This window comes from Gluconobacter sp. GP1 (genome assembly GCF_032913585.1).
In the GTDB taxonomy this organism is placed as follows: domain Bacteria; phylum Pseudomonadota; class Alphaproteobacteria; order Acetobacterales; family Acetobacteraceae; genus Gluconobacter; species Gluconobacter cerinus.
Window position 1 is genome coordinate 804,735 of sequence record NZ_JASGXC010000001.1, and the last position, 115,343, is coordinate 920,077.

A 115,343-nucleotide genomic window follows, 5' to 3' on the forward strand; every position below is an offset into this window, starting at 1 on the left:
GCTGTTTCGGTTTATGACCAGCATTGCTGGACCAGAGAACGCAGCTTCTCACAGGATCAGGTTGGCGCAGTATCCCTTCTGGTCCGTCTGGAACTGGCGGGAGCTGATGTCGAGGACCGATGGACGGACCTAGCGAACTGGCTCGCTTCACGACAGGATGATGTCAGTCAGCCCTTCCTGACCCTGCAATATCTTTACGGATTACTCCGCGCCCATCGTCCGGAAGGGCAGCATCTGCTGCGACGTATCGAGGGCCTCTCCGGGCAAAACCTGCCAGATCAACGAGCGTGGGATCTGGTAGGCATTCCTTTAGCCCGTGGGCTGAACGCTTATCTTCACAATGAAAACGTTTTAGCCCTGCTCTCTTTCAACGATGCGCTTCCTCACTTGCAAGATATTGGTGGCAGCCACGCCCAGAGAGACCTGTTCATTCAAATCCATCAAGACATGAAGCGACGCATGTCACAGACTTGATCAAGCCCCCACGTCTGCCTTGATCCTGGCTGTAATTTCAAGCGAGCGCTTGCGGCAGTCCTGATCATGAATCGGGACTGCCACCATCAGCTCGTCAGGTTTGTGGCGTTCCAGGAAGTGTCTTAGCTGTCCCGTCACACTCTCTCTGGACCCGGCAAACGTATAAGCCAGCGTCTGCTCAAGGAGCGCCTGCTCCTCTGCCGACCACAACGACAGGATATTATTGACAGGTGGCGGAAACGCGATAGGCCGCCCGCGGCGCAAGGCCATGAAATACTGGTATAGTGACGTCGCCAGGCGCTTGCCATCTGCTTCCTCATCCGCTGCAATGACATTGACTGTCAGCATCACATGAGGCCGCGCGCATCTTTCGGACGACTCAAACCGTGACCGATAGAGAGCAATGGCCTCTTCCATCTGCGCTGGCGCGAAGTGAGATGCAAAGGCGTACGGTAGCCCCAACTGGGCGGCCAGAACGGCCGAAAACAGAGACGATCCCAAAATCCAGACCGGAACGCGCAGGCCCATTCCGGGAATGGCACGTATCAAATGCGTATCTTCCGCCGCCATGGGCTCGAAGTAATGCAGAAGCTCAACCACATCTTCCGGAAACCTGTCAGGCGCTGATGGATCGCGCCGCAGAGCACGGGCTGTTCTCTGATCAGCCCCTGGTGCCCGGCCCAGACCTAGATCTATGCGGCCAGGAAAGAGCGTCTCCAATGTTCCGAACTGCTCTGCGACAACAAGGGGCGAGTGATTTGGGAGCATGATTCCGCCGGAGCCCACCCGAATACGGGTCGTTGCCCCAGCCACCTGACCGATCAGAATGGCCGTTGCCGCAGACGCAATTCCCGGCATGGAATGGTGCTCAGCCAGCCAGTACCGATGAAACCCCAGATTTTCCGCCAGCTTGGCAAAATCGATTGTATTCCTGAACGCCTCACGAGGGCCTGCGCCCCGTGTGATGATTGAGAGATCAAGAACAGAAAACGGGATCATTGTGTGGTCCTTGAGGTCAATGCGTTCAGACGTACGGCACCGTAGCACGAACCAACAAAGCCGTAGCCATTGTCACCGTACAGACTCCTGACGCGGCACTTCACTGATGCGTTGCGTTCAAGTTCCCGTCATTCAGGCGCTTCATTACTGTCGGGTCAGGACCGAAAAATGCAGGAATAATTTAAAAATTCACAGCTTTCATATTCTTCAACGCAAGCATTTGAGCGATGGTGGAAGCCTTCTGCCGAGATCATGACGCAGACTTTACATCCGTTCTTTGAGGCAATCGGCGTATGGGTCTGAGAAAGTTTCAGTTCTCTGCAGGAGCCTCTCACGTAACGGTTTTTTCTGGTTTCCGCTTCTGAACTGTTTCCTCGTTCTGACAGGGCTGCGTTCCATATGACAACAACCTTTGCCATTCTGCTGGCAACAGCCGCAATCATTGCAGTCGTCGTACTCATTGCGCGTTTTCGTCTGAATCCTTTCATCGTTCTCTTCAGCGTTTCTATTCTGCTGGCTCTTTGCGCGGGTATGCCTGCGGACAAGGTTGTCGCATCTTTCGAAGCTGGTGCCGGACACGTCCTCGGGCACGTTGGCACGATCATTGCTCTCGGGACCATGCTGGGCAAAATGCTGGCTGAGTCCGGAGGTGCTGACCGGATTGCCCTGACAATTTCAGAGCGCGCTGGTCGTCAACGGATTGACTGGGCCATGATGGTGATAGGCCTGCTTGTGGGGCTGCCAGTCTTCTTCGAAGTTGGCGTTGTCCTGCTCTTCCCGCTCGCTTTCGTTCTTGCAGCCCGAACGGAAACATCGCTACTGCGAGTAGCTCTCCCCATGGGTGCGGCGCTTTCCGTTACGCACGCCATGATCCCGCCTCACCCGGCAACGCTCCTTGCCCTCTCGGCCTATCACGCCAACACGGGAACAACGATCTTCTGGGGCGTTCTGCTGGGAACACCAATTGCAGCCATCTCAGGCCCGCTATTCGCGCGCTTCATCAGCCCCCGTGTTCTGATCACAGAAAAGAATGCGTTGGCAGAACAGTTTGTACGGCGTGAAATCCCGACAAACCTCCCAGGTTTTACGGTTACCGTCCTAACCATCACATGCCCCGTCATCCTGATGCTGATCGGCTCTTCCGCGGACATGTTTACGACTCCGAGAAGCGCACCAAACATGTTCCTGCACTTCATCGGCAACACGGACATTGCGCTGCTTCTGGCAACCGTCATGTCGTTTTACGTGCTGGGGCTGGCCCGCGGCTTTTCACGGGAAACCATTCTTCGCTTCACCAATGAGTGTCTTGGCCCAACGGCCCTTATCATGCTTCTGGTTGGTGCGGGCGGGGGCTTTGGTCGTGAACTCATTGATAGTGGCGTCTCGAAAGCCATCACGGACGCTGCCGTCAGCGCGCACGTTCCACTTCTCGTGCTCGCATGGCTTCTGGCCGCAATCGTGCGTGTCGCTTGCGGGTCTTCTACCGTTGCCATGAGTACTGCCTCTGGCATTGCGGGTCCGATCCTCGCGCATTCGCAGGGCGTATCACCAGAACTCATGGTGATTGCCACCGGCGCAGGGTCCGTAGCTTTCGGCCCCATGAACGATGCCGGCTTCTGGCAGATGAAAGAATATCTTGGCCTGACCGTGCCGCAGACAATCAAGACCTGGTCCGTTCTGGAAACGATCATTGCCGTTCTGGGACTGGTCTTCTGCGTTGGTATTTCAATGTTCATCTGATCCGCGTTTGCAGAGCGCTGACACAGCAAAGGAAAAAGGATTTTCCATGAGTGTATCTCTTTTTGACCTGACGGGACGCCGCGCTCTGATTACGGGATCGTCTCAAGGTATCGGCTTCAGTCTGGCTAAAGGCCTGCAAGCGGCGGGCGCTGAAGTTGTTCTGAATGGGCGGGATGCTTCAAAACTCTCGGCTGCATCCGAGGAACTGGGAGGTGTCGAGACACTTGTTTTTGACGTGACCGACCACGCAGCTGTTCGAACGGCAGTCGATCGCTTCGAAGAAGATACCGGGCCTATTGATATTCTGGTCAACAATGCAGGAATGCAGCACCGCGCGCCCTTGGAGGACTTCCCACCAGAAATGTTTCAGAAGGTTCTTCAAACAAACCTGACGTCCATTTTTAATGTTGGACAGGCTGTTGCGAGACATATGCTAGGCCGTAGACAAGGTAAGATCATCAATATTGCCAGCGTCCAGACGGCCCTCGCCCGCCCGAATATCTCCCCCTATACGGCCACCAAGGGTGCCGTGGGGAATCTGACCAAGGGGATGGCGACCGAGTGGGCAAGACACGGCCTTCAGTGCAATGCCATTGCACCGGGTTACTTCGACACGCCTCTCAACGCTGCACTCGTAAATGATGCAGAATTTTCAACGTGGTTGGAGAAGCGCACACCAGCGGGTCGATGGGGACAGCTTGATGAACTGACGGGTGCCTGTATTTTCCTTGCTTCCGGTGCATCGTCGTTTGTGAATGGCCATGTTTTGTATGTGGACGGCGGTATCACGGTGTCTCTCTGAAGCAAACGCGCCAAAGACACATCAACGCCGTGTCAGAAGCCCCATCAGGAAACAGGCGCCTATCGCAGAAATGACTATTCCAACTGGCAGCTCCTGAGACGGCAAAAGACAGCGGCTGAGAAGATCTGAAAGGATTGTCAGCATCCCCCCCGCGACCATAGCGGGGATAAGGATATTTCGAACAGACCGTCCCCAGATGGGCCTTATGAGATGCGGCACAATCAGTCCGACGAAGCCGATCGGCCCACACAATGCCACTGTGGTTGCACAGCTAAACGCGCAAAGGGCAAGAACACAAAGCCGTAGCTTTCTTGTTTGCACCCCGAGGGACGCTGCGGTTTCCTCTCCGGCCATCAAAGCATCCAGATCAGCTCCAAAAGCCCATTTACCGAAGATCACGGGCAAAAGCCCCAACACGACAAGTGGCAGGGCCGACCAGCGAGCGGCGGAAAAACTGCCCATCGTCCAGAACAGGACGGATTGCGCCGTATTACGGTCACCCCAGAAAATCAGCAGGTTTGTCAGAGTAGAGAAGACGAAGGAAATCGCCAGACCAGACAGCAGCATTCGTTCCGTTGAGACCCGTGCGCCAGACCGGGATCTAAACGATACCAGTAATAAAAGCGCAGAAGTTGCCAAAAAAGCCCCACCGACTGCACCAAAAGCGATCGTCCAGACGCCAAAAACGTCCCCCAACAATACGATGACAGCAACAGCCCCTGTTGCTGAGCCTGAGGACAACCCGAAGAGAAACGGATCTGCCAAGGGGTTGCGGGTTACGGCCTGAAGAAGTGCTCCTGCACCGGCAAGAATTGCTCCGGTCAAGAAAGCCAGAACCAGCCTTGGCATCCGCAGGGACCAGATAATCCGGGCGGCAATATCATGACTGGCTGGACCGGCTAAAAGTCCCGCTTGCAACGAATGCCAGGGAAGAGAAGCACTTCCGAGTGTAACTTCCAAAAATGCCAGCACACTCAGAGCCGGCAAAGCGCTGATGCCAAGAACGCGTTTCATCAAGGTACTGCGTCCGGGTGGAGAAAGGCTGCAATTTTTTCGATCACATCGATATTCGCGGGAGACGGCGTCATTTCATCATAGCGCACAACCAGAACACGGTTTGTCTTCAGGGCCGTACTCTCCGTTAGCAATGGCTGGCTTCGCAGAAATTTCAGACTGTCTGAAACACCTGCCCCGTAATCCATCACCAAAATAGCTTCAGGATCACGCAAACCCGCGTTCTCCCACGAAGCGGCACCCCAGTTTGTCGGTAAATCACGAAAAATATTTTCTCCCCCGCCCAGCCGGATCAGCTCTGTCGCGAGGGCATATTGGCCAGCTGTAAATGGCCGGTCGCGTCCACTGTCATAAAGGAAAACACGTAACGGATGATGGCCCTTGAGACGATCCTGAATGTGCTGAACGCGCCTTTGCCAGCTTTCAACCAATTGCCGAGCCTGCTGCTCCCGGCCGAAAACCTGTCCAAGGTTTTCTTCGTCGCCATACAGAAGGTCTAACGTCGGGAGAGCTGTAGAGTGCCCGGCCCGGAAGCAGCTTTCAGACAGAACAAGCGTCGGGATACCCTGAATTGCCAAGGTCTCGGGTGTCACATCCCCACCGACATGCATCCCATAATTCCAGCCGGCAAAGAAAAAATCTGTTCCGGCATCAAGCAATTGTTCAAGACTGGGATAGTGAGTTGCAATTTCCGGGATATCGCCCTGCTGAGCTTTGAAACCCGGTGTGTATTTGTTCCAGCCTGATATCCCCGTCAGACCACGAATATAGGGCTGCAAATGTAGAGCAAAGGCCATTTCCGCCATATTAACGTCGTGGATGACAGCATGCTCTGGCTGATGCGTGATCGTTACGGGCTTCCCGCAGCTCTGCACGGTAACCGGGTAGGCGAAGGCAGTTTGCACGGCAAAGCCACAAAACCCCAGAAACAGCATAAAGGCAGGCTTTTTCATGCGCCTCGCGGCCTAAAAACGAACGTCGTGCTGCCATCATCCAGTTGAACGGAATGAACATTCAAGCCGAACGCATGCCCTAGCTCCGAAGAGAGCAGAACCTCAGAAGACGCCCCATCCAGAATGATTTTTCCGTCCCTCATCAAGAGAGTTCGCGGCGCAAAATCAGGCACAAAAGACAGGTCATGCAGGACGGCCACGATTGTTAGAGGAAGGTCACGCAACAAACTTAACAGTTCTGCTCTGGCCGCAAGGTCCAGGTGATTGGTGGGCTCATCCAGCAACAGTATTTGGGGGGTCTGGGCCAGACATCGCGCCAGCATCACACGCTGACGCTCACCACCAGAAAGACTGCCAATCGGCCGTTTTAAAAAAGGTTCGACACGGAAATACTGGATTGCTGCTTGCAGAGCCGCAGTATCCTGCTGCGCCTGAGGAGTGCCTCGAAACGGGAGACGACCAAGTGCGATATAATCTTCAACTACGAATTCAGGAGTTACATCATCGGTCTGGGAAAGCCATGCAATCTCGCGCGCTACCGCTGGTCTGGACAGGGTGCTGAGCAGCGTTCCTTCCAGAACTATCTCCCCTTCCGTGGGTGAAATTAATCCAGCGAGGAGCTTCAGAAGCGTGCTTTTCCCTGCACCATTCGGGCCAATGAGTGCAACATGCTCACCCTCCCTGACGGAGAAATCCGTCAAAGAGAGTATGCAGTCATACCCGGCACCATGCGTCTGAAGCACAACCTCAGGCACGATCAGAAACCGGCCTGAACACTGATCGAGAAGGACCGCGGCGCCCCCAACATCACTTCACTCGGATAACTGGTATCAGCCCACTGAATGAAGTGCTTGTTTCCCACATTGTCTACCCGGCCATAAACCGTCACGCCACGATAGGCGTGCCATGCCGCGAAAAGATTGACGAGCGCATAGTCTTTCAGACTCAGGGTGTTGGCGTAATCGCCCTTGCGGGCAGATACGTAACGCATACCAGCCCCCAGATCGACCGGCAGATCTGCAACCCGGGACCAGACACCCCACAGGTTAGCCGTTACAGCCGGAACGTTCGGGACCTCGTTCCCGGAAGCATTCACTGACGCTGAAGGATGGAATGATCCATAACGAGACCACGTATAGGCAACATTTCCCGACAGGCTCCAGTGTTTGCCCAGCGTGAGGTCCCCCTGCCATTCCACACCCCGTGACTTTTGAACGCCCGCCGTTGCCACGCTGTCCACTCCTGTGGCCACAAGAACTCGAGTACGGCGGATATCGTACAGAGACAGCGTAGAGGACAGGCGCCCTTTCCAGAAAGAGCCCTTGGCGCCGATTTCTCCCTGCCTGGACTGACTCAGGCGTGAAAACTGCCCTTTATTAACCAGGAAGATATTGGAGCCCGGCGGATCTTCAGCCGTTGTGTACACGCCGTAAAGGCTGATGTTGTCTGTCAGATCATAAACAGGGCCAACCCTGAAGTTGGCAGGATTGTAGTTCCCCTTGAAGCTGGTCGCAGGATTGAACGCACCGGACTGGCTATAATTCTGACGATCCAGTTTCAGCCAGTCGTAACGAAATCCACCCACTACACGCAGATTGTCCCGCACTGTCAGGACGTCTTCCATGAAGATGCCTGCGTCCACCATGGTTGTGGGAGATTTCGTATATGGATACTCCCCCGCAAAACTCCCGACGGCCGCACTCTCAGGACTACTCAGAGAAACACTGTCCGCATATGTCGCGTCCGGAAAACCACGGTTTCGGATGAGCCGCACATAATACGCGTCTCCACCGACGACCAGACGGTTCTTCATTCCGAAAACGTGGAAATCAAACTGGCCATCCAGCGTGTCACCCACCTGATGCTGGTTCATATAAACATAGAACCGATCGCGACCGACCCGACCGGGTGCAATGGCATTTCCCGCTGCGTCCGTCTGCCCGGCTGAACCGATATAGCTGTAGGATTCAGCGTTATTCCAGTTGCGCTTGGCGTAAAGGACGTAGGTTTTATTGTGGAACGTCATGTTCTCCGTTGGCTGCCACGTCAGATGGAGCGTCGGAGTCACATTAACCGAGCCAGCTTTTGCATCCTTGGCATTGTAATACCGCCAGAGCGATGACCGGCTTACGCCTAATCCCTTGGAAGACGACAGCAGGCCGCCTACGCCATCATGGACCTGAGCCAGCGGGACCAAAGGGGTTCCATAGTACGTCGATAAGCGATCTGTCAGATAGTCGACGCCAAAGCGGGCTGTAAATTTCTTCGAAGGGTGCCAGAGCAACGTTGTCGTGAAATCGTTGCTGTGTGGGTCTGCGCCAGCAACGTATCCATCAGACGAGGTACGACTGAAATCACTTCGAATGGCCAAAGTGTCAGTAATGGGAACCGAACCGCCCACGCCAGCATTCCACGTATTGAAACTGCCATAAGATACCAGAGCATTAGCATGCGGCCCATCAAACGCAGGGTCACGCGTTCGCATATCCACCGTGCCGCCAACAGCGCCCTGCCCGTACAGAACAGACGACGGCCCCTTGAGAACCTGAACGCTCTCAAGATTAAAGCTGTTGAGCGGACGGTTCACCATCGTGGTCGGGCCGTAATAAATTCCGTCCCTCAGGATCAAAACCTGATTTCCGCTGAAGCCACGCATCATCATCTGCGCCGGACTTCCTGGAGATCCACCGGAAGAAACACCCGGTGCACTGTCTGCGGCGTCTTCAACGTGCGCATAACCGCGCTGTTCCGTCACGCTGCGCTGAATCACATTGATCGTCGCAGGATTATGTTGAACCGTGAGCCCAAGTCTGCCGCCGATAACAGCACTATCCTTCAGCGGCTGCGCCCGACCATGCGCCGTAATGTGTTCTTCTTTCGCTTTGGCCGCCGCCTTCCTGACGTCTTCTGTCTGGGCGAACGCAGGCTGAAAAACGGTCAATGCCGCAACGGGCAACACACCGACAAAACTGATTTTCCTCATGGATAACGCAAACTTCACTCAACAATGCGTCACTACGATGAGCAGGATGAACCATCCTGCTGCGTCCGGTGCACCCCGCCCTTTCGCTTCGTCCATGACCATTTTCGATGGCAGGTCTCCTGGCTTGCGGATCATCGGCAGATCGCGAGCCTTCCCAAGGCTGACGCCCCAGTGGCCGGGTTCCCGGAACCCATCGTGATCAGCCTCACCGCTCACAGTTGCGGGGGCAGCCGCAGCATTTCACTGCGTTCCCTTTTCATCCCCTTCCGGGGAACCATCATTGAGCAGGGGCATAACCGAAACTCCCATATAGTCAAACACGTATGTTATAACATATCAATAACTGAAGTTATCAATTTGAACAATGGAGGCCCCCTCAATCCTTGGAAGAGAAACCAAAACATGCCTAATCTCATGCTTCCCCACTCTGGACAGAAAGTGTCGCAGGATGAAGCTCTGTCGTTTTGGTCCCTTGGATCAGGAAACACCTGGACTCATTGATGACACTGGCATCCTGAGAAGCCTCAAAGGGATTCTGCCTGATATTACGGCTGCCCACCTGTCTCCAGAGCAGCTTGACGCCTTACGGGCCATTAATCCGAGCACTCTCCCTGTTGTTTCAGAAGCACCACGCTACGGTATTCCGTTCTCCGGTGCCGGAAAGTACATCTGCATTGGCCTGAACTATCGGGATCATGCCGAGGAAGCAGGCCTTCCCCTCCCCTCAGAGCCAATCGTCTTCATGAAAGCCATCTCTGCCCTGACGGGTCCGAGCGATGGTATTCTGGTCCCCCAACATGCCACCAAATTGGACTGGGAAGTCGAACTCGCAGTCATTATTGGCACAAAAGCGTCTTACGTCTCCCCGGAGAAGGCTTTGGAGCATGTTGCGGGATATTGTGTCGCCAATGATGTCTCTGAACGCTCATTTCAGATGCAGACAAGTCAATGGGACAAAGGCAAAGGCTGCGACACATTCGGGCCTTTAGGACCATGGCTTGTGACGACCGATGAAATCGCCGATCCGCAAGCACTCTCCATGCGGTTAGATGTCAACGGACACCGTCGGCAGACGGGGCATACCTCCAACATGATCTTTGACGTCCGCAGCATCATTTCACATGTCAGCAACTACATGACCCTGATGCCGGGCGATATCATTGCTACAGGCACACCTGCCGGCGTCGGAATGGGCATCAAGCCTCACGCAGTCTATCTCGAACCAGGGGATGTCGTAGAGCTGGAAATCGAAGGGCTTGGCATTCAAAGGCAGACCGTGAAGGCCAATTCTTAGCTGATTCGACAGAAAAACGTCTTTTACGAAGCGATTCTTGAAAAACACCCATTTTCATAATTATTTTTTTTGTACGAACCACTTGCCCGCTCAACGTCGCAGAAATGCTGCCTACAATGTTACAACTGCGAAGGTGCGTGAATTAAAGATTGAAGTTTCTGAGAATGAATATCATTTGTAACTTTAGAAATACGGGAAAGTCAGCTGAAATTCTCGTGAAAATTCATTTCCTAGGAGGCAGTTAGCCCTTTCCATGAGACTTCCAGCGTCGAACGTTCCTCAACGTACACATCTAGGCCCAATGCTTTTTACAGCACTTTTGCTGTCAGGCACGTGGAATGGCGCCTTTGCCGCGACCACTGATGACGTATCTCCAGAAGCTCGTAAGAAATCAGCTTCAACGACCGGTCTTAAAGAGGAACGTTCCGCTTCACCAAAATCGCAGAGCACGCAACAGAAACACGCGTCACAAGAAGATGAGACCCCCGGCAGCATTGAGCAGCTTCTGGTGCAGGGTCATCGCCGCAATGCCTCTACGGATGGTACCGGCACTTACACGGTTTCTGCGGTCTCTACGACGAAAATGCTCCTTAAACCGCTGGACGTTCCACAATCCATCTCAGTTCTCAGCAGCCAGCAGATGAAAGACCAGAACCTCAATACGGTTGATGCTGCGCTCAAACAGGTCGCGGGCGTGAACGTCAATATGTATGGCGACGGAACGGGCGGATACACTGCCCGCGGCTTCTCGTTACAGGCCCAGTATGACGGTGTTCCGTCCATGAGTGGGCTGACTTTAAGCCAACAGTATGATCTGGCCATCTACGATCGTATTGAAGTCCTGCGTGGACCAGACGGCATGCTTCAGGGCTCCAGCACACCCGGCGGGAGTGTCAATTTCGTCCACAAGCGCCCGACCGATGACTTTCAGGGCAATGCTTCGTTCTCGGCTGGCTCATGGAACAATTACCATGCCACCCTTGATGTCGGCGGCCCTCTCGCGCACTCAAAAATTGTCTCGGCACGACTTGTCGTCGCAGGCACCGACCGCAACCAGTTCTACAACAATGCCTATGATCGTCGCTGGACGATTTATGGCGTCACAGATGTGCACTTAACGCGGCATGATACCCTGACAGTCTCCGTCACGTCTCAAAGCAACGATACAACCCGTTATATGGGGCTTCCCCGTGCCAGTAATGGCGCGGATCTGAATCTGCCGACGAGCACGTTGGTGGGGGCCAACTGGGGCAAATCCGAAGTCCCGATGACTGAAGTTGAGGCACAACTGGAGCATCTCTTCTCTCATGGCTGGCGCGGGCGCCTCAACTACCGTCACCGAACCGCAGCCACCACACTGCAATACGCTTATCTCAACGCGTATAACGCGTCCGCAAAGACTGGCAATTTCGTCGCAGCCAATACACGGTATGACGAGACGAATGATGGCCTGGACGCCTACGTCACCGGGCCGCTTCACCTCTTCGGGCAGAAACATGTTCTGATGATGGGAGCGAACTACGATCGCTATCTCTATGAAGGCGGCGGTGCCAGTGCAAACTCCCGGACCTACACGGCGCTTGCCGGTATCCCTATCAATGCGAACAATGCCATTCCGTCTCTGGCTCTCCCTACCATTACCAATCGCTACTGGGAGCCATCCACGCAGTGGGGCGTGTATGGTCAGGCACAGATCAAGCCTGTTTCACGCTTTTCCATCCTGATTGGTGGCCGGGTGAGCGGGTATGTCAGCAAGACACGTCGTATTTCCCCAACTGTTGGTGCCACCAGCACCGATATCGACCAGCAGGGCATCCTGACCCCTTACATCGGCGGCGTTCTGCACCTGTGGCCGAATGTCACGGCTTATGTCAGCTACGTTTCGACTTTCTCGCCTCAGTCTGCGTTTGATACCACCGGGCGCCTTGCGCCTGTCCGAGGCAATCAGCTCGAAGGTGGTATCAAGGGAGAGTTCTTCCACGGGCACCTGGGCATGACCCTGTCTGGCTACAAAATCATCCAGAAAAACGAAGCCATCTATAACGGCACCATCGGCGCCATCTGTGGGCCCGGCGGCGTGGATGACTGCTACGTCGCGACAGGAAAAACACGCAGCCAAGGTGCCGAAGCAGAACTGATTGGCCGCCCTCTGGAGGGCTGGGACATCAATGCCAGCTATACTTATAACGACAACCGGATCGTCAATAACGGTAGCGCCACACAGTCTGGCCTAACCTATGCTGGCAACTCGCCCAAGCATCTGTGGAAGCTCTGGACACATTACAGGTTCGAGCCATATCGCGGGGCACAAAAGAATGTCTGGAGCATCGGCGGCGGCTTCAATGCTCAAACGAGTACATTCGGCACAAATCGCACCGTGACGCAGGGCGGATACATTATTGGCTCCATCCAGGCTGGATACCAATGGAACAAGTATCTTTCCCTCTCCGCAACACTGAACAATATCGCCAACAAACGATATTATCAGCGCCTGGGAAATCTGTACTACTACAACTACTACGGAGAGCCGCGGAACTTCATGTTTACGCTCCGTTCTAATTTCTGAAGCAAATCTCAGCCGACTTCATAAACTCTTTGATTGTACGCGGGGCTCCATAAATATGGATGTGCCGCGTTCAAAGCTTGGGGGGCCGTCTTCTCCGTATGCGTGTCCGGGCCAATCGTGCCCGGGTCGGTCTGTCTGGCCCACAGCAGTATCATGATAAGCCCGGCAATCAGGATAATGATTGTCAGAAGAACCCAGCGTTTTTCCATGATTTTTGCTCCTTGCGGCAATCAGTCACGCTTTTTGGCTGCCCGTTTGGATCATAAATCGGAGCTGGAGCCAAGGTTTCCGCTACATACAAGGAAATAACTCACTGACACCAGAACGGGACGTCCTTCGAAAAAGTCTTCCATCGCTTGGGAAGTTTTTTCAGGATCTTTTCCCGCTCCCGATGCGCCATGTGAATGATCGCATTTCCTGCTTCGGTGAGGTCAGGCCTTTCTTTTATCGCCTGCCTGACCAGAGCCTCTGCCGTTGCCGCATCGTTGAAACGACCAAACAGGTCCTGCAAATCCTTGCAATGGCCCATATAGGTTTCAACGCGGCTCCCCTTACACAGAGGAAGAATGCTCTCAATACTATAGCGCAACCCCTTCAGAGATTTACGGACGTCATGCAACTGGCGGTCTGACAGGTGCCCGATGTGATGACCCCGATGCTGGACTTTACGCGCCATTCGATCGAGCAGAACAGGCGCGTGGTCTTCCAAAAGCGCGTCAGCAGTCTCGGCTCCAAAAAAAGCTTCAGGGTCTTCCGTGCTTTGTCCAAGAGAAAGTAGCGTAGACGTTATGCTCGGATCAGTCAGTTTCTCTCGCATCTCCGCCAGTGCAGACGCTCGCTTTTCTTTGGCTAACTGAACGAATTCAGCCGCAATGTCCCCACTCACATAAGCCGGTAGAATTTCGGTCTGAAAAACATCCCAGTCTCGAACATTGCCGAGAAACCGCCCAGTTTGCTGAAAAACTGACATCTCATTCGCTAACGCTCCCTTAGGGAACAGAGGACGAAAAGCTTTCAGGATCGTTCGAAGCCGCCTGACGGCGACGCGCATCTCATGCACAGCATCGACGCTCCCGTGTTCAGCAGCAGGCTGCGCGGCAAGAAATAGCGTCAGAAAAGAACGAACAGACTGGCTCCACCCTTTTCCAACCGTCATGTCCCCTGCGAAAGGTAGCGCCGATTGAACTGTGACATCCTCATCATACTGCCCAAGCGCCAGCCGCACTCCCCTCATGGGAAGCGTCTCCCCCGTCAGCCATATGGGAAGATCACTTAAAGTCTGCGCAAAAGCATACAAATCTCGTACTTCACCGCTCAGGAGCGTCAAATCCAGTGCACAAACAGCTTCCGCTTGCTCTCCAGCCTGAACTGATCCGCGCGACAGAGACACCTTGAGGCTACTGGCACCAACCGCCGCCTTTCCCTGTAACTGCCAAAAATCTGTGCGGTATATTGGCAGAAGTGTGCCTGACAAATCGAGTTTTGCAGCCCCAGTGCCTTCGAGCAGCTTGATATCTGGACGTAATCCCCTCCGGGACCAGACCCATTGTTCAGGCCGCGTCATGTTAGGTAACCCGGCCCAGGAAACAGGTTCAAGCACCTGAACTGACGCACGGCCATCTCGCCCGGTGGAGAGTGCCCAATCGTGGCGAGACAATATGCCGGATGCGGTATCGTAAAATGTCCGGATCCGATGCCTCGGTCGCACGCTTTTCAAAGCGGGTGCTATGCCTGTGTGGTGACGAACGAGAGGCCATGCTTCTGGTAGAAAGCGAAATGTCAGACGTTGCGGCAACAGGCTTCGGATCATTATTCTTTTCCCTCCAGCATGACGGCCCATGAAGCGTAAGCCTTCATGCCCTACCGTTGCCAGAGGATAAAAGGCGCTTCGAGCGGAACACTCATGATCTCTGCAGCCGGAATGATCCGCAGTGTACACTCTGCAGCGGGGGCAGGAAGCTCAGTCTCAAGAGTATAGGCAATCCAGCCATCCGGAAGATGTTCTCCCTGTGTCAAGGACTTGATGCGCGGGTGCCCATCCTGAGCGTCAGCGTAGAGTTCAACACGCAGCAACGCAGGATCGAGCGTTCCGGGATGAATGAAGGCATGCGCTTTCTGATCCCCACCGTTCTCGGGAATGATAACCTCTCCGATCCTGAGGCCATTCCAGCCAGCAGAGAGAGCCTTTTGCCTGTCGAGAACCGTCCCAGCACTCACCCCATGGTCAAACAAGCGACGCCTGTAGCGCTGCGCACCAGTCAGATAAAACTGTTCGGTGTAATCTCGAACTGTACGGTTTGCGGAAAACTGAGGCGTCAGACGCGCCATGCTTTCGCGCATCTTTGCGACCCAAGCCCTAGGTATTCCGCCAGCATCGCGTTCGTAGAACTCAGGAAGAACGTGCTCTTCCAAGAGCCTGTAAAGTTCCTGTGCATCAGAATGGTCGTAGGCCGGATCTCCCGCGTGCTCCAGTCCGTCCCCTAACGCCCAGCCGACCTCTGGCGCGTAGGCCTCGGCCCACCATCCATCGAGTTCTGACAGGTTGAGCCCACCATTTACCAAGACCTTCATTCCACTGGTCCCGCTGGCCTCCCAGGGACGTCGCGGTGTGTTCAGCCACAGATCCACCCCCTGAACCATTTTCTGGGCCAGAGCCATGTCGTAATCCGCGAGGAATACAACTTTTCCCACGATATCCTGACGCTGGCAGAACTGGACCCAGCGTGTGATCATCGCCTGCCCTTCCAGATCCTGCGGATGAGCCTTGCCGGACAGAACGATCTGGACCGGCCTATGAACGTCCCGCAACAGCCGGACAAGTCGCTCTTCATCGTACAACAGGAGGTCTGGACGCTTGTAAGTGGCAAACCGGCGTGCAAATCCGATTGTCAGCGCCTCCGGGTTCAACGACGGCGCAGGCAGGCACCACAACCCATCTTCGCCAACGATGCATTGTCTCGCAGAGAGCTCCTGCCCCAGTGCGTGAACAAACTCCGCCCGGGAGTTGCACCTGCTGCACCAGAGAGTGTCGTCATCAAGATGACGAACAGCATCGCCCAGTCCTTCCAGATCTCCTTCCCACCTGCTTCTCCCCCCCACCTGGGTCCAGAGTTCATCAGCAGATGCTGAATCCCACGTCGGGGTATGGACGCCGTTCGTCACATGAGAGATCGGGACTTCATTTTGCGGCCAACGCGGGAAAAGTGGCGTGAACAAGGACCGGCTCACAGCCCCATGCAACTGGCTCACGCCGTTAACGGCCCCGCTGCACCGAACGGCGAGATAAGCCATGTTGAAAAACTCATCTTTATTCGCCGGATCAAGGCGCCCTAGCGAGAGAAAGTCCTGAATTGGCATGCCCAGACGGTCTTCGGCGTAGAACGTGAGATGGCTCTCAATCAGCTTAGGCGGAAAACGATCAAACCCAGCCGGCACGGCAGTATGTGTCGTGAAGACCGTTCCCGCGCGGGCAATGACCTGCGCCTGCGCGAAAGAAATACCTTCTTCTTCTGAAAGGCAGCGGGCTCGTTCTAGAGCTGCAAAAGCCGCGTGCCCCTCATTCAAATGGCAGATATCCGGCCGGTGCCCTAGAGCATGAAGCAGCCTCCATCCCCCGATCCCGAGAACCATTTCCTGCCTCAGCCGAAGTTCCGCATCTCCGCCGTAGAGCTGGGTCGTGATGCAGCGAACAGCGGGCGGATTGGAGGGATCGTTCGTATCCAGAAGGTACAGAGTCGTCCGACCTACGACGGCTTTCCAGGCGCGAAGCCAGATCTCTCCGGTTGCCGTTTGGACAGAGAGCCGGAACCAGTCCCCATCCGGCGTGAGGACGGGCTGTATCGGAAGCTGGTCAGGGTCATTGAACGGGTAAAGCGCCCGCTGCTCGCCTGCCGGAGTAATAACCTGGCGAAAATAACCCTGCGCATAGAGAAGCCCGACCGCAACAACCGGAACACCCAGATCACTCGCGGCTTTCAGCTGGTCTGCAGCAACATTCCCGAGCCCGCCAGAATAGATGGGGAGTGCCTCGCTCAGCATATACTCCATGCTGAAATAGGCGACTTCAGACAGTTCCGCGTCCGCATATTTCTCCGCAAACCAGGTGGAACGCTCCAACTCATATTTCCGGCGCTCCATGCTGGCCTTCAAGAGATTGCGGACATCCAGGTTCTGTAGAGCTTCCCACAGTTGGGCTTTGGGTGTTCGTGTCAGGGTTATCCAGGGATTACAGGTTCGGAACCAAAGATCCGGATTGATCGTCTGCCACAGCAGATCTGCCTCGTGGTTCCATGTCCAGTGCAGATCAAGTGCCAGCATACGCAGTGCGGCTTCTGCTGCGCGCGGCTTACGGGGGGAAGTGTCAACCATAGACCTGGAAACTCCCATGACTGTTCTCACTCGCTCTCCAACATGGTGAACATGTTCAGAGAGACGGACAGAATGCGTTCATTAAGGCAGCAACTGGACCTCTAACGCGTCAGAACCGAGGAAGTATCAGGGCTTTGGAGCTCCAGACATCCTTCGTGACATCACATTTTCAAATGGAGGAATAGCCGAACACCTGAAAACCTCTGAGCCATTCGTCCGTTGCGGTTACCAGCGCTGTCCTTCAAGCCCTGCTCCACATTGATGAGGTGCATCATGCTCCGGCAACTTTTGCTGTTCTCAGTGATAGGCTCGTGCTTGACCCTGCCTGCATGGGGTGCTCCTTTGTCTGAAGGCCTGTCTGTCGCGCCCGGGTTTCATTTGGACGTTATATCGGCACAGGTCCGTGGAGCACGTGAAATCGCCCTTGGAGACAGAGGAACTGTTTTCCTTGGCTCCATGGGGCCCGGAAAGGTCTATGCAGTCTCTGGAGTGGGTGATGCAGGCAGTCCCGTTCAGGTCAGGACACTTGCCAGCGGTCTCGAAACCCCTTCCGGCGTCGCATACCATGATGGAGATCTCTACATCGCGGAACCCGAACGCATTCTGGTTCTACGAAATATCGAAGACCACCTAGACAATCCAGCAGAACCGGAAGTCATTACGGATCACCTGCCTTTCAAAGACGGCGACCATTTCTGGAAGTTTATCGCTTTCGGGCCGGATGGCAGGCTGTATGTGACCATTGGGGCGCCTTGCAACGTTTGCGACGTAGGCCACGATCTCGGAAAAATCATCAGCATGAATCCCGACGGCACGGACAGGCAGGACGTTGCTTACGGCATTCGCAATTCGGTTGGTCTCGCATGGCGGCGAACAGGAAAAGACCTGTGGTTTACGGATAATGGCCGGGACATGATGGGCGATGACGTCCCTTCTGACGAACTGAACACCCTTACCCAGCCCCGGCAGTCTTTCGGCTATCCCTATTGCCATCAGGGAGACGTCCCGGACCCTCATTACGGAAAAGACCACTCGTGCGGTGAATTTGCTCCGCCTGCCCTGAAGCTTGGAACCCATGTCGCAGCATTGGGGCTGCGATTTTACGATGGCCCCGCCGCAGCGCGCTCTTTGACGGGGACATTACTGATTGCGGAGCATGGATCATGGAACAGAAGTGTTCCATCAGGGTATCAGGTCGTTTCCGTCAAACTCGATAGTGCTGGCCATCCACAGCAGCCAGAGCCGTTAATCTGGGGATTTCGGCACAATGGGCGCACCGTTGGCCGCCCAGTGGATGTTCAGCCGATGCCCGACGGCAGTATCCTCGTTAGCGACGATTTTTCCGGGTCGCTCTACAGGTTGACGTATACCCCTGCCGTACGGAAATAGGCGTCATAAAGTTGGAAGAGCCCGAACAGGTGACGAGACACGCGGAACCGTCTGAACGGAGGCTATCCGCAGCCAGAAGCGGGTGACGACAGCCCCGAGTAGAATCATGAGAAAATAACGCATATCGTTCCCCTTTTCAGAGGTCATTGTGAAGCATAAACTTGGCGAATATGCGCATGAACTATGGCAAACGTGCTTCAGAGCGTAACAGTTTTCATCCTGAATAAGGAAAAAAGAAAATGTCTTTCGGTATTATTATTTTAGTAGCCCTTGCAGCGGTACTTTTTATTCTCGGACCCATCCTTGTGGCCGTGGGCGCCGCAGCCTGGATTAACGATCGCTTTCTGAGCCGAAAATAATTTCAGACGTTATTCTGTTGTCTGGAACTGAAACGGCCTGCACCCTCCACGTCCTGTAAAAAGACAGGACGTTCCAGCTCTGCGGGAGAATATCAAGCTTCCCCGCCGCTTCTGCATTCAAGCCCATCGCTAGCAGAACAAGCCCCCGCACGACATCAGCATCCACACCCAGGATCACAGACTTTTCCGCGTCACGGATATTCGACAGCCACTCTGCAAGACGGACATACATCTCCTTATGGCTTTCACCGGAAGTCGGCGAAAAATCGGGGTCTGTCATCCACTCTGACAGACTTCCAGGCGATAAGGCTTTAAGGCTCTGCCCGCACCAGTCACCGTAATCACGGCCGCGAAGCCGTTCGTCCACGGTCACAGCGCGCTCGGAATATGCCTCAAGCCATGCAACATCTGCCGCACGCCCTGTTAGGATCGGTAGAGATTTTGGCCAAAACGCAGGTTCCGTACTCGCCACATCGCGCAGTTCGTCTGTCTTTGGAAAAATGCTTCGCTTCGAAGACGGGAGCGATGGAAGGGCAAAGCAGAACAGCTTCATTTTGCGATCTCTGACCAATCATGAAGCGCGCGTTCCAGGCGATCCCAACCCGCGCTATCCCGCGGCAAACCAAACCTCAGCTCCGTTGGCCGCTCAGGGAACGCACGGGTCACGATCCCGCGTTCACAGAGAAACATCCACAGCGAAACAGCCTCATCCAAACTCACCAGGCAGAACAGAAGGGTGTTTCCTTTAACGACGAGACCCGATCCCTTCAGTAGGTTTACAAGGCGCTTGGCATCCCGCTCCAATCGACCTTTGGTGCTGTTCAACCACTCATGATCTAATAGCGCTTGCCGCCCTGCGGACAGAGCCAGAGCGCTTACCGCCCAATCCCCCATCATGGACCGAAGTCGATCCGCTGTTCCGTCAGAGGCGATTAAAAAACCAAGGCGGACACCGGGTAACCCATAGGTTTTCCCAAAAGAGCGCAAAACCAAGAGCCCTGCCCGAGGAAAAGACGAGGCAGTGCTTTCATGATCAAAATCTGCATACGCCTCATCGACGACTAACCAGCCACCGGATGCCGCGCAACGATCCGAGAGTTCTAAAAGTGTCTCGACAGGCAGGCGTCGTCCGTCTGGATTATTCGGATTACAGACGACACAGACAGTCTCCGCTCGTCCTGCAGCAGCCCTGAATGCCTGAAGATCTGTCACGATCGATACATCCACTCCTGCATTTCTCCACGCCTGCTCATGGCCGGAGTAAGTGGGACCAAAAATAACGACTTTTTCCGTTTTCAGAGCCAAGGGCAGCAACGCAATCAGCAGCTGTGTGCCTGGCCCCGCAACAATCATACCTGCACTCGGTATGCGGTAGGCTGTCGCAGCAGCCACCAGAAGCGCCTCTTCGTCCGCTGCTTCTGGCAGCCTAGTGAGAACCGCGACATCCAAGGGAGCAAGAGGATATTCGTACGGGCTGATACCCGTGGAGAGATCGATGAAGGGCTTTGGAGCGTGGGGAAACCGCTCCATAACCTGCCGCACCTGGCCACCGTGGATCGGCATGTTTTCCAGCACCGTGGGCATCATGCTAGATCACGGCATCTGGATAAAACACGCAGGCCCATGACTTTCTCTCCCCTGTCCCACACATTCTCTGTTGCCTGTCTGGCCTGTGCAATTGAAGCCACTTTCGGTTACCCGAACTGGCTTTTCCGCAGAATTGGCCATCCAGTCATGTGGATTGGTGCCCTTATCGCGCGACTGGATCGTTCACTCAACCGCCCACAGGATAGCGCCTTCCGGCAACGTCTATGTGGCATTGTAAGCTTGGCCATTCTTATCAGTCTTCCCACTCTGATTATCTACACGGCCATTCAGGCCCTGGACCTTCTCTTTCCGCCTCTCGTTGCCTGGGGGATCGAAGGCGCGGTGGGCAGCACTCTGATTGCCCAGCGCTCCCTGTGGGAACATGTCAGGGCAGTTCACACTGGCTTGCAGAAAAGCGGTGTGCCGGCGGGCAGGAAAGCCGTGTCCATGATTGTCGGCCGCGATCCGGAACAGCTTAATGAAGCTGGCGTCGTACGGGCCGCGATTGAAAGTCTGGCCGAGAATTTTTCAGATGGAATTGTTGCGCCGCTTTTCTGGACTGCCCTCTTTGGCCTGCCAGGCACAACCGCTTACAAGTCAATCAACACGGCAGACAGCATGATCGGCCACCTTACCTCCCGGCATAAAGCCTTCGGATGGGCCTCTGCAAAGCTGGATGATCTGGTCAATCTCCCAGCCTCCCGCCTCTCCGCTCTCTGGATCTTTCTGGCGGCATTCACGATCCCCGGTGCCAACTCAACGAGGGCATTTTGTTCCGTTCAACGTGATGCACGCAATCATCGCTCCCCCAACGCCGGATGGCCAGAAGCTGCTATGGCAGGAGCCTTAGGACTGAAATTAGCTGGCCCCAGAGTTTATGACGGTATTCTGGTCAATGATTCATGGATGGGCGACGGACGCGTCACCACGACTGCTGATGATCTTTGGCGTGCGCTTCAACTATACCGTCGAGCATGTGTTTTTCAGGGCGTGGCTCTAGCCGTTCTTTCTGGCCTATTCTGGTTTTGAAGGATCAGACAGGTCGGGCCAATGCAAGAAGCGCATCCAGGTCAATGCAGGCTTCAAGATGGTCCGCCCAGGCATCCAGCACAGCCTCAACCCGCTCGTCATGATCCTGAAGGTCAGGCCCGGCGGGCCCTACGCGTGAAAGAAGAGCTTTCCGCGCGCGTCCACCAGACAGAACCCCATGCAGATAAGTTCCCCAAACACGGCCGTCAGGCGAAACTGCACCTTCAGGCTCACCGTCTATCGTTGCAAATGGCCTCCGAGTAGCCGGACCAGCCGTCCGCCCGACATGAATTTCATAGCCAGCAAGGGGGACGCCTTCCGGCACCAGTAATCCCCTTACCTCCGTCAAACGCTTGTCATTCGTCAGGACCGTCTGCACGTCTAGTACGTTAAGGCCCTCAACGAGACCCGGGGAGCCTTCAATCCCTTTATTATCCTCAATGGATTTTCCAAGCATTTGATACCCACCGCAAATGCCAAGAACACGACCGCCACGCCGGATATGCGCCTTCAGGTCTATGTCCCATCCTTGTTTCTTGAAAAATGCCAGATCAGAAATAGTTGCCTTCGAGCCTGGTATGATCACAAGGTCACAAACTGGAAGTGGCCGACCAGGTGCCACGATCTCCAGAGTGACGCCCGGATCAGATCGCAAAGGGTCTAAATCATCGAAATTGGCGATCGTGGGTAGCTGCGGCACGACAACCCGTAAGCCGTCGCCTACTGGCGTTTCGTTCACAAGATCAGATGCGTCTTCAGCGGGAAGGTCACCAACATGCGCACAGTGCGTGACAAGACCAAGCTTTTCCCACCCCGTCTGGCGTGAAATAGTGGTCATGCCATCGGTAAACAGCGAGGCGTCTCCACGCATTTTGTTTACGATAAATCCCCTGATCCGCCCTGCGTCCGGCTCTGACAGTACCATTTTGGTTCCGACAAGACTGGCAATCACGCCTCCCCGGTCGATGTCACCAATGAGCACGACGTCCACATCGGCGGCTTCGGCAAAACCCATATTGGCAATGTCGTTTGTCCGCAGATTGACCTCTGAAGCCGAGCCCGCCCCTTCAATCAAAACAATATCAGCTTCTGCCGCCAAAGTGCGAAACGCGGACAACACGTCTGGCATGAGAGTTGTCTTGACGTCCTGATAAGCGCGGGCCCGCACGGTTCCTCGCACTTTCCCCCGAACCACAAGCTGGGATCCTGTCTCGCTCTGCGGCTTCAACAGCACCGGATTCATGTCCACGGTGGGAGGAACCCCGCAGGCGCGAGCCTGAAGCGCCTGGGCACGCCCAATTTCGCCTCCGTCTCTGGTCACGGCGGCGTTGTTCGACATGTTCTGAGGCTTGAACGGACGCACTGTAAGGCCACGTCGTGTCAGGGCTCGGGCAATCCCTGCAACGAGCACAGATTTCCCAACGCTGGAGCCCGTTCCCTGAAACATGAGAGCCCTGGGGCCCTTCCGCTGCGTCATCAGAATTCGAACCCGGCCTGAGCTTTCACACCTGCACTGAAATGATGTTTTACCAGTGTCATTTCCGTTACCAGATCCGCAGCGTCCACAAGGGCTGGTTTGGCATTGCGCCCGGTTATGACGACATGCTGCATTTCAGGACGCGCTTTCAGGTCCTCCAGAACCTGCTCCAAGGGCAGATAGTCGTATCGCAGGGCGATATTCAGTTCATCGAGAACCACAAGAGCAACATCGTCGCGTTTCAGGGCCGCTTGCGCCACCTCCCACGCCCGGGCACAGGCAGCAATATCCTTTGAGCGATCCTGCGTTTCCCAGGTGAACCCCTCGCCCATCGTGTGCCACTCTACCAGATCGTCAAAGCGTTCCAACGCAGCACGCTCTCCAGTCACCCAGGCGCCCTTGATAAACTGCACGACAACAACCCGCTTTCCATGGCCCAGCGCACGCAGCGCGAGGCCAAAGGCTGCGGTAGACTTACCTTTCCCCGGGCCTGTGTGAACCGCCAGAACGCCTTTTTCGACAGTTTTTGACGCGACTTCCTTGTCCTGCACGTCTTTGCGTTTCTGCATTTTCTCCCGGTGCCGGGCCGCATCATCCGTGGTGTTCATGCTCACTTCCTGTCTCTACGTGCCATCACGTGAAAAAATGATCCGGACACCAGCCCACGACAACCTCCAGCCATCCCAAGATCATTGCCGTAGCCATCTCTCAAGGTTGCGAGAGGCTCGTCCGTTCCGGCCTGGATCACGCGGGCATAATGAAATTCATGTCCCCGAAAGATACTGCCTTTTGACCCCAGCGCGCAGTCTGTTGCCAGTATCGCCTCACGATATCCCAGATTCATTTTACGCTTTGCAAAGCTGGTTCCGTGCCCCAGAAGGCCCACCATCTTATGCGTCACACCGTTTGCATCTTCCAGAAACTCTCCCAGCGCCATGAAGCCTCCGCATTCTCCATGAACTGGTCGTGTCTCCGAGAACTTCACCAGACGGGATTGAAAGTGACGGGATGCCGCCAGTTGTTCAGCATGTAATTCTGGATATCCCCCCGGAAGCCAGCAGACATCACAGTCTTCATCAGGCCCTTGATCTGCCAGCGGAGAAAACGAAACAAGTTCGGCTCCTGCATTCCTCCAACTCTGCGCCACATGCCCATAAAGGAACGAAAACGCGGCATCATCGGCAACCGCAATCCTTTGCCCCGGAGGGCTTGTGGCAACACAGCCATGATCCTCAATATCGAGAGGTGCTGCCGCGGCCATGATGGCATCGAGGTCAAGCGAACCTTCCGTCCTCTCCCGCAGGCTAGCAAGAAGGTCTTTCAGTGTGTCCTGTTCCCGTGCCTGCACAAGGCCAAGATGTCGCTCCGGAAGTTTCAGGGTGGTGTCCCGCATGTATGCACCCAGAACGGGGATGCCTGCGGCCAGAATGGCCTCACGGGCCATAGCCAGATGTCGTGGGGACGCAACCTGATTGAGGATAACACCAGCAACATGCAGAGCGGGATCGAGCGTGGCGAAACCGTGAGCAATGGCCGCAGCAGACTGGCCCTGCCCTGATACATCCAGCACAAGAATAACTGGAATACCGAAACGAGCCGCAATATCGGACGGTGCACCGCGCGCGTCAGCAGGCCCCAGCAAGCCGTCGAACAGCCCCATAGCAGATTCAACAACCAAAAGATCCGCACCTTCAGCCGCACGCGCCAGCATGCTCTCGAGAAGCTCAGGCGTCATCACCCAGCTATCGAGGTTCAGGCTGGAACGCCCGGTTACAACCTCATGAAACGCTGGATCAATATAATCCGGGCCTGTCTTGGCAGCCTGAATTTCGATATTTCTGGCCCTCAGAGCTGACAGAATACCAAGCGTGGCAGTCGTTTTCCCTCCACCTGAGCGAGGCGCGGCAATCATGATCGCGCGGGTCATATCAGCGATCCTTTCCGATGGCATGTCTCGCTTTCAGCATGAAATATCGTATCCTGTCTCCGATGACTGCCCAAGGCTCCCCTCTGCGATATGGCTGGACGACCGGAAGCTGCGCGACCGCGGCAGCCAAAGCTGCATGGATAGCGCTCCAGACTGGAACGTTTCCTGATCCCGTGTCCATCACGCTGCCCGGCGGCAAACAGGCGGCGTTTGCGCTGGCTGCCCATGGGATGGACAAAACGGGCGCCTGGGCAGCGGTCGTTAAGGATGCCGGAGACGACCCCGATGTCACGCACGGCGCCCTTATCCGCGCAGATGTGCGCCAATTGCCTGAGGGGCAAGATATTATTTTTCGCGCAGGCGATGGTGTTGGAACAATTACGCGCCCCGGTCTCCCCCTGCCGCCGGGTGAACCAGCCATTAACCCTGTCCCCCGCCAGATGATCCGTCTCGCACTTCAGGGGGCCTCCGCTGAGGTCACAATCAGCGTTGAAAATGGCGTTACGCTGGCCAGAAAAACCCTGAATAGTCGGCTGGGCATTGTCGGAGGGTTGTCCATTCTTGGCACAACGGGAATTGTCGTACCCTTCTCCTGCTCGGCCTGGATTGACAGCATTCATCGTGGGATCGACGTCGCGCGCGCTCTGAACCTGCCACATCTGGCCGCGACCACAGGAGATGTTTCCGAACGTGCTGTTCAGGCGTTCTACGAGTTGCCTGAAACAGCGCTGATCGAAATGGGTGACTTTGCAGGTGGCGTCCTGAAATATATTCGTCGACACCCGGTCCCTCGCCTTACAATCGGCGGAGGCATCGCCAAGATGACCAAGCTGGCTCAGGGCCGGATGGATCTGCACTCCAAGCGAGGGGCCGCAGATATGCCGGCTCTGGCGGCCCTGGCAACGCAGGCAGGCGCGAGCGCGGAATTGGCCGATGCTATTGCAGTTTCCCCTACGGTCGCAGAAGCATTTCTTCTTGCTTCCGCGCAGGATATTCCGCTGGGCGATCACATCGCACGGGCTGCGTACCAGTTTGCCATCAGCGTTCTGGAAGACAACAGTATCGCTCTGGACGTTATGGTTTTTGACCGACAAGGCAACTGCGCAGGACGCAGTCATCCGGCTGATGATCCAGACCTGAACCGGCGCTGATAGTCCGGGTCATAGAGCGCACTCTCCCGAAATTCATCGACCGCAAGCGCGGGACCAACCAAAACAAGAGCGGTGCGCTCTACTGGGTCAATTGCAGCTTTTTCGAGAAGTGTTCCAAGCGTGCCGCAAATGGTCATCTGGTCCGGCCAGCTTGCACGTGCCACCACGGCCACAGGGCACTCTGGCCCATAATGTGGCAGCAACTCCGTAACGATACGATCCAGCGCATGCACTGCCAGGTGAATGGCCAGCGTAGCACCGGTCGCGGCATAGGCTGACAGTGTTTCACGCGCGGGCATGGAAGACGCTCGGCCACTGACGCGAGTTAGCACGACGGTCTGCGCAACTTCCGGGACAGTGAGTTCCCGGCCCAAGACAGATGCTGCTGCCGCAAATGCAGGCACTCCCGGCGTCATTGTCCAGGGAATACCGAGCCTATCCAGGCGGCGCGTCTGTTCGGCAACCGCGCTGTAGATAGACAGATCCCCAGAATGAAGACGCGCGACGTCCTGCCCTTCAGCGTGTGCCCGGATGTATTCCTGCTCGATCTGGTCCAGCGATAACGGCGCCGTGTTCACCTTTCGGGCATCTGGCGGGCAGTGCTCCAGCATTTCCGCCGGGACGATAGACCCCGCATACAGACAGACTTTACATGAGGCCAGAAGATCGCGGCCTCGCAGCGTCAGAAGATCAGCGGCGCCCGGTCCTGCACCAATAAAATGAACCGTCATCCGTTCTCTTTCCTCATGTCTCAACTGACTGCGCAAGAGCACAGGTCACGTCTTTTCCACTCTGCCGCATAACGATCAAACGGCTTTTTGGCCCGGCACCAGCCAGCGCGCAAGCCTCCGCCACAGAGCTGAATCCTGTCTTTTCAAAAGCAATTGCGGAATGGGTCTCGCACTCTACCTGACGCTCCGTCAGGCTTTCAGTATCAATCCACACAAGCTCAACATTCAAACGTTTTGCCAGCTCTGGAATAGCTGGCTCCGCTTTTCTGAACTCTGGAGCAGCAAGCCGATCGAACCTGCGGCCAGACGTCACCCGCATGATGAGGTCCAGCAGGGATTGTTCGTCCACTTTTGGTCGACAGCCGATACCCGCGACGATCATAACCTGTCCTCAGAAATCACTGTCGCATATTGCGTCACGCGCATGGCGGGCCGGAAAGCATGCAGCCCACCGACAGCATCAAGCCGCTCAACGCCGATCCGCGTTAGCGTCCCGCCATAGCGCGTATATTGAGCGGATAGAACCGCTTCCCCTTCCAGAGTTACGGCATTGGCAACAAGACGTCCGCCAACGGGAAGTGCGGCTCTCGCCTGCGTGAAAATATCCACCTGTGCCAGCCCTCCGCCTATGAAAACGACGTCTGGTCTTTCAAGTTCAGGCAAAGCATCAGGCGCAGTGCCTTCCACAATCTTTAGTCCTGGCACACCCAATTTCAGGGCATTTCTCGCTATTCTCGCCGCCCGCAGTGGATTTTTCTCAATGACGATGGCCCGATTGGCGGGATGATGAAGCATCCACTCAATAGCCACAGACCCGGCCCCTCCACCAATGTCCCAGAGGAGTTCTTCGGGATGCGGGGCTAACGTTGAAAGCGTGACAGCACGAATTTCACGCTTGGTAATCTGCCCGTCATGCTCAAACAGATCGTCCTCTAAACCGCTGGAAAGCGGGATCATCCTTGCACCTGGAGCCGCCTCGATTTCAATTCCCATAAGGTTTAGAGGATCGACATCTTCGAGCCCGTCCGAAGCCACGATTACACGCGACTGCTCATTAAAGCCGCCTACCCGTTCCATGACATGAATGCGAGAGGGCCCAAAGCCTCGCCCAGTCAAAAACTGACTGACTTTTCTCGGCGTGCTACCGTCTTCTGACAAAACAATCAGCCGCATAGTCCGATGAAGGTGCGGAACCAATGTCTCAATTGGGCGCCCACAGAGCGACACGACACGCACGTCCTGTTCAGCCCATCCAAGGCGTCCGCAGGCCCAGGATATTGAAGACGGCGCGGGCACACAGAGCATTTCCTCTGGCGGAATATGGCGTGCCAACGTGCTTCCCACACCAAAGCAGAATGGATCTCCGGATGCGAGGACGGTGACGGGCTGTCCGCGCCGTTCAAGAATACGGCGCACTCCAGATGAAAACGGTGAACCCCAAGGTTCAGCTTGCCCGGAGATCAAACTCGCAGCCAGTTCAAGATGCCTTTCACCGCCAATCACAAACTCGGCCTGACGAACGATCTGACGTGCGAGAGACGAAAGCCCCTCGACACCATCCTCGCCAATTCCGATAACGCTCAGCCATGGGGTCTTCATCGGCCTGCTCCGGCACAGGAACCAAGTCCATGCGCGTTCTGATCCTTGGCGGCACGACACAGGCAAACCAACTGGCGCAACATCTCGCGGAAAGAAAGGATTTCGAGCCAGTCTTTTCTCTTGCTGGCGTGACGAAAAATCCAGTTCTTCCCGGAATCCCTGTGCGAATTGGCGGATTTGGCGGCATTCCGGGGCTGGAAACGTTCTTGGCCATAGAGAACATTGGTGCGGTGGTGGACGCGACCCATCCGTTCGCCGCACAGATGAGCCGACACGCCGTGACGGCATGCGAGCGAATGGGCCTTCCTCTGCTTCGGATAGACCGCCCTAGCTGGGAAGCCCAACCTGACGACCAATGGACGTTCGTTCCCAGTATTGATGCCGCCGTAGAAGCGCTGGGGACCGCCGCACAGACAGTCTTTCTGACGACGGGCCGCAAGGACCTGCTGCCCTTCCAGAAGGCTCCGCATCATCACTACATTCTGCGCAGTATCGACCAGCCTGATCCCTTGTCCCTGCCGTCTAACGTCACGCTGCTGCTCGCCCGCCCTCCGTTCACGGTGGACAGCGAAATCGCGCTCATGAGAGATCATGCGGTGCAGGTTCTCGTCACTAAGAATGCTGGATCTGATGCGACGGCTGCCAAGCTGATTGCCGCCAGAGCGTTGAAATTGCCCGTAATCATGATTAACCGCCCGACGCTGCCGCCAGCGGAGAGTGTCACGACGGTCGAAGACGCGCTGGACTGGTTGGAGCGCCATTATCACGCGGGTACAGACCGGGACGTGTAAAGCCATGCTTGCCCATCCGGCCGCTCGATGCGATGTGTCAGAGTAGTCCCGATCAGGACAAGTGTACTCATATCCACCAGTTCGGGATCAGCATCGCTCAGAGTCGTTAGATGCAGCCTTTCATCAGCTCTTCCAATAGCCCTTGCGAAGGCCACAGGCACAGTTCCAGACAATTCCTGACGCAGCACTTCGAAAGCCTCGCCCAACTGCCGGGGACGTGCCTTTGAACGAGGGTTGTAGAGCGCAATAACGAAGCCCGCCTGCGCGGCCAAAGTCAGGCGCCGGCAGACCGTCTCCCAAGGCTTAAGATTATCTGACAGGGACATGACGCAGAAATCGCCTCCGAGGGGCGCGCCAATACGGGCTGCGGCAGCCAGAACGGCGGAAACACCGGGAATGACCGTGACATTCATGCCACTCAATCGATCCGGTTCATGATCAATGGCTTCAAACAGGGCACTTGCCATGCCAAACACACCCGCATCCCCGCCTGACACGATCGCCACACAACGCCCCTGCTCCGCAAGTTCGAGGGCATGGCGCGCGCGATCCAGTTCGACACGATTATCCGATGGATGGCGAGTAATATGCGCTGGCAGGTCCACACGATCCACGTATGGCCCATATCCTATAACGTCTGTTGCCTGAGCAAGTGCCTCTTGAGCCTCAGGCGTTCGCTGGCCCGGCTTTCCCGGCCCGAGACCGATGACGAAGATCCGGCTCACCGGACACCCCGGCGCCCTGGCAACAACGCCAGAGAGAAATAAGGAGCCGCACCCTCCATGTCATTCAACGGCAGAACACGAGCCTCTTCCTGCGTCCCCCGCTCCACATAGACAGCGTCCTGCAATCGCCCCGCGCGTTCCAGTGCTGTGCGAAGCTTCGGAAGATTGCGTCCCAGTTTCATCACAACGGCCGCATCAGCCTGCTTCAGCCACTGAGCCAGATCATCTTCCGGCATAGTGGCAGGCAGGACGCACAAGACATCATCACCATGCGTCATGGGGAGTGCCGCCTGCGTCCAGCATCCACTCATTCCTGTGATTCCGGGAATGACTTCGCAGGGTCCGACAGTCTCAAGCCGATCAAACACATACATGGCGGACCCATACAGAAACGGATCCCCCTCACAAAGAAGAGCAACGCTCCGGCCAGCTTCTATCTCGACCGCAATCTGCTTCGCACACTCATCGTAAAACGACGACATATCAGGATGGTAGGACGGATCATTAACGAGGCGCTCCGTCGTAAAGGGGTACGCAAAACGCAGCTCTTTCGTGCCCGACGTAATATGCGTGTCAGCGATTTTCCGCGCATGACCCATTTTGTCATGACGGCAGAAATAGGCGATGACGGGAGCTGTTGAAATGACCCGCGCTGCCTTGAGCGTCATAAGTTCCGGATCACCCGGCCCTACGCCGACGACGTAAACTGTTGCAGCTGTCATTCCGCCTCGCTGGCAAGAGCGTTCAGGGCAGCGGCAGCCATGGCGCTTCCGCCCAGCCGGCCACGTACGATGACATGCGCAAGGTCAGGCCGCGCCGCCAGTGCATCCTTGGACTCTGCGGCCCCCACAAAGCCAACGGGCATACCGATAATTGCCGCGGGGCGCGGGCCACCTGCATCAATGAGCTCAAGAAGATGAAAAAGCGCTGTCGGGGCGTTCCCGATCGCTACAACAGCTCCTTCAATCTGATCACCCCAAAGATCAAGAGCTGCGGCAGAGCGCGTATTGCCAATTTGCTTGGCAAGATCTGGCGTCCGTTCATCACGCAACGTGCAGATAACGGCATTATTGGCTGGCAACCGGGCGCGCGTAACACCATGGGCGACCATCTCGGAATCACACAGGATTGGCTTACCCGCCTGCAACGCTGCACGCGCTTTGCTAACAAGATCAGCCGTCATGGCGACTGATGCTGCGACCTCCACCATTCCGCATGCATGGATAATACGCACTGCAATCTTGGACTGTTCAGGCGTAAAACCCGACAGATCGGCCTCTGCACGGATCGTTGCGAAGGACCGGGCATAAATGGCCGCGCCATCCCGAATATAGTCGTAGGAAGAGGGTCCGGCGCTCAAACCTGTGTCTCCTTCAATTCATGACGCAACAAGGCCCGTATCTGCGGAATATCCCTGTTGTGCCATGCTGGCGTGTCTGTTGTGCGCCCATTGCGCACAACCTCATAATGCCCGTCATCGGCAACGAGCGTCATATCTGCCGCACGGGGATGCGCACACCCCTTTATGCAGCCTGAAACATGCAGCACACAGCCGGGCGGCACATCAGATGCCAGAGCCAAGGCTGTCCCGACAACATCTGCGGTGGCTTTCGCACATCCGGCACGACCAATACAGGCTTCCACTCGCAACAATGGATCTACCGAACTGGTGATGAAGCCGGGCCATGTTCCGTCCTGCTGTGGCAGAAGAACACTACGCCAAGGTGTAACCCGCAGCCGTGATGTCCCGGTAAGCTCTGCAAGAACTTCAAAGTCTTTGGCATGGCATCGGCCGAATGGCACACCAACGCCCATGACCTTCCCCGGCAGGGGACCTATGAGAGACACCGGACGAATACCCTGCCGTTTGCACGGAATGCCCTCTAGCCCGGCCTTCGCGAGGACGAATGCTGCTGTATCGGTGTCTCGCGATGGTCGGCCAAGGTCAGAATTTTCTGCACAAATCCGGGACATCACCACGGCTGCTCTGACAGCCACATCGTTATCAAGAGCTCTGGTCGCTATAGCGCCACAGACAACTGACCATCCATCCGGGCGGGACTGAAGGGCAATATCCGCTGATAACGTGCCTTCTGGAACATACCCGCCACCATCAACGGCCCAACCGAACTTGCCGCTCAGCGCCGACAATGCGTTTTCTTCGAGAAGCGCCGTCTGAAGCGATTGGGCGACGTCCAACGTCTCCGGATTACATGCAGGATCCAAGCCAGCAAGGGGTGAAACCAGAATGGCCCTTCGGCGCTCTTTTGCTGGATCAGGATCTACAAGCCCCTCCGCCAGTGCGCTTTCTAACGCGAGTTTTGCACTTGTCGAAGAAAATCCCCGTAACTGCACGTTGCCACGATTGGTCAGCTCAACAACCCCGTTTCCGAAACGTCGTGCCAAATCTGCAATCGCCAGCACTTGTGGCCCCTCAAAACCACCGAGCGGGGAACGGATACGGACCAGAAATCCATCTCGCGCTTCCATCGGCGCGAACATATCCGGACACCAGCCGCGAACAAGGGGGGAAACTGTCATTCGCTCCCACTCTCCAACATCGCAGAGACGCTATTCAGGCGCGGGTGCCAGAGGCCTCGACGGATCATATCCTGGAACCGCGTGCGCATTGCCTGACGTGCCTGAGGGTTAGCGCTTTTCAGGAAAGCATCACAGGTGTCATCGCCAAGCGTTGCGGCAAATACCAAGTCAAACTGTTGGTCAAACCGAACAGAAAGGGTCGCGGCGAAAGCGCAGAGCGCGTCCAGCCCCCGGGCAATTTCCGCACCTCCCCGATAATCATGCCGCTGCATTCCGGCCAGCCAACGGGGATTGGCCAGACGCCCTCGAACGATGCGCTTCACTTCGTCTTCAACTCTTCGAAGACGGGGCGCATCCGCATGGGACGTGTCGCCATGCCAAAGGACGGGATCGGCCCCTAGCAGAGCCGCCGCCGCTGCAAGTCCACCCTCATGAGCAGCAAAATCCGGGCTTTCGAGAATATCCGTCTCTGCATGGTCCTGCACATGCAGGATTGCATCTGCCCGTGCCAGATTTTGGGCCAATGCTGCGCTGCTACGTGTCCCGTCACGACCGCCACCATACATCCAGTCGTTGCCATCCAGATAGGACTGGCCAAGATCAGATCGTTCTTCCCAGTTACTCCGCGTGAGAGCGTCTTCAATGCCTGTCCCGTACGTACCGGGCGCTGCACCAAAAATCCGCGCTCCAGCAATTTTTCGGGCCTCACCCTCCAGATTTCTCACACGGGCAGACAACGGGTTCCATTCCTCGCCTTCCTCCAAACAGGAAACAGCTTCAACCACCTGATCGAAAAGAGAAATCTGTGCCGGAAAAGCGTCCCGGAACAATCCTGAAATTCGAAGGGTCACATCGACACGCGGACGATCGAGAACAGCCAGTGGCGTAATTTCAAATCCTGATACACGACCGCTCGACGCATCCCACGTTGGCTCAACTCCCATCAGGATCAGAGCCAGTGCCAGATCCTCTCCCCCCGTGCGCAGGGTGGAGGAACCCCACAGATCTATAACGATGCTTTGAAGCGGCTCGCCCTCGTTCTGCAAGTGACACAGCAGGATCTGCTTAGCCTGCGTTCGGGCAAGCTCTACCGCAGAAGCCGTGGGAACAGCTCTCGGGTCAAGCGTGAAAAGATTGCGCCCGGTCGGCAGAACTTCCACTCGCCCACGTGTCGGAGCACCAGACGGCCCGGGTTGAATGAACCGTCCTTCCAGCCCAGCCAGAAGTGCCTTCATTTCCGCATCTGCGCTGGCTTCGATCAGAGTAGCAACCGTTTGCTGGGGCACCTGTGCGACAGAAGACACCATTTCGGCCAATTTCTCGGCATGCGGTGCTACTTGACCAAAAACATGCAGACCATCACGGATCTGAAGGTCCTTCACATCACATAGATAAGCATCCAGCCGCGCCAGAGCCTCTGCTTCGTCACCTTCCCCCGCTTTGACGCCACTTTCGCTCAAAAGCCCCATTCGCGTGGCTCGGTCCAGAATATCGCGCTTCAGAATGGCGCCACGACGCCTGTCCAGACCATCCGCCTCTGCAAACTCATCGATCAGTTGTTCCAGCTCTGCCATGTCCGGATCAAGTCCGGCCTTCATAACAGGCGGTGTCATATGTCCGATGGTGACTGCGCCGAGACGACGTTTCGCCGAAGCTGCTTCTCCCGGATTGTTGACGATAAAGGGATACAGAACCGGCAAAGCGCCGCGAAGAACGGCGGGAGCGCACTGATTGGAAAGCGCCACAGCGTTGCCAGGCAGCCATTCTAGAGTGCCATGCGTTCCAAGATGAACCATGGCATCTGTCTGGCAGACATGACGTAGCCAGAGGTGGAACGCGATATAGGCGTGGCGTGGAGGTGTATCAGGGTCGTGGTACTGGGCTTTACGGTCCTGCGCGCTGCCACGATCGGGCTGGACAGCGACTACGATGTTACCCAGCGCCACAAATTTAAGACAAAATGAACCGTCCTGAACGGCGGGGTCTTCCGCAGAGGTGCCCCAACTCTGTGTCACAGCGTCCCGGAAGGGAGCGGGCAAGCGCGCAAAGAGTTCGTTATAATCGTTCAGAGACAAACAGGGCTGTGGCAGGTCGTCACACAAAGCTCCCACCAACGCCCTGCTGGCGGGACTTTTAGCAGATCCACAGTCATACCCTACCTGTTTCAAGGCACGAAGGATGGATTCAAGGCTATCAAAAGTATCTAACCCGACAGCGTGTGCAGTCTGTCCATCTGCACCGGGATAATCAGAAAGGACAATCGCAAGACGCTTCTCGCGCGAAGGTGTTTTCTTGAGCCTTGCCCATGCGTGAGCTTGCTCTGCAGCAGCGGCAATACCCGGTTGAAAGGGCATATGCCTTGCCGCATCCCCCGGGACTGTTTCGGATTTGAAGGAGATCGGAGACGAAGAAATTCGCCCATCAAGTTCTGGCAAAACGACCTGCATCGCGAGGTCGGACTGCGAGAGGCCGCGCCCGCTCTCAGCCCATGCCGATGCTGTCACACCAGGCTGCAAAACCTGAAGAACGGGAACAGCAGCAATATCAAGAGGAGATGCCCCCTCTTTTCCGCGCGCAGAAAAGAAGGTCGCGTTCAGAATAATGTCTGGCTGAGTTTCAATCAGCCGGCGCTGAATCCACTCGGCAACATCCGGGTTCTTCAGCGATGCGACATATAGAACATCTGTCGCGACCCCGGACTTTTCCAGTTCATCGGCAAGACCGTCAATCGCTGCTGTATCTGCAGCCAGAAGGTGAGCGCGGTAGAAAACGATTGTGGCTCTTAAAGAAAAATCCGCTGTCGTCTGGCGATAAATTCCAGCTGGGGGGAGCGCCGCGGGTTGCCCTGAAACGTCATCTCCATATCCGGCAAGATGAGCCATGAGCAAAAGGGCACGACGTGCATTCTCAGGACCACCTTCCCTCAGAAACCCCGTAAGTCTGGAATGCTTTTCGGCTTCGACGCTCGACCACTCTTCAAGCCGTGCATCCTGACGGGCATCTCCGGGCAACAGAGCCAGTGGAATGCTGTTCCTGCTACAAAAATTCCGGAGTTCTTCCGCCCCATAGCGCCAGTAATCCACCCCACCAAGAAGCCGTGCGATGACGCATCGGGACGATGCTATGGTCTGCTCAATATATAAATCGACCGACATGGGGTGTCGGAGGCGAGCAAGATTGACCAGCCGCAGCGAAAAACCTGCGCCGTTCGGGGTCTGCTCATTCAGATTGGAGTACGCCCGCTCAAGCGCCAGAAGATCGCTATCCGAGAAGGACAGAAACACGACGTCAGCAGGCGCATGACCGAGATCCTCGGCCACGTCCTGATCGTCTATTCCGTGTCGTTCCCGGACAAGCAGATGCATCAGGTCAGTCCGCCAGCAATGCGGCTTCGATGGCTGCGCGATCCAGGCCTGTCTGGCCAATTACGACGAGGCGCCCGTCCCGGCCTGCATCTGCGAGAGGCACATCAAATTCATGACGGAAACGGGTCCCGACACCCTGCACGGCCAATCGCATTTTCTTGCCCTGCACGGCTGCAAAGCCTTTCATGCGGAGGATATCGAATTGCCCCGCAACCTCGCTCAGGCGTTTGAGTAATGCTTCAGCACTTTTCTGCTCTGGAAGGACCACGACGAAACTCTCGAAGTCATCATGTTCGTGGTCATCTGCGCCATCATGATTGGACGGACGCGCTTGAAGATCGTCCTCGGCACCGGCACCAATTCCCAGCAGAACAGCGGGGTCCAGTCGTCCCTCTACTGCCCGCAGCGTAATAACTTTCCGCGGCACGGCCTCGGTAATACCCTTCTCAACCGCATCAATCCCGGCTTCGTCCAGAAGATCAGTCTTGTTCAGAACAATCAGATCTGCCGCATTCAACTGATCTTCATAGACTTCAGCCAACGGATTATCATGATCCAGAGAAGGGTCAGCAGCCTGCTGTGCAGCAACAGCTTCCGGATCGTCGGCAAAGCGACCCGCGGCGACAGCAGGTGCGTCCACAAGCGTAATCACACCATCAACGGTCATGCGGGTACGGATCCCGGGCCAGCTGAATGCCTTGAGAAGAGGCTTGGGCAGCGCAAGGCCAGATGTCTCGATCACGATGTGCTCTGGCGGATCAGGACGATCGATCAGAGCCCCCATGGTCGGAATGAAGTCGTCTGCAACCGTGCAGCAGAGACATCCGTTGGTGAGTTCGACGATATCCTCGTCAGCACATCCTTCGATCCCGCAAGACCGTAGAATTTCACCGTCAATCCCAAGTGAACCGAACTCGTTAACGACGATCGCAATACGGCGTCCATCAGCCTGTGCGAGAAGATTTCGCAGAAGGGTTGTTTTCCCTGCCCCCAGAAAACCCGTGATGATCGTAACCGGAATCTTGCGACCGGAGCCTGAAACAGTCTGGGACATCATGAAAGTTCCTGTGAAGCAGACAATGAAAATGGAAGTCGGGCGATAACCATATCAGAAAGCGATGCGGGTCGCTTTGACGGCATCACTGTTCCGGTTTTCGATGCTCGGTAAAGCTGGAGGTAAGCCAGCAGGTCAGACAGCTTTTCCGGACCAAGTTCACCTAGAACAAAAGTCCATTTTTCCGGCATGGAAAGCGTGGCAATACAGCCTCGGCTACAGGCTGCCATACATTCAACGGGCTGGACGCTGAAATCACCTTCAGCAGCCTGGCCAAGCAAGGCATCGTAGAGCTGTCGCCCCTGAACAGGATCATTCCCAACCGGTAGACCGCGACGACACGTCACACAGACGTGGAAAACTGGCGAAACGGATGACTGGCCCGCTTCAGCATGAGGCAGTGGATCTGCCATGGTTTCGTCTCTCTTGCAGCCACAACGGCATAACAAAAGGCGCGATGAAAGGCCTTCGCAATCGCGAAAGTGACACGCACATGATGGCGCGCCCTCACAGTCCGGGCACCCCGCCGGATCATGACACTTGGCTCAGATGGCAGGTCTCCTGACTCACGGCTGAGGCGCCATTAGCACCTCCTCTCCCACCGGGCCTTCCCAGATCGAAATCCAGTGGCTGCCTTTCCTGAAAGAAAGACTGGCAGGACAGAAAACCGTCCACAGTTGCGGGGGCAGTGCCGGGTTTGACCTACTTCTAAGGCCGCACCAGCTTCCCTTTTCATCCTCTTCTCAGAGGAACCATCAAACACTCTCCTATCTCTGGGATGAAAGCGTGTCAAAGCCCGGGAAATGGGCTTATTTCATTTTCAAAGACAAACCCGCCGCCACAAACAGCACTTCTCCGGCGACTGCGGCGATCTTCTGATGAAGAAGGCCCGCTTCATCGCGGAAACGACGAGCCAGGGCATTGTCCGGGACAATTCCGAGCCCTACCTCGTTGCCCACAAGAACGGTCCGGCCTTTCCGTGTTTGCAACGCCTCGAGAAGATCTTTCGTCGCGGCGTGTACATTACGATCTTCCAGAATGAGATTTGTCAGCCACAAAGTCAGGCAATCAACCAGGACTGGCGCGCCCTGCTCGACCTGTAAAACACCAGCGATATCAAATGGCTCTTCAACTGTGCGCCACCCTTTGTTCCCACGGGTGGTACGATGCAAATCTATCCTGGCCTGCATTTCTTCATCAAAAGCCCGACCGGTCGCGAGATAAACCCAAGGGGCCGGAAGACCAGTGATGATTGCCTCAGCGATCCTGCTTTTTCCTGACCTGGCGCCCCCGAGGACCAGTGACACATCCGGTAGTCCTGTTTGCGTGATGGTCTGTGCCACAATATCTCCTGCGCCTTCTTCTTGCATGGTCACTGATAACAGCACAAAAGACCTGTCATGCCACCGCACATCATGCCCTCGTCCTGTCAGCCCCCTTTCGCCAGCATGGCAGAACTTCGCACTGCCTGCCTGTCACTTCCAGAACCCGACCCAAAAGTCGCCGCCCTGATAGCGGAGCGAGACGCAACTCTGACCAAACCTCCCGGCAGCCTCGGGCGGTTGGAAGAGCTATCCATTTGGCTCGGTGAATGGCAGGGCCATCAGAAACCAACGCTAGAGCACGTTCAGATAACGATTTTCGCAGGGAATCATGGTGTGGTCCGCCGGGGGGTATCTCCGTGGCCTGCGGATGTGACAGCCCAGATGGTGTCGAATTTCCAGCGTGGCGGCGCAGCAATCAATCAGCTTGCCCGAAATGCTGGTGCGGACCTTGCTGTTGTGCCCGTCCGAAATCTAATGGCCACAGCAGATTTTACCGCGACCCCAGCTATGGGCGAAAACGAATTCCTTGACGCGGTCTCGGTCGGATACACCGCTGTATCCCCCATGCTGGATCTGTTTTGCCCAGGCGAAATGGGTATTGGCAATACAACCCCCTCCGCCGCACTCTGTGCTGCCCTTCTAGGAGGCACTGGCGCAGACTGGGCAGGACGTGGCACGGGTCTCGATCAGGCGGGCGTCAACCTCAAGGCTTCTGTTATTGATGAGGCCCTGTGTCTGCACGCGGCGTCACTTAACGACCCCTTGGATACCGCACGTTGTCTGGGTGGTTACGAACTGGCCGCCATACTGGGAAGTGTTCTGGCCGCCAGACACCATCGTATCCCGGTTCTGCTTGACGGCTTTGTCTGTACCGCAGCCGTGCTGCCATTGATCAAACTGACCGCCTCAGCACTCGACCACACACAGCTCTCGCATTGTTCCGCTGAGGCTGGTCACCGCAGGCTGGCAGATGCCCTCAGGCTGAAACCAATACTGGACCTGGGCTTGCGCCTTGGAGAGGGATCTGGGTCTGCGGTTGCCATTCCCGTCCTCAGAGCGGCATTGGCCTGCCACAACGGTATGGCGACGTTCGCAGAGGCTGCCGTTTCCCAATCAGACGTCTCCATTCAATGAGGCTTTGGCGCACCATTCGAGAAGACATTGCCTGTGGTGCGGGCCTGCTGACCCGCCTTCCCTTGGGATGGCTACGCGTCAGCGGACAGGACTGGTCTCTGGCGCGGTCTGTCTGGTGTTGGCCCCTGGTTGGGGCGCTTGTCGGTATTCTCAGCGCATCAGTGTTCTTACTGCTGAGCGCCTTGAGTGTTCCCCCTCTGGTAGCTGCTGCCTGGAGTGTCGGCCTACAAATTCTCTTAACCGGAGGCCTGCACGAAGACGGACTGGCGGATATGGCGGACGGCTGTGGCGGGGGCCATACTCCCGAAAAGCGCCTGACCATCATGCGCGATAGTCGTATCGGCAGCTATGGGGCGTTAGCTTTGGTCATCAGTTTAATCGTCCGCGTTACGACGTTAGCAGCGCTGCCTCCTTCAATGATCTTGCCGGCAATGGCTGTAACGGGAGCGCTATCCCGCGCGGTACTCCCACTCCTGACGTTCCTCACAAAGCCTGCTCGTGACAATGGGTTGGCACAGCAGCTCTCCAACCTGACACGGGATCAGCTACTGGGCGCCTTGTTCTCTGGCTTTTGCGTGACGGTGATTTGCCTCCCCGCACACCTAGGTCTTCAGACTATTCTTGCTGCACTGTGCACGATGCTTGGAGTTCGTGCCGTAGCCCGGAAACTGCTCGGCGGCTATACAGGAGACGTACTCGGAGCAACGGCCAGTCTCGCTGAGTGCGTTCTCCTGACAGTGCTAGCCTCAGCATGGAAAAGTTGACACTCCCGCATGAAAGGTTACATCCTGCCTGTTAGCGAAAGCAGGGAGAAACCGGTGCAAATCCGGTGCGGTCGCGCCACTGTAATGCTCGTGAAATCACGTTGCGAAGCCAGACCTCCTTTATCAATTTTCCACCGCAGAACGCGCTTTTCCAGCGGAGCCTATTATGAGCCAGAGCCTTTCCCCGTCCCACCTGCCCGCCAGCATCGCCGCACCGGTTGCGCTGCCGATCCGCACGCTCCTTCCATGGGCTGCATTTACGGTCGTACTCAGCCTTTTGCTGCTTTATTTTGTTGGTGCAGAACAAGGCGCGACGTCTCTGATCTCAGGCCATGCGGTCCATGAATTTGTTCATGATGGGCGCCATCTTCTCGGCTTCCCCTGCCATTAAACGCAGCATAGTTTCATGACAGGTCGTCTTTTGAGCCGCGGCATGATTGCCGGGATTGCTGCCGCATTGCTTGCGTTCGTGTTTGCGCGTTTTTTTGGAGAGCCGCAGGTCAATCTTGCAATTGCATTCGAGAGCGCGAAAGACCTCGCTGCTGGCGAGCCGCCTGAACCGGAAATTATCAGCCGAGGCATACAGGCGTCTTTCGGGCTTCTCACCGCTGCCGTGATGTATGGCGCGGCTTACGGCGGCATTTTCGCGACTATTTTTGCTTTTGTGTACGGTCGCATAGGCCGCTTTTCGCCGCGAGCCTTATCTGCACTTCTGGCAGCCGCAGCATTCGTTGTGTTCGTGCTGGTGCCAGACCTGAAATATCCTCCCAATCCCCCTGCCGTTGGCCTCCCATCCACCATTGGCCTACGAACCGGAGCCTATTTCGGTATGATCGCTCTGTCGCTTTGCGCGGCAGCTGCATCCTATATGGTCAGCCGACCACTCATCCGGCGCCTGGGCCACTGGAACGGAGTGCTAGCCTCCCTCGGTGTCTTCATCATTCTGGTGGCCGCCGTACAAGCTGGTATGCCTGATATCAATGAAGTTCCAGCAGATTTCCCGGCAACAGTGCTCTGGCGTTTCCGCGAGGCAGCCTTTGGGATGCAGATCGTTCTGTGGGCGACGATCGGACTGCTCTTCGGGCCTCTGGCATCCCGTGTCCTGACGGCGGGCGCTGACAAACCTTTTGCACGCAACGGATAAACCATGACGGCACCAGCCTTTTCAGACGATTTCAGAAAAGATCTGGAGCGCCTTTTCACATGGCGCCGGGATGCGCGACATTTTCAACGGAACCCTCTGCCCGCATCGGTGCTCGATGATCTCCTGTATGCATCGACCCTGGCGCCTTCCGTTGGTTTGAGTGAGCCCTGGCGCTTCGTGCTCGTTGAAACCCCAGAGCGAAAAGCAGCCGTTCGGAAGAGCTTTGAAACCTGTAACCGGGAAGCCCTTCAGGGATATGAAGGCGAACAAGCAGCTTCCTATGCGACGCTCAAACTGGCCGGATTAGATGATGCCCCGCATCATGTCGCAGTCTTCTGCGAAACATTCCCGGATCAAGGGCATGGCCTCGGTCGCGCGACCATGCCGGAAACAACGACCTGGTCCGCTGTGATGGCTATCCATACGTTCTGGCTGGCTGCAACGGCGGCAGGTGTTGGGCTGGGCTGGGTCTCCATTCTTGAGCCCGAGCACGTGTCGGACCTTCTCGATGCCGAGCCGGGATGGAACCTTATCGCGTATCTTTGCATCGGATACCCCGCAGCACATGCCAAAACGCCAGAACTGGAGCGCATGGGCTGGGAAACAAGAAACCCGGACCGACGTCAGTGGATCAAACGCTGACGTAATGGAGCCTGCTGCTGCCCTGCGGCATTGAAGGTGCTAGCAGGTTGGCCCTCTCTCCTTTGGCAAGCCCATCAAGGAGACGAAGTGGGCCGCCGTGCGAAATGACTAATGCGGCCTCTCCAGCCTGAACGAGGTCTGCCCAGAAAGACTGCACACGCTCTTGTAGCGCTCGCCCACTTTCACCTTTTGGGGGAGAAAACCCTTCAGGATCGTCGGCCCAGCTATCGAGAGCCACACGCGGCACAACATTCCAGGATAGCCCTTCCCACTGGCCAAAATTTAGCTCCAGTAGCCGGTCATCCAAACGCAGCGGCCACCCGGTCTGCGCCTCAAGTCTTCGCGCGACAGACAGACACCGGGCCGATGGTGACGTGTAGATGACTGAACAGCCGGCGCCCTTTGCGAGGGTCAGCAGGCCAGCGGCCTGAGCCTCCCACCCCGCTCTGAGTTCCATCTCCTGTCGCCCATAACAAAGGCCTTCACTCCCCTCAACGGGAGGATGGCGGGACAGGAGAACCGGAATGGTAAGAGTGGTCATTAATCGTAGATGGGGGTGCCACGCGTTTTCCGTCAACCAGCCAGTCCGATGATTTTATGCCATTTCCTGATCAGCAATCCGATGTGTAAGGTGTGCCTCATCTCGTCAGACACGCGTTATGACAAAGACTGAGGACATGATGCACAAATCTTCCCTTCGAAACCGCCTGAAATTGGCTACCGCTCTTGCCGCTTTTGCCATAGCTCCGCTCGCGATCGGCGTTTCCGGGGCCCACGCAGCGTCTGACGCAGGTGCCTCCGGCCCTATCGACCCGGCTCGAATGTCGGAGACAATGCGGGTTCTGGCTTCGGACGCATTTGAAGGACGCGCCCCTGGCACCCCAGGTGAGGCCGTCACGGTCAAGTGGCTGATTGATCAGTACCAGAAGCTTGGACTGGAACCTGGCGGCGAAAATGGCGGATGGACCCAGAATGTCCCCATGATCCGTACCCGTCCTGATCCGAAAGCAATCGCCACGATCAATACACGGGGTCAGACTGCTCTGCCGCTTCATCAGCTGACAGATATCGTCATGTCGACGCTCCAGCCGATCGAACGCCTTCAGCTGTCAAACGTCCCTCTGGTTTTTGTGGGCTATGGTGTGACGGCGCCGGAACGTCGCTGGAATGACTTTAAGCAAGTTGATCTACACGGCAAGATTGCGGTCTTCCTGGTGAATGATCCTGATTTCGATGCTGGACCGGAAGAGCCTGTCGCTGGCCGCTTTGGCGGCAAGACCATGACGTATTACGGCCGCTGGACCTACAAGTTTGAAGAAGCAGCCCGTCGTGGTGCAGCCGGAGCGCTGATCATTCATGATACGCCGGGCGCATCCTATCCCTGGAGCACGGTCGTCGCACCTCAGGGTGAAGAGTATGACATTCTTCACGACGATAAGGACCTGAAGTCCGTACCGATGATCGGCTGGATTGAAGGCAATGCAGCCAAAACATTGTTTGCGCGCGCCGGGCTGGATCTTAACCGTCTGCGTCGTCAGGCGCGTTCGCCCGATTTCCATCCGGTCAACATTCATGACACGACGCTTTCAGTGGACATGCCGGTCAAGGTCGATCACCTCCAGAGCCAGAACGTCATCGGCAAGATCACGGGTACGGATTATCCCGACGAAACCGTGATGTTCGGCGCGCACTGGGATGCGTTTGGTAAAAGCACTGACGCCGCAGGCAAGACCGTTATTCGGCGCGGAGCGATTGACGATGGTTCGGGTATTGCAGCCGTTCTGGAAATCGCACGAGCTTTCAAGAACGGGCCAAAGCCAAAACGGACTGTCAGTTTTGCATCCTGGACCGGTGAAGAGCGTGGCCTTCTGGGATCGAGTTGGTATGTCGCCCATCCGCTAGCACCGCTGAACAAGACTGCGGCTAACCTGACCATGGATGTACTGCAGATGGCAGGCCCAGCTCATAATGCCTTCATTATTGGCGCTGGACAGGACACTCTGCAGGACGACTTCGCAGCCGCAGCCCTCAAGCAGGGCCGTACAACCCAGCCGGAAGCCATGCCAGAGCGCGGAGCCTTCTACCGTGCGGACCATCTGCCCTTCGCTCGCGCTGGCGTGCCCGTTCTCGCGGTTATGGATATGGCGGGCCCGTTCGATCTTCTTCAGGGTGGAACAGCCGCAGGTAGCAAATGGCTGACGGCGTATATGGCCTGCTATCATCAGGCCTGCGATGCCTGGAGCCCTGACTGGGACGTCCGAGGTGCAGCGCAGGACGTCGATGTTGTCCGCCAGGTCGGATATAATGCGGCCTTCTCGCATGATTGGCCGACATGGAAAGGTGGCTCCGAGTTCCGGGCTATCCGTGAAAAGAGCAACGACGTTCGTTCAGCTCACTAAACTTCAGGTTCAGGCGGCTCGGAGAAAGAGCCGCCTGAATTTTGATTTTAAACGATATATTCTGGAAATCTCTTAATTTGTTTCGTAGCGAAGAACATTTCCAGCGGCCTTGTTCAAGCAGCTGACAATCCACCCTTGGCGTCATGCGCGCCTTAAAATTTGCGCGCTTTAAATAAAGTCCCTGCAACCCGTTCACAGATGAGATCGAGATGGACAATCGCGTTGGCGAAATGCAGGTTTTTCTACGGGTAGTCGAAAGCGGCAGTTTCTCGGAAGCCGCCCGGCTGCTGGTCATGACGCCGTCAACCGTCAGCAAGCTCATCGCCAGAATTGAAGCCCGTCTGGGTGTCCGCCTGATCGAACGCTCGACCCGCCGCCTTTCCGTAACGCAGGAAGGACAGACCTATTATACGCGTGCTGTCAGCCTGATAGCGGATCTCGATGATATTGAACGTAGCCTCACAACGGGAACCATGCAGCCCAGAGGGACAGTCCGGGTCAATGCGTCCGTTGCGTTCGGCACCCTTGGACTGGAGCCATTCCTCCCCGCGTTCTGGAATGCCTATCCAGAAATCCTAATTGATCTCTCACTTTCTGACGACGTAACAGACCTTTACCTTGACCGGACAGACGTGGCTTTCCGTGTCGGCCGACTACAGGATTCAGGCCTCACAGTCCGTCACCTGGGGGCGGTGCCACGCAGGATTGTAGCCTCACCCACCTATCTTGAACGCCACGGAACGCCTCAGACCGTTGCGGATTTAGACAGCCATCAATGCCTTGGGTTTAACTTCCAGCGCACAACCCCTGTCTGGCCGTTTCAGGAAAAAGGGCGGCTGATTGACCGCCGCGTGCACGGTCCCCTTCTGGCGAATAATGGTGAAACGGTAAGGCGTATGGCCCTGCAAGGCGTCGGGCTGGCACGGCTTGGGGAGTATCATGTCCGTGAAGACCTGAAGACTGGCCGTTTGGTTGAAGTTCTGAGTGATGCCACGATCCAGGACGAAGAAGACATTCATGCCCTCTTCCCTGCAGGACATCAGAGCCCACCGCGAGTGCGTGCCTTTCTTGATTTCATGGTTCCGCGAATACAGGATTATCTCAAGGTGCCTTGATCCGTGACGTGCCCTTACTGAGAGGCCGCGCGGCCCAGTACGCGGCCAGAACGGAGCCGGACACATTGTGCCAGACAGAGAAAACTGCCCCTGGAAGCGCCGCAAGGGGTGAGAAGTAAAGACGGCCCAAGGTTGCGGCGAGCGCCGAGTTCTGCATCCCGACTTCAAGCGCAAGCGTTCGGCAGACGGACTCATCGAAGTCCAGAAGCCTGCCGCCCCAGTATCCCCCCAATAAGCCAATCGCATTATGCAGAATAACGCCCAGGATCAAAAGGGGGCCAGCTTGAGCCAAGGAGGGACCGGCGCCAGCGACGACGCAACCAATGATCAGCAAAATGGACACCATGGCCACGGGCGGCAAGGCGCTCTCAATCCGCTGGATGGTCCGATGCCACAGCGTATTGACAATCACACCGGCAAAAACCGGTAACGCAACCATGGTAATGATGCTTCGGAACAACCCCCAGCTATCAACAGAGACACCCGCAGACACATACAGTCGTGTCAGTAATGGTGTTGCAAAAATTCCCACCAAAGTAGACAGGGCACTAATACTGACTGACAGCGCGACGTCCCCTTTGGAAAGAAAGATCATCACGTTGGACGCTGTGCCGCTAGAGACACAGCCCACAAGAACCATGCCTGTCGCCAGACCGGGAGGCATACCGAGCAGATGTGCAATCCCCCATGCTGCCAAAGGCATGACGAGATAATGCAATCCTACACCTGCCAGAACAGGATAAGGGCGCCGGGCTATGCGGGAAAAATCCTGCACTGTCAGAGACACACCCATCGTAAACATGATGAACGCGAGCAGCGGTGTGATGACCGGCAACAGTTTCAGGAACGGCGCGGGAAGCACGATGGCTGCCAGCGAGACCAGAATGGCCCAGACCGGGAAAAGGCGCGTCATCATCTGGCAGAGCGTCTCCATTGTTAGAACACGGGTAAGGTAACGTTCCTCATACCGTCATCCTGCCTACTTGGGAAAATGATGGCCGTCAGATCGGCAATTCGGGATCGGCTTTGACCTCTTCCATGACGGTATAGGTATGCGTCTGCCGAACCCCCGGGAGCCGGGTCAGGGTTTTCCCCAGAAAATTACGATATGCGGTCATATCCTTGACCCGCGCCTTCACCAGATAGTCAAACCCGCCTGCAACCATATAACACTCACTGACCTGAGGAATGGTTTTGAGTGCTTTGGAGAAGGCCTCGAAAATATCCGGACTGGTCCGATCCAGCGTGACCTGAATGAAAACAAGCAGCCCAAGATTGACGGTTTCAGGGTCAAGACGGGCCATATAACCGCGGATTACCCCGCTTTGCTCCAGCTTTTTGACGCGCTCCAGCGTAGCGGCCGGGCTCAGATGAATCTGCCGTGACAGATCAATGTTCGTGATGCGGCCATCCTTCTGAAGAAACCTCAGAATTCTGCGATCTATGTCATCCACTTCGCACCACCTGCTAAATATAATTTTCCATAAATTCGATAAACCGAATTTAATTCGTCGTCTCTCTTAAAATACCAGCACCTGTTTCGTAAACGTTTCAATATCTGTGAGAGACCATCAGAACAGCGGTATCCTCATGACCTCACCTTTCGCGTCCCTTGCAGCCATCGTTCCGCCGCGGTCTCCGTTACGTCAGGCCATCACCGACCACACCCGTGTAGCGGAAGCCCCGCGGGTGACGGAGCTTTCGCATGAGGCTCGCCTTGGGGACGATCAGGCTGCCCTCGCCCGTCAGACAGCAAGGCGTTTGGTCGAAGCTCTTCGTCAAGGCCGCAGTAGCGGCATCGTTCAGGATCTGGTGCAGGAATACGATCTCTCCTCTCAGGAGGGTGTCGCCCTGATGTGCCTGGCGGAGGCCCTGCTGCGTATCCCTGACCTTCCCACACGTGACGCCCTCATTCGCGACAAGATCGGGAACGGTCAGTGGCATGAGCACATCAGTCGAAAGTCTTCCCTGTTCGTAAACGCAGCGACCTGGGGACTGGTCGTCTCCGGCAAGGTCCTGTCGACGGAAGAGACGAAAGCGCTCCCGGGAAGCCTCAAACGCCTGATCGGACGGTGCGGTGAGCCTGTGATCCGCAAGGGCGTCGATATGGCAATGCGCATGATGGGTGAGCAGTTTGTAACCGGCCAAACCATCGCGAACGCGCTCGAAAACAGCAAACCCCTTGTCGCAAAGGGATTCCGTTACTCCTACGACATGCTGGGAGAAGCCGCCACGACCATGGCGGACGCTGATCGGTATTACCGTGATTATGAAACGGCCATTCACGCTATTGGCCAGGCCTCAGCGGGTGCAGGCACCTATCAAGGCCCCGGTATTTCAGTCAAGCTGTCTGCCCTTCATCCGCGCTATAGCCGCCTCCAGAGGGAACGCGTTCTCGCCGAGTTGGGCCCTCGCCTGACAGCACTTGCGCGCCTTGCCTGTCACTATGATATCGGCTTCAACATTGACGCTGAAGAGACAGACCGGCTGGAGCTCTCTCTGGACCTGCTGGAAACGCTTTGTTTCGACCCAGCCCTGAAAGACTGGAAGGGCATTGGCTTCGTTGTTCAGGCTTATCAGAAGCGTGCGCCGTTCGTACTCGACTGGGTGATTGATCTGGCCCGTCGCACAAATCACCGCCTGATGGTCCGGCTGGTTAAGGGTGCCTATTGGGACAGTGAAATCAAACGTGCCCAGGTTGATGGGATGGACGATTTTCCGCTCTTCACGCAGAAGATCCATACCGACATTTCCTACATTGCCTGCGCCAAGAAGCTTCTGGCTGCTCCAGACGCCATTTTCCCACAGTTTGCAACGCATAACGCACAAACACTAGCCAGCATTCACGCCTTGGCAGGCCCGAATTTCACGACTGAGTCCTATGAGTTTCAATGCCTGCACGGCATGGGAGAAACACTGTACAAAGAAGTTGTTGGTCCAGAAAAGCTGAATCGGCCTGTCCGTGTCTATGCTCCTGTGGGCACGCATGAAACGCTCTTGGCCTATCTCGTACGCCGCCTACTGGAAAATGGCGCGAATTCGTCCTTTGTGAACCGAATTCAGGATCCCGCAGTTTCGGTGGAAGAGCTGATTACCGACCCAGTCACGCTCTCCGCCAATGCCCTCCCCAGCACCCTGCGCCTACCAAGCGACCTTTTCCAGCCTGAGCGTGAAAACTCGCATGGGCTGGATCTTGCAGACGAAAACACTCTGAAAACACTTGGTATTGCCCTGAGTAAGGAGGCCTCATTTGGTGAAACAGCGGGCGAGGATGTCGTTAATCCTGCCGACAAGTCAGATGTCATTGGGTGTATCAAACCCACGGCTGTCGAAAGCGTAGGGGCTGTCATCAGCAAAGCCGTAACGGGTTTTGATGTCTGGAAGAACACACCAGTCTCCGAACGCGCTACATGTCTGGAGAAGGCCGCTCAGAGCCTCGAAGACGACATGCCCAGACTGATGGGACTGATTATCCGGGAAGCCGGAAAGACCCTTGCCAATGCGGTGTCTGAAATCCGCGAGGCTGTAGACTTCCTACGCTATTATGCTGCCCAGATCCGCCGTGAATTTACTGCTGACAATGCTGCGCCACTGGGTCCCGTCGTCTGCATTAGCCCCTGGAACTTCCCTCTCGCCATTTTTCTGGGGCAGGTTTCTGCTTCCCTAGCAGCCGGGAACAGCGTTCTCGCCAAACCTGCGGAAGAAACGCCTCTCATTGCGCAAGAAGCTATCCGCATTCTCCATGATGCCGGAGTGCCAGCAGAAGCCCTACAACTTGTTCCAGGTGGCGGCGAAATCGGAGCGGCGCTCGTCGCCGATCCCTGCATAACCGGCGTTCTGTTCACGGGCTCGACGGAAGTCGCAAAGCTGATCCAAAAGCAGCTCGCCGGGCGCCTGAATGCAGATGGCACACCTCTTCCTCTGATTGCGGAAACGGGCGGCCAGAATGCACTTGTTGTGGACAGCTCGGCTCTGTCCGAACAGGTCGTCGGGGATGTGCTGTCTTCCGCCTTTGACAGTGCCGGACAGCGATGCAGCGCACTCCGGGTACTGTGCCTGCAAAACGATAGCGCAGATCGTGTTTTGACGATGCTCAAAGGGGCGATGGCAGAACTGCGTACGGGAAATCCAGCTCTCCCGCAGACAGATGTCGGGCCAGTCATCACAGAAGAGGCTCAGAGCGGAATTCTCAGCCATATTGAAGACATGCGCGCTCGTGGTTTTTCGATCCATCAGTCTGCAACTTCTGAAGAGTGCGCAAACGGGACCTTTGTGCCGCCGACCCTGATTGAAATCGACAATTTGTCAGCCCTGCGCCGTGAGGTTTTTGGGCCGGTTCTGCACGTCGTCAGATATCGTCGCGAAGAGCGCTCGCAGTTGATGGCAGCCATCAACAACACCGGTTATGCCCTGACCTTCGGCGTCCACTCACGCATCGACAGCACGATTGAAGACCTTAAAGCCACCTCAGATGCGGGAAATATCTACGTCAACCGTAACCTTGTGGGTGCCGTCGTCGGGTCTCAGCCGTTTGGGGGGCATGACCTTTCCGGAACCGGCCCGAAGGCAGGTGGTCCGCTTTACCTGCGTCGCCTTCTGTCCCGACGCCCTGAACTAGGTGCTCTGGCGCACCATGACCTGCCAGTTGTTCTGAATTTTGCCGGGCAGTGGTTAAGGGCCATAGCACCAGACTTCAGAGCCGTTGTGCCTGCCGGAACGCCTTTGGGAACAACCCTTTCCCTCCCCGGCCCTGTCGGAGAAGACAACGTTTACACTTTGACAGCACGAGGCACCGTGCTGTGCGCAGGGCCTACACTTGAGGATCTGTGTCAGCAAATCACCGATGCCCTCTCTACTGGAAACGCCTGTGCGATCCCTGCGGAAATCTGGCGCCGTTTGCCCCCACCGCCTGCGGCCTTGGGAGCCTCTATCCTACCACTCTCAACAGACGTTCAGGTGGATGTGGCGCTGTGCAATGGCGATGCAACAGACCGCAAGCAGGTCTTGGCAGCACTGGAACGTAAAGACGGACCGGTAGTCTGCCTGCACACACCAGACGCAGACGGACGTTACCCACTGGAATGGCTGGTTCAGGAGCGGGCCTGTAGCACCAATACGACGGCTGCTGGCGGAAATGCAGCTCTTATGGCGACGGTTTAGTATTCACACGAGACACACTTCCATCGTGGTCATAAAGGCTGCGGTGGGAGGCCTTGGCTCAAAGAGACAGACGCATCAAACCTGCCTCCCACTTTCATGTCAGGACCGAGTGTGCGACCCTTGCGCCACCATTGAAACAAAGCATTACGCTGTTTCTTCAATATTCTGACTGATTAAGGATACGCATCGTTATGCGCCGCCTTCTGGCTTTCAGCACCCTTCTTGCCGGTCTTCCCTTTGCCATGGTGGCGCATGCCGAAGGAACGTTTTCCTTCCAGCAAACTCCTGGCCAGCTTCCCAAAACCGTTGTTCCGGCCTCCTATGCCATCGATCTCGAAACAGACCCGGAGCATCTGACCCTCAAGGGCCAGGAGACCATCGACGTCACGCTTCTAACAGATACGCAGGACATTGTTCTCAATCAGGCAGGACTAAAGCTGTCTGGCGCCCTTCTGGATGGGACGCAGCATGCGACCATCACACAGGATGACGCTGCAGAAACTGCCACGCTGCATTTCTCACAGCCTGTTCCCAAGGGCCCCCACACTCTTTCCATCAATTACACAGGCCCAATTCTCAAGACGCCAAATGGCCTCTACATCAACGATTATACGTCAGCCACCGGTCAGGCACGCCGCATGCTGGTGACGCAGTTCGAAGTTGCTGATGCCCGCCGCATGTTCCCCGGATGGGATGAACCCGCATTCAAGGCCAGCTTCCAGCTGAATGTGACGTTGCCGTTTGATGATGTTGCTGTCAGCAATATGCCCATTATCGGCACCACGCAGCAGGACACGAAGACCAAGCGCGTTTCCTTTGCCCCAACACCTCGCATGTCCAGCTACCTGCTGGCACTTGTTGCCGGTGACATGGGAGCCGTTCATGGAGAGGCTGATGGCACACCCCTGAGTGTTTATGCCCCGGCCGGCCTTGAGGAACAGGGTCGGTATGCTCTTGAATCAGCCCAGCGCATTCTGCCGTATTACAACAGCTATTTCGGGGTAAAATATCCTCTCCCGAAGATGGATATGCTGGCCATTCCAGGGAATTATCAGGCCGGTGCGATGGAGAACTGGGGCGCTCTCACATACATCGACAATGTGCTTCTGTTTGACCCGAAAAACAGCACGCCCAAAACGCGCGAGCTGATTCACGAAGTCGTTGCGCATGAGATGGCGCATCAGTGGTCTGGCGATCTTGTGACGATGGGCTGGTGGAACAACATCTGGCTCAACGAGGGCTTTGCGTCCTGGATGGAAATCAAGGTCACGGACAAGCTGAACCCACAGTGGGACATCTGGCCACGCCAGCATGAGACCCGCGAAGAAACGATGGGCATTGATGCCCTTTCAACGACCCATCCGATCCAGCAGACCATTCACAACGTCAGTGAAGCAAATTCAGCGTTTGACAGCATCAGCTATGGCAAAGGCGAGCTGGTCATTCGGATGCTGGAAGGCTGGCTGGGTGAAGACAAATTCCGTGATGGCATGCGGGCCTACATGAAAGCACACGCGTTCGGCAATGCTACCAGTCAGGATCTGTGGAATGCCCTTTCGTCCACGTCTGGCGAAGACGTGGCTAAGGTGGCGCGCAGCTTTACGGAGCAGCCGGGTATCCCGCAGGTTAACGTCACATCGTTCTGTCAGAACGATCAGGCCACCTACACACTCACCCAGAGCCGCTTCACAATCCATGATCCACAGGCTCAGCCTCTGACATGGAGCGTTCCAGTTGTGGCTGGCGGCCCCGGACTTCCGACAAAAACCCTTGTTCTGGGCACTGAACCCGTCACTATCACAGCACCCCGTTGCGATACGGCCTTCAAACTCAATCTTGGCGAGAGCGGCTATTATCGTGTTTCTTATGACAAGAACGCGCTCAGCGCCCTTGCAACATCCCTCAGCAAATTTGCTCCCGTTGATCGCGCCAACCTGCTCGGGGACCAGTATGCCCTTTTCCGGTCAGGGCAGGCCAAACTTGGGTCTTATCTGGATCTGGTCGATACTCTGACCGCAGCGCATGAGAACGACATTGCGGTTCTGGAAGAGATCATCAGCCGCCTTGAAACGATTGATCAGTACGAAATCGGCAATGCCGATCGTGATGATTTCCAGACATATGCTCGCAGCCGTCTGGCACCGGTTCTGGCGCGTCTGGGCTGGGACGAAAAACCGCACGAGAACGTTCTCGACACGATGCTGCGGCCATCGGTGATCAGCGCACTTGGAACATTCAACGATCCGCAGGTTATTGCGGAAGCCAAGCGTCGCTTTGCGCTCTGGAAGGAAAACCCAGCCTCTCTCCGTCCCGATCTTGTCGGTGCTGTTACGACCATTGCCATGAAGACGGCGGATGGCCAGACATATGACTTCATGGCTGAGAAAGTTCGTACCACCCAGGCGACGGAACTCAAACTGCGCTACTTCGCCGCTCTTGCCAGCGCAACCAACCCGGATCTGATCCGCAAGAGCGTGGCCCTCGCCTATAGCGGAGCCATCCCGAACGGGCGGATTGCACGGTCACTGGCCGTCATTGCAGCGTCGAGCGAAAATCCTGATCTGGTGTGGCAACTGGTGAAGGAGCATGAGGCAGATATTCGCACGCATCTGGCTCCGTGGTCACAGGATGACTTCCTGGCCTCAATCGCCGCACACTCCAATAACCCACAGGTCCTTGAAGCACTTCAGAACGATCCGTGGTCCACGAAGACAACAGGTGCGAAAATCGCGACAGCAAAAGCGGTCAATACGATCAATGCCCGTCAGGATGCTATTAAAGCCACTCAGGAACAGATCCACGACTGGCTGGCAACGCATCACTGATTGTTTTGAAGGATGATTATGGAGAGGGGATTAATTCCCCTCTCCTCTTCAAGCTCTTAAGGCGCCGCAGAAGATCGGGGCGCGACCAGCTTGAACATGGGCCCTGTCAGGACCGTGGAAATAACGGCAAGAACCATCAGAGATGCGAAGGCAAACTCTGAAATCATGCCCTGGGCGTGGAAAATCGTTGCAGCAACAATTTCCATCAGCCCCTTGCACTGCAACAGAACACCGACGCTCAACGCCTGACGCCTGCTCAGGCCGGATGCAGGCGGGTAAATATAGACCGCCAAAATCTTCGTCACGATCGAGATTGCAACGAGTGACAGAGAAGCGATCACGGATGGCCATGTCAGAGCATCACCATCGATATTCAGGCCACTATGACCAAAGAACATCGGGGCGAGCCAGATGAGTGAGAACGTTCCCACCTTCTCAACGGGCAACCGCCGAACCCACGACGGCGGCATGATCGCGCCAGCAAAGTAAGCGCCAATCAGTTCGTGCAGACCGAGCTGCATGCTGGCCCACGAACCGGCAGCAAGGTAAATCGGCACCGCAATCCAGATAACAGCGGAAGGCGGATTCCTGAAATGACGGGAAGCCCAGTTTCCGGCAAATGCCAGTCCCACCAGCAGCGCAATCGCGAGGACTTCGAGGCCCGTCCATCCATGGAGGGCAGCCGTCCCACGCTCGGCAACCTGAAGCATTGCCAGACCAATCCAGAGAGCAGCATCGTCGACAACGGCCAACTTAAGCGCCAACTGACCCAACGGACGTTGCGAAGGGTCAAGCTCACGCACCACGCCGATCAGAACGGGCAAAGCACTGACGGCAATGCACAGGCCAATAGACGCTGCGGCGACCCAAGGCTGTGCATGTGGCGGATGCCATCCGGGAAGTGGCAGAAAAAATTCGTAGGCGAGTATGGATCCCACCAGAAGCGGACCACCCAGCGCAACGGCCGCACCCGTTAGTAGACGCCCCAATGTCGGCGCTGGCAGGGCGTGATCGTCCGCCACGCTTCCCGGGGACTGCCACATTTCAAGGCCGGCAGTAAACGCCAGAACCAGAACGGCAACCCATCCAATATCGCTTCCATAAACCGACGGAATACCAAGTGATTTTACAGGAATGTGCCAGACAGAAATCAATATACCGACAAGTATTGGCAGAACCACAATCGGTATTGTTTTCTTCAGTATCCTCCACACAACCCATGGAAGAAAAACAAAAACTGCGGCGTCTGCAATAAGTGCCGTAATGTTTGTCATCAGCCTCCCCTCTATGCCTAAATGAAGAGACAGAGTACGCGATTATGGGGAAAAGGTGCAAACCAAAGTGTTTGGGACGCCTGCTGGCGCCCCACTCCACACCCGGTTAGCTTATCTTCCACTTCGATAATAAGGCGTCCCGAGCGCGGCGGGAGCCGCCATGGCAGAGCGCAGTTTTGCGAACGCCAGCATCGGCACAATAATGCAGGCAACCGTTCCAAGATATGGCAGCGTATTCAGGATTGCGGGTGCAACTGGCCAGCCTCTGGCCTGCCCCATGAACCCTACTGCCGTTACAAGCCCGAACAGTAGGCCGGACAAGACGGCAACAATTGGGCGGTATCCCGCGAAGATCACCAGCGCCACTGCAATCCAACCCCGCCCGGCGATCATCCCGTCTGACCAGACAGGCACGACGGCGAGCGTCAGATCAGCGCCAGCCACACCGGCCAGAACGCCACCAACAATCACCGCCAGAGCTCTGTACTTCATGACGGGCACCCCAACCGCGTCTGCCGCTGCCGGATTTTCGCCCACGGCCCGCAGATCCAGGCCCGAACGCGTCCGAAACAGCCAGAAATGCGCCATTAAGGGAAAGACGAGATAGATCAGGTAAACGAGAATATTTTGGCTAAAGAAGGCAGGTCCGATAACAGGAATGGCAGACAGAACCGGGATGGAGACTGGTTCGAAAACAGCAGAGACCGGAACACCGGCAACGGACCGCCCGATTACAGAACTAAGACCCAGCCCCAGGAAGGTGATCGCCACACCACACAGAACCTGATTGGCACGAAGTACAACGCTGGAGAGCGCCAGCACACTTGCTGCCAGCCCACCAACCAGTCCTGCTGCAAGCAGGCCCAGCCATGGATGAGGCGTCGCGTTCACAGTCATGACTGCAACGACGGCTCCGAGGGACATCAGCCCCTCCACTCCGAGATTTAGAACACCTGCACGTTCGGCAATCACTTCGCCGAGGGCCCCAAGCGCCAGAACCCCGCCTGACAGAACGGCGTGACCGAGAAGATCGCTGAGAAGTGCCATGATCAGCTCCTGTTCACACGGACATAGGCTGCCATTTCGTCTCCGGCCGCAATAGCAAGGACCAGCAGACCTGTAATGGCAAGAACGGCGGAAGAACTGATCTGGGTTGTCTGGAGAACAATCCCCGTATCCAGAATCAGTGCCATCAGAAGCGCGGCAGGAATAAGGGCAAAGCACGACCCACGAGCCAGAAGCGCCACGACAATGCCCAGATATCCATAATTATTGGCGAGGCCCCCCTGAAGCCGGTGAACAGTTCCCGCGACTTCAAACACACCAGCCAGCCCGGCCAAAGCGCCTGACAACAACAGCACAGCCAGAATACGGGGAGCGACCTTAATCCCAGCGTAGTGCGCAGCCTGCGGATTGGAGCCACACACAGCCGTTTCATAACCAAACCGGCTTTTCGCGAGGCCTACTCCCAAGCCAACAACAATGCCCAATGCGAGCAAGAACCCCAGATGAACCGCTCCCCAGAGTTCCGGAAGTGCCACATGCAGGCGTTCGGTTGAGGCCAAGGCACCAGTCACACGATCGGCCCACGGTCCGGTTGCCAGATAATAGACAAACAGCGAGGCCACGAAGTTCAGAAGAAGAGACGTAACAATCTCACTGACGCCAAGCCAGGCTCTGGCCGCAGCGGGAATAAAAATCCATGCCGCTCCCGCCAGAGCGCCAGCTACAACCATCGCCGGAAGTGCGACAATTGCGGGCCAATGCGTGAACAGACCAACAGCCGTCGCTGCCGTCGCACCTGCATAAAGCTGCCCTTCCGCCCCGATATTCCAGAGATTGACACGGATCCCGACCCAAACTGCCGCCCCTGTGAGCATCAGAGGTGTCATGAAGAGTGCGAGGTCCTCAATGCCAAAGCGAGACCCGACAGTCGATCGAACGACAAGCCCGGCGAGTTCGATCGGAGATCGTCCCATCGCGGCGAGCGTAATCGCTACAATGCCCAGAGCAGCAAGGATGGAGAGACCGCGGCCAACAGCAATACGATGAGACGGAACAACTGTAAGACGCGTGCGAGGGGATACGGCGCTCATGCGGCCTCTGACAGATTACGGCCACTCATGAGCGCGCCTATGCTTTCCCGATCTGCGTCTGCACGATCCATGACCCCCATGAGACGCCCTGCATACAGAACAGCAATACGATCACTCAGGGCAAAGATTTCATCCAGATCTTCTGACATCAGAACCACGGCAACACCTGCGTCACGCGCACGGGCGAGCATATCCCTCATGGCTGAGATAGCCCCGATGTCCAGACCCCGGCTGGGATAACTGGCCACCAGAACATGACTGGCAATCCTGATCTCACGTTCCAGAACCAGCCTCTGCTGATTGCCGCCAGACAACCCGCGAATTTGCACCTGTGTTCCCGGAAGCTTCACCCCTGCCCTGTCTGCGAGCATCTGGGCAAACTTGCGGGCCTGCGCCATGGAGAAGCTGAATCGGCCACCAATCGGCGGACGGTCATACTCCCGAAGTGCCATGTTTTCCGCAACGCTCAGTCCCGGCATTAGGGCACGTTTCAGTCGGTCTTCCGGTACGTGACCCACGCCCGCATGCGCAAACATCGCCGGGTCTGCACGATTGGCAGCCTTGCCATTCAAATAGACCGTTCCGCTCTCAGCCGCCTTCAATCCGGTCAGGACTTCTGCCAGCTCAGGCTGGCCATTCCCCGTCACCCCTGCAATCCCCAGAACTTCCCCCGGACGAAGCGCGAGACTGATATCATCCAAACGGACTACGCCTGCGGCATCCCGCACTGTCACCTGTTTCAGAGACAGAGGTTCAGCCCCACCGCCTGCCGGAGCAGGAGACTGCCGTGGATAAGAAGTTGCAAGCGTAACAGGTCGCCCGATCATCTCCGTTACGAGACTGTCAGGCGTCACATCGGACGTCTGATGCGTGCCCACCAGTCGCCCCTGCCGCAGAACGGAAACCCGGTCCGCAAGCGCCATGATCTCATCAAGCTTGTGGCTGATGATAACAACTGCGCCTCCCTCGGAACGAAACCGACGAAGAGCGGAAAACAGTTCGCCGACTTCGACGGGGCTGAGAACAGCCGTTGGTTCATCAAGGATAAGAAGTCGAGCACCACGAGACAGAACACGAAGGATTTCAACGCGCTGCTGCTCGCCCGCAGACAAAGAAGACACAACGGCCGACGGTGTAATGGGGAGGCCAAACTTCCTGGAAAGTGCGGAGGCACGCTCTTCAATGTCTTTCCCCGCAAGGCGCCGAGGTGTTTCAGACCAGCCCAGATGGAGGTTTTCAGCGACGGTAAAACGGGGAACCAGACGAAAATGCTGGTGAACCATACCAATCCCGGCCGCGATGGCTGCGTCGGGGGCGGGAAACGTGGTCCCATATCCATCAATGATAATCTCCCCGGCATCGGGCTGGTACAGGCCCGTCACCACGTTCATCAATGTGGACTTCCCTGCACCATTCTCCCCTAACAGGGCGTGAATTTCGCCGGGGAACACATTCAGGGAAACATTTTCGTTCGCAATGACGCCTGGAAAGTATTTCGCAATATTCACCAGCTCCAGAATGGGCGGTGTTCCTGCTGCAAGATGAGCGGGAGGCGCGTTGGACGCATGCGTGACATCAGCCAAGACCAGACACTCCCTGAACCTGCCACGACCAGTTATACATCTCCATGTCAGTCATGACATGGCCTGCTGGAACCCGCAGCGTTCCCTCAGAGTCATAGATCGGCCCCTGAAAAGGCGACCATCCAGCCAGCATCCGGTCCCGCGCAGCGTCGGCTTCTTTCTGTACAGCCTCGGGAACGTTCTGCCCCCAGCGATCCCGATCGACGCCTTTGGCCAATGTGAGAAAACGTCCCTCCGGCGCCCACTCTCCCCGGATCCGAGCACCAACCTGCTGAATATAGTAGTCAGCAAAATCCAGCACGACAGAGCTGACATATGCATTGGGCCCGAACTCACGCATGTCCGTGTTCCACATCGCTGCCCAGACGCCGCGTTTCTCCGCGACACGCAGATAGCCCGGATCGTCCATAATTCCGCACAGGAAATCACAGCCACTGTCTACCAGAGCAGCCCCCGCTTCCGTTGCCGCCTGCGGGTCAAACCACGAATTGATAGAGATGACACGCATCGTCGCCTGTGGATTGACCGAGCGCGCGCCCAAAAGCACGGCATTCGCACTGGCATAGACGGAGGGAACCGGGAACGAGGCCACGTAGCCCAGCTTACCAGTTTTGCTCAGACGGGCTGCGGCGATACCAATGACATAACTGGCGTACCAGTGCGTGATATAATACCAGCCAAGATTATTGCTGACAGCATGGCCATCACACTCCATGAACGCAACGTCCGGAGCACGATCGGCGACGTCGCGAATGAAGTCTCCATAATTGGACGTGGAAATTACCATCTGCGCTCCTTCCGCCACGAACTGGCGGAAGATGCGGGTTGCATCTGCGGAGTAAGGCACGCTCTCGACAAAGAGGGTTTTGACAGCTGGATAGGCACGTTTAACGGCTTGAACCGCCAGATCATGAGCGTGGCTCCATCCGCCGTCAGTGATGGGGCTGGTGTGCCCAAAGCCAATCAGAAGATCCTCTTCCCGAATGGGCGCAAAACGACGTGATGCTGCCTTCAGAGCCGAAGGCATCACAAGCGAGCTGCCCAAAGCAGCCAGTACGGAACGCCGCGGGAGCATCAGAGGATTTTTCAGTGACATTCCGGCACTCCCGGCATCGTTATGAACCCAGGCAGCGCCTTGAAGTGCCTCATGAAGTTTCGAGCTACCGGATAAAGATCCAAAGGAACTTCAAGGTCCTGGCTCAAGGCAACGACTGGAAACAGCATGATGTCGGCAACTCCTGGATGATCCCCTGACACCCAGCATCGGCCGTCCAAGCGGTTCTCCGCAAGCTGATCTTCAATCTCGCCCATCAATGGCATCGCGAGCTGGGCGGGATTTTCAACAGGAAGAGACGCCAGCATGACCGTCCTGCGCATAATGGAAAAGCTGTCCAAGGCGTTCGCTGCCCACGTCATTTCGTCCGTTCCGGAATTCCATTCCTGCTGGACATCTGGAAGCGTTACGAGCCGTTTCAGGATCTCTAACGGGCCATGAAGAACATCGTCGACGAGTTCAAGGGCTGGGCCACTTTCCAGGGCGCTATCCTCCGTGACGGCAGGCAGCTTCACTCCCATCAGGGACGCTCCCAGCCGAACTGCATAGCATCTGTCATCAAGTGCCCAGTCTCGTAACCTCATGCTAAAACGGTCTCCTTGATAGCTTCCAGACGGTCCCGTAGCTGCACAGCTTGTCGCGCAGCCTCCCGCTGCCCGGCGACAGTCCATGACGCAACATGCAACATGGTCAGGCCAACGGCTGGTTCATGCACAGCGAAAAGACAGTTATCCTGCTGCTTCCAGTTCGAAGCCTCCATATTGAGAGACGTCCGTGCAGTTTGCAAAGGCACCTGAACCAGCAAGCTCCGAACGCCTGACGCCTCGCCTTCCGGCAGGTGCGAAAGTGATGGCTTCTCATCGAGGCTCACCCAAATCATTCCGCATCGCTCCTGCACCTGATAAGCTGTCGCGCGAATGGTGCCCGGCACACGGAGTTCAGGATGAGCTGGAATGCGGCGACACGTTGAATCTGCTCCAAACTGCCAGCCGTGGTAGAGACAAGCCAGATTTCCGTTCCGCACGAAACCGAAACTCAGCCGCATTCCTCTGTGTGGGCAGCGATCTTCCCAGGCATGGATCTCACCATCCGCGCCACGCCAAAGAGCAATCTCTTTGCCAGACAAGCGTGCCGGAGCTGCTGTTCCAGCGGGAACATCCATAGTGAGAGCAACTGGAAACCATCCCGTCATCCGAGGCTCTCCGTCCCTGTCACAATACAGCCCGCTGGCCCGAGAAGACATGCCATCTCGAACATTCCGAGAAGTGCTTCTTCACCCACCAGCCGAACTGAAAAACAATGATCTGAAACAGACATGTCTGTAATCTCCACGGCCAGAAGGCGCGCCCGGGCAATAGCAAAATCCCGGAACAGCTCGGGATCAAAGCGCCCTTCGAAACGAATCTCCCGAACCACTGGATCATGCCTTTCTTATCTCATTTCACAATAAGAATTTTCCGGTTTATCAATATTCTGTATTCCATCAATGCCGGGGAGCATGATTAACTCTTCCCATCCGTCACCAGCAGCAGGTTGCCGTGCCATGACCAGCCCCGATCCAGAGACGTTATCACACTGGTATCCTGTGGCTATGGTCGGGGATCTGACAAGTGTGACTTTCCAGACCATGCTGCTCGACCGGATGATTGAGATCTCCCGCGACGAAAACAATGCGTTTCAGGCGCTCTGCGGCAATCGCCCCCTCCCCGTGCAGGAACGCTACGGTTATCTCTGGACGTCTCTTGGAGAGCCCGTCCGGGATATCCCCGCCATTCCCGAGGCTGCTGAGCCAGACCGCCGGCAGGTATGTTGTGGGTCTATTGCCGTACATTCGTCAGGCCTAAGGGTCGTCGAAAACTTCCTCGATATGGCCCACTTCCCCTTTGTTCATACCAACATTCTTGGGGCAGAGCCTGAAACCGAAGTTCGGCGATATCAGATCGAAACACGAGAAGACGGTGCAGAAATCTGGGCAACCGACTGTACATTCTTCCAGCCTCAAGCGGCACTCTCCGCGTCCGGCGGGATTTTAACTGACTATACCTATCGAGTTGCCGCCCCGTTCTCCACGCTTCTTTATAAAACCTGCCCGGCCTCCCCCGAGAGACAGGACGTCATCGCTCTGTTCGTCCAACCGATGACCGCAACCCGTTCCCGGGCGCACCCAGTGATGTTCCTGATCGACGACAGTTCCTCACTGGACGGACTGGTTGAATTCCAGCAATTCATTTTTCTTCAGGACAGGATCATTCTTGAAAACCAGCGCCCTCGCCTGATGCCACTGGACGGAAAATATGAAATTCCGACCATGGCAGATCGTTCGTCCGTGGCTTACAGGCGCTGGCTTAAAGGAAAAGGCGTGACGTATGGTGCTCTGTCGTGAGTGCATTTGTCGTCACCGGCCGGGCGCTGGCGTCCCGAACGCCTCAGCAGGCTTTTCTGGAAAATGTGGCTCTGCTGGTTGGCGACGACGGGATCATTCAGCGTCGCGCAATCTGCGGCACACAGGCCTATCAAGGCCTGCAAAGCAGTGAAACTCTTGTTCACCTACCAGACGACACCCTCCTCGTTCCCGGCCTGACAGATCTACACATTCATGCGCCGCAATGGCCTCAAGCTGGCACGGCTCTGGATCGTCCGCTGGAAGAGTGGCTGGGCACATATACCTTCCCTCTAGAGGCCCGCTATTCGGACGCAGCCTTCGCAGCCACGGTTTATGAGGACCTGGTTCAAACCCTTCTGCGAAACGGCACAACCACTGCGCTCTATTTTGCCACGATCCACGAAGAAGCCAGTCTTGTTCTTGCCCGCACATGCCTCAAATACGGGCAACGCGGGTTCGTTGGACTGGTGGCAATGGATCATCCGGACCTGTGTCCACCAGACTATCGTCAGGCCAGCGCTCAGGACGCTCTCGATGCAACGCGACGCTTCATTCATGCCGTCCGAGCCTTGCCAGGCAACGAGGCCGGTCTGGTCCAGCCTGTTATTACGCCTCGCTTTATTCCTGCCTGCTCCGACGCGCTTTTGAATGGTCTTGGCGCACTTGCCGCAGAAATGAGTGTCAGAGTGCAGACCCATGCGTCAGAAAGCGACTGGGAGCATCATCATGTTCTGGAGAGAACAGGCCAGACAGACACGTCTGCACTGGATGCTTTTGGTCTCCTGCGAGACCATACCATTCTGGCGCACGCAGGGTTCCTGAACCAGAATGACCGGACACTGGTCAAAGAGCGCAATGCCGGACTTGCCCACTGCCCGATTTCCAACGCCTTTTTTGCAGGAGCGGCCCTTCCCGTTCGCGACGTTCTCAATGAGCACGTTCACTGTGGGCTGGGCACAGACCTTTCAGGCGGGTATTCTCCGTCCATCTTTGAAAATGCACGGCAGGCCGTTCTGGCGTCCCGGATGCTGGAAAGCGGGACAAACCCCGAAATTCCTCCGGCAGAACGTGGCCTCCCTAACCACAGGATAGATTTTCAGGAAGCGTTCTGGCTTGCAACACGAGGCGGCGCGGAGGCTCTCGGGGTGCCGAGTGGGCAACTCCTGCCCGGACAGGCGTTCGATGCGCTGGAGCTTCGCTGCACATCAGGCAGTCTGCGATTATCATCGCAAGACAGTGCGGCCAGCTGTGCCCAGAAAATTGTCTGTCATGCTTCGCCTGAGACGATTGATCGTGTCTGGATCAATGGCCGTCTGGTCAAGGAATAAGGAACTGATTGCATGATTACAGAAACAGACGACCTGCGTTTTCTCCGTATGGCGTTCGATGTTGCCAGAAAAGCACGTGACGGCGGTGATCATCCGTTCGGGTCTATTCTCGTGGACGAGACAGGCGCTGTTCTGATGGAACAGGGTAATGGCTACAGCGCAGAAGGATGCGACATGACAGCCCATGCAGAGCGTCTCCTCGCAAGCCGGGCCAGCAAAGCTTATGGGGCAGAACGCCTGCGCCATTGCACGCTCTACAGTTCTGCAGAACCCTGCGCGATGTGTTCAGGTGCGATCTACTGGTCCGGGATCGGACGCGTGGTTTACGGCCAGTCCGAAACGGACTTGAAAGACATGACCGGCAATCACGCAGAAAATCCCACACTGGATCTCCCTTGCAGGACCGTCTTTGCTGCTGGCCAACAGCCAGTGGAGGTCGTAGGCCCCCTGCTGGAAAAGGAAGCTGCCGCATTGCAGGCAGAATTCTGGGCGGCACATGGCTCGTGACAGCAGGACGAACCTGATGCTAGGATAAGCCTTCCTCGCCCGCTCAAAGCAAGTTTGATGACGATCCGGACTTCGCATCTCCGGAACAGGGCCTTCTGCGAAAGCCATGAGTGATCATGGCTTGCTGATGGTTATTGGGAAAGGATGCCGCAATGACGGTCAACCTCCTCATCACAAATGCTTCTCTGTACATTGATCGGAATTGGGAAATCCCCAATGGGTGGATCGCCATTAAAGACGGGCGCGTTCATTCCACAGGTCACTCCGGAGAAGCTGCTCCACAAGCAGAAAAAATCATATCGGCTAATGGAAAGCTGGTAACTCCGGGCCTGATCAATGCCCACCATCACATGTATCAAAATCTCACACGCTCTTATGCCCCCGTAACCAATGGGACGCTGTTCGAGTGGCTTCAGGGATTATATCCGCTCTGGGCCGGACTGGACGAAGAGTCTGTTTACCTCTCAACAGCGGTGGCAATGATTGAGCTGCTGATGGGGGGCTGCACGACATCCATGGATCACATGTATGTCCATCCCAAGCCCTTTCTGATCGACGCCCAGTTTCGTGCGGCGAGGGATATAGGCTTTCGTTTCCACGCCACTCGCGGCTCCATGACGCGATCCGTAGAGGATGGAGGACTTCCACCCGCATCCGTCGTGCAGGACGAAGAGACCATTCTGGCAGACAGCGAAAGGCTGGTAAAAACCTATCATGATGCCTCTCCAGGTGCGATGGGCAGGGTCGCTCTGGCGCCCTGCTCTCTTTTCAGCGTCTCCGAACGGATCATGACAGAATCTGCTGCCATGGCAGACAGATATGACCTTAGGTTACACACCCATCTGGCAGAAGATCACGATGAGGACCGCTATTGTGCGGAGGTCTATGGCTGCACACCAACAGAATATTTCGAACGTGTAGGTTGGGCTAGCCCTCGCTCCTGGGTGGCACACTACATTTATCCCTCCTCTGACGAAATCGACCGTCTGGCGCATGCTGGCGTCTGCACGGCGCAGTGTCCCTGCTCCAACATGATGATTGGAGGCGGCTCTGCGGATGCCATGGATATGCGGCGTCGTGGGATGCGTGTGGGGCTTGGTTGTGACGGTTCAGCTTCGACAGACCATGCATCGCTCTGGCTGGAAACCCGCATGGCACTCCTTCTGGGTCGCTTTCGCAATGGCCCACACTCCATGACGGCCCGAGACGCTCTGGATATGGCTACACGCGGTGGAGCTGCCTGCCTGGGCTGGGATGATGAGATAGGACATCTACGCCCCGGGGCATGTGCGGATCTGGTTATCTGGCAGATGTCGGACATTTCCCTTGCAGGGGCTTTGACGGACCCCGTGGAAGCGTGGCTTCGCTGCGCCCCGGCGACTGCCGGAACCACTATCGTCAACGGCAAAATTCTGGTTGAGAACGGGCAGCCTGTGCTGAAAAACCTGGGGGATATTCTTGGGGCTCATCGCAAGGAAGCCATGCGCATCCAGCGTTTGACGCCCGCGGCCTGAAACAGAGCTGAACGATGATCTGGACATCCGTCTGGATCATCATTCAGCTAACGGAAAACGATCGTTCTGAAGATTGCGAAAATATTATTTTCAACGAAAAGAGTGCGGTATGCCCCTGTTTCGTCAGACAGAACGTGACAGTTCAGAGGTGCCGCATTTCCCTCACCAGATCCTGAACTTGTAACGGTTCCGTATTCCTTACAAAATCATTTTAATCTGTAAGGAGTTACCCATGCGTTCAGGCATCCTGACCCGTTCTTTTCTTGCTGTCAGCCTGCTGGCAGCCACCTGTCTCACAGCTCACGCGGAGGCCCCCGTCTCTGACAACGTCAAACAGGCTGAAACGGCATCGCAGTTTCTGACAACACCCCAGAAGGTTGTATCAGATGGAGCTGTAACCATTCGTGGTCAGCACATTCCTTATCAGGCCGTCACCGGCACGCTGATTGTCCATGCCCAAGGGTGGGATGATTCCGATACCGGTCCCAGCGATCCAAAAGCTGAAAAGAAAAACCCGGACGCCGTCGCTTCCATTTTCTATGTGGCCTATTTCAAGAAGGGCGCGCATGCAGAGAACCGCCCGATTACGTTTGTTTATAATGGTGGTCCCGGTTCTTCGAGTGTCTGGATGCATATGGGTGCTTTTGGCCCACATCGTATCGTCACCGCAGATGACAGCCACACAGCAGCGGCCCCGTACAAACTGATTGATAACAATGACAGCCCGTTGGATGCCACGGATCTTGTTTTTATTGATGCGCCAGGCACTGGCTTTGGGCGCCTTGTCGGCAAAGATAAGGAAAAAGCCTTCTACGGTACAGATCCGGACGCCGCAGCCTTCACGGACTTCATTGCTCAGTTTCTGACCCGTTTCGGACGGTATAACTCTCCCAAATACCTCTTCGGAGAAAGCTACGGCACGACGCGCTCAGCAATCGTCGCCAACCAGTTGGCCTCTGAAAAAGGCATCGATCTGAATGGCGTTATGCTGTTGTCGCAGATTCTGGATTACGACAATTCGATCGACAACGTGAAATCAAACCCCAGCGTTGATCAGCCCTATGTCCTTGCCCTGCCTAGCTTCGCTGCCACGGCCTGGTATCATCATAAGTTGCCAGCACAGCCCAAAGACCTGAAAAGCTTCCTGAGCGAAGTCGAACATTTCGCGCTTACGGACTATACCAGCGCCCTTCAGGACGGCACCGCCATTTCAGACGAAAAGCTGGAACAAACGGCCCAGAAGCTGCACCAATATACGGGCCTTCCCGTCGACTACCTGAAGAAAGCTGACCTACGCGTCAGTGGTGGCGAATTTGCCAAAACCCTGCTCGGCGATGACGGAATGGACACAGGCCGTCTGGACAGTCGCTTCTCCGGGCCAGCGATTGATCCACTGGCGCAGACCCCTGACTATGACCCCCAGTTTGCCGCGATGCAGTCAGCCTATGTGTCCGCCTTCAACGATTATGCGCGCAATACGCTGCATTACGGAACAAACCCGGCTTTCAATGACGGCTACGAAGAATACAAGGTCAGCGCCCATTCAATCGGCAAATGGGCCTTTGTGCATAAGCAGCCAGGCGCCGGTCGGCCAGCCAAGGGCGCGCCAAATGTCCTGCCGGACCTTGCAAGCGCCATGAAGCAGAACCCGAGCCTGAAGATTATGCTCAATCAGGGATACTACGATCTGGGGACGCCTTTCTTCGAAGGGATCTATGAGATGCAGCATCTCCCGATCCCTCACAAGCTGGCCTCAAACATCGAAATTCATCAGTATGAATCCGGTCACATGGTCTATGCCCATGCACCAGCCCTCACCGAGCTTCATGATAATGTTGTCAACTTCATCAACAAGACGCATGGCTAACACCATCCGTCTTGACGATTAACCCATACTGAATGGCGGACCTGTCAACTTTTGAGCTTTGACAGGTCCGCCATTCAGAACATGATCAGGCGTGTGCGGCTACGCCCAGTGCCCGAGCAGCGTCCGTGGCAATATCATGCCGGAGTTTCACGACACTGTGCCCCCCGAACGGATGAACCCGATTGGTCAGAATGAGCACATAACTGTCATTCTCAGGGTCAATCCAGAGCGACGTCCCCGTAAAGCCGGTATGGCCGAATGATCTCGCCGAAAACAGATCCCCTCTTGGGGAGGAATAGTGCGTGGCGATATCCCAGCCCAGTCCTCGCAGGTCAGTTTTACCAGCGGGCTGTTGTGGGGTTGTCATCAACTCCAATGTACTTCTTTGAAGCGGAAACGTGCTGGGACGACCAGCGAGACGATCCAGTAATGCCTGTGCATACAGGCACATGTCCTGCGCATCGGAGAAAAGCCCCGCATGCCCTGCAACGCCCCCCATGCGGCGGGCGGTCGGGTCATGCACGACGCCGCGCAACATGTGATGTTGGTCATCATACTGCGTAGGCGCAATATCAGGCTGTAAGGCAGCGTCCGGCAGGTAACCGGAGTGCGACATTTCCAAGGGCGTTAGGATATTGTCAGCGACATACTGGTTCAGGGGCTGACCTGTAACCTTTTCCACGATCAGGCCCAGCGTAATGTAATTGATATCGCTATAGACAAACTTTGCCCCTGGCGGATTAGCAAGCGGCGATGTCATGGCAAGGCGGACAGCCTCTGCTTTTCCGCTCCATGGAGTATCAAGCGGCACATCCGGGGGAAGGCCCGAATAATGGGTCAGCAGAAGCCGCAGGGTGACAGCCGATTTTTTGTTGGCTGCGAACTCTGGAAGATAACGCACGACCGGATCGTCAATATTGATTTTTCCGTGTTCCACCAACTGCATGACAGCCAGAGCCGTCATTGTTGGCTTGGTCAGCGATGCCATATCGAACCGCGTGTCCCAGGTCATGGGCTCACGAGTAGGCACCAGAGCCCGGCTTCCATACACATAGCGATGTGCGATCTCGCCGTTATGACCAACAGCAAGAACAACGCCAGGAGTCTCTTTGTCTTTCACGGCCTGTCGCGCCAGGGCGTCTACTTTGGAGAACCTTCCCTCACTGGAAGAGGCACATCCCACCAGAGCGCTACAGGATAGCGCCGCACCACCGATCAGAAACTGACGCCGACTGCTGCGCTCTTTGGTCAATGAATAAAGCAATCTGGCCTCCTGCTTCCCGGTTCTTCCGGATACGTAAGAACCGGAACAGTAACGCGGTTCAGGGAGAGCGCAAGCGGGACAGCTTCAGGGGGCACGTTAAAAAAAATGGCTACCCGAGCTTGCCCCTTACTCAGAGGGAGCATTTTATAATTCATTCTAAAGGACGATGCGCACTCTCTAGCGGGTGTTCACGCATCACTGCTTTAATAGTCCGAATGACCTGACCAGATGTGATATTCCGCGTACATTCAAACTGACGACTGGTGCCCGCATGACGGGGGCAGAAAAGAAAGTCACTATGGCTGAAGGGATGCCGAATATCGTGCCAGCAACTGTTGCAGGTGTTGGTATTAAAAACCCGATACGGTGTCTGAAATTCGTTTATCGGATGTGTAAATCCGGAAATCATGACAACGGGTGTGTCAGCCGCCCAGGCGAGCCAGGAGAGACCGCTCGACAGGCCTACAAAAAACTCTGCGTGCTTTAGCCACTGAAGGCGTTCGCGAAGGGGCCGGGCGCCAGTCTCATCTTCCGCGTTATGAGGGATCTGGTTCCAATGAAGGCCTTGGCCATATTTTATTTCTCGGTCGATGCAGATAACGCGATACCCTGACCGCTTGAGAAACTCCACGACGTCATACCAACCCGTCGGGTTATTCCAGTATTTGCACTGGGCACTGGCCTGACTGGCGATAACAACATAAGGCTCTTCAATCGGTCTTTCGTCAGGAATATCCAGATGCAGAGGCTCTTCCTCGGGAGAAACTCCGAGAATATAGCCTGCTGTTCTGTGCAATCCAACAATCCGAAAGTCGGCAGGTTGCCAGGTGTTGTCTTCATCCCCAAAGAATAAACCGATATAATACGTGGCGTAAAACTCGTCTTTTAACGCGCTGAACTCATGCTTTTCAACAAATCTGATATCTGGGTATGAAGTGGAAAGCAGTTCTTTCATCTGCTCCGATACCATCACTGTGAGTTCGCATGCATGGTCTCGTGCAAAACGCACAGCATATGGCACCCAACCAGCCGTATCGCCGATCGTACTGCCTGCCATAAGAATGGCTATTTTTTTACCCTGAGCGTCATAGTTGTGAGAGAAAACGAGCATTCCCGCCTGGAAGACTTCGATCCTTGCGTTCAGGTAATGCTTTTTTCGGCTTTGAAAGGTCGCATCACTCCCCTCACCGTCAAAAATAACAGTGTCTGTATCAAGATCAGTAAGCCGAACGCGCCATATCCCTTTGGGAACCGTGACACGGACCCCTTGGTTAAAATCATATCGAATACCCGCAGACCCTTCCTGCGTTGCCACGTTTGAAGGGCTCGGAAATGTCGCGGTCTCGGTTGATGCGGCAGCCGTAGTTACTTTCGAGACGCTGTCAGTCTCATCAGACGGATCTACGGCAGGCGGCGTCGCAACAGGCTTACTGGAATGTCCAGCAAGCATGATTGACTGGAAGATGTCATTCGCTTTTGCAGTCGTCATTCTGACACTCCCTCAAAATCGGGAATTTTCATGATTGTGTCGATTACCTGCTGCGAAGAAATCAGTCGGGTACATTCGAACTGTTTGTCGGTGCCACTCTGCCGCGGACACCAAAGATAGTCGGCAGGATCAAGCTGACAGCGGATATCATTGGAACACCCATTGCAGGCATTCCAGTTAATCACGCGGTAGGGTGTTTCAAACTCATTGTCAGGCCGCGTGAAGCCGCTGATCAGCACAATAGGCGTACCGACTGCCCAAGCAAGCCAGCTTAGACCGCTGGAAAGCCCAATAAAAAACTCTGCATACCGCAACCATCTCGCACGTTCTGCAAGAGGCAGCGCGCCTGTGAAATCTTCCGCCCCATATGGAATATTATTCCAAATGGTTCCGACGCCGTTAACCCGGCTCCTGTCGATACAGATGACTCGATAGCCATGCTTTTTCAGGAAACGGATCGTCTCCAGCCAACCAAACGGATTGTTCCAGTATTTGTTCTGGGATGTCGCCTGGGTCGCAATGCAGACATATCGTTCCGCAAGAGGCCTCCCTCCCTCCATGACGTCAACATCGGGTGGACGTGATGTCCTCGAAAGGCCCAGAATAAGAGCCGCATTATTTTCCAGGCCTGCTTCACGATAATCCACAGGACTATGGTTGCGGGCAACGTCATTGTAAAAAATCAGAACTTTATAAGAGGCATAATAGTCTTTTCCTGCCTCTTCTTCAGTCGATACAAGCCGAATGTGGGGATACACCGGGATGAGCAGACTGGCGATGTCCGGGCGCACCATGCATGTCAGCCGACATTCGTGTTTGCGGGCAAACTCTGCCACTTGCCCGAACCAAGCCAGATGATCACCGATGCCGCCTTCCCGCATTCTGACGAGAACGGGCTGATCTTTCAGGTGCATTTCATATGTAAAGAAGGGTTCGCCGTCTTTTGTAATCTCGATCTGATAGCGCAGGTAATATCTTTTTATGCTCTGTACGATCCCCTGAGACACGTCCTCGGAAAATAAAACCGTGTGCGTATCCAGATCTTTCAGGACAACATGCCAATTACCAGCAGGTAGAAGAACGCGGCATCCATCGTTAAAATCGAAGCGAATACCTCCCGGCCCTTCCTGCGTCGGCGCAATAGAAGCGGGTTGCACTGGAGGCACTGAGGGGCTGCTCATGCTCACATTTTCCCCTCTGCAATTTTCAGAATACGCACTTGGCCAGACCCGGCTGGACTATGAGTATATTCGCCAAGGATCGCAATATTGCCCTGAAGAAGCTCCTTCTTGGTTTCCGCCACTCTGATTTTTCCGCTTGGCGTTTTCAGGATCGCACTGGCGCGCAGGAAAACGACACGGCAACGCCGCGTCGGAAAATGTGTGCAGATCGTCTCGCCGATAGCTTTACCCAGTTGCGTCAGATCACCATCTGATCCCGATGGGAGTTCAGTCACAAGAACAAGCGACGTTTTGTCTCCAATGGTCTCATCAAAGACTGCCGTTGAGAACAGCCGAATATCGGCTTCGAACGCTCCCAGACAAGCGATAATATCTTCAGGATCAAGAACACTGTCGCCGAGTTTGATCCGATTATCCTGACGGCCAGTGACATACAGCGTTCCATCCAGCAGAAAACCACGGTCCCCTGTCCGTAAAAACGTCCCTTCTTCGCCCCCAACATGCCCTTCGAAAACCCGACTGTTTTCTACAGGGCGGTTCACGTACCCGGTTGCGACGCCGGGACTATGAATACGAATTTCTCCGACGTCTCCATCTGGAAGCGCTGTTTCAGTGTCCCCATCGGCAATTCGTACGATAATGTCAGATGGTGGCCTGCCGCAGCCTGCTAAAAGGCGCCTGTCGAGGATATCGCGCGGCGGGAGTGCATGACCATGCGCAAGACCGTCACGGGAAAACTCCCGAAACGACACGCCTTGCCCACGCTCACTGGCCGTGACCAGCAAGGTCGCTTCTGCAAGGCCATAACATGCAAAAAATGCACGTTCATCAAACCCGGATGACGCAAAACGTTTTGTAAATGACTGCATCGTGTCTGAGCGGATATATTCTGCCCCGTTGAACGCTACTTCCCAGCAGGACAGATCCAGCGATGCAACGTCTTCGGGGGCGATAGACCGCACGCACATTCCGTATGCGAAATTCGGGCCACCTGAGAGCGTCGCCCTGTAACGACTAATAGCCCGCAACCACCGTATCGGTTTTTCAGCAACAACTTCTGGCGGCAACAGAATACAACGCCCTCCGGTTGCCAGTGTCATGAGGGCGCCCCCAATCAATCCCATGTCATGAGAGAGAGGAAGCCAGTTAACGCCGCAATCGCCCTGCCGATACCCAAAAGCCTCTGCCTGACGGAACAGATTATGCGCGATATTGCGATGCGTGAGCAGAACACCCCGTGGTGTCCGTGTGGAGCCCGACGTGTACTGAATAAGCGCAACATCCGTTGGCAAAGGATGTGCCACACTCTCGTGCTTTGCAGACGGGCGGATCTTGTCTGTCGGGATCCACAGAAACCGCGAACCATCGACCTTATCGGGGCAAACTTTCTGAAACTCGGTGAGAATGCTGCGATTGCCTATAACCGCCGCAGCTTCAACGTCATCTCTCAGCGCGACAAACCGGTCCCGCGCGCCAAACGCTTTGGGATACACGCCTGAAACCGGTACCAGCCCCGCGCACAGACACCCGAGAAGTCCACGAATGTAATCAAGGCTGCTTTCATACAGCAGAAGCACCCGAGCACCGGGCTCAAGCATTCGCTTCAGCCATACAGCCAACGCCGTAGCCTGCGCAGCAAGCTCAGACGCCGTTACAGTGTCCGTTTCATTTTCGCCGTCTCCGAGCAAAGTATAGACTTTGAGGTCCGGCGTTCTGGCGGCATGAAAGAACAGCGCATCAACGATCGTGCTCCGCTGCCAATCCAGTATTTCCTGTCCATCAGCGGCAAGAACCGTGGCAAAGGACTGTGTCATGGGAGTTGCGCCGTCTGGCCGATCTTGACCCTGTTCAAAAGAAACTGGGACATTTTCCGGATACTTTCATCACGTGCAAGAACAAGGATGGAGACTTCGACACCAAACTCTAACCGCAGAGCCGTTTGAAGTTCAACGCCGGCCAAAGAGTCGATCCCAAGTTCGGACAAGCGTGCACGGTCATCAATGCTTGTCGGCTCCAGATGCAATGTTTGGGCAATCAGAACCTTCACCTGCTCTACAACATAAGGAAGACGTTCATCTTCCGGCAATGCCGAGAGTGTGGCGAGCCGCTCACTGGTCGCTCCATTACTGGCATCCGCTAGGCGAACAAGTGAAAAGCGGGCCAGCGCGTTTGCCCCGGGAACAATCTGCGCCCATTTTTTCCAGTCAATCTCAACACAGGCAACTTCCGGCAACTCTAGCGCAAGCATTTCTGGTAAGTGGGCCAACGCATCATGAGCCGGCATTCCCTTAAGACCGGCGGCTTCTAAAGCCTGAGCCGCAGTCTCGTTCCGGCTTAGCATGCCCACATCTGCAATCGCTCCCCAATCAACCGCGAGAGCTGCCTCTCCATCCTTCCAGCGATTGGCCGCTACCGCCCCCAGAACGGCATTGGCGGCGATATAAGCACTCTGGCCGACGTTCCCCAGCACCGTAGTGACAGACGAAAACAGCACGAAATAATCCAGGTCCATGCCTTGAACCAAACGGTCAAGGATGATTGCGCCCTGGGCTTTTGCCTCAAGAACCCGGCCAATCCGCGCTTCGTCCAGATTTTGGACAAGCGCGTCGTCCAAAATTCCAGCACAATGAAAAATGCCACGAATTGGTGGGAGATTGCTCGTAAAGGCAATTTCCTCGAAGACATCCTGCATAGCCTCTTCGTGCGAGACATCGACCTGGATGGTATGAATGTGCACGCCTGCGGCACGCTGGATTGCCAATTGCTCGCTCACCCCGGTTTCCTCCGGTGTTCTGCGACCCAGCAGAACCAAGTTACGAGCGCCCTGTTCAATCAACCATTCAGCGGTTGCCCAGCCAAAGCCACTCAGGCCGCCTGTAATAAGATATGTTTTTCCATCCGACACCTGCGGCTGCGGCCTCGGCAAGGGCGAGGCTTTGAGGTCGTCCAGATCGGAGTAATCAATAACGACTTTGCCCATGTGCTTGGCAGATGCCAGCAGACGGAACGCTCCGGCGGCATCGCGCGCAGGAAAGCTTTCCAAAGGCAAAGGTTGCACGTCTCCGCTTTTGGATAGCGCGGCCACATCTGACAGGAGTGACCGCATCAGCGCGGGCCGCTCCAGCATCATCCGATCAAGGTCGAGTGAGAAGAAAGACAGGTTTTCATTGAACGGAGCGAGGGGCAATCCGCGTTTTTCAATGATGTCCTTTTTTCCGATTTCGACAAATCGGCCATAGGGAGCCACGATCGACAAGCTGTGCGTCTGCCCCTCTCCGGGCAAGGAGTTCAGAACGACATCAACACCGCGCCCCTGCGTGACGTCCCGTATCCCTTCCGCGAATTCCAGCGAACGAGAATCCCAAACGCCCTCACATCCGAGTTCTTTAAGATACTGCCGTTTCTCCGGGCTTCCCGCAGTTGCAAAAATCCGGGCTCCCACCCGTTTCGCCAACTGGATTGCCGCCAGACCAACGCCTCCAGTCCCGGAATGAATCAGGACTGTTTCACCCTTTTCAAGATGCGCGAGACGGCACAAACCATAATACGCCGTGATGAAAGCCACAGGCAGCGTGGCGGCCTCAAGTGGCGACCCAAGCCCTTCAATGGGAAGCGCAAAAATACTTTCTGCGTCAGCAGTGAAATGAGACGCAAAACACCCCGGCCAGGAGACGAGATATCGTTCGCCCGGCGCAAAATCCGTTACGCCCTCACCGATAGCAATCACCTCAGCAGAAGCTTCCATGCCAAGGCTTTCGCCATGGAACGTATCATCCACAACACTTTGCGGAATAAGGCCGGTCGCTTTCAAAATGTCCTTGAAGTTCAGTGCTGCGGCGAGCGTTCGAAACAGGACCTGACCTGGTTGCAGCGGATCTGCGACAAACCGCTCATGATGCAGCCTATCCAGCGAACCATTCGATGCACTCACAAGACGGACCCCGACAAGCCGCCCATCCGCAGTTTCGTTGGGATGATAAAGCGTCGGCACAGGTTCAGGCTTCGTTTCTGACGGGGTTAGACGCCCTACAGCCCGCAGGCCAGGGCGGAGGACGATATCGTCCTCTGCATCCTGCTGAACAATTTCCGCACAGAGCTGCTGCAACGTAGCGTCGTCAACCACACGCCCGATATCGACGATGCGAAACGCAAGATCTGGCCGCTCTGATGCGACCCCTCGTGCAAACCCCCGGATAGCGGCCTGCCCTGTATCCAGATCATCACTTTGAAGCGCTTCCGCAGAAACTGCCCCGCGCGTGACGATCAGGCATTTCGGCGCAGCTTCACCGTCTTCCGAAACCCTGATCGCCCTGACGAGACGCAGGATCTCTGCAATACCCTGTTTTCCGGTTGCGTCTTCGATAGGTGAGCACAGATAAAGGATTGCATCATTCGTTTGAGCCAGCGTCTCTGCCAGGGCCGCCTGATCCACATCATCGATCTTCAGGGTATCAACCATAATCCCCTGGCCAGCAGAAACCTGACTGAACTGCTCCAGCAGAGGTCCATCACGCCCCAGAACCAGTGCTGTTAGAGGCTCCGCAAAATGCGGAAGCAACTCCGTCTGAACCCACGCCGGGCGATAGAAACGACGGACATTTTCCGCTCCCATACCTGCAGCGACCAGCTTTCGAATAGCCCGCGCCTTGAAGCCGAGGATTTCGGCAACAGGTTCACCCGCTTCTGTAAAGAGCCGGATATCGCCCTCAATGCCGGCTTCGGAACGACGTGTCAGAGCAGCATGAGCCAGAAGGACTTTATGGTGTCCTCCACGATAGACGACCTGCCGCGCGCCTGTCGGAACAAAAACTCTTTCTTCCGCAGCGCTGTATCCGGCACCGATCAATGCCTGGAAAGCACCATCAAGCAGTGCCGGATGAAGAAAATACTCTGTGATGCTCTCAGCATCTGCCAACTCCAGACGCGCGAAGGCAATGCCTTCACCGGCCTTCAGCTCTTTGATCGTCTGAAAAGCCGGGCCATACGAGAAGCCATGCTCTGCAAGTCTCGCGTAGAACGTTCCTGGCAGAATTTCGTGTTTGAGATCGGCTTGTAAGCTCTCAGGAGCCACCGGGTCTGCTGCCCATGGCACACTTGCCAAAACACGGAGCTTAGCGTGCTGAATCCACTCTTCTTCACCATCGTCGCCATGAGACGATGATACCGTCAGAACGCGCGTTTCTTCATCAAATGCCCACTCGACAACAGGTGGCGTGAGGCTATCCAGAAGGAGAGCCTGACCAATTTCCAGATCTTCCAGAATTGCGGCATCAGAGCGTTCGATCTGACGATGTAAAGCCAAGCCGCCTTCAATATAGCCCGCAGCCGGAAACAGGCAGATCCCGTCCACTTTATGATCGGGCAACCACGGCATGTAGTTGCGATTAATGTCCGCAAGCCACCCCGGCCGGGATGCGCTGACTGGAATACCGAGAACCGGATGAACGGTTCCGTCGAGGCGATCCTTGCGCGAAACCTCAGTCTCAGACCAGAACCGGCTTCGAGACCACGCATAATGAGGAAGGTCCGTCCGATGCCCTCCCGTCAGCAGAGACCAATCCAACGGCACGCCAGCCATGTAGAGTTTGGCGATACTGCGCGCTATGGCTGTATCTTCCGCGTCTTTGCGGCTCAGGCTGGCAATGACGGCAACGTCCCCGTCAATCTGCTGCGCTGTTTCCCTTATCAAACCGCCCAGCACCGGGTGTGCACCAATCTCAAGGAAAACCCGGTGCCCGTCGCCCATTAAGTTCTGAATAGCATCATGGAACAGGACGGGCTGCCGCGCATTTCCGTACCAGTATTCCGCATCATGAAGAGCATCGTCAGCCCAGCGCGTGCCCGTTACTGTTGAATAGAGCGGAATGTTCGGGTTTCTCGGAGCGAGTGCTGCAAGCGGGTTTAGAAGATCATCTCGGATCTCTTCCATCAGGATACTGTGATAGGGGACTTCAACTCTGAGAAGGCGATTGAACGTGCCATCCTGATCACATCGCGCAGCAAGCTCTTTAAGGGCGGCCTCCTCACCCGCAAGCGTCGCAGACTTCGCGCTATTAAGAGCGGCGACTGACACCCGGTCTTCATAGCCTGAGAGTAATTTTTCGGTAGCCTGTCTGCCAGACATCCCAATCGCGAGCATCGCACCACGCCCGGCCAAACGCGCCTGTTGCTGGCTCCGATGAAAGATAACAGTTACAGCATCTTCAAGAGACAGGGAGCCAGCGATGTAACTCGCGGCGACCTCACCCACGCTATGGCCAACGATCGCCGCGGGTACCACGCCATGAAAACGGAAGAGCTCAGTAAGAACAACCTGAACCATAAAGATGGCCGGCTGGGCGACAACCGTTTCATCAATGCGGGAATGTTCCGCAGGCTTCAGGATTTCATCCAGAATGGACCATCCTGCAAGTGCAGAAAACAGGCTATCGATCTGCTGAATAGTGCTGGAAACAGGTTCAGGGGCCTGCCTGAGAATATGCTGCCCCATACCCTTCCACTGGGAGCCCATTCCTGAGAACACAAAGACAGGATGCTGCGTCTCACCATTTCGACGCCGCCCCACCGTGACCGCTGGTGAAGATTGCCCTTCAGAGAGCGCTTTCAAGCCTGCAATCAGCTCTTCCCGATCCCGGCCAGACACGACAGCCTGCATTGGCAGACGCGTCCGGTAGGTTGCTGCAGAAAAACAGACATTAGCTACGGACGGAGCGGCAGAAGATGCCAGAAGACTTGCATAAGAGCGCGCAAGTGTTTTCAAAGACGCGTCTACCAGCGCATTCACAGGCAGCAGGAAACGTCCAGATGGCATCCTGACGATCTCTTCCAGCCTTTTCTGAGACTGGTCAGCTGCCCTCGGTGCTCTGAGAAGCGCAACTGCGTTTGTTCCGCCATACCCAAACGAATTGACGCCTGCATAGACCGTTCCGGCCTCAGCCTTCAGCGGGGTGAGAGTGTCCTGGGCGACCTTCAAATGAAGATCTGCGAACGGGATTGCAGGATTAACCTGTGTGAGGTTCGCCTGCGGCGGGATAGCGCCATGTTTCAGGCAAAGGAGCGCCTTGATAAGCCCGGTAACACCGGCCGCGGCTTCCAGATGTCCCAGATTGGCTTTGATGGATCCGACAATCAGGGGGCTTTCTGAGGCACGCTTGTGACCGATCGCCGTTCCCAATGCACGCGCCTCGATAGGGTCGCCAACTGGTGTGCCGGTACCATGTGCTTCTACATATCCAATCGCGGCGAGATCTATGTGCGCCTTTTGAGCCACCTCTTCGATAAGCGCACGTTGAGCATCTTCGCTGGGCATCGTTAATGACAGTGTACGGCCGTCCTGATTGACGCCCGTTCCCGCGATCACACCGTGAATAACGTCTCCATCCCGTTTTGCATCCGCAAGTCGCTTGAGCAGGACGATGCCTGCGCCCTCCCCGCGTCCATAGCCGTCCGCATCAGCAGAGAAGCTTTTGCAGCGCCCATCAGCCGCCAGAAAGTGCCCTTTGGACATGGTGATGGAAGCAGGTGGAGCAACCATGATGTTGACGCCACCGGCCACGACGACATCACTTTCCCCATTCAGCAAGCTGATACGGGCCTGATGAATGGCCACCAATGATGATGAGCATGCCGTATCGATAGACATGCATGGCCCCTGAAGACCAAGATTATGCGAAATACGCGCGGCAAGCATCGTGGCTGACGCAGCAGTTGCGGCAAAATGATCCGTGATCAGGGGCCGGTTAAGAGGGGAACCGCAAGCAACGAGCCAGTCCAGAGAAAACGTGCCGATGAAGACACCGGTGCGGGTTCCTGCCAGGGTGGCAGGAAGAATTCCGGCATTTTCCATCGCCTCCCAGACGACTTCCAAAAGAAGCCGCTGCTGAGGATCCATGAGGGTGGCTTCACGCGGCGAAATACCGAAAAACAACGGGTCCATTTCATCGATCTTCTGATCAATGAATGATCCACGTCGCATATAGGTCTTGTTGGGGGTTTCGTATTCAGGATCGTAAAAACGCTTGATACCCCACCGATCAGCCGGAACATCGGATGTGGCGTCGCCTTGTTCACACAGAAAGCGCCAGAGAGCCTCGGTTGTCTCTATTCCCCCGGGAAGGCGACATCCGATCCCGACGACTGCCACTTCATGTCCGTAATCGATCATTTAAAACCCGCTTTTTGTCTTCTAATCTGTATGGAACGGAGCATATGAAATATTATTGTTCAGGAGGATTTGACTGCCTTTTGTAAAGCCACTCTGTCAGGCTGGCCGTCCTCGGTCCGGGGAAGAGCATCAATCCACACAGCCGCCGCATCCGGCAGATTGGGAAAATCCTGCCTCATCCATTTTGAGAGCAGTTCGAGGTTAAAATCATCTTCTGTCACGAGAGCGACCCATGGCGTTGGAAGTCCCTGATCATCAGGGACAACAAACATCGCACCATCCTTGACACCGGCACATGCCAGAAGCCGCGCGTCCAACCTCTCCAGATCGAACTTATCCCCGCCAAAACTGATCAGATCGTCGGCGCGGCCCCGCAGGTGCAATGTTCCATTGGCGTCCACAAAGCCGGTATCACCAGGGTAGAACCATCCGTCCCGAAATTGTACTGCAGTCGCAACCGGGTCCAGATCGTATCCGCCGATAACCCCAGTGCCGCTGACACGAATGCGCCCCACCTCACCGGCAGAAACACGTTGATGATTTTCGTCCACGATCTCCAGTCCAACCCAGGGAAGTGGCTTTCCGACGTCATCATCGCTGGACTGAACGTCCGTCGAGACAATGGTAATCACTCCACATTCATCAGCGCCGTAAACAACCTGAACATTCGGGGTGAGCTTTTGCCGGATGGAGGCACAAAGCGCTTTTGGTAACTTCCCTCCCGCAACCGTCAGAAACAGATTGTCCAAGGGACTCATGCCGGGTGGTAGCTGAGAAAGTATGCCCTCCACATGCCGAGGAGAAACAACGGCAACTGTCGGAATATCCTGGCTGAAGACGAGCCCTAACTCGGAACCCGTCATCATTTGCAAACGCGTCCCGGCTACCAGGGCAGAGAGAATGATGAGAAAGCCGCTAGAAGTCTCCGCCCCCAGCGTCGGTAAGACGCGCAGGTTTTCAGGACGATGGGTGTGGGACAACACATCCTGAAACAGCAAGTGATAAACCGCAGTTTCCACATATCGCGATGTCAGGGCGATACGACGCGCATCCTGGCTTGTCCCGCCAGCTACAGAGAAACGCACGACGTCGTCAGGCTGAACTGTGATGGTTTCAGCACATTCTGCCCCGGTCTGGCAGACATGCTCAAACCAGGCGTCGTTCAGTACCAGAACCTGTTGCTCGAGCCCGTCGACAGGCTCATCAAGCAATATGATGTCCGGAGACAGGATTTTCACAGAGCGGTGGAAGTTCGCATCCACATATCCCGGCAACGAAGCCGAGGGTATTCCGAGCCGGGCTAAAGCAAGAATGAAAACCCAGTGTCTGTATGGATGTACGCATCGAATGGCCACAACTGACGGGAGAAGATCCCGAAGCTGAAAAAGTGCGTTGGCAACTCGTCTGACATCGCGGGAAAGCTGATCGAAGCTTGCTTCTCCCTCAAACCAGCTCATCGCAATTGAGGCCGGATGTCCGGCTGCATATTTCAGGGCCAGACGTTCAAACATATTGCGTCAACCTATTCCTCGGAACTCTATGAAAATCCTGCAAATAGAAAGAAGGAAGTAACATGCGTTCCTGAAACGCACGTTACTTCCATTTCGTTCAACTTTCTAAGCAGTTTTTCAGGATGCGATGACAGCTACGTTGTCAGTCTCATCTTCAAGCAGGTATGGCCCTGCATTCTTCACTTCAATTGTCAGAACAGCGATCGAAAGATCCTGACGCGCAGGAAGCTTCAGAACAGCGTTGCCATTCGTCCACCGAACGCCGCCCTCTTCGCGGTTGTTCCAGCCGGACAGTTCGTCTTCCGTGATGTGTGCAGTCAGGCTCTTCTGACCGTTACCTGCCCAGAGGCTGATACCCCCGACCAGAACGCCAAGGTAACGACGGTCATCAACCACCGGACCAAAGACATCGGCCGGACGAGACGCACGGGACATGATACGGACTTCGTCAACGCCAGCAGGAAGCATGAAAACGAAGTCGCCGTTTTCTGCACGACGTGCCGCGTTAATCCGATGACCCGCAGGCGTCACAAGATGCAGGTTGGCATCTTCGGTTAGAACAACGGGCTTCCGCTGGTCTGGAATGGACATTTCTACAGCGCGTTCTTCAAGTGCACGATAGATTGGCTCAACCAGATCACGCGTCACTGCCAGCGGTGCCGCTGCATCAACGCTCCATTCACGAACCGGACCACTGACAAGACGGACAACACCACCCTGCTGACCGAATTCACGACGGTTTCCAGTATCCAGATAGCTTTCGCTAAGGGCACCGTTGGACCACAGAATGGAATGATTTTCCGTCTCAACGTGGAAGTACTCGTAGTTCGTCATTGTCAGATCGTAGAAAACGCTACGACCATTAACGAGCATACGAGCCGGGACGAAGCGCCCTTCGAAATACAGGCAATGCTCGGGAGTGACCACGAGATCCTGATGCGGCACGCCAGGAGAAATGGCGTCCTTAAGGATACGGACAGGATATCCAGCCTGATCAACCGGCAGATCCGTACGAACCTGCGCCGTACGATGACCAACCCAAGTGATAGGCTCGATGACTTCACGACCAGCCACATATGTGATGGCGCGGTCACCAATCTGAAGGTCCTCGACGCGCTTTTCGCCATCTTCTGTAAGGATCAACGTCCCGGCGCAGAAGCAAACGAACGTTGCAATCGTGCTGCCATCGGTGTCACGGCCAAGCACGAAATAGTCGGTGCTCTTGAAGGTGCCACCAAATGTTGTCTGCCAGGTGGAACCACCTTCGGAAATCGTAAGGGTGTTACCGTCAAGCTTAACAGTGCCGCCCGAAGCGTAGGTCAGCGTATCGACATCGATAACTGCACCCTGAGCAACCTGTGTTCCAGACAGAACAGCGCCAGCAACAACTGTGAGCGAGCCGCCGGAAGAGACTGTCACGTTGTAAGACGTTGCACCGGAAGCAACAGATTCCTTGCCGCCGCTGAGCACTGTGCCGCCAGAAATGACACCACCAGACAGCACGCTCTCCGTACCGCCAGACGATACAGTCACGCTGGATGCAGTTGCGCCACTTGAGACAGTAAGCTTGCCCCCGGCGCTTACGACCGCACCGCGGAGAATAGCAGCAGCATTCAGCTGAACAACACCACCAGAAATGTTTGTCGCACTGATGGTGGCGCCACCGCTCGCAACCGTCGTACCACCAGAGGCAACAATCGTCCCACTGGTGATAGCACCACTATACAGGTTCTGAACGCCACCACTGTTGACGGTGTTGCTGATCGTGAGACCACCGGCAGAAACATACTGACTGCCCTGGATCAGGGATCCCCGGTCAGTACCACCACTCGTGATGATTTCCTGTGCCCCAGCATGCAAGGTGCCAGCCGAGACAATGCCAGGCCCACTTAGATTTGTCAGTCCCTTGGACGTCAGGATCGCAGAAGCAGACGTGTTGAGCGACTGGTCGCCAACGAAAACTGCACCACCTGCTGCTGCATTATAATTCGTAACGGTTCCACCGTTAAAGGCCAGAACTGCGGCAGAGTTTCCAACCGTTGCGCCAGTAATGGTCCCGCCGGAAGCAAGCAGAGCACCCGCGGACGTCGCAGAAAGGTTTGTTCCGACATCGCCAGTCTGAGCTATAATAGCTCCGTACTGCGCCGCAGTAGAACCAGAAAGCGTATTATTTATTAGAAAATACGATTCATTAACGGTCACATCTCCAAAAATATCTGTCGATGTAGAGCCGGATATTGTCCCACCATTAGCAAGTGAGTACTGCCGAGTACTATTATACGTTGTTCCGCCAGCCATGCTTAATTCCTCCATCACTAGAAGCGTTAAGCATTTATTAACGAATTATAAATTGTTAATCCGTGCTCAGCGCCGGAATCGAACATAAGGTAGGACGTTAATTTTAATCAATAGGAATCATTGGCGATGTTGATATAAAAAAAACCAAATAACTATCGATTAACGATATCGGTTATCGTTCCGCGAATTTCGGCGTAAATTAATCGTCATACGGTATGGGTCAAGGTAAAATTCTCGGCATCATTCTCAATTTCTTCCACACTCATGCAGCATATTGATCAATATCAAATTAGCTGAGAATTCGACCTCAGAGCCATTACAATGCGACATGCGCGCAGCCGCACAGCACGAGCCGATGCTGCGCGGCTTGCTCTTTATGATTGCTTTAAGGGTACTGTTGCGAAGTAGAGAGGCAAACTATAGGTCGTTTACTTATCGAGCAGATAGGCGCGCACCGCTTTAAAACGGCTTCAACGAGCATGCATCTCGTTTCACTCGTAAATTATTCGTAAATCTCTTCCGACGCTGAAAACTGTGGCGCTCTTATGTATACGCCCACAGTTCAGTCGTGACGCTTCGCTTTCCGGGCTTCTCTATTAAGACGCAACTGCTCTCGCCGCTCCGCTCTTCGTCCCGCTGGATTTTTCTGCTCCTGCAGCAGGATTTCATGCTTCATCTTGAGCCAGTTATTCCAACGCCGCTCATCAAGCTTCCCATCTTCACGAGCCTTTCGGACCGCACAACCGGGCTCGGCTTCATGTTTACAGTCCCGGAAGCGGCATTGCTGAGCAATCTCTTCGACTTCAGCATTGAATTCCCCAAATGCGGCGGCGAGACCCTCCGCTGCATTCACCATGCCGAGTTCACGCATTCCTGGCGTGTCGATCAGCAGGCCACCCGAAGGCAGGCTCACCATCTCCCTATGGGTCGTCGTATGTCTGCCCTGCCCGTCATACTCGGAGACAGCGCCCGTCGCAGCATGGTTGGTTTTCATTAGAGCATTAAGAAGTGTCGATTTTCCTGCCCCGGAACTTCCCACCATGACGCCAGTGCGATGTCCGTCGAGATAGGCCGAAATCTCGTTCAGCCCCGTACCCTCAAGAGAAGACACGATCCTGAGATCAACCCCAGGGGCGCAAGTCTTGGCAGCATTGGCGACTTGCTCAATATCCTCACACAGATCAGCCTTGGTCAGGACCATGACAGGCTTTGCGCCGCTTTCTCTTGTGAGAGCCAGATACCGTTCCAGACGGGACAGGTTGAAATCTGCCCCAGTTGTCATAACCAGGAATGCGACATCAATATTAGCTGCGATGACCTGCGATTGCGTCCGCTTCCCGACTTCTTTACGGACAAAACAGGTCGTGCGCGGCAGAACAGCCTGAATGGTGCCACGTCGTTCGTAAAACCTCGGATGGCACACCACCCAGTCACCAATAGCCGGCCGATCCAATGGATCCGACGTATGCAGAAGCTTCCCTGCAGTATCAGCCTGAATCAGACCACTTTCAGTAATGACACCAAGAAGGCCTCGTTGCTGTGCAACGACACGCCCAGGGATCAGCTCACTTCCGGAGTAAGGCTGGAAGGCCAACGCAGTTTCAGCGCTCCACCCATAAGATGTCAGTACGGTCAGGGATCTTGTCTTTCGTTCAGGCTTGGGTCTCTGCCTGCTTTATAAGCACTGTCCCAGCGTTTTGGTATGCTCCTTTATTGGGGCACTGGGTAGTCCTTTAAGCAGCAAGTCCTGTAGCCCCAATAAAAAGTACCCTGACCCTGCCCCTCAAATGTGTGGGGCACGCCGCCAAGGTGATGTCGCTTTGTGCCGCCATGGCATGGCAACGTATTCCAGTAGCAGCAGCATTGCGAAAGAGCCAATACCAATCAACGTCATCAGAAGCATGGCACCATAAACCCCGACAGAATTCATCTGCGCGTTCGCCGCCAGCAAGTATGTTCCCAGTCCCATTTTGGAAGATGCTGTCCACTCCCCAATCACCGCCCCCGTTACAGCGTAAGAAGCGCCGATCTTAAGGCCGGAAAAAAGCGGTCCCAGGCAGGCTGGCAGGCGTATGTAGAGAAATGTCCGAAGGCGCGTCGCCCCAAGCAGACGGGCGAGATTGATCTGGTCACGATCTATATGCGCCAGTCCGTCCATCATATTGACCACGACCGGAAAGAAGACGATCCAGGCCACAATAATAAGCTTTGGCGTCATACCGAAGCCGAAGATGATTACGAGCGGCGCTGCGATACCCACAATCGGAATGGCCTGAGATGTAACAAGTGCCGGATATAGCAGGCGCCCCAGCCCCGGCAACTGTGACATCATGACGGCCAGGAGCACACCAACCGCTGCACCTACAAGATAGCCTGCCAACGTTTCCTTGAAAGTCTGCCACAACAGTCCGCGTATCATGACCTCATTCTGGAACAAGGCACTTATCGTGGCGACTGGAGACGGAATGACAAAAGCGGGGACGTGGAACACGGAAACAATGGCCTGCCATACCCCCAAAAGCATGAGCATGGCCACAGACCAAAAACCCATGGATTTGACTACAGGATGAATAAAAATCGACCGGATCAGGCTCATTTCAAAATTCATTTCTGATAAGGGTCAACGATAAAGGAGATCAAGCGCTTCGGCTTTCAGTGATATGAATGTGCTGGACGTCATGCATGAAACATCTCGGGGGCGCTCCAGATCAACGTTGAGAATACGACCGATCCGTCCCGGCCGTGGGAGCAGCACGACAATCCGATCTGCGAGGAAGATCGCCTCATCCACATCATGAGTGACAAACATGATTGTACGTCCTGTCTCAGCCCAGACCTGCAGTAACCATTGCTGCATGCTCAGTCGCGTCTGACTGTCCAGTGCGCCAAATGGCTCATCCAGCAACATAAGATCCCGGCCAGCCGTAATGGTCCGCATAAGTGCAATACGCTGGCGCATCCCTCCTGAGAGGGTTGTCGGGTAATTGTTCAGATAGGCGCCAAGACCATAATGCGTGGCAAGCGCCATAGCCCTAAGTCGGTCATCCTGAGTGGCACCGCGGGTCAGAGATGCCCCAAGAACAATGTTATCCAGCGCTGTCAGCCACGGAAGGAGCAGGTCCTTCTGCAGCATATAACCCACATTACCCGGCTTTCCGACGATATCTTCTCCATCAAGCCTGATGCTACCCGTAGTGATAGGCAACAAGCCGGACACCGCATTAAACAGCGTGCTTTTGCCGCAGCCAGATGCCCCCAGAACGCATACAAACTCTCCCGGTGCGATATCGAGGCTGACATTGTCCAGCACGAGATTATCACCGAATGCATGCGACACCCCATCAATGGAAAGCTTGACGGCACGACCTGCAGTATTCCCGTTCGCACCGGTATGCGCCTGCGAAAAGAGTGCGTCGGAGGTATTGGGCATCATGAGGTCTTTCTGTTGAAGGCGCATCCAAGGCGTGCCTCAGCCAAGCCCGGCACGGTGATCGTGTATGACCGTCAGACCATTTTAACTAAGCCATGATCGAAGTAATAAATTTCCTCATATTTTACGGCCAGAGAGCTACCAACCTTCGCGATATGAGGCTCGAATGTGAAATAGTTTACACTCCCGAGAAGGCGTTCATTTCCCTTCTCCATAATAATGAAATCATTGGTAGAAGCAGCGATGCTATGACCATACGCATCGAGCAAATCGAGGTTTTCATAGCCCTTTTCGGAGACCAATGCCGACATCTTCTGATGTACATCCCCGAATGTCATGTCTGGCTGAACAGTCTTTATGAAGACGCCATGAAGATAGGTTTCAAAATCCATGGCCTCCTCCTCTTCCTCACCGGCTTCCGCGGCGGGCACGATAATCCCGTTACGTAGGAAATAGGTTCGTGCGCTATCTCCGAAGTAATCATCAATGCGAGGGCCCACATCAATCGTAATGGTTTCGTTTTCGCCAAATAGCTTCGTAGACGGAACATAACTGCTATCAAACACAGACAGCCGAAGCCGCTCTCCCGCCAATACAAAAGCGGGCGTATTGCCCCAAAAATCGGTTGCTCCGTGTGCAAGCATGAGGTCATGGCATGCCTGGTGCACACTCGCCTCAGATGCACCGGGCACGATCTGGGCTGTAATATCGGTCAACACTGCACGAGCAATGTCCTGTGCAGCGGTGTAGTGACTCAGATCTGAGGGAAGTGATGCAGTCATGATCTACCTCGGCAGAAAATCGTTGGTGTAATAAGTGGCCAGCGGACGAACTTTTGAAATCAGACCAATGCGATGCATTTCACTCGCAAGCTCTGACCAGGACTGTGATGTCTGGCTCAAAGCCGTGTCACTATTTCCAAAATAGGGGACAGCGGCCGCCCAGCCAGCTTTATCGTAGAGCGGACTATCCACTTCTGGATAAATTCTGCTGAAGAGGGCTGCTGCCTCGATCGGGTGAGCCATCGCCCAGAGAAGGCCTTCACGCGTCGCAGCCAGCCAGGCCTTGGCATCCGCACCATGCAATCTCAGCCACTGAGGCGTTGCCGTGAAGGACCAGATGGGAATGTCTGGCACCCCGGTGACATTCGGACATGCAAGACTAGGCATTTGTCCGTCTTGCGCTATGGACGCCGCGATCGCAAAGGACGCCGCATTGGTGGCAAGATCCAGACGGCCGGAAAGCAGTAATGGCAAATCTTCAAACTGCGTAATGATCTGCTGGACATTCTCCGCATTTTTCACACCACTTTTCTCAAACAGCAGATGCATCATCACCGCCGTCCATGAGTCGGTAAAAATTCCTATTTTCTTACCTTCAAGGGTGCGCAGATCTATGGGCTCGCCCGGTCTGCCGACAACGCACCAGCTATTATGCTGATCGTAATTGGCGATGGAGAGCAGCGGCAGTGAAACCTCTGCCGCAAAAACCACATCCGTCCGCGCTTCCATGCCGATTTCGGCCTGCCCTGTTGCGAGCATACGCGCCGTAGTCTGAGCATCTGGCGGCAGAACAATAGATACATCCAGTCCATATCGTCGATAAATACCCTGCTTCTGAGCAACGACGATAGGAATCAGAAGAAAGCCCTGTACTGGCCAGAAATAAACCAGACGGACATGGTGCAGACTTTCTGAAGCACACGCCTTGTGGGGTAAGCACGCCAGCAACAGGCATCCTGAGACAACAGCAGACGCCCACTTGCGCCAGGGCCGCCTGTTCACAGAACTTGCCTTATTCTGTGTCATCCGTTCAGGGAAGAAGGACTGTCATTTGCACACGTCCCTTCGATAGGTGACCAACCCTGCTCCACCAGACGAAACATGGGGATATGCCCTATCGCCTGAACCAGCGCGGGGAGATCCGGCCCGATTTCGCTCAAAGCCTTGTACCAGGCCCATCCTTCGGTAAGAGGCGCCACAACGCCAACTATGTCTGCACCTGCCTTGCGTAGAAGCCTGATGGCCGCCCCTGCGGTCTGACCCGTGTTAATGACGTCATCCACAATAACAACACGCCGCCCTTGCACGCGCTCTACAAGCGCGGGGTCAAGATAAAGCCGCTTGTTGTGAAGTGGGCTGGTTGAAGAAACCAGTGGCTCAGAAAGTTCTTCATCGTACCAGAATTTGCACGAATGCCCGAGTGCCACATAATCGTCCAAGCCAATATTCTGAGCGACAGGACGCGCATAAGCCAGTCCCATCGTCGGCACCCCCACGATGGCTTCAGGGGCAAGGTCATGAACCAGATCTGTCAGCAGGCGGATGATCTCATGCTCAACAGCAAAGCTTGTCTGATTAGACATAAGGAGCGCAATTGCCATTTCTCCACCCGGAAGTGCTCGCAGGGGAAGCTGAAGCACCGAACCGTCTCTTAGCGGAACAGGGTAGCTCTCGGAGTATATCGTCGCTTCCTCTAAAGATGACCTGGGGAACCAGCGAGCGTGATAGGGCTTCACCTGCGTCATGAGTGTTCCCCTGCATGGCTTTGGGCACCACTTCCAACGCGACAGAAGCCCGGAGGAAAATGCTGAGAGACCTGAGCAAAACAGGCTTCATCAAGCATTCCAAGATTGACGTGCATGACGCGCGAGCGAACACCCCGCCCATCATCATGCAGATCCGTCGCCAAAAGCGTTTTAACCTTCAGCCCCGTATGCTGCGCAATGAAATCCCGGCCTTTGTTCTCAGTCTTTTCACCGATGGTAAAGATTTCAAGGACCTCGGCCCCGGCGGTGGTGATCGCCTGAATGAGAGAAACCAGTGTTCCTCCAGTACTAATCAGGTCGTCGATCAGAATAATACGGTCCGTAGGGCGGACACCATTCAGGTACAGATCCGTAGACCCTTCTGCGAGATACTCGTTACTCAACGGGACTTTAACTTCCCCAGGAGCACCTGAAGGCGTCCAACGTGCAAGGGTGCGCGGGAGACGATACTGCCGCAGAATATCCGCAGTGATCATAGCGCCTCTATCTTCCTCCCCCACACCCAGCGTCGCATCGTCTGCGTGCGCTATATGGAGACGAGAAAGCAAACAGATAGCATCCGCCAGCTCAGGTGAAAGCGGAGGAATATTATCCGTTACGGAGGTCGGGAAAAAAGAAAAAGTCTTTCCTCCCTTTCCCGATACAACATTGGTACCCCGGTCATGAAAATCTTTCACCACCAAGCGAATGGCATCCACAACCGCGCTACTGTTGATTGGAACGCCTAGGGTGTGAGCGGTGAAAGCCATATATGACACGGGACCTCACTTGATCAGTAAACCGGTTTACAATGACTAACTTTCGGACCATATCATTGTCAATAAGCAACATAACGATTCCGATTTGGAGTTTCATGGCCTCATTCCCTGAGATGCAACTCTAAATCGTACCAACCCCATGCCTGACAAGTTGAGCTTCAGATGAGTAAAGGCCCCACGATCAGTGACGTCGCCACTTTAGCTGGCCTCTCGAAAGGCGCCGTTTCTCGCTATCTGAACAACAAACTCGTGCTGCCTGCCGAAACTGCGGCGCGACTGGAGGCAGCCATTCAAACCCTTGGCTTCCGTAGAAACCACTTTGCGCAACGCTTAAGCCAAGGGAAAAGCGAAACAATCGGGCTAGTTGTGCCTGAAATTTCAGATCAGTTTTTTGCCGAACTTGCCGAAGGTGCTGAACTCGAAGCCGCGTCAGCCAACTATGGCCTGATTCTGGGAATTGGCCGCAATGACGTATCGCGCGAGATTGATTTTCTTCGATGGCTCGACACTCACATGGTTGATGGTCTGCTCTTCGTTTCAAACCGACCGGATGATGGACAACTCCGAGATCACCTTAATCGCTATCGGAATATTGTTATTCTGGATGAAGATATTCCCGGCAGCCATGCAAGCAAGGTCTTCTGTGACAATGTGCAGGGCGCACTCTACGGCGTCAGACATCTTATCAGCACAGGGCATCGACGTATTGCTCACGTGAGCGGCCCATCTGCTTTGATGAGCGCGGGTGAACGCCTTTCGGGTTACAGACAGGCTCTAGAGGAAGCAAACCTCTTATTTGACCCTGCCCTTGTCCTAAATGGCCTTTATAGCCGTGATTATGGTCGTCAGGCGGCTGTAGCGTTATCTGCCATGCACCCCAGGCCTGATGCAGTCTTCGCTGGCAGTGACTATATTGCGATTGGCCTGATCGAAGGATTTCTTGACCTAGGCCTTACCGTTCCTGGTGATCTTTCCATTCTTGGATTTGATGATATCGCTCCGGCTGACATGGTCACACCCTGCCTGACGACTATTCGACAGAATGCACAGACCATGGGACGCGAAGGTGTACGCCAATTGCTGGCAACCATGGGTAACCCAGCACGTCCTGCCATGGAAATCAGAACGCCAATCGCACTGGTGCGGCGCGGCTCCGTCAGACACAGGGGGCGAAATCCACCTATATAAGTAAATATTACTAAATATAAAATTTCGCAATAAGATAAATTACTAATTGTTATTATTTTATTTCTGATTGCGACATTCAAGAACATAATTTGAAATTTCAAATTTAAAAATACCGTTTTATTTTAAAAACCAATTTAGGTTACGTTTCCGTTATGGATTAAACCCGCATTATCGCTCGGTCGAAATCCATAATGATAAGAAACAAAAACAACTTGGTTCCACATGAAAGGAAGCCATGTGATGCGTTCTCGTGCTCCGAAAATTCGCTCGTTAAATCGGCGCCTCCTCGTCATGACTTGCCTAGGAACCAGCCTACCAGCCGGAATCATTGACGCCACATCGTTCTCGGAAGCACAGGCCGCTGCGACCGAACAGGAGGCGGAGAAATCTACTCCTCATCGGGAGACCCGCTCACGTCGTCACGACATTCCCAGCGTGTCAGAACATCCGAAACCCCGACATGCGCGTACGGAAATTAATTCCACGGCGGATGAAACTGTTCACGTGTCCAGCGTACAGCGGAGCCGAGGCGGCGGGATGATGCGTGTTGAAACTGCCCCATACGCAGTACAGACTATTACAAAATCGTTTATTGATATGCGGAGCCCCACAAGTACTGCCCTCGAACTCGTTCGAAATCTTCCAAGCGTTAACATTGCAGTCACCGATACGTCTGGCTTGCAAGGTGGGCGCATTCAAAGCCGAAGCCTAACAGATGCTGATATGGCACTGATGATTGATGGCGGCCCTGCAGCCAGCGCGGCGTATATGGCAGAAAACGTTGAATCCGAAGACGTCGACAGCGTCAGCATGATGCCGGGTTCGTCTCCAATCGATCTTCCAGTAACATCAGCAGCAGCTGGCGTTTTAAATCAGGCCACTCATGATCCCTCACACAAATTTGGGGGAACGATGGATTTTTCATACGGTACAAACAATCTGGCACGCCAGTTCATCCGCCTTGAGTCAGGAGACGTTGGAAACACGGGAAGCAGAGGATTTGTTTCCTTCGCCCATACCCAGGCACGCTCATGGTTTGGCGGAGGACGCAACGAGAAGATTCACGTGGATGTCGGCGTGCGAAAAGACTGGGCCAATGGCTCATATGCCCGCGCATTCATGGGATGGAACCTCGAAGACTTTGTCGTCGACAGATATGGCACCGCCAATCAGTTTTATGATTTTAAACGGACGGGAAATAGCTACGGCCGGAAGGCTGAATTCGATGCGGCCAGTAACGATTACTGGAAAAACAACATCAACCACTGGATGCAGCTTTTCCTGACTGCGCCAATGCATGTTGTCCTCACACGACACCTCCATTTTGATCTCCGCCCCTACTACAACTGGGGACGCGGCTGGAGCGGAAGCGCGGGCGCTTTTTCAGGCGCAACGAGCGGCAATACCTATAAATCCGGAGTGCCGGTTGCCACCGGAACTCCCGTAACCAGCTTTTTCTTGCAGGATGGCGCATTCAGCGTCGGCCTAACAGCAATTCTTGGATACGATATTGATAAGCACAATCACTTTGAACTTGGCTACTGGTACCAAAATCAGGATTACACCCAGCACTTTCCAAGCAGCGTGACAACTGCCGAAGGCGCTAACCCAAGTCCCAATAATTCTACTTATCAGATCTATCGAAACGGCAGCCGCGTTTATCCAGGCAACACGGCAGGCTTTGAAATTCATTCGTTATTTTTTCAGGACACTGCAAAATACTTCCACGACCACCTTTTGGTTAACGCTGGCTTCAAATATGTCATGTCGAATGTTTGGTATATCGTTTATCCAAGCAAGCAAAAGCTTGGACAGAACCTGACTGCCCCATTGCCGCATGTGTCAATCAGCTATCACTTCAATGAGCACCATCAACTTTACATGAACGCAGAAGGTGACTTCAGACAGCCCGCCTCCTCTGCGGTAGCGAATACGAATATCGATGGAACATTGCCTAAAAATCAGTATTCAATCAGAGAGGAGCTCGGCTATCGTTATAACGATAAATACTTCATCGTCGATCTTGATCTGTTCAATTACAATATTACAAATCGCCTCCTTTCCACTTATGTCGGGAACAACCAGACTGGCGTCGTAAATGCTGGAAATCAAACCGCTCGCGGCGTGGACTTGATGGTATCAATACAGCCCATTCACGGGCTCAGCCCTTATTTCTCTATGGAATATCTCAACGCCACAACTGATACCAATATCGCTGCTTCAGATATTAACGGAAGTCTTACAGCCTTTGCGAGTAAAGGAAAGCAGGCCCCGTTAGCTCCACATTTCATGGCAAACTTTGGCCTGACTTACACCTATAAAGGCATTTTTGCTAACGGTGCCCTTCACTATACTGGCCCCCAATCCACAACGCTTGCGGGGGACCAGCGGATGCCGGGTTATTTCACAAACACGCTTTCACTTGGCTACCATTTCAAGCCTTTCTGGCACGCAAAGTCACCAACAATCCGACTGAACTTTACCAACCTTACTGGTGCAATCCTGCGAACAGGAGTTGTTGGCGTCGGCACAAATGCCAGCCAGGTCCGCCTTATGAACGGAAATCTCTCTAATATGGGCTCTGGTGCACAGTTTATTCTGGAACCCAGATTTACAGTTACAGGCACGGTCTCAACAGCTTTTTAAAAGTTATGAGAGATCTCGCACGAGGCACTTAAGAAGACGGGAAATTCATATTCCAGTGATATTTCCCGTCTTTGAAGGAGAGTTTTTAGAATAAAATCCATTACTTAGGATGACGAAATATACGGTGCGCCGATAAGGTCCCAACATCCCTGGAACGCCAATAATTATAATGATGCGACATCCTCAGAAATTTCAAAATCACGAAACATTTGCCTGACTCTAAAAATTGGCCGAAAGACTATGTATGTCGGAAGCAGAAACCACTCTCGTCCTCCTCGCCATGATCGTTGTAAGCAGTCTGGCCGTTAAGGCGCTTTCCAATCGTGTCCCTGCCCCTTTGGTTCAGATCCTGCTCGGTATTATTGCGTCTCTTCTCGGATTGCATATTGGACTGAAGCCAAGCCTGTTCATGCTGGTTTTCCTGCCCCCACTCCTTTTCACAGACGCTTTTCGTATGCCGTTGCGTGAGTTCTCAGAACTCCGTAGCGTAATTCTGTTTCTGGCATTCGGCCTTGTTGTGATTTCGACAGTCCTTTGCGGCTACGCAATTCACTGGATGATCCCGGCCGTTAGTCTCGCGGTATGCTTTACACTGGCTGCCGCCCTCTCTCCCACAGATACTGTTGCAGTCTCCAGCCTTATTGCAGGGCGCAGGGTGTCTGAGCGGCTGATCCATATCCTGAACGGTGAGGCTCTGTTCAACGACGCGTCGGGCCTTGTCTGCTTTCATTTTGCAATGATTGCCGCAATGACGGGAGAATTTTCATACCGTCATGCTTTCAGTTCGTTTCTGCTGGTCTCGTTCGGAGGATTAGCCATCGGAGCAGGACTGGCATGGATTGCCGTACGCGCTGAGCGCATCCTGCTTCGCCGGGGATTTGACGATCCTCTCATGCAGGTTTTGATGATCGTGCTTCTGCCATTCGGTATCTATCTCGCAGCCGAGACAGCACATGCTTCAGGCATTCTGGCAGCTGTCGCCGGATGCATGGTTATCAAACTGACAGGAGTATCAGACGAAGCTGCAACCTCGACCCGACTGCAGGCGAGCACAGTTCTGGACACTGTCAGTTATGTTTTTAACGCCTTGATCTTCCTTCTTCTAGGGCTACAACTTCCCTGGCTGCTGGATGCTGGCGTCGAGTTGGCTCACGAGCACAGCGCGCATTTCTGGCAACTCTCGTTACTGGTCGCGAGTGTTTATGCCATTATGTTCATTATTCGCTTTTGCGGAATTTGGGTTTCCATCATTCGCAGATGGGCAACTGCCCGAATGTCACATCGCACCTTCGCGTTCCCACATATCCTCGAGGTTGTGTTGCTCGCCTTCTCGGGCGTCCGTGGCGCCGTTACGCTGGCAGCAGTGCTTTCGCTGCCAGTTATCGGGATTGACCCGGAAGCGTTTCCTGAACGCAGCTTTGTAATTACTGTCGCAACTGGGGTAATTGTTCTTTCCCTCGTTATGGCGGCGATCGCTATTCCGCTGTGTATCCGATATCTGCCACGCGATATGGCAGACAAGCACGCTCAGGAAGAAAGTCTTGCCCGCCAGCGCCTGCTTCAAGCGACTTTGCAGCTTCTGCACCGTGAACAAAGCCGCACAGAGAAAGACCGAAGTGAATCCCTTGACCAGGCAGACAGTGATCATAGCAACGAAGATATGAGGCTAGAGGTTCTCGGACGCCTGCTACAGACCTATGAAAACCGCCTCAGCCAAATTGATGGCCCAACCCAGTCCCCAGTTTTGACGCGGACGACGGCGCTGCGCCGTGAACGGATCGAACTGGCATTGCGCCTGATTGTCCTGAGGCTGCAGCGACAAACACTTCATGCGCTGGTGGATGCACGCGACATCAATGATCAGACGGAATGGGACATTCAGCGTGAACTCGACTATGAGGAACAGGTAATCCGCAGTCGCGTTCAGAGATTGCCTCAAGATATTTGATATCAATAAAAATAATACAATTAATATGAAGTAATTAACTAAAAACACTCTCCGCGCACCTATGACATTATAAAATATTAAACCTGAAAAGCGGTTATCCTATTTTCGATTTTTTAAGCTCGCGTTCGATTTCAATAAGCCTGTGTTTCCGCCAGAGACCACCACCATATCCCGTCAAGGAGCCGTCCGCGCCAATAACGCGGTGGCATGGGATCATCAGCGCTATCTGGTTGGCACCATTGGCGCGCGCAACAGCTCTCACTGCGGAAGGGCGGCCGATCTGCCGTGCAATGTCAGAATAGCTTCTGGTTTCACCAGCAGGAATTGTTCGCAAAGCCTCCCACACCTTTTGTGTAAAGGCGCTTCCGCTCACAGCAAGAGGGGTATCAAACCTGTCTGATCGCGCAGAAAAATAGGCCGCGAGTTCCGTTTCAGCCTGCTCTGATGGCGGCATACGGCCGATACCAATTCCCTCCGACGAAGCCTTGTTAAGTCTCTTGAGCTCCGCAGGAAGCGCTTTTCGATCTACAAACTCCAAAAGATGCAGATGACTGCGACTGCTGACAGCAATCATATCGCCCAAAGGTGTCGGTATCCACGTCGCCTGTAAAAGCTTATTGGGGCGCAATTCTCCCGGTGCACATCCCAGCAGACGAGAAAAAGCCGCACGAAACGCACTTGCTGACTCAAAGCTGGCCTCATGTTGAGCCGTAATGACCTTGCCACCCTCGGCCAACGCTTCGAACCCTTCTCTCAGACGCCTCTGACGCGCCATTTCCAGAAATGTCATTCCAAACTGTCGCTTGAAGCTCCGGCGGATTGTAGAAGGGTCGTAACCCAATCTGATAATACAGTCTTCGGACCATCGCACGTCAGGATGTGTATCCAAAGCCTGCAAAAGGGCCAAAATCGCGGGGTCGGCAAGAGCCGCAGCCTGAAGAGGATGACAACGCTTGCATGGACGAAAACCCGCTTCAATACAGTCCCCAATCGTCGGGTAAAACGTACAATGCTCGCGCTTCGGTTTTCTGGCCGGACAGGTCAGGCGACAAAACACCCCGGTTGACGACACACAGACGAATGCCTGTCCGTCGAAATATTCGTTCCGGGCAAGCAGAGCGGCATAGAGAGTGTCTGGGTCAGGAAGATCGAATAGCATTCAGAAAACCTATAGCCACCAACTCTCAAATGTCGCCGGTTTTCAGGCGTTGATTTTTTATTTTCGGCGTAGCCTCTTCCATGGCACACAGATATCCGCCACGGGACGGATATCATTTTCTAAAGTTCGCTCGCCTAACGCCTCCATGAGAGGCGCAGATTTCAATTCTCTTCAGTCCGCAGATGAAAACACGTGATCTCGGATGGTCTGCCAAGCCGTAGTGCAAAACCTGGCCACAACCCGGTCCCATTACTGACGTAGAGCGTCATATTACCCACACTGTAGCGCCCGGAGACGAACCCGTTATTACCGCGGGCCACCAAACGATCTAACCCCAAAATCATTCCGCCGTGCGTGTGACCGGATAACTGCAGGGCAACGCCATATTCGGCTGAGACACGCGCAGCCCCTGGTTGATGATCGAGCAATATGACCGGCGCTCCGTCCGGACTCCCCTTAAGGGCTTCCTCTAAATCTGGGCCAGGCTGCCCATGGCCGGACGCTGACCTGTCTGTTACGCCCGCAACTACCAACTGATCTTGCCCCTTGGTAACCACTGCATGGTCGTTCAACAGCATATGGAAGCCTAATCCCGACAGGTGCTGCATCCAGTCGGAATAATTGAAAAAATATTCATGATTTCCGGGAATTGCCAGTACACCATCACGCGCCTGCAATCGGGCGAGTGGTGCGACATCAGCACGCCGCATCTCCACAGATCCGTCGATAAAATCTCCCGTCACAACGATCATGTCTGCTGCTGCCGCGTTGGCACGCTCGACCATTGCTGCGGCCCACGTGGCCGGAAACAGCCGACTGATGTGCATGTCACTCAACTGGAGCAGCCTGTATCCATCAAACACCTTGGGCAGACCGCGAATGGTGATCGTCACATCTTTGACTGGCGGTACGCGCAAAGCATTCGCAACACTCACAGCAGCCAAAACGCCCGCAAGGCCGCCAATAGCCTCTCGCGCACTAGCGGAGATATGGACTGGCTGCCATTCCGCGAGAGCGAAGACCAGCGCACCAACATCAAGCGCGATCTGAAACAGCATGAGAAACAGGATTGCCCCAAAACCCCAGTTGAACAGGACGACGAAAGGTCGAGGAAATTCCGGCGCGAAAACGGAGCCCGACGAGAGCCGGGACCAGTAATGATAAAGCGCGGCAACGATCACCAGAACGCTTCCAAACATTTTCGCAGCGAGAGGCAGCGGAAGCGGCCAGAGCCAGTTCAGGATCACGACAAGGAGGGGCAAACCGAAAACAACAAGACGCACGGCAATCAGCCTCCTCGCATAAAAGCACCAAGAGACGACCATCGCCTCTTAGCCGTAGAAACATTCACTACGTCCATGTGCTGGACGTCAAAACTACGCATGATCTCAAGACATGAGACATGCTTACATTTCAGGAAAAGCTCTCTCCAACCATTTCTTCGCTCTTCTTCCAAAGAGCCTCGGCATGAGCCAGATCGAGCGCATAAGACCGCACGCCCTCATCCCCCAGACCAAGCGGTTGATCATCAGAGACGATTGGGCTCACGTGGCAGTCTTCACAGTAACGACCACCTATAGCATCTGCATCCGCCACAATCCCTGCCCAAACTGATGTAGCGGCGCCTTCCGGGATGGTCTTGAACTGGAATGGCGGCTTTCCCTCCTTGGCCGCCTGTTCATTGATGCCTGTGACCATAGCCTCGATTGCTCCTGCAGGCATATGACGAGGGAGTTCAGTCAAGATACCGCCGGGATGAACGGCTGTAGCCCGCACGCCACGAGCACGATGACGCGCGTCGAACGCAACGGCAAAGAGGATATTGGCGGTCTTGGAGCGCCCGTAGGCAACAAATGGCTCATAGGAAGTGTGGTCAAAATTCGGATCTTCCAGATCGACATCTGAAAAGCGATGGCCCGCGGACGACAAGTTCACCAGTCGCGCGCCATTGTTCATAAGCCCCGCTATCCGGTTAATGAGGAGGAAGTGACCAAGATGATTGGTTCCGAACTGTGTCTCGAACCCGTTCTTCGTATGCCCGAACGGGGTAGCCATGACGCCAGCATTGGCAATAACCAGATCAAAAGATAGCCCAACACTGTTCAACTGGTCCGCACACGCCCGAACACTGCCAAGGTTTGCAAGGTCCAGCGCGATCAGCTCAAACTGTCCTCCCCCAGATTCGGCGTCTGCACGAACCTGAGCAGTCGCATTTTCAGCCTTATCCAGATTGCGCGCTGCCCCCACGACATGTGCACCATGAGCAGCAAGCGCACGTGCAGTTTCGATGCCCAGGCCCGCAGAAACGCCTGTTACGAGAACACGTTTTCCCTTAAGGGACAAACCAGAGAGGACATCATCGGTTGTTGATCTTGCGCCAAAAATCTTCGTCATTCGTGAAACTCCTGGGCGTGGTGAAACCACACGCGAGATGATATATGGAGCATTGCTCCGTTTTTTATATGCGGAGGAATACTCCGTTTAACAAGAGGGAGCCAATGGCTGAGGACAAAAAACTTCGACGCAGACCGCGCAGCGATGGTCAGCGCAACAGAGAGCACTTGCTGAACGTGGCGAAAACCGCGTTCACGGCGGGGGAAATCGACATTCCCCTGGATGAGGTTGCGCGGCGCGCAGGCGTCGGGATCGGCACGCTTTATCGGCACTTTCCCAACCGCGATGCTCTCATTGAGGCTGTCTACCGTGTTGAACTTGACCGCCTCGCAGACGCAGCCCCTGTCCTAGCCACACAGCATCCACCAGTCGAAGCGCTTCGCGCATGGATGCGCCTGTTCGTGGATTACATTGCCGCAAAGCAGGTCATTGCACCGGCACTTAACGGGCTGGTTGGTGGCACAAGTGCGCTCTATGCCCAGTCCGGAATTGTGCTTCAAGGAGCGATTGACACACTTGTAGCGGCGGCTGTTGCAAGTGGAGATCTCAACGCTGAGATCGAGCCGCTCGACCTGCTCCGAGCGTTGGCTGGCGTGTCGAACTTTTCAGCCGGCCCTGGGTGGGAAACAAGTGCAAAACGCCTCATCGACATTCTTATTGCCGGATCAAGGGCATCCTGATTGTAAACGAAAAAGGACGACTGATATTCAGCCTCCCTACTCTATCTAAAATGCTGGATGACTGCGCCGCGTTAGGGAACCTCCCGTGATAGGTCGATTGAGCATCAGTTGATCTGTTCTCACGAAAACAACAAAATTTCATTACGATAGCCAGGTTTCCATTATGAAAACCCGGCTTAAAAAACAGATCAGTGAGCCTGAGACGTCTGCCCATCATCAAGAGCGTAGGCGAGAATATAATCGCCTGTTCGTGTTCCCATACCGGCATGACCTCCAGCGGCAATAACAATGTATTGCTTGCCATTGATCATGTAGGACATCGGGTTTGCCTGCCCACCCGCTGGCAGACGTGCTTTCCAGACAACCTTGCCGGTGCTTTCGTCAACAGCCCGCAGGTAATCGTCTGCCGTCGCACCGAGGAAGACCAGTCCACCTCCCGTCACCATCGTACCGCCGATGTTGAACATACCGGTTGGTAATGGAAGATTGGTGTGGGTTCCAAACGGCCCCGTATCACGGGTCGTACCAATCGGGTGCTGCCAGACGATTTTCCGGCTGACAAGATCGATTGCTGTTAACTCGGCGTGACGATCCCCTCACCATCAGGTAGGATTGCTGTACTTTCGGAGCTCTTCAAAAAGCGTGCGAATGACAGGTCGTACGCCGTGACCAGAAAACTGCTCGATATAATAATTTCCCAACCCAGGGATCGCAGGTAAAGCGCTGCACACAGCCAACCCGAGAGCCTCAACCAGATTTTGGGACGCCGGCCAGGGAACAAGAGCCAGAGAAGAACGCTCCTTGACCATCATGAGGGCAAGAGGCGTTGTGTCCACAGATTCAATCGTTAAAGACGTTTCTTCAAAAACACCGGGATAACGCGCCAAGAGTGTGTTCCACCCGACCGCATGTGACCTAACATCCAGCAACTTGAAATCTGCTACCGCGTCTGCAGTCGTAATACGATCTACGTCTTCCGGCTGGCCGACCACCACATGGCTTATTCCCATTAACCAGCCAGGATGCTCACGCGTGGACATGGCATAATCAAAACGGATGACAAGGTCTGGCTCCCGATGCCTCTGGGCATCTTCGATGATCAGATCCACCCGCACGGATGGATGCTTTTTCTCAAAGGCACATAGGCGCCGCGGTAACCAGCTCAGAGCCATAAGCTGACTTGCAACAAGTGAAACACGCTCAAGCTCACGCCGAGGAAACAAAGACGCAGATTTCGCCTCGATAGCCCTAAGAGAAACCTGCACGGTCGGCAGGAACTCATTTCCTTCCAGCGTAAGCCGAACCTTGTTGGCACTTCTCAGGAACAACGGTTTCTTGAGATAGGTTTCCAGCGCCAGGATCTGCTGGCTGACAGCGGCGGCAGACATGTTCAGCTCACGCCCTGCAGAGGCAAAACTCTGATGTCGCGCTGCGGCATCGAAAACACGAAGCCAGTTCAAGGAGGGAATACGATAGGACTGCATCATTAAAGCGTAAGCTCAGCTTATGCTTTCTGCCAAGAAGAAATATATTCCGATATCGCATTTAAAATTCTAAATCGATCCAGTGAGCCTTTCCTGACACGCCTTTAGCGGAAACTTCATGAATGCCAGTTCGTGCGACATGTCTCCTTGTTCCGTTCCTGCTTCTGGCATGTTCGCCGTCTGTCGTCGCAGAAGATTACCCGCGCCACATCACAATCGCTACGGAGGGGACCTATCCACCATGGGCGTTCGCAAAACCGGATGGCTCATACGCTGGTTATGAAATGGATCTCGTGAAGGCCCTCTGTCAGCGAATGAATGCAACCTGTAAAATCGTTACACAGGATTGGAACGGCCTTATTCCTGGGCTGCGCGTTGGGCAATACGACGCAATCATTGCCTCCATGGGCATTACAGATGAGCGCAGTAAAATTGTCTCATTTTCGCACCCCTACACCCATGCTCCGAATGGATTTCTTACCTCTGGTACCAGCGTCCTCACCCATCTGCCCGGAGCTGGCATTCCTCTGGATCTGACACGTTCCCCCCAAGATGCAAAGGCTGCACTGGAAGAGCTGAACCTTGCGTTCGCAGGGAAAGTGCTTGGCGTTCAAACAGGCTCGACAGCCGCAGGATTTGCCGAGGCTTATCTGCCAGGCTTGAAAGTCATGGAGTACTCTTCCGTCGACCAGTTAGGGCTTGAGTTAATGGCCGGCCGCATCGACATTGCCATCGCCAACGTCACGACCTTCAAGACAATGATCGAAGCGGCTCCCAAGGGCGCACTCGTGTTGACCGGACCTACATTTTCTGGAGGCGTACTGGGATCAGACACGACCAATATCGCGTTCCGACCAGATGATGACAGCCTGCGCAGCGCTTTCAACGCGGCTCTAACATCCGTCAACAGCGATGGAGCCAATCAGGCGCTCTCTGAAAAATGGTTCGGCACGGATATTTCGATTCATGAATGACATCAAAACGCATGTCTCGCCGCCCGAGACATCTGCTCCGGATACGGCTGAGCAATCTTTTTCTGCTGATACAGGTTTCAAGTTGTTCGCCGCACTCGGCGCGGTCCCAGACGCCATCACTCTATTTCTGGACGGCCAACCGATCATTGTTCGCCAAGGTGATACTGTCGCCGTCTGCATGCTCCGGGCAGGCATCCCGTATAACCGTCTGAGCCCTGTCTCCGGTGCCCCGCGTTTGCCCTACTGCATGATCGGACACTGCTTCGAATGTCTTGTGGAGATTGACGGCATTGCCAATCAACAGGCGTGCCTGACGGTCGTACGTGACGGCATGAAAATCCGCCGTCAGTTGGGTGCGCCTCTGGCTTTGAAACACCCTGAAGTATGACACAAGACAACATTCCTCCGTACGACGCAGACGTGATCATCGTTGGGTGCGGCCCTGCCGGAATGACGGCGGCTGTTGAGCTCGTTCAGGCTGGCTGCTCCGTCATTGTTCTGGACATGCAGCCGACCCCAGGCGGCCAGATTTTCCGTAACCTTGAAGCTAATCTGCACGACAACAGCCCATCAGGACAAACGCTACTGGCCGCCCTCGGACCAGCCTATAAAGCGGGCGCTGAGCTTATCCAGCGCTTCCGGACATCCCGTGGGATTGATTATCGCCCCCAGACAAGCGTGTGGGAAGTACGGCCTGACGGAACCGTCGGCTGGTTACAGGGCATGAATGCTGGCTATGTGCGGGGACGTCAGGTTCTTCTGGCTCACGGCGCTATGGAGCGGCCCATCCCATTCCCGGGGTGGACGCTGCCCGGCGTCATGACAGCTGGGGCCGTCCAGACACTTCTGAAGGCAGGACACCTCAAACCTACCGGCAACGTTGTCCTTGCTGGCACAGGCCCTTTGTTGCTGTTATTGGCAAACCAGCTGCATCAACTGGGCATCAAACCAGCATTGATTGGCCGTACTGATCGCTTTGCTGATGCGCTTTTCGGCGTGAGCCATCTGCGTTTGGGCGGCCTGCTTCCCCTCATAAAGGGGCTCGGATGGATTGCGCGTTTGAAAGCTGCGGGCGTGAAGTCTGTGACAGGACTCAAGGATCTTGCCGCACATGGACACCGGACAGTCGAAGCAATCAGTTTTACCGTGAACGGCAGACAGCAAACGCAAGCCTGCGACCTGCTGATCGTCCATGACGGCATTGTGCCATCCATCGATATCCCCAATAGCGCGGGACTTCGCCTTCAGTGGGACGAAGCGAATGCAAGCTGGCGCCCGGATACAACCTTTGACGGCCAGACAGCCTCGTCTCTCCCGCCAGAACTGTATGCCGGACGTTGCGTCATTCGCGTCACGGGGGATGCCCGAAGGATCGGAGGGGCAGATGCCGCAATGGCGCATGGCAGGCTGGCAGCCCAATCTGTCCTTGCTGATCTGGGTCAGGGGACAGGACCATGCAGCAAGGCTGTTCGTTCCGTCAGAAAGTCCCTCTCAGTACGACCGTTTCTGGATGCTGCGTTCCCACCCGGTCTGTCTCGCGCCCTTCCAGAGAACGACACGATTGTCTGCCGTTGCGAGGAACTGACAGCCGGAAATCTCAGGGAGAAGATACGCTCCGGTTTCAGAAATATGGATGCGCTACGCGGTGAAACGCGTTGTGGGATGGGTCCATGTCAGGGACGCAGTTGCATGGTGACAGCCGCCCGCCTGCTTCAGGAACATACTCACGCTACCGCCTGTCCACCCACGTTCAGAGGACGCCCCCCAATCCGTCCCATACCATTAGGTGCAATAGCAAACCTGTCTGGCCTTGACCCCAGAGCCACCATACGCCTGACACTCGAAGACAAGCCCGAACATGGCGTAGAGGAGACGGTTGATGTTCCGGCAGAATGAAACCGCGCTTATAATTGGCGCCGGACTTCAGGGCTGTTCGATTGCGCTCTTCCTGGCCAGAGCGGGATGGAACGTGACGCTACTCGATAAGAATGTCGCAGGGCGCCATGCGTCCAGCGTCAATGCCGGGGGCTTGCGGACTTTGATGCGCGACTGGCGGGAATACCCTCTTTCCGAACTGGCCATGCATCACTGGAAACATCTTGACCAGCTCGTCGGACAAGACGCCGCAGCGTCCTGTGAAATCCGCCTTGGAGTTGGTCAAATTGCCGTCGCACTTGATGAGGCGGAGCTTTCCTGGACGTATAACCGCGCTCAGGACATGAAAGAGCGTGGATTAGGCGCAGAAGAGCTCCTGTCAGCAAAAGACGTCCGACAGATGCTGCCTGGCCTTACAGACAAAGCCATGGGAGGCCTCGTATCGAGGGACGACGGACATGCAAATCCGGCGGCAAGTACCCGTGCCTTCAGAGAGGCAGCTATCGCCGCAGGTGCACAGATTGTCGAAAACTGCCGTGTTCTGGGGCTGGATCGGGTGCCCGGCGGCGGATGGGCTGTTGAAACCTCATCAGGTGCATATGAAACTGGCGTTCTCATTAACTGCGCTGGAGCCTGGGGAGCACAGATCGCAGCCATGGCTGGACAGGCACTCCCCCTGAAAGTCGTTGCCCCCTCCATGATGGTTACGGCGCGGACGCAACCCTTTCTGGAACCTGTTGTGATCGGGATCGACCGTCCGCTATCGTTCAAGCAGAGCGCCGTCGGATCGCTGGTGATCGGAGGAGGAATTCTTGGAAAGCCCTGCGCGGACCATGATACCTCCTTCACCGTGATGGACCGGATGACGCAGGGCGCCGCGGCTACTCTGGAAGCCTTTCCCGGGCTGGCGCACGTGCCAGTCCTGCGCACATGGACCGGGCTCGAAGGCTCCACGCCTGATGGAATTCCCTTCATAGGTCCAGGCGAAAACAGGTCAAATTTCTGGAACGTCTTCGGGTTCTGCGGTCATGGCTTCCAGCTTGCCCCAGCCGTTGGCCATGTCGTCAGCCGGTCACTTATCAGCGGAAGAATTGATCCGCTTCTGACGCCGTTTTCCTGTGCTCGCTTTAATACGGGAGGGGCAGGATGAACACACAAAGTCTGGCTCTCGTCGGGTTTGGCCCAGACGGCTGGGGGAAACTTCTGCTGTTAGCTGCTGGTCTGACACTGGCAGCAGCAGTGTGCAGCTTCGCACTCGGCAGTCTTCTCGGGACTATCGGCGCAGCTCTGAAACTTGCCCCAAACCATGCTCTGCGTTGGATAGGGACATTCTACACAACCCTGTTCCGCGGCATTCCGGAAATTCTGGTCGTCTACCTTTTCTATTTTGGGGGATCACTTGCTCTGACGCATCTAATGCATCTGGCAGGCTTCCCTGGTTTCTTTTCGCTCCCGTCGTTCGTCATCGGGGTCGTTGCCATCGCTCTGGTTTCCGGCGCCTATCAGACGGAAGCTTTTCGCAGTGCATACTGTCGTCTGGAGCGTGGGCAAATCGAAGCAGGCAAGGCCAGTGGGATGTCGCCCACTGTCTTACTAAGGCGCATCATAGCTCCTCAGACCCTCCGATTTGCGCTCCCGGCTCTTGGCAATATCTGGCAGTCCGTCCTGAAGGAAACAGCTCTTTTGTCCATCATCGGACTTGTAGAACTTCTCCGACAGTCCACGATCGCATCCGGCGCAACACGGCAGCCTTTATTGTTTTATGGGGTGGCGGCCCTCGTCTATCTCATCATGGGGCAGACGACGGCTCTCGGCATCAGGGCCGTCGAAAAGCGCTTTTCCCGCTGCTGGGGCCGATAAAATGGATTGGTCCTTCCTTTTCGAAACACTCAAAACGCTTCTCACGGGCGTTCCGCTTACGTTGCAACTGGCGGCAACGGCACTCTGCACCGGATTTGTTCTAGCCGCCTGCATAGCGACATTAGGAGAAAGCTCCTTTGCTCCCGCGCGCTGGTTTTCACGCCTTTATGTCATGCTCTTTCAAGGAACGCCCCTGCTGGTGCAGATCTTTGTCATTTATTACGGGTTCGGGCAGATAAGCTTTCTCCGCTCTTCCTTTGCATGGCCTCTTCTGGCGCAGGCTTACTGGTGCGCCATTCTGGCCCTTTCGCTCAACACATCAGCTTATGGGGCAGAAATTATCCGTGGCGCTATCGCGGCCGTTCCTGAACGTGAAATCGAAGCCGGACGTGCGATCGGGATGGCAGGACTTCTACTGCGCCGCAGAGTTATCTGGCCGCAAGCTCTGCGATATGGACTGGCCAATTACGGGAACGAAGCCATCCTGCTGCTCAAGGCTACATCGCTGGCCAGTGTGATCACGCTGATGGACGTCACCGGTCTCGCCTACAGACTGGTTTCGAAGACCTATCGTTCAGAAGAAATCTTCACTGTTGCCGGCCTGATCTACCTTGCGATGACCTTTGTGATCGCCACCTGCGTCCATATGCTTGAACGCCATCTTAACCCCAGTCGCCGGGTCTGACCCAGACAAGCCGTCTTTTCCGGAGTTTTCATGGAACCGTTCCCGCAAGAAACAGCCCCGCTGCCCGGCGCATCCGTTATCAAAGCCATCGGGCTAACGAAGCGCTATGGCTTTTTAGACGTCCTTCAAGGAATTGATCTGGAAGCCCATGAAGGGGAGGTCATTTCCATTCTGGGGGCGTCTGGTTCAGGGAAATCGACTTTCCTCCGTTGCCTGAACCTTCTGGAGGTTCCCTCGGGCGGCGCTCTTAACATTCTGGGTGAGGATATTCGTTTCCGGCTCAAAGGAGGCGAGCAGCACATTGCTGACGCGCGGCAGATCAATCGCCTGCGATCGCAGGTTGGTATGGTTTTCCAGAATTTTTGCCTGTGGAGCCACCGAACGGTTTTACAGAATGTTATGGAAGGCCCGGTCCATGTTCAGGGGCGAAACCGCCATGAAGTCCGTGATGAAGCCGAAAAAGCATTGGCCCGCGTCGGGATGCTGAACAGGGCAGAGTATTACCCTTCCCAGCTTTCCGGCGGCCAGCAGCAGCGTGTAGCGATTGCGCGCGCCATTGTTATGCGCCCGCGTGTCCTGCTGTTCGACGAACCGACCTCTGCACTGGACCCGGAACTGGTGGGTGAAGTCCTGAAAGTCATGCGGGATCTGGCATCGGAGGGCCGAACCATGCTCATTGTGACGCATGAAATGGCCTTTGCACGGGATGTTTCAAGCCGGATCGTTTTCCTGGAAAAAGGCACCGTTCGAGCCCAGGGAAACCCGCAAGACTTGTTCAAAGGTGGAATGGATGAGAGCTTTGACAGATTTATCAGCCATTTTTCCCGGCCGGGCTGATGCCCTGTAACAGAATACAGCACATCATGCGGTCAGTAGACCGTGTGTCGGAAAGGAGTTGAGATGAAGACGTGTCAGATCCTGGGTGTTCCCACACAAAGTGGAACATCCGAAAGAGGATGCATTATGGGCCCGACAGCCTTCCGCATAGCCGGTCTTCCGGAGATCCTGCAGGACCTTGGATGGACGGTGACGGATGTGGGAGATGCCGTGCCTACAGAAATGCCAGACGTAAGCCATTCCAACCCCGCTGTGCGCAATCTGGATGCGATCATCGCCTGGACCAAAAGTGTGGGCGAACGGGCCTATGAAATGGCCAAATCCTGCGACTTTCCTATCTTTCTGGGTGGCGATCACTCCATGTCAGCCGGAACAGTCTCCGGTGTTGCCCGCCACTCACAGGATCTGGATCAGCCTCAGTTCGTCCTGTGGCTGGACGCCCATACAGATCTGCACACCCTCCACACGACGACCAGCGGTAATCTGCACGGCACACCTGTCGCTTACTTCACGGGTCAGTCCGGTTTCGAGGGGTTCCCACCTCCTGCCGCCCCCGTTGATCCCCGCAACATGTGCATGATGGGCATTCGTTCGGTCGATCAGGCTGAAAAACGCCATGTCGCGGAAATCGGGATTACGGTTTTCGACATGCGGGCGATCGACGAGCAAGGAATTGTCGCTCCGCTTAACAGCTTTCTGGACCGCGTCCGGGCTGCCAACGGGCGCCTGCATGTGAGCCTTGATGTTGATTTCCTTGATCCGGACATTGCTCCTGCCGTCGGCACGACTGTGTGCGGCGGGGCAACATTCCGCGAAGCGCACCTCATCATGGAAATTCTTCATGACAGTGGCCTCGTGACGTCGCTGGATCTGGCGGAACTCAACCCCTTCCTGGATGTCCGCGCAAAAACCGCCCTGCTCATGACCGATCTGGCCGCCAGCCTCTTTGGCCGCCGTGTTCTCGAACGTAAAACAAGGACCTATTGAGATGCCTTTTTCTGCTCCCGCCCCCTCATATCTCGCCTTTGTGCCGTTCGTGTCGGTCCAGAACATGATGGCGCTCGTCCATACGATCGGGATTGAGACCTTTCTGCGCGAACTTGGAGAATATCTGGAGGCTGACTTCAAACGCTGGCCCGAATTCGACAAAACCCCGCGTGTGGCCGCTCACTCCGCCGAAGGCGTCATCGAACTGATGCCCACGAGCGACAGCAGCCTGTACGGCTTCAAATACGTCAACGGCCATCCGAAGAACATGAAGGAGGGTCTTCAGACCGTAACCGCCTTTGGCATGCTGGCGGATGTCGCATCTGGCTACCCGGTGCTGCTGTCTGAAATGACGCTGCTGACCGCGCTTCGCACGGCCGCAACGTCTGCCATGGCAGCAAAATATCTGGCTCCGGCAAACGCAAAGACAATGGCCATCATCGGAAACGGCGCACAGTCTGAATTTCAGGCCATGGCCTTCCGCGAAATAGTCGGCATTCAGGCGCTGCGGCTGTATGATCTGGACCGGGCGGCTTCGGAAAAATGTGCCCGCAACCTGAGCGGACAGGGCTTTGACATTACAATCTGCAAGACCAGTGAGGAGGCCGTTGAAGGCGCGGACATCATTACGACCGTGACAGCGGACAAGCAGTGCGCGACGATCCTGTCCGACAATATGGTCGGAGCTGGCATTCATATTAACGCCGTTGGTGGTGACTGCCCGGGCAAGACAGAACTTCAGCGCGATATTCTGCTGCGTTCCACGATTTTTGCGGAATACCCGCCTCAGACGCGCATTGAAGGTGAAATCCAGCAGCTTCCGGAAGACCATCCCGTCACGGAACTGTGGCAGGTCATTAACGGTGAGGCCAAAGGCCGCGCCAGTGACAGCCAGATCACACTGTTTGATTCCGTAGGTTTCGCAATCGAGGACTTCTCCGCCCTACGCTATGTTCGCGACAAGCTGGAAGCAACGGGTCTGTACGAAAAGCTCGATATGGTGGCCGATCCTGATGATCCGCGCGATCTGTTCGGGATGCTTCAGCGCTCCAAGGGCACGGACACGCCCTGAACCAGTATTCTGGCTGCCTCCACGAGGCAGCCAGATCAGGCCTTAGAGGCCGCCCTGTTCGACGATGAAACGGGCGATTTCGGGCACGCCCTCGCCAGCGCGGATATTGGCGAACACAAAGGGCCGCACACCACGCATCTTTTTGCTGTCGCGGTCCATCACGCCCAGATCGGCACCGACATACGGCGCAAGATCGATCTTGTTGATGACCAGCAGGTCGCTTCGGGTAATACCCGGACCGCCCTTGCGGGGGATTTTGTCCCCTGCCGAGACATCAATCACATAGATCGTCAGGTCAGCCAGCTCCGGGCTGAAGGTCGCAGCCAGATTGTCGCCACCGCTTTCCACCAGAACCAGATCCAGCCCCTCGAAGCGCTCCGTCAGTTCAGCGATGCCCGCCAGATTGATGCTGGCATCCTCACGGATGGCCGTGTGAGGACAACCGCCGGTCTCAATCCCCTTGATCCGCTCCGGCGGCAGGGACCCGGCGCGTGTCAGGAATTCGGCGTCCTCACGGGTGTAAATATCGTTCGTAATGGCGGCGATGTTGTACTCGTCGCGGAAGGTCCGGCACAGGGCATCCATCAGGGCTGTCTTGCCCGTCCCGACCGGGCCGCCGATGCCGACCCGCAGCGGGCCGTGTTTTGCTTTTGTCATGTTCTGAACAATCTCGTTGTCTGGGTTTCGTGATGCATGGCCGCGAGGTCGGAGCGGAAGCACGCGCCCCCGACATCGTTCAGGGTCCGGTGTTCCGTAACGCTCACGGCGCGTGAGAGACGCGGTTCCAGCCCGGCCAGAGCGTGCAGGCCGGCCGTCTGCCCGAGCGGGACTAGACGCACCGCCGCGGAGACGAGGGCGGCGATGGTGGCGTATCCACCCGATAGTAGCGCCTGCTCCCGCGTGATGCCGCCGCGCCGGAAGACCAGCCCCTGCGCGACCGGCAGCGGCCAGCGCGTGCCGCGCAGCTCGGAGGGATCGGGCGTGACCGGCCAGACGGATGCAGCCTTGAGGAAGGCTTCGCCTTGATAGACTGTTTCGTCATAGCGCTCCCGCGAGGAGGCGCAGGCGCAGGCAAATTCTGCCAGAGCGCGCAGGCGGGGCATGTCGTGCGCGGCGCTCCAGGCTTCCTGAAGGATAATCAGGTCGCTACCCGGCGCGCCGTGTTCCAGCAGGCAGCCGATCCAGTCGCAGAGTGTGGCGACATCTGTAACGTCTCCGCTTTCCACTGCCCATTCCAGACCGTGGCTGTAGGCGTATCCGCCCGTTGGAAAGGCTGGCGACACCCATGACAGGAGACGCAGGAAGGCGGCGCCGGTCTGCGGGAGCGGGGTTTCAGTCATGCGTGTGGTGATGGTGCCCGTCCTCGTGGTGGTGCGGTTCGTGACCACCCGCTCGGGAGGCATAGGCCCCGCTTTCCGGATCGAACGGTGCTTCCACCCGGCGCACATGGCCGCCCAGACCGTGGATCATGTCGGCGATGACGTGATCGTAGCGCACGAGGATGCGATGTTCGGCAATCGCGGCGGGCAGGTGCCGGTTGCCCAGATGCCATGCAAGCTGAAGCAGTTGCAGGGGGCTGTGGGCCGTGACTTCCATCAACTCTTCGGGCAGGGCTTCCACGCGGATGATGCGGCCATCTTCCAGACGCAGCCCTTCCCCGGCCTGAAGCAGGCGGGCATGTTCCAGCTCCAGCCGGATTTTCTCGCCGTTTTGCAGGGTCAGCATCATCCGGCGACGGTGCCGACCTTCATAATCGGCGGCGAAGGTGCCGCTGGCCTCGGTTTCGGGCCAGCTTCCGGCGGGAAGGATATCCAGGATTTGGGTCATCAGAACAGGAAATACCTCTGGGCCATGGGCAGGACTTCGGCGGGTTCGCAGGTCAGGAGCACGCCATCGGCCCGCACTTCATAGGTTTCGGGATCGACTTCGATATGAGGCATGGCGTCGTTATGGATCATGCTGCGCTTGCCGATCCCGCCGCGCACGTTCGAGACAGCCGAGAGCGGTCGGCGCAGACCCAGCTTTTTGCCAATATCGTCTTCCAGCGCGGCCTGTGACACGAAGGTCAGGCTGGTATGGGTCAGCGCGCCGCCATAGCCGCCGAACATCATGCGGCCATGCACGGGCTGCGGCGTGGGGATCGACGCGTTGGGATCGCCCATCATCGCATACACGATGGCCCCACCCTTGATGACCAGATCGGGTTTGACGCCGAAGAAAGCGGGTTCCCACAGCACCAGATCCGCCAGCTTGCCGACTTCGACGGATCCGACTTCATGGGAGAGACCATGCGAGATAGCGGGATTAATGGTGTATTTGGCGATATAGCGCTTCACCCGCGCATTATCCGCCCCACCATCCCCGGCCAGAGAGCCGCGCTGGATTTTCATTTTATGGGCCGTCTGCCATGTGCGCAGCGGGACTTCGCCCACGCGGCCCATAGCCTGACTGTCCGACGACATCATCGAAAGCACGCCCATGTCATGGAAAATGTCTTCGGCGGCGATTGTCTCACGACGGATGCGGCTTTCGGCAAAGGCGATGTCTTCCGGCACCCGCTGGTCCAGGTGATGGCAGACCATCAGCATGTCCAGATGTTCGTCCAGCGTATTGACGGTGAACGGACGCGTGGGGTTTGTCGAAGACGGCAGCACGTTGGGCAGGCCTGCCACACGGATGATGTCCGGCGCATGGCCTCCGCCCGCGCCTTCCGTATGAAACGCGTGGATCGTGCGGCCCTGAAAGGCGGCAATCGTGTCTTCGACGAAACCGCTTTCATTCAGCGTATCCGTATGGATCATGACCTGCACGTCCATGCGGTCCGCAACGCTCAGGCAGCAGTCGATGGCAGCAGGAGTGGAGCCCCAGTCCTCATGCAGTTTCAGGCAGCAGGCCCCGGCGCGCACCATTTCTTCCAACCCGTCCGGGCGGGAGGCGTTGCCCTTGCCCGCGAACGCCAGATTGACCGGGAAGGCTTCCGCCGCCTGAAGCATCCGCGCCAGATGCCATGGGCCCGGTGTACAGGTCGTGGCAGCGGTGCCGGTGGCGGGGCCGGTTCCACCCCCGAGCATGGTTGTGATACCCGATGCAAGCGCTTCCTCGATCTGCTGCGGGCAGATGAAGTGGATATGACTGTCGATCCCGCCGGCGGTCAGGATCTTGCCCTCGCCAGCGATGATTTCCGTACCGGGGCCGATGATGATGTCCACGCCCGGCTGGATATCGGGGTTGCCTGCCTTGCCGATGGTTGCGATCCGTCCGTCGCGGAGTGCGATATCGGCCTTCACGATCCCCCAGTGATCGATGATGACGGCGTTTGTGATGACGGTATCGGCGGCACCTTCTGCCCGTGTGACCTGCGACTGGCCCATGCCGTCGCGGATGGTCTTGCCGCCGCCAAAGCGGACTTCCTCGCCATAGATCGTATGGTCGCGCTCGATCTCGACCAGAAGCGCGGTATCGGCGAGGCGCAGACGGTCGCCGACCGTGGGTCCGAACTGTCCGGCATAGTCATGTCTGGAAAGACGCATCACTGATCCACACTCCCCATGACATCGCCCCGGAAGCCCACGACGCGCCGCAGGCCACGCAGGGGGACGAGCGTGACTTCACGGTCCTGCCCGGGCTCAAAACGGATGGCCCCACCGGATGCGACGTCCAGACGCCAGCCTCTGGCCTGCGCACGGTCGAATTTCAGGGCCGGATTGACCTCGGCAAAATGATAATGGCTGCCGACCTGCACCGGACGGTCGCCGGTATTCGTCACCAGAAGCGTCCGGCGCGGCTGGCCTTCATTGAGGACGATCTCACCCTCGGCGGGCAGGATTTCGCCGGGAATGGCACCGGCGACGAGGGATTCAGCGTATCGGGTCATGAACGGTCACCAGCTTTGTGCCATCGGGGAAGGTCGCTTCCACCTGCACGTCATGAATCATTTCGGCCACGCCCTGCATGACCTGATCACGCGTCAGAACACGGCCGCCACTGGCCATGAGTTCGGACACGCTTTTGCCGTCCCGCGCGCCTTCGACGACGTGATCGGTGATGAGGGCCACGGCTTCCGGGTAATTGAGCACGACACCGCGTTCCAACCGACGGCGTGCGACGTTCGCCGCCATCGCCACCAGCAGTTTGTCTTTTTCCCGAGGGGTAAGTTTCATGTCCTGCTCCGTTCCGAACTCTGTGTCATGACCGCCATGTGGCTGGCATGGGGCGCCTGTCCCGCAGGACCGGCAGGATCTGTCTGATCGTCTTTTCCAACAACCAGCCGCTGGATGCTACTCCGCGAATGATCAGCATGCCATTCCATGCTGATGCGGCAAACTCATGCGGCCCGACAGCCTCCAGCTTTTCCCTGACAGGCACAAGAAGCCCTTCTGCGGCAGGTGACACCAGCACCAGTGTGGCCATCGCAAACTGATCGTTGGCTATCGCTTTTTGTGCCAGGAGGGTCGCCACATCCGAACTCTCCAGCCGCAGAAGATCTTCCAGAATCAGACGGCCATCCCGGCGAACCGTCAACCGGTCACGAAGATTTAGCACCTGCATGACCTCTCCTGAGCCGATCCGCCCAAACATACGGCTTTCCAGAAAAAGAAAGGTGGAGGAGGCCTCCATCTCAACCGTCATATGACGTCGCAACTGGCTACCATCAAAAAAGATCGTTCCGTGAGGTACCCAGTCCAGACGTGCCTGCGTGGCGATATGGCAAGAGGTGAGAATTTCTGAGGGCTTGTCTGCCGTGCGGGCTCGATAAACGCGCTCTGCAGCTTGGGATGTGACCAGCAGTTCCGTGTCTGGCCCACAGATAATGCGTCCTTCGATCCGATCTCCGCCTGCGATACCACCGGAAATATTGACCGTGACCGCTTCCAGAGCGCCCTTATCCACGCGCGGAAACAAGAGACGGCAACATCCTCCCTGCTCCAGATCACCGCATACGGTCGCTCCGTCTCGCAGTTTCGCGGCCAGGCTAAACCACCCTCTGGCACGCTGAAGAACAGCAGAAGTCATGCGAACTTCCCGCATTTTCCTGGTCGACAAAAAGACGTGTCAATCTGCATTTCAGATATTCCCACGCATGTCTTCCAGTCCTGTGTCACGTTCTGGCTTCAGCCAGATCCATCCAATAACAGACGCACCGAAAACAAACGCGCCAATCATTTCAAAATGCGCTGACACGAAACCTGCGAAATCTGTGAGCATGCTCAGTGCGTGCAGCTTATCCGCAAAAAGGTTAGTTATTTCAATGAGCGCAATCACGAACGCCAGCATAACGGATGCGAGGGTTAAAGCGAGATTGCAGGCCGTCCCACGCTCGGCTCTTTTGTAAAGACCGTGCATCAGCATACTGTCCGCAGTGTCCAGCAACGCCATTCCGGCTGTAAAAAGCAGTGGGAACATCATGATTTCCCACACCGGCAGTCCATGCTCACCCTGGACGATGGAAATGCCGAGCAAGCTGATTTCGGAAGCCGTATCAAAGCCTAGCCCAAACAGAAACCCGACTGGATAGAGATGCCAACTGACGGACACCTGACGCAGTAGAGGCCCCAGCACACGAGATAGCCCTCTTGGAGCATTATTAACCCTGCCCTTCCGTCTGCGCCAAAGATCACGGAAAGTCAGTGCGTTTATGAGCGCCACCATGCAAAGGAACAGCGCCGAAACCCATGTTCCGAACAGGCCGCCGTGTACTGCGAATGCGTCTATCTGCGTATGATAACGCTGGCCGGCCAGAACAACGATGAGGGTCGCCAGACAGACAATCGTGGAGTGCCCTAGCGAGAAGAAGAGACCTGCGGCGCGCGCCTCTCTCTTCTCCCGCAAGGCCGCTCTCGTCACATTGTCGATAACGGCAATATGGTCTGCATCGAGAG

98 protein-coding genes, 1 pseudogene and 3 riboswitches (2 of these 102 cut by a window edge) are annotated in these 115,343 nt (G+C 55.6%); of the genes and pseudogenes, 37 read left to right on the plus strand and 62 right to left on the minus strand.

Annotated features, from left to right (window positions below):
• On the plus strand, positions 1-474 hold the 3' portion of the coding sequence (locus R5H23_RS03620; protein ID WP_317214390.1) for a tetratricopeptide repeat protein. Its footprint begins 738 nt before the window's first position; 474 of the gene's 1,212 nt are visible here — the last part of the coding sequence; the start codon falls outside the window, past its left edge; its stop codon occupies positions 472-474.
• Here R5H23_RS03620 and R5H23_RS03625 read toward each other — a convergent pair whose 3' ends face one another.
• Complete coding sequence (locus tag R5H23_RS03625) at positions 475-1,473, minus strand: LLM class flavin-dependent oxidoreductase (RefSeq protein ID WP_317214391.1); 999 nt, start codon at positions 1,471-1,473, stop codon at positions 475-477.
• A 399-nt stretch (positions 1,474-1,872) separates the two neighbouring features.
• Here R5H23_RS03625 and R5H23_RS03630 point away from each other — a divergent pair, with 399 nt between their 5' ends.
• Complete coding sequence (locus R5H23_RS03630; protein ID WP_046901908.1) at positions 1,873-3,213, plus strand: gluconate:H+ symporter; 1,341 nt, start codon at positions 1,873-1,875, stop codon at positions 3,211-3,213.
• 46 nt (positions 3,214-3,259) lie between these two features.
• Positions 3,260-4,015, plus strand: coding sequence for an SDR family oxidoreductase (locus R5H23_RS03635; RefSeq protein WP_317214392.1), 756 nt, complete (start codon positions 3,260-3,262; stop codon positions 4,013-4,015).
• Positions 4,016-4,036: 21 nt separating this feature from the next.
• Here the strand turns inward: R5H23_RS03635 and R5H23_RS03640 are convergent, their stop codons facing one another.
• Genes R5H23_RS03640 through R5H23_RS03655 form a run of 4 tightly spaced genes read right to left on the minus strand, consistent with a single transcriptional unit; the run spans position 4,037 to position 8,965 of the window.
• Positions 4,037-5,029 carry an iron ABC transporter permease gene (locus R5H23_RS03640; RefSeq protein ID WP_317214394.1) on the minus strand — a complete coding sequence of 331 codons (993 nt, stop codon included), beginning with the start codon at positions 5,027-5,029 and terminating at the stop codon, positions 4,037-4,039.
• Positions 5,029-5,982, minus strand: coding sequence for an ABC transporter substrate-binding protein (locus tag R5H23_RS03645; RefSeq protein WP_317214395.1), 954 nt, complete (start codon positions 5,980-5,982; stop codon positions 5,029-5,031). Before R5H23_RS03645 ends, R5H23_RS03640 begins: the two co-directional genes overlap by 1 nt.
• Positions 5,979-6,737, minus strand: a complete 759-nt coding sequence (locus R5H23_RS03650; protein WP_317214396.1) for an ABC transporter ATP-binding protein — start codon at positions 6,735-6,737, stop codon at positions 5,979-5,981. The genes R5H23_RS03645 and R5H23_RS03650 overlap by 4 nt, the downstream gene beginning before the upstream one ends.
• Positions 6,738-6,739: 2 nt before the next feature.
• The gene (locus R5H23_RS03655; protein ID WP_317214397.1) at positions 6,740-8,965 is read right to left on the minus strand and encodes a TonB-dependent siderophore receptor; all 2,226 of its coding nucleotides are present in this window, start codon (positions 8,963-8,965) and stop codon (positions 6,740-6,742) included.
• Between the two features lie 91 nt (positions 8,966-9,056).
• Positions 9,057-9,259: riboswitch (cobalamin riboswitch) on the minus strand.
• Between the two features lie 154 nt (positions 9,260-9,413).
• Here R5H23_RS03655 and R5H23_RS03660 point away from each other — a divergent pair.
• Both R5H23_RS03660 and R5H23_RS03665 read left to right on the plus strand, forming a co-directional pair.
• Positions 9,414-10,259: a fumarylacetoacetate hydrolase family protein gene (locus R5H23_RS03660; RefSeq protein WP_317214398.1), complete on the plus strand. Its 846-nt coding sequence runs from the start codon at positions 9,414-9,416 to the stop codon at positions 10,257-10,259.
• 301 nt (positions 10,260-10,560) lie between these two features.
• The gene (locus R5H23_RS03665; RefSeq protein WP_317214399.1) at positions 10,561-12,825 is read left to right on the plus strand and encodes a TonB-dependent siderophore receptor; all 2,265 of its coding nucleotides are present in this window, start codon (positions 10,561-10,563) and stop codon (positions 12,823-12,825) included.
• A gap of 8 nt (positions 12,826-12,833) precedes the next feature.
• Here the strand turns inward: R5H23_RS03665 and R5H23_RS03670 are convergent, their stop codons facing one another.
• Together R5H23_RS03670 and R5H23_RS03675 are read right to left on the minus strand one after the other, a co-directional pair.
• A complete protein-coding gene (locus R5H23_RS03670; protein ID WP_099212848.1) occupies positions 12,834-13,034 on the minus strand; it encodes a hypothetical protein in 201 nt (66 codons plus the stop codon).
• 101 nt (positions 13,035-13,135) lie between these two features.
• The gene (locus tag R5H23_RS03675; protein WP_317214400.1) at positions 13,136-14,389 is read right to left on the minus strand and encodes a CHAD domain-containing protein; all 1,254 of its coding nucleotides are present in this window, start codon (positions 14,387-14,389) and stop codon (positions 13,136-13,138) included.
• A 116-nt stretch (positions 14,390-14,505) separates the two neighbouring features.
• Here R5H23_RS03675 and R5H23_RS03680 point away from each other — a divergent pair, with 116 nt between their 5' ends.
• Positions 14,506-14,667, plus strand: a complete 162-nt coding sequence (locus tag R5H23_RS03680; RefSeq protein ID WP_317214401.1) for a hypothetical protein — start codon at positions 14,506-14,508, stop codon at positions 14,665-14,667.
• A gap of 18 nt (positions 14,668-14,685) precedes the next feature.
• Here the strand turns inward: R5H23_RS03680 and glgP are convergent, their stop codons facing one another.
• The gene (glgP, locus tag R5H23_RS03685) at positions 14,686-17,193 is read right to left on the minus strand and encodes an alpha-glucan family phosphorylase (protein WP_317214402.1); all 2,508 of its coding nucleotides are present in this window, start codon (positions 17,191-17,193) and stop codon (positions 14,686-14,688) included.
• A gap of 315 nt (positions 17,194-17,508) precedes the next feature.
• On the opposite strand from glgP, the gene R5H23_RS03690 reads away from it, so the two are divergent.
• Complete coding sequence (locus R5H23_RS03690) at positions 17,509-18,582, plus strand: PQQ-dependent sugar dehydrogenase (protein ID WP_317214403.1); 1,074 nt, start codon at positions 17,509-17,511, stop codon at positions 18,580-18,582.
• 330 nt (positions 18,583-18,912) lie between these two features.
• Here the strand turns inward: R5H23_RS03690 and R5H23_RS03695 are convergent, their stop codons facing one another.
• Positions 18,913-19,494 carry a histidine phosphatase family protein gene (locus R5H23_RS03695; protein ID WP_317214405.1) on the minus strand — a complete coding sequence of 194 codons (582 nt, stop codon included), beginning with the start codon at positions 19,492-19,494 and terminating at the stop codon, positions 18,913-18,915.
• Positions 19,491-20,528, minus strand: a complete 1,038-nt coding sequence (gene cobD, locus R5H23_RS03700; RefSeq protein ID WP_317214406.1) for a threonine-phosphate decarboxylase CobD — start codon at positions 20,526-20,528, stop codon at positions 19,491-19,493. Before cobD ends, R5H23_RS03695 begins: the two co-directional genes overlap by 4 nt.
• Positions 20,529-20,564: 36 nt before the next feature.
• Here cobD and cbiB point away from each other — a divergent pair, with 36 nt between their 5' ends.
• Entirely contained in the window at positions 20,565-21,557 is a 993-nt protein-coding gene (gene cbiB / locus R5H23_RS03705) for an adenosylcobinamide-phosphate synthase CbiB (RefSeq protein WP_317214407.1), read from the plus strand.
• A gap of 4 nt (positions 21,558-21,561) precedes the next feature.
• Here the strand turns inward: cbiB and R5H23_RS03710 are convergent, their stop codons facing one another.
• From R5H23_RS03710 to R5H23_RS03720, 3 genes are read right to left on the minus strand one after another with little or no spacing between them, the layout of a single operon-like run.
• Positions 21,562-23,004 carry a cobyric acid synthase gene (locus tag R5H23_RS03710; protein WP_317214604.1) on the minus strand — a complete coding sequence of 481 codons (1,443 nt, stop codon included), beginning with the start codon at positions 23,002-23,004 and terminating at the stop codon, positions 21,562-21,564.
• A 29-nt stretch (positions 23,005-23,033) separates the two neighbouring features.
• A complete protein-coding gene (gene cobO, locus R5H23_RS03715) occupies positions 23,034-23,642 on the minus strand; it encodes a cob(I)yrinic acid a,c-diamide adenosyltransferase (protein WP_211499151.1) in 609 nt (202 codons plus the stop codon).
• 2 nt (positions 23,643-23,644) lie between these two features.
• Positions 23,645-24,961 carry a cobyrinate a,c-diamide synthase gene (locus R5H23_RS03720; protein WP_317214408.1) on the minus strand — a complete coding sequence of 439 codons (1,317 nt, stop codon included), beginning with the start codon at positions 24,959-24,961 and terminating at the stop codon, positions 23,645-23,647.
• Positions 24,962-25,023: 62 nt separating this feature from the next.
• On the opposite strand from R5H23_RS03720, the gene R5H23_RS03725 reads away from it, so the two are divergent.
• Positions 25,024-26,112 carry a cobalt-precorrin-5B (C(1))-methyltransferase gene (locus tag R5H23_RS03725; protein ID WP_408874331.1) on the plus strand — a complete coding sequence of 363 codons (1,089 nt, stop codon included), beginning with the start codon at positions 25,024-25,026 and terminating at the stop codon, positions 26,110-26,112.
• On the opposite strand, the gene cobM is transcribed toward R5H23_RS03725, so the two are convergent.
• Genes cobM through cbiE form a run of 3 tightly spaced genes read right to left on the minus strand, consistent with a single transcriptional unit; the run spans position 26,076 to position 28,442 of the window.
• Positions 26,076-26,843: a precorrin-4 C(11)-methyltransferase gene (gene cobM, locus R5H23_RS03730; protein ID WP_317214410.1), complete on the minus strand. Its 768-nt coding sequence runs from the start codon at positions 26,841-26,843 to the stop codon at positions 26,076-26,078. The two genes, R5H23_RS03725 and cobM, sit on opposite strands and share 37 nt — an antisense overlap.
• A gap of 13 nt (positions 26,844-26,856) precedes the next feature.
• Complete coding sequence (locus tag R5H23_RS03735; RefSeq protein WP_086634670.1) at positions 26,857-27,225, minus strand: cobalamin biosynthesis protein; 369 nt, start codon at positions 27,223-27,225, stop codon at positions 26,857-26,859.
• Positions 27,222-28,442, minus strand: coding sequence for a precorrin-6y C5,15-methyltransferase (decarboxylating) subunit CbiE (cbiE, locus tag R5H23_RS03740; protein ID WP_317214411.1), 1,221 nt, complete (start codon positions 28,440-28,442; stop codon positions 27,222-27,224). The genes R5H23_RS03735 and cbiE overlap by 4 nt, the downstream gene beginning before the upstream one ends.
• A gap of 29 nt (positions 28,443-28,471) precedes the next feature.
• Here cbiE and R5H23_RS03745 point away from each other — a divergent pair, with 29 nt between their 5' ends.
• Positions 28,472-29,233: a cobalt-precorrin-6A reductase gene (locus R5H23_RS03745; protein WP_317214412.1), complete on the plus strand. Its 762-nt coding sequence runs from the start codon at positions 28,472-28,474 to the stop codon at positions 29,231-29,233.
• Here R5H23_RS03745 and cobJ read toward each other — a convergent pair.
• The 8 genes from cobJ to cobU all read right to left on the minus strand — a co-directional run bounded on the left by cobJ (position 29,206) and on the right by cobU (position 38,288).
• Positions 29,206-29,958, minus strand: coding sequence for a precorrin-3B C(17)-methyltransferase (cobJ, locus tag R5H23_RS03750; protein ID WP_317214413.1), 753 nt, complete (start codon positions 29,956-29,958; stop codon positions 29,206-29,208). The genes R5H23_RS03745 and cobJ overlap by 28 nt on opposite strands.
• A complete protein-coding gene (locus R5H23_RS03755) occupies positions 29,955-30,680 on the minus strand; it encodes a precorrin-2 C(20)-methyltransferase (RefSeq protein WP_317214414.1) in 726 nt (241 codons plus the stop codon). Before R5H23_RS03755 ends, cobJ begins: the two co-directional genes overlap by 4 nt.
• Entirely contained in the window at positions 30,677-31,318 is a 642-nt protein-coding gene (locus R5H23_RS03760; RefSeq protein ID WP_317214415.1) for a precorrin-8X methylmutase, read from the minus strand. The genes R5H23_RS03755 and R5H23_RS03760 overlap by 4 nt, the downstream gene beginning before the upstream one ends.
• Entirely contained in the window at positions 31,315-32,499 is a 1,185-nt protein-coding gene (gene cobG, locus R5H23_RS03765) for a precorrin-3B synthase (protein WP_317214416.1), read from the minus strand. The genes R5H23_RS03760 and cobG overlap by 4 nt, the downstream gene beginning before the upstream one ends.
• Positions 32,496-35,864, minus strand: a complete 3,369-nt coding sequence (gene cobN / locus R5H23_RS03770) for a cobaltochelatase subunit CobN (RefSeq protein WP_317214417.1) — start codon at positions 35,862-35,864, stop codon at positions 32,496-32,498. Before cobN ends, cobG begins: the two co-directional genes overlap by 4 nt.
• A 4-nt stretch (positions 35,865-35,868) precedes the next feature.
• Positions 35,869-36,921, minus strand: a complete 1,053-nt coding sequence (gene cobW / locus R5H23_RS03775) for a cobalamin biosynthesis protein CobW (RefSeq protein ID WP_317214418.1) — start codon at positions 36,919-36,921, stop codon at positions 35,869-35,871.
• Positions 36,918-37,331 (minus strand): DUF1636 domain-containing protein, encoded by a 414-nt coding sequence (locus R5H23_RS03780; RefSeq protein WP_317214419.1) that lies wholly within the window; start codon positions 37,329-37,331, stop codon positions 36,918-36,920. Before R5H23_RS03780 ends, cobW begins: the two co-directional genes overlap by 4 nt.
• Positions 37,332-37,451: 120 nt before the next feature.
• A riboswitch (cobalamin riboswitch) is annotated at positions 37,452-37,690 on the minus strand.
• Positions 37,691-37,727: 37 nt separating this feature from the next.
• Complete coding sequence (gene cobU, locus R5H23_RS03785; RefSeq protein WP_317214605.1) at positions 37,728-38,288, minus strand: bifunctional adenosylcobinamide kinase/adenosylcobinamide-phosphate guanylyltransferase; 561 nt, start codon at positions 38,286-38,288, stop codon at positions 37,728-37,730.
• Between the two features lie 45 nt (positions 38,289-38,333).
• Here cobU and cobT point away from each other — a divergent pair, with 45 nt between their 5' ends.
• The 5 genes from cobT (at position 38,334) to bluB (ending at position 41,927) form a co-directional block, all read left to right on the plus strand.
• Positions 38,334-39,377, plus strand: a complete 1,044-nt coding sequence (gene cobT / locus R5H23_RS03790) for a nicotinate-nucleotide--dimethylbenzimidazole phosphoribosyltransferase (protein WP_317214607.1) — start codon at positions 38,334-38,336, stop codon at positions 39,375-39,377.
• A complete protein-coding gene (gene cobS / locus R5H23_RS03795) occupies positions 39,374-40,141 on the plus strand; it encodes an adenosylcobinamide-GDP ribazoletransferase (protein ID WP_317214420.1) in 768 nt (255 codons plus the stop codon). Before cobT ends, cobS begins: the two co-directional genes overlap by 4 nt.
• A riboswitch (cobalamin riboswitch) is annotated at positions 40,138-40,279 on the plus strand. (Overlaps the previous gene by 4 nt.)
• 28 nt (positions 40,280-40,307) lie before the next feature.
• Positions 40,308-40,532 (plus strand): CbtB-domain containing protein, encoded by a 225-nt coding sequence (locus R5H23_RS03800; protein ID WP_064274471.1) that lies wholly within the window; start codon positions 40,308-40,310, stop codon positions 40,530-40,532.
• 15 nt (positions 40,533-40,547) lie between these two features.
• Positions 40,548-41,285 carry a CbtA family protein gene (locus tag R5H23_RS03805; RefSeq protein ID WP_317214421.1) on the plus strand — a complete coding sequence of 246 codons (738 nt, stop codon included), beginning with the start codon at positions 40,548-40,550 and terminating at the stop codon, positions 41,283-41,285.
• Between the two features lie 3 nt (positions 41,286-41,288).
• Positions 41,289-41,927 carry a 5,6-dimethylbenzimidazole synthase gene (gene bluB / locus R5H23_RS03810; RefSeq protein ID WP_317214422.1) on the plus strand — a complete coding sequence of 213 codons (639 nt, stop codon included), beginning with the start codon at positions 41,289-41,291 and terminating at the stop codon, positions 41,925-41,927.
• Here the strand turns inward: bluB and R5H23_RS03815 are convergent.
• Complete coding sequence (locus tag R5H23_RS03815; protein WP_317214423.1) at positions 41,917-42,468, minus strand: histidine phosphatase family protein; 552 nt, start codon at positions 42,466-42,468, stop codon at positions 41,917-41,919. The two genes, bluB and R5H23_RS03815, sit on opposite strands and share 11 nt — an antisense overlap.
• Before the next feature lie 139 nt (positions 42,469-42,607).
• Between R5H23_RS03815 and R5H23_RS03820 the strand changes: the two genes are divergently transcribed.
• Both R5H23_RS03820 and R5H23_RS03825 read left to right on the plus strand, forming a co-directional pair.
• Entirely contained in the window at positions 42,608-44,326 is a 1,719-nt protein-coding gene (locus tag R5H23_RS03820; RefSeq protein ID WP_317214608.1) for a M20/M25/M40 family metallo-hydrolase, read from the plus strand.
• Between the two features lie 209 nt (positions 44,327-44,535).
• Positions 44,536-45,441 carry a LysR family transcriptional regulator gene (locus R5H23_RS03825; protein WP_211496359.1) on the plus strand — a complete coding sequence of 302 codons (906 nt, stop codon included), beginning with the start codon at positions 44,536-44,538 and terminating at the stop codon, positions 45,439-45,441.
• Here R5H23_RS03825 and R5H23_RS03830 read toward each other — a convergent pair.
• Together R5H23_RS03830 and R5H23_RS03835 are read right to left on the minus strand one after the other, a co-directional pair.
• The gene (locus R5H23_RS03830) at positions 45,428-46,357 is read right to left on the minus strand and encodes a bile acid:sodium symporter family protein (RefSeq protein ID WP_317214424.1); all 930 of its coding nucleotides are present in this window, start codon (positions 46,355-46,357) and stop codon (positions 45,428-45,430) included. The genes R5H23_RS03825 and R5H23_RS03830 overlap by 14 nt on opposite strands.
• Positions 46,358-46,442: 85 nt before the next feature.
• Entirely contained in the window at positions 46,443-46,895 is a 453-nt protein-coding gene (locus R5H23_RS03835) for an Lrp/AsnC ligand binding domain-containing protein (RefSeq protein WP_046901941.1), read from the minus strand.
• 136 nt (positions 46,896-47,031) lie between these two features.
• Here R5H23_RS03835 and putA point away from each other — a divergent pair, with 136 nt between their 5' ends.
• Together putA and R5H23_RS03845 are read left to right on the plus strand one after the other, a co-directional pair.
• Complete coding sequence (gene putA, locus R5H23_RS03840; protein WP_317214425.1) at positions 47,032-50,601, plus strand: bifunctional proline dehydrogenase/L-glutamate gamma-semialdehyde dehydrogenase PutA; 3,570 nt, start codon at positions 47,032-47,034, stop codon at positions 50,599-50,601.
• Between the two features lie 191 nt (positions 50,602-50,792).
• On the plus strand, positions 50,793-53,426 hold the full coding sequence (locus R5H23_RS03845; protein ID WP_317214426.1) for a M1 family metallopeptidase: 2,634 nt from the start codon (positions 50,793-50,795) through the stop codon (positions 53,424-53,426).
• A 56-nt stretch (positions 53,427-53,482) separates the two neighbouring features.
• Here R5H23_RS03845 and R5H23_RS03850 read toward each other — a convergent pair whose 3' ends face one another.
• The 8 genes from R5H23_RS03850 to R5H23_RS03885 all read right to left on the minus strand — a co-directional run bounded on the left by R5H23_RS03850 (position 53,483) and on the right by R5H23_RS03885 (position 60,849).
• Positions 53,483-54,700 carry a cation:proton antiporter gene (locus tag R5H23_RS03850; protein ID WP_317214428.1) on the minus strand — a complete coding sequence of 406 codons (1,218 nt, stop codon included), beginning with the start codon at positions 54,698-54,700 and terminating at the stop codon, positions 53,483-53,485.
• Positions 54,701-54,811: 111 nt separating this feature from the next.
• Complete coding sequence (locus R5H23_RS03855; RefSeq protein ID WP_317214429.1) at positions 54,812-55,747, minus strand: ABC transporter permease; 936 nt, start codon at positions 55,745-55,747, stop codon at positions 54,812-54,814.
• Between the two features lie 2 nt (positions 55,748-55,749).
• Positions 55,750-56,796 carry an ABC transporter permease gene (locus R5H23_RS03860; protein WP_317214430.1) on the minus strand — a complete coding sequence of 349 codons (1,047 nt, stop codon included), beginning with the start codon at positions 56,794-56,796 and terminating at the stop codon, positions 55,750-55,752.
• Positions 56,793-58,379, minus strand: coding sequence for an ABC transporter ATP-binding protein (locus R5H23_RS03865; protein WP_317214431.1), 1,587 nt, complete (start codon positions 58,377-58,379; stop codon positions 56,793-56,795). Before R5H23_RS03865 ends, R5H23_RS03860 begins: the two co-directional genes overlap by 4 nt.
• The gene (locus tag R5H23_RS03870; RefSeq protein WP_086634647.1) at positions 58,372-59,475 is read right to left on the minus strand and encodes a BMP family ABC transporter substrate-binding protein; all 1,104 of its coding nucleotides are present in this window, start codon (positions 59,473-59,475) and stop codon (positions 58,372-58,374) included. The genes R5H23_RS03865 and R5H23_RS03870 overlap by 8 nt, the downstream gene beginning before the upstream one ends.
• Positions 59,466-60,017: a glutathione S-transferase C-terminal domain-containing protein gene (locus R5H23_RS03875; protein ID WP_317214432.1), complete on the minus strand. Its 552-nt coding sequence runs from the start codon at positions 60,015-60,017 to the stop codon at positions 59,466-59,468. The genes R5H23_RS03870 and R5H23_RS03875 overlap by 10 nt, the downstream gene beginning before the upstream one ends.
• Positions 60,014-60,625 (minus strand): Rieske (2Fe-2S) protein, encoded by a 612-nt coding sequence (locus R5H23_RS03880; protein ID WP_317214433.1) that lies wholly within the window; start codon positions 60,623-60,625, stop codon positions 60,014-60,016. Before R5H23_RS03880 ends, R5H23_RS03875 begins: the two co-directional genes overlap by 4 nt.
• The gene (locus tag R5H23_RS03885) at positions 60,622-60,849 is read right to left on the minus strand and encodes a hypothetical protein (protein ID WP_099212816.1); all 228 of its coding nucleotides are present in this window, start codon (positions 60,847-60,849) and stop codon (positions 60,622-60,624) included. The genes R5H23_RS03880 and R5H23_RS03885 overlap by 4 nt, the downstream gene beginning before the upstream one ends.
• Before the next feature lie 127 nt (positions 60,850-60,976).
• Here R5H23_RS03885 and R5H23_RS03890 point away from each other — a divergent pair, with 127 nt between their 5' ends.
• From R5H23_RS03890 to R5H23_RS03910, 5 genes are all read left to right on the plus strand, one after another.
• Positions 60,977-61,816 carry an aromatic ring-hydroxylating dioxygenase subunit alpha gene (locus R5H23_RS03890; RefSeq protein WP_317214434.1) on the plus strand — a complete coding sequence of 280 codons (840 nt, stop codon included), beginning with the start codon at positions 60,977-60,979 and terminating at the stop codon, positions 61,814-61,816.
• The gene (locus R5H23_RS03895) at positions 61,813-63,144 is read left to right on the plus strand and encodes an amidohydrolase family protein (protein WP_317214435.1); all 1,332 of its coding nucleotides are present in this window, start codon (positions 61,813-61,815) and stop codon (positions 63,142-63,144) included. The genes R5H23_RS03890 and R5H23_RS03895 overlap by 4 nt, the downstream gene beginning before the upstream one ends.
• 12 nt (positions 63,145-63,156) lie before the next feature.
• On the plus strand, positions 63,157-63,651 hold the full coding sequence (locus R5H23_RS03900; RefSeq protein ID WP_317214436.1) for a nucleoside deaminase: 495 nt from the start codon (positions 63,157-63,159) through the stop codon (positions 63,649-63,651).
• Positions 63,652-63,803: 152 nt separating this feature from the next.
• Positions 63,804-65,165 carry an 8-oxoguanine deaminase gene (locus R5H23_RS03905; protein WP_215764034.1) on the plus strand — a complete coding sequence of 454 codons (1,362 nt, stop codon included), beginning with the start codon at positions 63,804-63,806 and terminating at the stop codon, positions 65,163-65,165.
• A gap of 232 nt (positions 65,166-65,397) precedes the next feature.
• The gene (locus R5H23_RS03910) at positions 65,398-67,032 is read left to right on the plus strand and encodes a S10 family serine carboxypeptidase-like protein (protein ID WP_317214437.1); all 1,635 of its coding nucleotides are present in this window, start codon (positions 65,398-65,400) and stop codon (positions 67,030-67,032) included.
• 85 nt (positions 67,033-67,117) lie between these two features.
• On the opposite strand, the gene R5H23_RS03915 is transcribed toward R5H23_RS03910, so the two are convergent.
• From R5H23_RS03915 to R5H23_RS03980, 14 genes are all read right to left on the minus strand, one after another.
• Entirely contained in the window at positions 67,118-68,296 is a 1,179-nt protein-coding gene (locus tag R5H23_RS03915) for a serine hydrolase domain-containing protein (protein ID WP_317214438.1), read from the minus strand.
• 151 nt (positions 68,297-68,447) lie between these two features.
• A complete protein-coding gene (locus R5H23_RS03920; protein ID WP_317214439.1) occupies positions 68,448-69,785 on the minus strand; it encodes an autotransporter strand-loop-strand O-heptosyltransferase in 1,338 nt (445 codons plus the stop codon).
• On the minus strand, positions 69,782-70,966 hold the full coding sequence (locus R5H23_RS03925) for an autotransporter strand-loop-strand O-heptosyltransferase (RefSeq protein WP_317214440.1): 1,185 nt from the start codon (positions 70,964-70,966) through the stop codon (positions 69,782-69,784). The genes R5H23_RS03920 and R5H23_RS03925 overlap by 4 nt, the downstream gene beginning before the upstream one ends.
• A gap of 2 nt (positions 70,967-70,968) precedes the next feature.
• Positions 70,969-72,780: a fatty acyl-AMP ligase gene (locus tag R5H23_RS03930; RefSeq protein WP_317214441.1), complete on the minus strand. Its 1,812-nt coding sequence runs from the start codon at positions 72,778-72,780 to the stop codon at positions 70,969-70,971.
• Complete coding sequence (locus tag R5H23_RS03935; protein WP_317214442.1) at positions 72,777-79,130, minus strand: type I polyketide synthase; 6,354 nt, start codon at positions 79,128-79,130, stop codon at positions 72,777-72,779. The genes R5H23_RS03930 and R5H23_RS03935 overlap by 4 nt, the downstream gene beginning before the upstream one ends.
• 59 nt (positions 79,131-79,189) lie before the next feature.
• Positions 79,190-80,641 (minus strand): AMP-binding protein, encoded by a 1,452-nt coding sequence (locus R5H23_RS03940; RefSeq protein ID WP_317214443.1) that lies wholly within the window; start codon positions 80,639-80,641, stop codon positions 79,190-79,192.
• Between the two features lie 117 nt (positions 80,642-80,758).
• On the minus strand, positions 80,759-82,939 hold the full coding sequence (locus R5H23_RS03945; RefSeq protein ID WP_317214444.1) for a Hint domain-containing protein: 2,181 nt from the start codon (positions 82,937-82,939) through the stop codon (positions 80,759-80,761).
• Positions 82,940-83,501: 562 nt separating this feature from the next.
• On the minus strand, positions 83,502-84,533 hold the full coding sequence (gene rsgA, locus R5H23_RS03950) for a ribosome small subunit-dependent GTPase A (RefSeq protein WP_317214445.1): 1,032 nt from the start codon (positions 84,531-84,533) through the stop codon (positions 83,502-83,504).
• Positions 84,534-84,722: 189 nt separating this feature from the next.
• On the minus strand, positions 84,723-85,535 hold the full coding sequence (locus R5H23_RS03955; RefSeq protein ID WP_317214446.1) for an ABC transporter permease: 813 nt from the start codon (positions 85,533-85,535) through the stop codon (positions 84,723-84,725).
• A gap of 24 nt (positions 85,536-85,559) precedes the next feature.
• Positions 85,560-86,372 carry an ABC transporter ATP-binding protein gene (locus tag R5H23_RS03960; RefSeq protein WP_317214447.1) on the minus strand — a complete coding sequence of 271 codons (813 nt, stop codon included), beginning with the start codon at positions 86,370-86,372 and terminating at the stop codon, positions 85,560-85,562.
• Between the two features lie 71 nt (positions 86,373-86,443).
• Positions 86,444-87,151 (minus strand): M24 family metallopeptidase, encoded by a 708-nt coding sequence (locus tag R5H23_RS03965; RefSeq protein ID WP_317214448.1) that lies wholly within the window; start codon positions 87,149-87,151, stop codon positions 86,444-86,446.
• A gap of 3 nt (positions 87,152-87,154) precedes the next feature.
• Positions 87,155-88,153 carry an ABC transporter substrate-binding protein gene (locus R5H23_RS03970; protein WP_317214449.1) on the minus strand — a complete coding sequence of 333 codons (999 nt, stop codon included), beginning with the start codon at positions 88,151-88,153 and terminating at the stop codon, positions 87,155-87,157.
• A gap of 20 nt (positions 88,154-88,173) precedes the next feature.
• On the minus strand, positions 88,174-88,896 hold the full coding sequence (locus R5H23_RS03975) for a phosphoribosyltransferase (RefSeq protein ID WP_317214450.1): 723 nt from the start codon (positions 88,894-88,896) through the stop codon (positions 88,174-88,176).
• The gene (locus R5H23_RS03980; protein WP_317214451.1) at positions 88,893-89,666 is read right to left on the minus strand and encodes a hypothetical protein; all 774 of its coding nucleotides are present in this window, start codon (positions 89,664-89,666) and stop codon (positions 88,893-88,895) included. Before R5H23_RS03980 ends, R5H23_RS03975 begins: the two co-directional genes overlap by 4 nt.
• A 171-nt stretch (positions 89,667-89,837) precedes the next feature.
• On the opposite strand from R5H23_RS03980, the gene R5H23_RS03985 reads away from it, so the two are divergent.
• The 3 genes from R5H23_RS03985 (at position 89,838) to R5H23_RS03995 (ending at position 95,457) form a co-directional block, all read left to right on the plus strand.
• Complete coding sequence (locus R5H23_RS03985) at positions 89,838-90,863, plus strand: LacI family DNA-binding transcriptional regulator (protein ID WP_317214452.1); 1,026 nt, start codon at positions 89,838-89,840, stop codon at positions 90,861-90,863.
• Between the two features lie 537 nt (positions 90,864-91,400).
• Complete coding sequence (locus R5H23_RS03990; protein WP_317214609.1) at positions 91,401-93,509, plus strand: TonB-dependent receptor domain-containing protein; 2,109 nt, start codon at positions 91,401-91,403, stop codon at positions 93,507-93,509.
• A 244-nt stretch (positions 93,510-93,753) separates the two neighbouring features.
• Positions 93,754-95,457 (plus strand): Na+/H+ antiporter, encoded by a 1,704-nt coding sequence (locus R5H23_RS03995; RefSeq protein WP_317214453.1) that lies wholly within the window; start codon positions 93,754-93,756, stop codon positions 95,455-95,457.
• A gap of 94 nt (positions 95,458-95,551) precedes the next feature.
• Here the strand turns inward: R5H23_RS03995 and R5H23_RS04000 are convergent, their stop codons facing one another.
• The 3 genes from R5H23_RS04000 to R5H23_RS04010 form a co-directional block, all read right to left on the minus strand.
• Positions 95,552-96,616: a trifunctional transcriptional activator/DNA repair protein Ada/methylated-DNA--[protein]-cysteine S-methyltransferase gene (locus R5H23_RS04000; RefSeq protein ID WP_317214454.1), complete on the minus strand. Its 1,065-nt coding sequence runs from the start codon at positions 96,614-96,616 to the stop codon at positions 95,552-95,554.
• A 161-nt stretch (positions 96,617-96,777) separates the two neighbouring features.
• Positions 96,778-97,899 carry a metallophosphoesterase gene (locus R5H23_RS04005; RefSeq protein WP_317214455.1) on the minus strand — a complete coding sequence of 374 codons (1,122 nt, stop codon included), beginning with the start codon at positions 97,897-97,899 and terminating at the stop codon, positions 96,778-96,780.
• Between the two features lie 130 nt (positions 97,900-98,029).
• Positions 98,030-99,010, minus strand: a complete 981-nt coding sequence (locus R5H23_RS04010; RefSeq protein ID WP_317214456.1) for an SDR family NAD(P)-dependent oxidoreductase — start codon at positions 99,008-99,010, stop codon at positions 98,030-98,032.
• A 104-nt stretch (positions 99,011-99,114) separates the two neighbouring features.
• On the opposite strand from R5H23_RS04010, the gene R5H23_RS04015 reads away from it, so the two are divergent.
• Positions 99,115-99,690 (plus strand): TetR/AcrR family transcriptional regulator, encoded by a 576-nt coding sequence (locus tag R5H23_RS04015; protein WP_317214457.1) that lies wholly within the window; start codon positions 99,115-99,117, stop codon positions 99,688-99,690.
• 188 nt (positions 99,691-99,878) lie between these two features.
• Here the strand turns inward: R5H23_RS04015 and R5H23_RS04020 are convergent.
• Positions 99,879-100,268: pseudogene (locus tag R5H23_RS04020) on the minus strand (PQQ-binding-like beta-propeller repeat protein); the annotation flags it as partial.
• 24 nt (positions 100,269-100,292) lie between these two features.
• Positions 100,293-101,177, minus strand: a complete 885-nt coding sequence (locus tag R5H23_RS04025; protein WP_317214459.1) for a LysR family transcriptional regulator — start codon at positions 101,175-101,177, stop codon at positions 100,293-100,295.
• A gap of 119 nt (positions 101,178-101,296) precedes the next feature.
• Between R5H23_RS04025 and R5H23_RS04030 the strand changes: the two genes are divergently transcribed.
• The 9 genes from R5H23_RS04030 to R5H23_RS04070 all read left to right on the plus strand — a co-directional run bounded on the left by R5H23_RS04030 (position 101,297) and on the right by R5H23_RS04070 (position 109,464).
• On the plus strand, positions 101,297-102,148 hold the full coding sequence (locus tag R5H23_RS04030) for a transporter substrate-binding domain-containing protein (RefSeq protein WP_317214460.1): 852 nt from the start codon (positions 101,297-101,299) through the stop codon (positions 102,146-102,148).
• Entirely contained in the window at positions 102,141-102,536 is a 396-nt protein-coding gene (locus R5H23_RS04035; RefSeq protein ID WP_317214461.1) for a (2Fe-2S)-binding protein, read from the plus strand. The genes R5H23_RS04030 and R5H23_RS04035 overlap by 8 nt, the downstream gene beginning before the upstream one ends.
• On the plus strand, positions 102,533-104,044 hold the full coding sequence (locus R5H23_RS04040; protein ID WP_317214462.1) for an NAD(P)/FAD-dependent oxidoreductase: 1,512 nt from the start codon (positions 102,533-102,535) through the stop codon (positions 104,042-104,044). Before R5H23_RS04035 ends, R5H23_RS04040 begins: the two co-directional genes overlap by 4 nt.
• Positions 104,028-105,173, plus strand: coding sequence for an FAD-dependent oxidoreductase (locus R5H23_RS04045; RefSeq protein ID WP_317214463.1), 1,146 nt, complete (start codon positions 104,028-104,030; stop codon positions 105,171-105,173). Before R5H23_RS04040 ends, R5H23_RS04045 begins: the two co-directional genes overlap by 17 nt.
• Complete coding sequence (locus R5H23_RS04050) at positions 105,170-105,883, plus strand: ABC transporter permease subunit (protein WP_317214464.1); 714 nt, start codon at positions 105,170-105,172, stop codon at positions 105,881-105,883. The genes R5H23_RS04045 and R5H23_RS04050 overlap by 4 nt, the downstream gene beginning before the upstream one ends.
• A gap of 1 nt (position 105,884) precedes the next feature.
• The gene (locus R5H23_RS04055; RefSeq protein WP_317214465.1) at positions 105,885-106,568 is read left to right on the plus strand and encodes an ABC transporter permease subunit; all 684 of its coding nucleotides are present in this window, start codon (positions 105,885-105,887) and stop codon (positions 106,566-106,568) included.
• 30 nt (positions 106,569-106,598) lie between these two features.
• Positions 106,599-107,405: an ATP-binding cassette domain-containing protein gene (locus R5H23_RS04060; RefSeq protein ID WP_317214466.1), complete on the plus strand. Its 807-nt coding sequence runs from the start codon at positions 106,599-106,601 to the stop codon at positions 107,403-107,405.
• A gap of 63 nt (positions 107,406-107,468) precedes the next feature.
• Positions 107,469-108,392: an arginase gene (gene rocF / locus R5H23_RS04065; RefSeq protein WP_317214467.1), complete on the plus strand. Its 924-nt coding sequence runs from the start codon at positions 107,469-107,471 to the stop codon at positions 108,390-108,392.
• Between the two features lies 1 nt (position 108,393).
• A complete protein-coding gene (locus tag R5H23_RS04070; protein WP_317214468.1) occupies positions 108,394-109,464 on the plus strand; it encodes an ornithine cyclodeaminase in 1,071 nt (356 codons plus the stop codon).
• Between the two features lie 42 nt (positions 109,465-109,506).
• On the opposite strand, the gene ureG is transcribed toward R5H23_RS04070, so the two are convergent.
• The 8 genes in view from ureG to R5H23_RS04110 are tightly spaced (at most 51 nt apart) and all read right to left on the minus strand, a layout consistent with a single transcriptional unit that may run on beyond the window.
• Entirely contained in the window at positions 109,507-110,121 is a 615-nt protein-coding gene (gene ureG / locus R5H23_RS04075; protein WP_317214469.1) for an urease accessory protein UreG, read from the minus strand.
• Positions 110,118-110,804: an urease accessory UreF family protein gene (locus tag R5H23_RS04080; RefSeq protein WP_317214470.1), complete on the minus strand. Its 687-nt coding sequence runs from the start codon at positions 110,802-110,804 to the stop codon at positions 110,118-110,120. Before R5H23_RS04080 ends, ureG begins: the two co-directional genes overlap by 4 nt.
• Complete coding sequence (locus R5H23_RS04085) at positions 110,797-111,291, minus strand: urease accessory protein UreE (protein WP_317214471.1); 495 nt, start codon at positions 111,289-111,291, stop codon at positions 110,797-110,799. The genes R5H23_RS04080 and R5H23_RS04085 overlap by 8 nt, the downstream gene beginning before the upstream one ends.
• Positions 111,291-112,997 (minus strand): urease subunit alpha, encoded by a 1,707-nt coding sequence (ureC, locus tag R5H23_RS04090; RefSeq protein WP_317214472.1) that lies wholly within the window; start codon positions 112,995-112,997, stop codon positions 111,291-111,293. The genes R5H23_RS04085 and ureC overlap by 1 nt, the downstream gene beginning before the upstream one ends.
• Positions 112,994-113,338, minus strand: a complete 345-nt coding sequence (locus tag R5H23_RS04095) for an urease subunit beta (protein ID WP_317214473.1) — start codon at positions 113,336-113,338, stop codon at positions 112,994-112,996. The genes ureC and R5H23_RS04095 overlap by 4 nt, the downstream gene beginning before the upstream one ends.
• Entirely contained in the window at positions 113,322-113,624 is a 303-nt protein-coding gene (locus R5H23_RS04100; protein WP_077803551.1) for an urease subunit gamma, read from the minus strand. Before R5H23_RS04100 ends, R5H23_RS04095 begins: the two co-directional genes overlap by 17 nt.
• A gap of 25 nt (positions 113,625-113,649) precedes the next feature.
• Positions 113,650-114,477 (minus strand): urease accessory protein UreD, encoded by an 828-nt coding sequence (locus R5H23_RS04105; protein WP_317214474.1) that lies wholly within the window; start codon positions 114,475-114,477, stop codon positions 113,650-113,652.
• A 51-nt stretch (positions 114,478-114,528) separates the two neighbouring features.
• Positions 114,529-115,343, minus strand: partial view of a HoxN/HupN/NixA family nickel/cobalt transporter gene (locus R5H23_RS04110; protein ID WP_317214476.1) — the 3' portion only. It continues 115 nt past the right edge of the window; 815 of the gene's 930 nt are visible here — the last part of the coding sequence; its start codon lies beyond the right edge, outside the window; its stop codon occupies positions 114,529-114,531.

Bases quoted from the DNA above. Each gene is read 5' to 3' on its own strand.
- cbiE (WP_317214411.1), bottom strand. From the start codon at position 28,442: ATGAAGACCCCATGGCTGAGCGTTATCGGAATTGGCGAGGATGGTGTC.
- R5H23_RS04060 (WP_317214466.1), top strand. From the start codon at position 106,599: ATGGAACCGTTCCCGCAAGAAACAGCCCCGCTGCCCGGCGCATCCGTT.
- R5H23_RS03985 (WP_317214452.1), top strand. From the start codon at position 89,838: ATGAGTAAAGGCCCCACGATCAGTGACGTCGCCACTTTAGCTGGCCTC.
- cobU (WP_317214605.1), bottom strand. From the start codon at position 38,288: ATGCAAGAAGAAGGCGCAGGAGATATTGTGGCACAGACCATCACGCAA.
- R5H23_RS03845 (WP_317214426.1), top strand. From the start codon at position 50,793: ATGCGCCGCCTTCTGGCTTTCAGCACCCTTCTTGCCGGTCTTCCCTTT.
- R5H23_RS04015 (WP_317214457.1), top strand. From the start codon at position 99,115: ATGGCTGAGGACAAAAAACTTCGACGCAGACCGCGCAGCGATGGTCAG.
- R5H23_RS04050 (WP_317214464.1), top strand. From the start codon at position 105,170: ATGAACACACAAAGTCTGGCTCTCGTCGGGTTTGGCCCAGACGGCTGG.
- R5H23_RS03645 (WP_317214395.1), bottom strand. From the start codon at position 5,982: ATGAAAAAGCCTGCCTTTATGCTGTTTCTGGGGTTTTGTGGCTTTGCC.
- R5H23_RS04045 (WP_317214463.1), top strand. From the start codon at position 104,028: ATGTTCCGGCAGAATGAAACCGCGCTTATAATTGGCGCCGGACTTCAG.
- R5H23_RS04035 (WP_317214461.1), top strand. From the start codon at position 102,141: ATGAATGACATCAAAACGCATGTCTCGCCGCCCGAGACATCTGCTCCG.
- R5H23_RS03935 (WP_317214442.1), bottom strand. From the start codon at position 79,130: ATGATCGATTACGGACATGAAGTGGCAGTCGTCGGGATCGGATGTCGC.
- glgP (WP_317214402.1), bottom strand. From the start codon at position 17,193: ATGGTTGACACTTCCCCCCGTAAGCCGCGCGCAGCAGAAGCCGCACTG.
- R5H23_RS03905 (WP_215764034.1), top strand. From the start codon at position 63,804: ATGACGGTCAACCTCCTCATCACAAATGCTTCTCTGTACATTGATCGG.
- rocF (WP_317214467.1), top strand. From the start codon at position 107,469: ATGAAGACGTGTCAGATCCTGGGTGTTCCCACACAAAGTGGAACATCC.
- R5H23_RS03880 (WP_317214433.1), bottom strand. From the start codon at position 60,625: ATGACGGGATGGTTTCCAGTTGCTCTCACTATGGATGTTCCCGCTGGA.
- R5H23_RS03820 (WP_317214608.1), top strand. From the start codon at position 42,608: ATGCACAAATCTTCCCTTCGAAACCGCCTGAAATTGGCTACCGCTCTT.
- R5H23_RS04100 (WP_077803551.1), bottom strand. From the start codon at position 113,624: ATGAAACTTACCCCTCGGGAAAAAGACAAACTGCTGGTGGCGATGGCG.
- cobW (WP_317214418.1), bottom strand. From the start codon at position 36,921: ATGATGTCCCAGACTGTTTCAGGCTCCGGTCGCAAGATTCCGGTTACG.
- R5H23_RS03625 (WP_317214391.1), bottom strand. From the start codon at position 1,473: ATGATCCCGTTTTCTGTTCTTGATCTCTCAATCATCACACGGGGCGCA.
- R5H23_RS03900 (WP_317214436.1), top strand. From the start codon at position 63,157: ATGATTACAGAAACAGACGACCTGCGTTTTCTCCGTATGGCGTTCGAT.
- R5H23_RS03920 (WP_317214439.1), bottom strand. From the start codon at position 69,785: ATGACGACTGCAAAAGCGAATGACATCTTCCAGTCAATCATGCTTGCT.
- R5H23_RS03800 (WP_064274471.1), top strand. From the start codon at position 40,308: ATGAGCCAGAGCCTTTCCCCGTCCCACCTGCCCGCCAGCATCGCCGCA.
- R5H23_RS03870 (WP_086634647.1), bottom strand. From the start codon at position 59,475: ATGTCACTGAAAAATCCTCTGATGCTCCCGCGGCGTTCCGTACTGGCT.
- R5H23_RS04055 (WP_317214465.1), top strand. From the start codon at position 105,885: ATGGATTGGTCCTTCCTTTTCGAAACACTCAAAACGCTTCTCACGGGC.
- R5H23_RS03655 (WP_317214397.1), bottom strand. From the start codon at position 8,965: ATGAGGAAAATCAGTTTTGTCGGTGTGTTGCCCGTTGCGGCATTGACC.
- R5H23_RS04030 (WP_317214460.1), top strand. From the start codon at position 101,297: ATGCCAGTTCGTGCGACATGTCTCCTTGTTCCGTTCCTGCTTCTGGCA.
- R5H23_RS03930 (WP_317214441.1), bottom strand. From the start codon at position 72,780: ATGACACAGTCCTTTGCCACGGTTCTTGCCGCTGATGGACAGGAAATA.
- putA (WP_317214425.1), top strand. From the start codon at position 47,032: ATGACCTCACCTTTCGCGTCCCTTGCAGCCATCGTTCCGCCGCGGTCT.
- ureG (WP_317214469.1), bottom strand. From the start codon at position 110,121: ATGACAAAAGCAAAACACGGCCCGCTGCGGGTCGGCATCGGCGGCCCG.
- cbiB (WP_317214407.1), top strand. From the start codon at position 20,565: ATGACTTTCTCTCCCCTGTCCCACACATTCTCTGTTGCCTGTCTGGCC.
- R5H23_RS03850 (WP_317214428.1), bottom strand. From the start codon at position 54,700: ATGACAAACATTACGGCACTTATTGCAGACGCCGCAGTTTTTGTTTTT.
- R5H23_RS03875 (WP_317214432.1), bottom strand. From the start codon at position 60,017: ATGAGGTTACGAGACTGGGCACTTGATGACAGATGCTATGCAGTTCGG.
- R5H23_RS03965 (WP_317214448.1), bottom strand. From the start codon at position 87,151: ATGACTGCATCACTTCCCTCAGATCTGAGTCACTACACCGCTGCACAG.
- R5H23_RS04040 (WP_317214462.1), top strand. From the start codon at position 102,533: ATGACACAAGACAACATTCCTCCGTACGACGCAGACGTGATCATCGTT.
- R5H23_RS03945 (WP_317214444.1), bottom strand. From the start codon at position 82,939: ATGGCTGGCGGAACAACGTATAATAGTACTCGGCAGTACTCACTTGCT.
- R5H23_RS03860 (WP_317214430.1), bottom strand. From the start codon at position 56,796: ATGAGCGCCGTATCCCCTCGCACGCGTCTTACAGTTGTTCCGTCTCAT.
- R5H23_RS03925 (WP_317214440.1), bottom strand. From the start codon at position 70,966: ATGAGCAGCCCCTCAGTGCCTCCAGTGCAACCCGCTTCTATTGCGCCG.
- R5H23_RS03995 (WP_317214453.1), top strand. From the start codon at position 93,754: ATGTCGGAAGCAGAAACCACTCTCGTCCTCCTCGCCATGATCGTTGTA.
- cobT (WP_317214607.1), top strand. From the start codon at position 38,334: ATGCCCTCGTCCTGTCAGCCCCCTTTCGCCAGCATGGCAGAACTTCGC.
- R5H23_RS04095 (WP_317214473.1), bottom strand. From the start codon at position 113,338: ATGACCCGATACGCTGAATCCCTCGTCGCCGGTGCCATTCCCGGCGAA.
- cobD (WP_317214406.1), bottom strand. From the start codon at position 20,528: ATGATGCCCACGGTGCTGGAAAACATGCCGATCCACGGTGGCCAGGTG.
- R5H23_RS03675 (WP_317214400.1), bottom strand. From the start codon at position 14,389: ATGACGCGGCCTGAACAATGGGTCTGGTCCCGGAGGGGATTACGTCCA.
- R5H23_RS03910 (WP_317214437.1), top strand. From the start codon at position 65,398: ATGCGTTCAGGCATCCTGACCCGTTCTTTTCTTGCTGTCAGCCTGCTG.
- R5H23_RS03940 (WP_317214443.1), bottom strand. From the start codon at position 80,641: ATGTTTGAACGTCTGGCCCTGAAATATGCAGCCGGACATCCGGCCTCA.
- cobG (WP_317214416.1), bottom strand. From the start codon at position 32,499: ATGACAGTTTCCCCCCTTGTTCGCGGCTGGTGTCCGGATATGTTCGCG.
- R5H23_RS04010 (WP_317214456.1), bottom strand. From the start codon at position 99,010: ATGACGAAGATTTTTGGCGCAAGATCAACAACCGATGATGTCCTCTCT.
- R5H23_RS03745 (WP_317214412.1), top strand. From the start codon at position 28,472: ATGCGCGTTCTGATCCTTGGCGGCACGACACAGGCAAACCAACTGGCG.
- R5H23_RS03815 (WP_317214423.1), bottom strand. From the start codon at position 42,468: ATGACCACTCTTACCATTCCGGTTCTCCTGTCCCGCCATCCTCCCGTT.
- R5H23_RS03980 (WP_317214451.1), bottom strand. From the start codon at position 89,666: ATGGCTTTCACCGCTCACACCCTAGGCGTTCCAATCAACAGTAGCGCG.
- R5H23_RS03890 (WP_317214434.1), top strand. From the start codon at position 60,977: ATGACCAGCCCCGATCCAGAGACGTTATCACACTGGTATCCTGTGGCT.
- R5H23_RS03670 (WP_099212848.1), bottom strand. From the start codon at position 13,034: ATGGAAAAACGCTGGGTTCTTCTGACAATCATTATCCTGATTGCCGGG.
- R5H23_RS03830 (WP_317214424.1), bottom strand. From the start codon at position 46,357: ATGATGACGCGCCTTTTCCCGGTCTGGGCCATTCTGGTCTCGCTGGCA.
- R5H23_RS03780 (WP_317214419.1), bottom strand. From the start codon at position 37,331: ATGGCAGATCCACTGCCTCATGCTGAAGCGGGCCAGTCATCCGTTTCG.
- R5H23_RS03825 (WP_211496359.1), top strand. From the start codon at position 44,536: ATGGACAATCGCGTTGGCGAAATGCAGGTTTTTCTACGGGTAGTCGAA.
- R5H23_RS04105 (WP_317214474.1), bottom strand. From the start codon at position 114,477: ATGACTTCTGCTGTTCTTCAGCGTGCCAGAGGGTGGTTTAGCCTGGCC.
- R5H23_RS03630 (WP_046901908.1), top strand. From the start codon at position 1,873: ATGACAACAACCTTTGCCATTCTGCTGGCAACAGCCGCAATCATTGCA.
- R5H23_RS03720 (WP_317214408.1), bottom strand. From the start codon at position 24,961: ATGACCCGCGCGATCATGATTGCCGCGCCTCGCTCAGGTGGAGGGAAA.
- R5H23_RS03680 (WP_317214401.1), top strand. From the start codon at position 14,506: ATGTCCGGATCCGATGCCTCGGTCGCACGCTTTTCAAAGCGGGTGCTA.
- R5H23_RS03640 (WP_317214394.1), bottom strand. From the start codon at position 5,029: ATGAAACGCGTTCTTGGCATCAGCGCTTTGCCGGCTCTGAGTGTGCTG.
- cobM (WP_317214410.1), bottom strand. From the start codon at position 26,843: ATGACGGTTCATTTTATTGGTGCAGGACCGGGCGCCGCTGATCTTCTG.
- cobS (WP_317214420.1), top strand. From the start codon at position 39,374: ATGAGGCTTTGGCGCACCATTCGAGAAGACATTGCCTGTGGTGCGGGC.
- R5H23_RS03990 (WP_317214609.1), top strand. From the start codon at position 91,401: ATGATGCGTGTTGAAACTGCCCCATACGCAGTACAGACTATTACAAAA.
- R5H23_RS03710 (WP_317214604.1), bottom strand. From the start codon at position 23,004: ATGTTTCAGGGAACGGGCTCCAGCGTTGGGAAATCTGTGCTCGTTGCA.
- cobN (WP_317214417.1), bottom strand. From the start codon at position 35,864: ATGCATCTGCTTGTCCGGGAACGACACGGAATAGACGATCAGGACGTG.
- R5H23_RS03975 (WP_317214450.1), bottom strand. From the start codon at position 88,896: ATGACGCAGGTGAAGCCCTATCACGCTCGCTGGTTCCCCAGGTCATCT.
- R5H23_RS03735 (WP_086634670.1), bottom strand. From the start codon at position 27,225: ATGATCGTCGCGGGTATCGGCTGTCGACCAAAAGTGGACGAACAATCC.
- R5H23_RS04070 (WP_317214468.1), top strand. From the start codon at position 108,394: ATGCCTTTTTCTGCTCCCGCCCCCTCATATCTCGCCTTTGTGCCGTTC.
- R5H23_RS03635 (WP_317214392.1), top strand. From the start codon at position 3,260: ATGAGTGTATCTCTTTTTGACCTGACGGGACGCCGCGCTCTGATTACG.
- R5H23_RS03755 (WP_317214414.1), bottom strand. From the start codon at position 30,680: ATGACAGCTGCAACAGTTTACGTCGTCGGCGTAGGGCCGGGTGATCCG.
- R5H23_RS03660 (WP_317214398.1), top strand. From the start codon at position 9,414: ATGAAGCTCTGTCGTTTTGGTCCCTTGGATCAGGAAACACCTGGACTC.
- cobO (WP_211499151.1), bottom strand. From the start codon at position 23,642: ATGAACACCACGGATGATGCGGCCCGGCACCGGGAGAAAATGCAGAAA.
- R5H23_RS03855 (WP_317214429.1), bottom strand. From the start codon at position 55,747: ATGGCACTTCTCAGCGATCTTCTCGGTCACGCCGTTCTGTCAGGCGGG.
- R5H23_RS04025 (WP_317214459.1), bottom strand. From the start codon at position 101,177: ATGATGCAGTCCTATCGTATTCCCTCCTTGAACTGGCTTCGTGTTTTC.
- R5H23_RS03805 (WP_317214421.1), top strand. From the start codon at position 40,548: ATGACAGGTCGTCTTTTGAGCCGCGGCATGATTGCCGGGATTGCTGCC.
- bluB (WP_317214422.1), top strand. From the start codon at position 41,289: ATGACGGCACCAGCCTTTTCAGACGATTTCAGAAAAGATCTGGAGCGC.
- R5H23_RS03695 (WP_317214405.1), bottom strand. From the start codon at position 19,494: ATGAAGCTGTTCTGCTTTGCCCTTCCATCGCTCCCGTCTTCGAAGCGA.
- R5H23_RS04085 (WP_317214471.1), bottom strand. From the start codon at position 111,291: ATGACCCAAATCCTGGATATCCTTCCCGCCGGAAGCTGGCCCGAAACC.
- R5H23_RS04000 (WP_317214454.1), bottom strand. From the start codon at position 96,616: ATGCTATTCGATCTTCCTGACCCAGACACTCTCTATGCCGCTCTGCTT.
- R5H23_RS03665 (WP_317214399.1), top strand. From the start codon at position 10,561: ATGCTTTTTACAGCACTTTTGCTGTCAGGCACGTGGAATGGCGCCTTT.
- R5H23_RS03725 (WP_408874331.1), top strand. From the start codon at position 25,024: ATGACTGCCCAAGGCTCCCCTCTGCGATATGGCTGGACGACCGGAAGC.
- R5H23_RS03955 (WP_317214446.1), bottom strand. From the start codon at position 85,535: ATGAGCCTGATCCGGTCGATTTTTATTCATCCTGTAGTCAAATCCATG.
- R5H23_RS04080 (WP_317214470.1), bottom strand. From the start codon at position 110,804: ATGACTGAAACCCCGCTCCCGCAGACCGGCGCCGCCTTCCTGCGTCTC.
- R5H23_RS03960 (WP_317214447.1), bottom strand. From the start codon at position 86,372: ATGATGCCCAATACCTCCGACGCACTCTTTTCGCAGGCGCATACCGGT.